General features: G+C 71.9%; 105 protein-coding genes, 2 tRNA genes and 1 pseudogene (2 of these 108 cut by a window edge). 72 read left to right on the forward strand and 36 right to left on the reverse strand.

The genetic code is table 11. From position 1 onward, the window contains the following. The 20 genes from typA to ABTY04_RS03650 form a co-directional block, all read left to right on the forward strand. A protein-coding gene (gene typA / locus ABTY04_RS03555) for a translational GTPase TypA (protein WP_352211642.1) crosses the window boundary here: on the forward strand, positions 1 to 1666 show its 3' portion. It extends 239 nt beyond the left edge of the window; 1666 of the gene's 1905 nt are visible here — the last part of the coding sequence; its start codon lies off the left edge, out of view; it ends in the stop codon at positions 1664 to 1666. Positions 1667 to 2094: 428 nt separating this feature from the next. Continuing rightward, positions 2095 to 3720: a peptide ABC transporter substrate-binding protein gene (locus tag ABTY04_RS03560; protein WP_352211643.1), complete on the forward strand. Its 1626-nt coding sequence runs from the start codon at positions 2095 to 2097 to the stop codon at positions 3718 to 3720. Positions 3721 to 3816: 96 nt separating this feature from the next. Next, positions 3817 to 4764: an ABC transporter permease gene (locus ABTY04_RS03565; protein WP_352211644.1), complete on the forward strand. Its 948-nt coding sequence runs from the start codon at positions 3817 to 3819 to the stop codon at positions 4762 to 4764. Further along, positions 4757 to 5713, forward strand: a complete 957-nt coding sequence (locus ABTY04_RS03570) for an ABC transporter permease (protein WP_352211645.1) — start codon at positions 4757 to 4759, stop codon at positions 5711 to 5713. The genes ABTY04_RS03565 and ABTY04_RS03570 overlap by 8 nt, the downstream gene beginning before the upstream one ends. 13 nt (positions 5714 to 5726) lie before the next feature. Further along, entirely contained in the window at positions 5727 to 6782 is a 1056-nt protein-coding gene (locus ABTY04_RS03575; protein ID WP_352211646.1) for an ABC transporter ATP-binding protein, read from the forward strand. Beyond that, positions 6775 to 7827 carry an ABC transporter ATP-binding protein gene (locus ABTY04_RS03580; protein ID WP_352211647.1) on the forward strand — a complete coding sequence of 351 codons (1053 nt, stop codon included), beginning with the start codon at positions 6775 to 6777 and terminating at the stop codon, positions 7825 to 7827. Before ABTY04_RS03575 ends, ABTY04_RS03580 begins: the two co-directional genes overlap by 8 nt. A 183-nt stretch (positions 7828 to 8010) precedes the next feature. Further along, on the forward strand, positions 8011 to 8940 hold the full coding sequence (locus tag ABTY04_RS03585) for a GNAT family N-acetyltransferase (protein ID WP_352211648.1): 930 nt from the start codon (positions 8011 to 8013) through the stop codon (positions 8938 to 8940). A 107-nt stretch (positions 8941 to 9047) separates the two neighbouring features. Continuing rightward, a complete protein-coding gene (locus ABTY04_RS03590; protein WP_352211649.1) occupies positions 9048 to 10676 on the forward strand; it encodes a peptide ABC transporter substrate-binding protein in 1629 nt (542 codons plus the stop codon). A 30-nt stretch (positions 10677 to 10706) separates the two neighbouring features. Next, positions 10707 to 11630 carry an ABC transporter permease gene (locus ABTY04_RS03595; protein ID WP_352211650.1) on the forward strand — a complete coding sequence of 308 codons (924 nt, stop codon included), beginning with the start codon at positions 10707 to 10709 and terminating at the stop codon, positions 11628 to 11630. After that, entirely contained in the window at positions 11623 to 12630 is a 1008-nt protein-coding gene (locus tag ABTY04_RS03600; protein WP_352211651.1) for an ABC transporter permease, read from the forward strand. Before ABTY04_RS03595 ends, ABTY04_RS03600 begins: the two co-directional genes overlap by 8 nt. Positions 12631 to 12642: 12 nt before the next feature. Continuing rightward, a complete protein-coding gene (locus ABTY04_RS03605; protein ID WP_352211652.1) occupies positions 12643 to 13617 on the forward strand; it encodes an ABC transporter ATP-binding protein in 975 nt (324 codons plus the stop codon). Next, positions 13610 to 14689: an ABC transporter ATP-binding protein gene (locus ABTY04_RS03610; RefSeq protein WP_352211653.1), complete on the forward strand. Its 1080-nt coding sequence runs from the start codon at positions 13610 to 13612 to the stop codon at positions 14687 to 14689. The genes ABTY04_RS03605 and ABTY04_RS03610 overlap by 8 nt, the downstream gene beginning before the upstream one ends. Positions 14690 to 15054: 365 nt before the next feature. Further along, positions 15055 to 15249, forward strand: a complete 195-nt coding sequence (locus ABTY04_RS03615; RefSeq protein ID WP_030153401.1) for a hypothetical protein — start codon at positions 15055 to 15057, stop codon at positions 15247 to 15249. Between the two features lie 32 nt (positions 15250 to 15281). Next, positions 15282 to 16178 (forward strand): N-acetyl-1-D-myo-inositol-2-amino-2-deoxy-alpha-D-glucopyranoside deacetylase, encoded by an 897-nt coding sequence (gene mshB / locus ABTY04_RS03620; protein WP_352211654.1) that lies wholly within the window; start codon positions 15282 to 15284, stop codon positions 16176 to 16178. Then, on the forward strand, positions 16175 to 16558 hold the full coding sequence (locus tag ABTY04_RS03625; RefSeq protein WP_352211655.1) for a DUF6113 family protein: 384 nt from the start codon (positions 16175 to 16177) through the stop codon (positions 16556 to 16558). The genes mshB and ABTY04_RS03625 overlap by 4 nt, the downstream gene beginning before the upstream one ends. A gap of 206 nt (positions 16559 to 16764) precedes the next feature. Beyond that, positions 16765 to 18762, forward strand: a complete 1998-nt coding sequence (locus tag ABTY04_RS03630; protein ID WP_502996548.1) for a peptidoglycan binding domain-containing protein — start codon at positions 16765 to 16767, stop codon at positions 18760 to 18762. A 170-nt stretch (positions 18763 to 18932) separates the two neighbouring features. Beyond that, positions 18933 to 19895, forward strand: a complete 963-nt coding sequence (locus ABTY04_RS03635) for an ABC transporter ATP-binding protein (protein ID WP_352211657.1) — start codon at positions 18933 to 18935, stop codon at positions 19893 to 19895. Beyond that, entirely contained in the window at positions 19892 to 20632 is a 741-nt protein-coding gene (locus tag ABTY04_RS03640) for an ABC transporter permease (RefSeq protein WP_352211658.1), read from the forward strand. The genes ABTY04_RS03635 and ABTY04_RS03640 overlap by 4 nt, the downstream gene beginning before the upstream one ends. A gap of 50 nt (positions 20633 to 20682) precedes the next feature. Continuing rightward, positions 20683 to 21837 (forward strand): sensor histidine kinase, encoded by a 1155-nt coding sequence (locus ABTY04_RS03645; protein WP_502996556.1) that lies wholly within the window; start codon positions 20683 to 20685, stop codon positions 21835 to 21837. Next, entirely contained in the window at positions 21834 to 22451 is a 618-nt protein-coding gene (locus ABTY04_RS03650; protein ID WP_352211659.1) for a response regulator, read from the forward strand. Before ABTY04_RS03645 ends, ABTY04_RS03650 begins: the two co-directional genes overlap by 4 nt. A 65-nt stretch (positions 22452 to 22516) precedes the next feature. On the opposite strand, the gene ABTY04_RS03655 is transcribed toward ABTY04_RS03650, so the two are convergent. Together ABTY04_RS03655 and ABTY04_RS03660 are read right to left on the reverse strand one after the other, a co-directional pair. After that, a complete protein-coding gene (locus ABTY04_RS03655; RefSeq protein WP_352211660.1) occupies positions 22517 to 23308 on the reverse strand; it encodes a transglutaminase-like domain-containing protein in 792 nt (263 codons plus the stop codon). After that, positions 23305 to 24291 (reverse strand): GNAT family N-acetyltransferase, encoded by a 987-nt coding sequence (locus ABTY04_RS03660; protein ID WP_352211661.1) that lies wholly within the window; start codon positions 24289 to 24291, stop codon positions 23305 to 23307. Before ABTY04_RS03660 ends, ABTY04_RS03655 begins: the two co-directional genes overlap by 4 nt. 117 nt (positions 24292 to 24408) lie before the next feature. Here ABTY04_RS03660 and fdxA point away from each other — a divergent pair, with 117 nt between their 5' ends. Together fdxA and dapC are read left to right on the forward strand one after the other, a co-directional pair. Then, positions 24409 to 24735, forward strand: coding sequence for a ferredoxin (fdxA, locus tag ABTY04_RS03665; protein ID WP_114054017.1), 327 nt, complete (start codon positions 24409 to 24411; stop codon positions 24733 to 24735). Between the two features lie 131 nt (positions 24736 to 24866). Further along, positions 24867 to 25961 carry a succinyldiaminopimelate transaminase gene (dapC, locus tag ABTY04_RS03670; RefSeq protein ID WP_352211662.1) on the forward strand — a complete coding sequence of 365 codons (1095 nt, stop codon included), beginning with the start codon at positions 24867 to 24869 and terminating at the stop codon, positions 25959 to 25961. A gap of 88 nt (positions 25962 to 26049) precedes the next feature. Here the strand turns inward: dapC and ABTY04_RS03675 are convergent, their stop codons facing one another. Beyond that, positions 26050 to 26442 carry an ATP-binding protein gene (locus ABTY04_RS03675; RefSeq protein ID WP_352211663.1) on the reverse strand — a complete coding sequence of 131 codons (393 nt, stop codon included), beginning with the start codon at positions 26440 to 26442 and terminating at the stop codon, positions 26050 to 26052. Between the two features lie 282 nt (positions 26443 to 26724). Then, positions 26725 to 27693, reverse strand: coding sequence for a hypothetical protein (locus tag ABTY04_RS03680; RefSeq protein ID WP_352211664.1), 969 nt, complete (start codon positions 27691 to 27693; stop codon positions 26725 to 26727). Between the two features lie 85 nt (positions 27694 to 27778). On the opposite strand from ABTY04_RS03680, the gene dapE reads away from it, so the two are divergent. Together dapE and ABTY04_RS03690 are read left to right on the forward strand one after the other, a co-directional pair. Further along, positions 27779 to 28858 carry a succinyl-diaminopimelate desuccinylase gene (gene dapE, locus ABTY04_RS03685; protein ID WP_352211665.1) on the forward strand — a complete coding sequence of 360 codons (1080 nt, stop codon included), beginning with the start codon at positions 27779 to 27781 and terminating at the stop codon, positions 28856 to 28858. Positions 28859 to 28922: 64 nt separating this feature from the next. Further along, positions 28923 to 29681 (forward strand): LOG family protein, encoded by a 759-nt coding sequence (locus tag ABTY04_RS03690; RefSeq protein WP_352211666.1) that lies wholly within the window; start codon positions 28923 to 28925, stop codon positions 29679 to 29681. A gap of 55 nt (positions 29682 to 29736) precedes the next feature. Here ABTY04_RS03690 and folP read toward each other — a convergent pair whose 3' ends face one another. Next, a complete protein-coding gene (folP, locus tag ABTY04_RS03695) occupies positions 29737 to 30597 on the reverse strand; it encodes a dihydropteroate synthase (protein WP_352211667.1) in 861 nt (286 codons plus the stop codon). An 82-nt stretch (positions 30598 to 30679) separates the two neighbouring features. Here folP and ABTY04_RS03700 point away from each other — a divergent pair, with 82 nt between their 5' ends. Then, positions 30680 to 31024 (forward strand): DivIVA domain-containing protein, encoded by a 345-nt coding sequence (locus ABTY04_RS03700; protein WP_502996557.1) that lies wholly within the window; start codon positions 30680 to 30682, stop codon positions 31022 to 31024. After that, a complete protein-coding gene (locus tag ABTY04_RS03705) occupies positions 31021 to 31596 on the forward strand; it encodes a DNA-3-methyladenine glycosylase I (RefSeq protein WP_352211669.1) in 576 nt (191 codons plus the stop codon). The genes ABTY04_RS03700 and ABTY04_RS03705 overlap by 4 nt, the downstream gene beginning before the upstream one ends. 46 nt (positions 31597 to 31642) lie before the next feature. Here the strand turns inward: ABTY04_RS03705 and chcB are convergent, their stop codons facing one another. Continuing rightward, positions 31643 to 32446, reverse strand: a complete 804-nt coding sequence (chcB, locus tag ABTY04_RS03710) for a 2-cyclohexenylcarbonyl CoA isomerase (RefSeq protein ID WP_352211670.1) — start codon at positions 32444 to 32446, stop codon at positions 31643 to 31645. A 333-nt stretch (positions 32447 to 32779) separates the two neighbouring features. Here chcB and ABTY04_RS03715 point away from each other — a divergent pair, with 333 nt between their 5' ends. Continuing rightward, positions 32780 to 32947 carry a DUF3117 domain-containing protein gene (locus ABTY04_RS03715; protein WP_003966491.1) on the forward strand — a complete coding sequence of 56 codons (168 nt, stop codon included), beginning with the start codon at positions 32780 to 32782 and terminating at the stop codon, positions 32945 to 32947. A gap of 113 nt (positions 32948 to 33060) precedes the next feature. Here the strand turns inward: ABTY04_RS03715 and ABTY04_RS03720 are convergent, their stop codons facing one another. After that, positions 33061 to 33723, reverse strand: coding sequence for an O-methyltransferase (locus tag ABTY04_RS03720; RefSeq protein WP_352211671.1), 663 nt, complete (start codon positions 33721 to 33723; stop codon positions 33061 to 33063). 215 nt (positions 33724 to 33938) lie between these two features. On the opposite strand from ABTY04_RS03720, the gene sigE reads away from it, so the two are divergent. The 5 genes from sigE to ABTY04_RS03745 all read left to right on the forward strand — a co-directional run bounded on the left by sigE (position 33939) and on the right by ABTY04_RS03745 (position 38294). Further along, on the forward strand, positions 33939 to 34718 hold the full coding sequence (sigE, locus tag ABTY04_RS03725; protein WP_352211672.1) for an RNA polymerase sigma factor SigE: 780 nt from the start codon (positions 33939 to 33941) through the stop codon (positions 34716 to 34718). Beyond that, complete coding sequence (locus tag ABTY04_RS03730) at positions 34715 to 35338, forward strand: zf-HC2 domain-containing protein (RefSeq protein ID WP_352211673.1); 624 nt, start codon at positions 34715 to 34717, stop codon at positions 35336 to 35338. The genes sigE and ABTY04_RS03730 overlap by 4 nt, the downstream gene beginning before the upstream one ends. Before the next feature lie 178 nt (positions 35339 to 35516). Continuing rightward, the gene (locus tag ABTY04_RS03735) at positions 35517 to 36857 is read left to right on the forward strand and encodes a S1C family serine protease (protein WP_352211674.1); all 1341 of its coding nucleotides are present in this window, start codon (positions 35517 to 35519) and stop codon (positions 36855 to 36857) included. Between the two features lie 107 nt (positions 36858 to 36964). Beyond that, the gene (locus ABTY04_RS03740) at positions 36965 to 37411 is read left to right on the forward strand and encodes a sec-independent translocase (protein WP_352211675.1); all 447 of its coding nucleotides are present in this window, start codon (positions 36965 to 36967) and stop codon (positions 37409 to 37411) included. 139 nt (positions 37412 to 37550) lie between these two features. After that, a complete protein-coding gene (locus tag ABTY04_RS03745) occupies positions 37551 to 38294 on the forward strand; it encodes a hypothetical protein (RefSeq protein ID WP_352211676.1) in 744 nt (247 codons plus the stop codon). Positions 38295 to 38366: 72 nt separating this feature from the next. Here ABTY04_RS03745 and ABTY04_RS03750 read toward each other — a convergent pair whose 3' ends face one another. The 3 genes from ABTY04_RS03750 to ABTY04_RS03760 form a co-directional block, all read right to left on the reverse strand. Continuing rightward, complete coding sequence (locus ABTY04_RS03750) at positions 38367 to 39527, reverse strand: Mrp/NBP35 family ATP-binding protein (RefSeq protein WP_352211677.1); 1161 nt, start codon at positions 39525 to 39527, stop codon at positions 38367 to 38369. 42 nt (positions 39528 to 39569) lie between these two features. After that, positions 39570 to 40076: a DUF1003 domain-containing protein gene (locus tag ABTY04_RS03755; RefSeq protein ID WP_352211871.1), complete on the reverse strand. Its 507-nt coding sequence runs from the start codon at positions 40074 to 40076 to the stop codon at positions 39570 to 39572. Positions 40077 to 40260: 184 nt separating this feature from the next. Beyond that, positions 40261 to 41532: a magnesium transporter MgtE N-terminal domain-containing protein gene (locus ABTY04_RS03760; RefSeq protein ID WP_352211678.1), complete on the reverse strand. Its 1272-nt coding sequence runs from the start codon at positions 41530 to 41532 to the stop codon at positions 40261 to 40263. A 189-nt stretch (positions 41533 to 41721) separates the two neighbouring features. Here ABTY04_RS03760 and ABTY04_RS03765 point away from each other — a divergent pair, with 189 nt between their 5' ends. Further along, positions 41722 to 42510, forward strand: coding sequence for a hypothetical protein (locus tag ABTY04_RS03765; RefSeq protein ID WP_352211679.1), 789 nt, complete (start codon positions 41722 to 41724; stop codon positions 42508 to 42510). A 14-nt stretch (positions 42511 to 42524) separates the two neighbouring features. Here ABTY04_RS03765 and ABTY04_RS03770 read toward each other — a convergent pair whose 3' ends face one another. Both ABTY04_RS03770 and ABTY04_RS03775 read right to left on the reverse strand, forming a co-directional pair. Beyond that, positions 42525 to 43040 carry a hypothetical protein gene (locus ABTY04_RS03770; protein ID WP_352211680.1) on the reverse strand — a complete coding sequence of 172 codons (516 nt, stop codon included), beginning with the start codon at positions 43038 to 43040 and terminating at the stop codon, positions 42525 to 42527. A gap of 42 nt (positions 43041 to 43082) precedes the next feature. Further along, positions 43083 to 44198, reverse strand: a complete 1116-nt coding sequence (locus ABTY04_RS03775; protein ID WP_352211681.1) for a magnesium and cobalt transport protein CorA — start codon at positions 44196 to 44198, stop codon at positions 43083 to 43085. Positions 44199 to 44588: 390 nt separating this feature from the next. Here ABTY04_RS03775 and ABTY04_RS03780 point away from each other — a divergent pair, with 390 nt between their 5' ends. From ABTY04_RS03780 to ABTY04_RS03795, 4 genes are all read left to right on the forward strand, one after another. Then, positions 44589 to 45173: a suppressor of fused domain protein gene (locus ABTY04_RS03780; RefSeq protein ID WP_352211682.1), complete on the forward strand. Its 585-nt coding sequence runs from the start codon at positions 44589 to 44591 to the stop codon at positions 45171 to 45173. A 61-nt stretch (positions 45174 to 45234) separates the two neighbouring features. After that, the gene (locus ABTY04_RS03785; protein WP_352211683.1) at positions 45235 to 45876 is read left to right on the forward strand and encodes a DUF6758 family protein; all 642 of its coding nucleotides are present in this window, start codon (positions 45235 to 45237) and stop codon (positions 45874 to 45876) included. 105 nt (positions 45877 to 45981) lie between these two features. Next, positions 45982 to 46848 carry a PHP domain-containing protein gene (locus ABTY04_RS03790; protein WP_352211684.1) on the forward strand — a complete coding sequence of 289 codons (867 nt, stop codon included), beginning with the start codon at positions 45982 to 45984 and terminating at the stop codon, positions 46846 to 46848. Between the two features lie 61 nt (positions 46849 to 46909). Next, on the forward strand, positions 46910 to 47515 hold the full coding sequence (locus ABTY04_RS03795) for a MarC family protein (protein ID WP_352211685.1): 606 nt from the start codon (positions 46910 to 46912) through the stop codon (positions 47513 to 47515). 79 nt (positions 47516 to 47594) lie between these two features. Here the strand turns inward: ABTY04_RS03795 and ABTY04_RS03800 are convergent, their stop codons facing one another. The 3 genes from ABTY04_RS03800 to ABTY04_RS03810 all read right to left on the reverse strand — a co-directional run bounded on the left by ABTY04_RS03800 (position 47595) and on the right by ABTY04_RS03810 (position 50846). Further along, complete coding sequence (locus ABTY04_RS03800; RefSeq protein WP_166663124.1) at positions 47595 to 47747, reverse strand: DUF8834 family protein; 153 nt, start codon at positions 47745 to 47747, stop codon at positions 47595 to 47597. A 96-nt stretch (positions 47748 to 47843) separates the two neighbouring features. Continuing rightward, a complete protein-coding gene (locus ABTY04_RS03805; RefSeq protein WP_352211686.1) occupies positions 47844 to 48701 on the reverse strand; it encodes an alpha/beta fold hydrolase in 858 nt (285 codons plus the stop codon). A 102-nt stretch (positions 48702 to 48803) separates the two neighbouring features. Further along, on the reverse strand, positions 48804 to 50846 hold the full coding sequence (locus ABTY04_RS03810) for a DEAD/DEAH box helicase (RefSeq protein ID WP_352211687.1): 2043 nt from the start codon (positions 50844 to 50846) through the stop codon (positions 48804 to 48806). A 452-nt stretch (positions 50847 to 51298) separates the two neighbouring features. On the opposite strand from ABTY04_RS03810, the gene ABTY04_RS03815 reads away from it, so the two are divergent. Next, entirely contained in the window at positions 51299 to 52060 is a 762-nt protein-coding gene (locus tag ABTY04_RS03815) for a ferritin-like fold-containing protein (protein WP_352211688.1), read from the forward strand. A 75-nt stretch (positions 52061 to 52135) separates the two neighbouring features. Here ABTY04_RS03815 and ABTY04_RS03820 read toward each other — a convergent pair whose 3' ends face one another. The 4 genes from ABTY04_RS03820 to ABTY04_RS03835 form a co-directional block, all read right to left on the reverse strand. Continuing rightward, a complete protein-coding gene (locus tag ABTY04_RS03820) occupies positions 52136 to 52438 on the reverse strand; it encodes a hypothetical protein (RefSeq protein ID WP_352211689.1) in 303 nt (100 codons plus the stop codon). A 130-nt stretch (positions 52439 to 52568) separates the two neighbouring features. Next, positions 52569 to 52796, reverse strand: a complete 228-nt coding sequence (locus ABTY04_RS03825) for a DUF3107 domain-containing protein (protein ID WP_352211690.1) — start codon at positions 52794 to 52796, stop codon at positions 52569 to 52571. A 153-nt stretch (positions 52797 to 52949) separates the two neighbouring features. Next, positions 52950 to 53606: a TetR/AcrR family transcriptional regulator gene (locus tag ABTY04_RS03830; RefSeq protein WP_352211691.1), complete on the reverse strand. Its 657-nt coding sequence runs from the start codon at positions 53604 to 53606 to the stop codon at positions 52950 to 52952. Positions 53607 to 53809: 203 nt separating this feature from the next. Next, the gene (locus ABTY04_RS03835; RefSeq protein ID WP_352211692.1) at positions 53810 to 54025 is read right to left on the reverse strand and encodes an Rv3202a family protein; all 216 of its coding nucleotides are present in this window, start codon (positions 54023 to 54025) and stop codon (positions 53810 to 53812) included. A 148-nt stretch (positions 54026 to 54173) separates the two neighbouring features. Between ABTY04_RS03835 and ABTY04_RS03840 the strand changes: the two genes are divergently transcribed. The 10 genes from ABTY04_RS03840 to moeZ all read left to right on the forward strand — a co-directional run bounded on the left by ABTY04_RS03840 (position 54174) and on the right by moeZ (position 65339). After that, complete coding sequence (locus ABTY04_RS03840) at positions 54174 to 55154, forward strand: alpha/beta fold hydrolase (protein WP_352211693.1); 981 nt, start codon at positions 54174 to 54176, stop codon at positions 55152 to 55154. 5 nt (positions 55155 to 55159) lie between these two features. Further along, positions 55160 to 56575: a DUF3152 domain-containing protein gene (locus ABTY04_RS03845; protein ID WP_352211694.1), complete on the forward strand. Its 1416-nt coding sequence runs from the start codon at positions 55160 to 55162 to the stop codon at positions 56573 to 56575. A gap of 71 nt (positions 56576 to 56646) precedes the next feature. Beyond that, positions 56647 to 56739 (forward strand): Ms4533A family Cys-rich leader peptide, encoded by a 93-nt coding sequence (locus ABTY04_RS03850; protein WP_352211695.1) that lies wholly within the window; start codon positions 56647 to 56649, stop codon positions 56737 to 56739. 45 nt (positions 56740 to 56784) lie between these two features. After that, a complete protein-coding gene (locus ABTY04_RS03855) occupies positions 56785 to 57570 on the forward strand; it encodes an ABC transporter permease (protein ID WP_352211696.1) in 786 nt (261 codons plus the stop codon). Continuing rightward, positions 57567 to 59207: a dipeptide ABC transporter ATP-binding protein gene (locus ABTY04_RS03860; RefSeq protein WP_352211697.1), complete on the forward strand. Its 1641-nt coding sequence runs from the start codon at positions 57567 to 57569 to the stop codon at positions 59205 to 59207. Before ABTY04_RS03855 ends, ABTY04_RS03860 begins: the two co-directional genes overlap by 4 nt. Before the next feature lie 284 nt (positions 59208 to 59491). After that, positions 59492 to 61243: a GT4 family glycosyltransferase PelF gene (gene pelF, locus ABTY04_RS03865; RefSeq protein WP_352211698.1), complete on the forward strand. Its 1752-nt coding sequence runs from the start codon at positions 59492 to 59494 to the stop codon at positions 61241 to 61243. Next, on the forward strand, positions 61240 to 62154 hold the full coding sequence (locus ABTY04_RS03870; RefSeq protein ID WP_352211699.1) for a hypothetical protein: 915 nt from the start codon (positions 61240 to 61242) through the stop codon (positions 62152 to 62154). Before pelF ends, ABTY04_RS03870 begins: the two co-directional genes overlap by 4 nt. A gap of 156 nt (positions 62155 to 62310) precedes the next feature. Beyond that, positions 62311 to 63345, forward strand: a complete 1035-nt coding sequence (locus ABTY04_RS03875; protein ID WP_352211700.1) for an SDR family oxidoreductase — start codon at positions 62311 to 62313, stop codon at positions 63343 to 63345. Then, positions 63333 to 64082, forward strand: a complete 750-nt coding sequence (locus ABTY04_RS03880; protein ID WP_352211701.1) for a spherulation-specific family 4 protein — start codon at positions 63333 to 63335, stop codon at positions 64080 to 64082. The genes ABTY04_RS03875 and ABTY04_RS03880 overlap by 13 nt, the downstream gene beginning before the upstream one ends. 78 nt (positions 64083 to 64160) lie before the next feature. Continuing rightward, positions 64161 to 65339, forward strand: coding sequence for an adenylyltransferase/sulfurtransferase MoeZ (moeZ, locus tag ABTY04_RS03885; RefSeq protein ID WP_352211702.1), 1179 nt, complete (start codon positions 64161 to 64163; stop codon positions 65337 to 65339). A gap of 88 nt (positions 65340 to 65427) precedes the next feature. Here moeZ and ABTY04_RS03890 read toward each other — a convergent pair whose 3' ends face one another. From ABTY04_RS03890 to ABTY04_RS03915, 5 genes and pseudogenes are all read right to left on the reverse strand, one after another. After that, positions 65428 to 67017 (reverse strand): alpha/beta hydrolase, encoded by a 1590-nt coding sequence (locus ABTY04_RS03890; RefSeq protein ID WP_352211703.1) that lies wholly within the window; start codon positions 67015 to 67017, stop codon positions 65428 to 65430. A gap of 236 nt (positions 67018 to 67253) precedes the next feature. Then, positions 67254 to 67586 carry a hypothetical protein gene (locus ABTY04_RS03895; protein WP_352211704.1) on the reverse strand — a complete coding sequence of 111 codons (333 nt, stop codon included), beginning with the start codon at positions 67584 to 67586 and terminating at the stop codon, positions 67254 to 67256. Then, complete coding sequence (locus ABTY04_RS03900) at positions 67583 to 67804, reverse strand: hypothetical protein (protein ID WP_352211885.1); 222 nt, start codon at positions 67802 to 67804, stop codon at positions 67583 to 67585. The genes ABTY04_RS03895 and ABTY04_RS03900 overlap by 4 nt, the downstream gene beginning before the upstream one ends. Positions 67805 to 67915: 111 nt before the next feature. Further along, positions 67916 to 71373, reverse strand: a pseudogene (locus tag ABTY04_RS03910) (DUF6531 domain-containing protein); the annotation flags it as partial. Between the two features lie 349 nt (positions 71374 to 71722). After that, entirely contained in the window at positions 71723 to 74728 is a 3006-nt protein-coding gene (locus ABTY04_RS03915; RefSeq protein ID WP_352211705.1) for a lysylphosphatidylglycerol synthase domain-containing protein, read from the reverse strand. A 110-nt stretch (positions 74729 to 74838) separates the two neighbouring features. Here ABTY04_RS03915 and ABTY04_RS03920 point away from each other — a divergent pair, with 110 nt between their 5' ends. The 5 genes from ABTY04_RS03920 (at position 74839) to nudC (ending at position 85186) form a co-directional block, all read left to right on the forward strand. Further along, positions 74839 to 75195, forward strand: a complete 357-nt coding sequence (locus ABTY04_RS03920) for an MGMT family protein (protein ID WP_352211872.1) — start codon at positions 74839 to 74841, stop codon at positions 75193 to 75195. A gap of 204 nt (positions 75196 to 75399) precedes the next feature. Further along, on the forward strand, positions 75400 to 78978 hold the full coding sequence (locus ABTY04_RS03925; protein WP_352211873.1) for an ATP-dependent helicase: 3579 nt from the start codon (positions 75400 to 75402) through the stop codon (positions 78976 to 78978). Between the two features lie 99 nt (positions 78979 to 79077). Further along, positions 79078 to 82731 (forward strand): ATP-dependent DNA helicase, encoded by a 3654-nt coding sequence (locus ABTY04_RS03930; RefSeq protein WP_352211706.1) that lies wholly within the window; start codon positions 79078 to 79080, stop codon positions 82729 to 82731. A 10-nt stretch (positions 82732 to 82741) separates the two neighbouring features. Continuing rightward, on the forward strand, positions 82742 to 84148 hold the full coding sequence (locus ABTY04_RS03935) for a dipeptidase (RefSeq protein ID WP_352211707.1): 1407 nt from the start codon (positions 82742 to 82744) through the stop codon (positions 84146 to 84148). 96 nt (positions 84149 to 84244) lie between these two features. Continuing rightward, positions 84245 to 85186 (forward strand): NAD(+) diphosphatase, encoded by a 942-nt coding sequence (gene nudC, locus ABTY04_RS03940; RefSeq protein ID WP_502996549.1) that lies wholly within the window; start codon positions 84245 to 84247, stop codon positions 85184 to 85186. A 99-nt stretch (positions 85187 to 85285) separates the two neighbouring features. Here the strand turns inward: nudC and ABTY04_RS03945 are convergent, their stop codons facing one another. Then, a complete protein-coding gene (locus tag ABTY04_RS03945) occupies positions 85286 to 85546 on the reverse strand; it encodes a mycoredoxin (protein WP_352211709.1) in 261 nt (86 codons plus the stop codon). 173 nt (positions 85547 to 85719) lie between these two features. On the opposite strand from ABTY04_RS03945, the gene ABTY04_RS03950 reads away from it, so the two are divergent. The 5 genes from ABTY04_RS03950 (at position 85720) to ABTY04_RS03970 (ending at position 89617) form a co-directional block, all read left to right on the forward strand. Then, positions 85720 to 87885 (forward strand): ATP-dependent DNA helicase UvrD2, encoded by a 2166-nt coding sequence (locus ABTY04_RS03950; protein WP_352211710.1) that lies wholly within the window; start codon positions 85720 to 85722, stop codon positions 87883 to 87885. A 168-nt stretch (positions 87886 to 88053) separates the two neighbouring features. Then, on the forward strand, positions 88054 to 88407 hold the full coding sequence (locus ABTY04_RS03955) for a hypothetical protein (protein ID WP_352211711.1): 354 nt from the start codon (positions 88054 to 88056) through the stop codon (positions 88405 to 88407). A 185-nt stretch (positions 88408 to 88592) separates the two neighbouring features. Beyond that, on the forward strand, positions 88593 to 88964 hold the full coding sequence (locus ABTY04_RS03960) for a WhiB family transcriptional regulator (protein ID WP_352211712.1): 372 nt from the start codon (positions 88593 to 88595) through the stop codon (positions 88962 to 88964). After that, a complete protein-coding gene (locus ABTY04_RS03965) occupies positions 88961 to 89290 on the forward strand; it encodes a putative WhiB-interacting protein (protein WP_352211713.1) in 330 nt (109 codons plus the stop codon). Before ABTY04_RS03960 ends, ABTY04_RS03965 begins: the two co-directional genes overlap by 4 nt. Positions 89291 to 89410: 120 nt before the next feature. Further along, positions 89411 to 89617: a hypothetical protein gene (locus ABTY04_RS03970; RefSeq protein ID WP_352211714.1), complete on the forward strand. Its 207-nt coding sequence runs from the start codon at positions 89411 to 89413 to the stop codon at positions 89615 to 89617. A gap of 24 nt (positions 89618 to 89641) precedes the next feature. On the opposite strand, the gene ABTY04_RS03975 is transcribed toward ABTY04_RS03970, so the two are convergent. Further along, complete coding sequence (locus ABTY04_RS03975; RefSeq protein WP_352211715.1) at positions 89642 to 90970, reverse strand: ABC1 kinase family protein; 1329 nt, start codon at positions 90968 to 90970, stop codon at positions 89642 to 89644. Between the two features lie 192 nt (positions 90971 to 91162). Continuing rightward, positions 91163 to 92269: a ThiF family adenylyltransferase gene (locus ABTY04_RS03980; protein WP_352211716.1), complete on the reverse strand. Its 1107-nt coding sequence runs from the start codon at positions 92267 to 92269 to the stop codon at positions 91163 to 91165. Positions 92270 to 92369: 100 nt separating this feature from the next. Here ABTY04_RS03980 and ABTY04_RS03985 point away from each other — a divergent pair, with 100 nt between their 5' ends. From ABTY04_RS03985 to ABTY04_RS04000, 4 genes are all read left to right on the forward strand, one after another. Continuing rightward, positions 92370 to 93014: a M48 metallopeptidase family protein gene (locus ABTY04_RS03985; RefSeq protein ID WP_502996550.1), complete on the forward strand. Its 645-nt coding sequence runs from the start codon at positions 92370 to 92372 to the stop codon at positions 93012 to 93014. 133 nt (positions 93015 to 93147) lie between these two features. Beyond that, on the forward strand, positions 93148 to 94845 hold the full coding sequence (locus ABTY04_RS03990) for a TerD family protein (RefSeq protein ID WP_352211718.1): 1698 nt from the start codon (positions 93148 to 93150) through the stop codon (positions 94843 to 94845). Positions 94846 to 94865: 20 nt separating this feature from the next. After that, complete coding sequence (locus ABTY04_RS03995) at positions 94866 to 95546, forward strand: AIM24 family protein (protein ID WP_352211874.1); 681 nt, start codon at positions 94866 to 94868, stop codon at positions 95544 to 95546. 17 nt (positions 95547 to 95563) lie between these two features. Next, a complete protein-coding gene (locus ABTY04_RS04000; protein WP_352211719.1) occupies positions 95564 to 96319 on the forward strand; it encodes an AIM24 family protein in 756 nt (251 codons plus the stop codon). 72 nt (positions 96320 to 96391) lie between these two features. Here ABTY04_RS04000 and ABTY04_RS04005 read toward each other — a convergent pair whose 3' ends face one another. Together ABTY04_RS04005 and ABTY04_RS04010 are read right to left on the reverse strand one after the other, a co-directional pair. Continuing rightward, complete coding sequence (locus tag ABTY04_RS04005; protein WP_352211720.1) at positions 96392 to 96928, reverse strand: NUDIX hydrolase; 537 nt, start codon at positions 96926 to 96928, stop codon at positions 96392 to 96394. Further along, positions 96925 to 98352 (reverse strand): zinc-dependent metalloprotease, encoded by a 1428-nt coding sequence (locus ABTY04_RS04010; RefSeq protein WP_352211721.1) that lies wholly within the window; start codon positions 98350 to 98352, stop codon positions 96925 to 96927. The genes ABTY04_RS04005 and ABTY04_RS04010 overlap by 4 nt, the downstream gene beginning before the upstream one ends. Positions 98353 to 98543: 191 nt before the next feature. On the opposite strand from ABTY04_RS04010, the gene ABTY04_RS04015 reads away from it, so the two are divergent. The 4 genes from ABTY04_RS04015 (at position 98544) to ABTY04_RS04030 (ending at position 101940) form a co-directional block, all read left to right on the forward strand. After that, a complete protein-coding gene (locus ABTY04_RS04015) occupies positions 98544 to 99698 on the forward strand; it encodes an SDR family oxidoreductase (protein ID WP_352211722.1) in 1155 nt (384 codons plus the stop codon). A 225-nt stretch (positions 99699 to 99923) separates the two neighbouring features. Beyond that, positions 99924 to 100385, forward strand: a complete 462-nt coding sequence (locus ABTY04_RS04020; protein WP_352211723.1) for a molybdenum cofactor biosynthesis protein MoaE — start codon at positions 99924 to 99926, stop codon at positions 100383 to 100385. Between the two features lie 157 nt (positions 100386 to 100542). After that, positions 100543 to 100740 carry a hypothetical protein gene (locus tag ABTY04_RS04025; protein ID WP_352211724.1) on the forward strand — a complete coding sequence of 66 codons (198 nt, stop codon included), beginning with the start codon at positions 100543 to 100545 and terminating at the stop codon, positions 100738 to 100740. A 108-nt stretch (positions 100741 to 100848) separates the two neighbouring features. Continuing rightward, complete coding sequence (locus ABTY04_RS04030; protein WP_352211725.1) at positions 100849 to 101940, forward strand: YlbL family protein; 1092 nt, start codon at positions 100849 to 100851, stop codon at positions 101938 to 101940. A 52-nt stretch (positions 101941 to 101992) separates the two neighbouring features. On the opposite strand, the gene ABTY04_RS04035 is transcribed toward ABTY04_RS04030, so the two are convergent. After that, positions 101993 to 102556, reverse strand: a complete 564-nt coding sequence (locus ABTY04_RS04035; protein ID WP_352211726.1) for a PPA1309 family protein — start codon at positions 102554 to 102556, stop codon at positions 101993 to 101995. A 153-nt stretch (positions 102557 to 102709) separates the two neighbouring features. Here ABTY04_RS04035 and ABTY04_RS04040 point away from each other — a divergent pair, with 153 nt between their 5' ends. The 4 genes from ABTY04_RS04040 to ABTY04_RS04055 all read left to right on the forward strand — a co-directional run bounded on the left by ABTY04_RS04040 (position 102710) and on the right by ABTY04_RS04055 (position 108006). Further along, entirely contained in the window at positions 102710 to 105586 is a 2877-nt protein-coding gene (locus ABTY04_RS04040; RefSeq protein WP_352211875.1) for a UPF0182 family membrane protein, read from the forward strand. A 45-nt stretch (positions 105587 to 105631) separates the two neighbouring features. Then, positions 105632 to 105705: transfer RNA gene (locus tag ABTY04_RS04045), tRNA-Met, on the forward strand. A 203-nt stretch (positions 105706 to 105908) separates the two neighbouring features. Next, complete coding sequence (locus tag ABTY04_RS04050) at positions 105909 to 107765, forward strand: tetratricopeptide repeat protein (protein WP_352211727.1); 1857 nt, start codon at positions 105909 to 105911, stop codon at positions 107763 to 107765. 167 nt (positions 107766 to 107932) lie between these two features. Beyond that, a tRNA-Met gene (locus ABTY04_RS04055) sits at positions 107933 to 108006 on the forward strand. A gap of 103 nt (positions 108007 to 108109) precedes the next feature. Here the strand turns inward: ABTY04_RS04055 and ABTY04_RS04060 are convergent. Then, complete coding sequence (locus tag ABTY04_RS04060; RefSeq protein WP_352211728.1) at positions 108110 to 108526, reverse strand: Fur family transcriptional regulator; 417 nt, start codon at positions 108524 to 108526, stop codon at positions 108110 to 108112. A 122-nt stretch (positions 108527 to 108648) separates the two neighbouring features. Here ABTY04_RS04060 and ABTY04_RS04065 point away from each other — a divergent pair, with 122 nt between their 5' ends. Next, on the forward strand, positions 108649 to 110127 hold the full coding sequence (locus tag ABTY04_RS04065; protein WP_352211729.1) for a catalase: 1479 nt from the start codon (positions 108649 to 108651) through the stop codon (positions 110125 to 110127). Positions 110128 to 110252: 125 nt separating this feature from the next. Here the strand turns inward: ABTY04_RS04065 and ABTY04_RS04070 are convergent, their stop codons facing one another. Beyond that, positions 110253 to 110648, reverse strand: a complete 396-nt coding sequence (locus ABTY04_RS04070; protein ID WP_053784601.1) for a CBS domain-containing protein — start codon at positions 110646 to 110648, stop codon at positions 110253 to 110255. A gap of 189 nt (positions 110649 to 110837) precedes the next feature. Then, on the reverse strand, positions 110838 to 111644 hold the full coding sequence (hisN, locus tag ABTY04_RS04075) for a histidinol-phosphatase (protein ID WP_352211730.1): 807 nt from the start codon (positions 111642 to 111644) through the stop codon (positions 110838 to 110840). A gap of 172 nt (positions 111645 to 111816) precedes the next feature. On the opposite strand from hisN, the gene ABTY04_RS04080 reads away from it, so the two are divergent. Then, entirely contained in the window at positions 111817 to 112389 is a 573-nt protein-coding gene (locus tag ABTY04_RS04080; RefSeq protein ID WP_352211731.1) for a TetR/AcrR family transcriptional regulator, read from the forward strand. Here ABTY04_RS04080 and ABTY04_RS04085 read toward each other — a convergent pair. From ABTY04_RS04085 to aroA, 3 genes are all read right to left on the reverse strand, one after another. Further along, positions 112355 to 112678 carry a DMT family transporter gene (locus ABTY04_RS04085; protein ID WP_007266432.1) on the reverse strand — a complete coding sequence of 108 codons (324 nt, stop codon included), beginning with the start codon at positions 112676 to 112678 and terminating at the stop codon, positions 112355 to 112357. The genes ABTY04_RS04080 and ABTY04_RS04085 overlap by 35 nt on opposite strands. Positions 112679 to 112777: 99 nt before the next feature. Continuing rightward, on the reverse strand, positions 112778 to 113788 hold the full coding sequence (gene rsgA / locus ABTY04_RS04090) for a ribosome small subunit-dependent GTPase A (RefSeq protein WP_352211732.1): 1011 nt from the start codon (positions 113786 to 113788) through the stop codon (positions 112778 to 112780). Between the two features lie 9 nt (positions 113789 to 113797). Beyond that, positions 113798 to 114139: the 3' portion of a 3-phosphoshikimate 1-carboxyvinyltransferase gene (gene aroA / locus ABTY04_RS04095; protein ID WP_352211733.1), read on the reverse strand. Its footprint extends 996 nt past the window's final position; 342 of the gene's 1338 nt are visible here — the last part of the coding sequence; its start codon lies beyond the right edge, outside the window; its stop codon occupies positions 113798 to 113800.

The following is a 114139-nucleotide window of genomic DNA, read 5'->3' on the forward strand; positions in this document are numbered from 1 at the left end:
CATCGACACCCCCGGCCACGCCGACTTCGGCGGTGAGGTCGAGCGCGGCCTGTCGATGGTGGACGCGGTCGTCCTCCTGGTGGACGCCTCCGAGGGTCCGCTGCCCCAGACCCGCTTCGTGCTGCGCAAGGCCCTGCAGGCGAAGATGCCGGTCATCCTCTGCATCAACAAGACGGACCGCCCGGACTCCCGGATCGACGAGGTCGTCAACGAGACGTACGACCTCTTCCTGGACCTGGACGCGGACGAGGACCAGATCGAGTTCCCGATCGTCTACGCCTGCGGCCGTGACGGCGTCGCCTCGCTGACCAAGCCGGAGGACGGCACCGTCCCCGCGGACAGCGACAACCTGGAGCCGTTCTTCTCCACCATCCTGGAGCACGTCCCGGCCCCGACCTACGACGACGAGGCGCCCCTCCAGGCCCACGTCACCAACCTGGACGCCGACAACTTCCTCGGCCGTATCGCGCTCCTGCGCGTCGAGCAGGGCGAGCTGCGCAAGGGCCAGACCGTCGCGTGGATCAAGCGTGACGGCTCGATCTCCAACGTCCGCATCACCGAGCTGATGATGACCGAGGCGCTCACCCGCAAGCCGGCCGAGGTGGCGGGCCCGGGTGACATCTGCGCGGTCGCCGGTATCCCCGACATCATGATCGGCGAGACCCTGGCCGACCCGGAGAACCCGATCGCGCTGCCGCTGATCTCGGTGGACGAGCCGGCGATCTCCATGACCATCGGTACGAACACCTCCCCGATGGTCGGCCGCGGCGGCACCGGCAAGGGCGCGGACGCCAAGGCCGCGGTCAAGGACCGCAAGGTCACCGCCCGCCAGGTCAAGGACCGCCTGGACCGCGAGCTGATCGGCAACGTCTCGCTCCGCGTCCTCGACACCGACCGCCCGGACGCCTGGGAGGTCCAGGGCCGCGGTGAGCTCGCGCTCGCCATCCTGGTCGAGCAGATGCGCCGCGAGGGCTTCGAGCTGACCATCGGCAAGCCGCAGGTCGTCACGCAGGAGATCGACGGCAAGACGCACGAGCCGGTCGAGCGCATGACCATCGACGTGCCCGAGGAGCACATGGGTGCCGTCACGCAGCTCATGGGCGTCCGCAAGGGCCGCATGGACAACATGTCGAACCACGGCTCCGGCTGGGTCCGCATGGAGTTCGTCGTCCCGTCGCGCGGCCTCATCGGCTTCCGCACGGAGTTCCTGACCAACACCCGCGGTACGGGTATCGCCCACTCGATCCACGAGGGCCACGAGCCGTGGTTCGGCCAGCTGGTCACCCGCAACAACGGTTCGCTGGTCGCCGACCGCGCCGGAGCGGTCACGCCGTTCGCGATGATCAACCTGCAGGAGCGCGGTGTCCTGTTCACCGAGCCCGGCACCGAGGTGTACGAGGGCATGATCGTCGGCGAGAACTCGCGCTCCGACGACATGGACGTGAACATCACCAAGGAGAAGAAGCTCACCAACATGCGTGCGGCTTCGGCGGACAACACGGAGAACGTGATTCCGCCGCGCAAGCTCTCCCTGGAGCAGTCCCTGGAGTTCTGCCGCGACGACGAGTGCGTCGAGGTGACCCCGGAGGCCGTCCGTATCCGCAAGGTCGTCCTGGACCAGAAGGAGCGCTCGCGCACCGCGTCGCGCGCCAAGTCCGGCAAGTAGTGCGGTAGTTCCCGGGCGTCCCCCGGGGGCCGTCCGAACGAACAGCCCCTTCCCCACAGTTCTCTGTGGCGGGAGGGGCTGTTCGCGTTTGTCAACCGGATTGTTGCGTTCTGGTGTCCGGATACCGACCGTGACACTCCGGATGGTGAGCTAACCGTCCGTTTCGCACGTGTCTGTCTCCTATCAGTTTGTCCGGATTTCGGGTTTTCGTTATGGGGTGATGTTGTGAAAACGAGACCACTTAAGTGTGGTTTACGGTCTAGGAGTCCCTGAGGATTGCTCCATTGAGCTCGGGTCAATGGGTCACACGCTGTGGGGAGCGTCGACTCACGAGCACACACGATGGGGCCGGATTTCGCTGTCAGGGGTGTCAGCGAGGACCGGGTCCTTCACGTCATCGAAAGTGACTCCTGAGGAGGCAATTACCCATGCGCGGAGCAACGAGCGCCAAGTGGGTCGCGGGTGCCGTCATCGTGGCGATGGCCGCCACGGCATGCAGCACCAGCAAGGACTCGAACGCCGGGGGCAAGTCCGGCGGCAACATCACCGTGGTGCTCGGCGAGCCGCAGCACGGCCTGGTGGGTCAGAACACCGCCGAGTCCGAAGGTGCCGAGGTTCTCAACTCGCTCTTCACCGGTCTGGTCAAGTACGACAACAAGACCAACGAGCCGAAGCTCGCGGTCGCCGAGTCCATCGAGACGACTGACTCGAAGACCTGGACGATCAAGATCAAGGACGGCTTCACCTTCCACAACGGTGAGAAGGTCGACGCCGCGTCGTTCGTCCGCGCCTGGAACTGGGGCGCCAACCAGGACAACGCCGCTGAGGGCCTGCCGTTCTTCTCGAAGATCGAGGGCTCCGACGAGCTGGCGCCGGGCAAGGACAAGAAGCCCACCGCCAAGGAGCTCAAGGGCCTGAAGGTCGTCGACGAGAAGACCTTCACCGTCACGCTGAAGGACGCGTTCTCCCAGTTCAAGACGATGCTGGGCTACAACGCCTTCTACCCGCTGCCCAAGGCGTTCGAGGCTGACCCGAAGAAGTTCGGCGAGGCCCCGATCGGCAACGGCCCGTTCCAGATGGACGGCGCCTGGGAGCACAACAAGCAGATCAAGATCAAGAAGTACGACAAGTACCCGGCCGAGGGCCGCGCCAAGCTCGACGGCGTCACCTTCAAGATCTACGACAACCTGGACACGGCGTACAACGACCTGCGCGCCGACACCATCCAGATCGTCGACAAGCTCCCGATCTCGGCGATGGCCACCGTCTCCCAGGAGTTCGGCGACCGCTACATCTACAAGCCCGAGTCCGGCGTCGGCTACATCGGTCTCCCGCTGGAGCAGAACCCCGAGGCGTTCGGCAAGGTGGAGATCCGCAAGGCCATCTCCATGGCCATCGACCGGGACGCCATCGGCAAGACCATCTTCAACGGCACCCGCAAGCCGGCCGACGACTTCATCAGCCCGATCATCCCCGGCTACCGCAAGGGCGCCCTCGGCGAGGCGGGCACCTACAACCCGGCCAAGGCCAAGGAGCTCTTCCAGCAGGCCGGCGGCATCCCGGGCAACAAGATCGAGCTCGGCTACAACGCCGACGGCGGCCACAAGGAGTGGATCGAGGCCGTCGCCAACCAGCTGAAGGCGAACCTCGGCATCGAGGTCACCGCCAAGCCGTACGCCAAGTTCGGCGACATGCTGGACGACCTGGGTGCCTCGAAGTACAAGGGCGCCTTCCGCATGGCGTGGTCCATGGACTACCCGGCGGCGGAGAACTACCTCCGTCCGATCTTCTCGAAGGTCGCGATCGAGAACGGCTCCAACTACGGCCACTACCAGAACGACGCGTTCGAGGCGAAGCTCGCCGAGGCCGACAAGGCCACCGACGCCGCGCAGGGCCTGAAGCTGTACCAGGAAGCCGATGACATCATCATCAAGGACCTGCCGTACATCCCGGTCTTCACGTACATGTCTTCCTCGGCCTACTCCAAGACCGTGAAGAACGTCGAGGTCGACGCCCAGGGCCGCATGGACCTGGCGAACGTCGAGCTCAACTAACACCCCTCTTCACACCAAGGGGATCCCGGGGGCGGGCAGGCGGAATCAGGTTTCCGTCTGCCCGCCCTTTCCCCCTGCTCTTCTGTTGGAGGTCTGATGGGCCGCTACCTCATCCGCCGACTCATACAGGCGATCCCTGTACTGATCGGTGCCACGTTCCTGATCTACTTCCTGACTTTCGCCATGCCGGGCGCTGACCCGATCCAGCTGCTCGCCGGCGAGAAGAAGGCAGACCCGCTCGTCACGGCGATGCTGCGGGCCAAGTACCACCTCGACGACCCGTTCCTGCTCCAGTACTGGAACTACATCACCGGCGTGTTCCAGGGCGACCTCGGTGAGACCCTCACCGGTCGCAAGGTCGTCGACCTGTTCTCCGAGGCGTTCCCCTACACGGTGAACCTGGCCCTCGTCGCCTTCGTCATCGAGGCCATCGTCGGCGTGCTGGCCGGTGTCATGGCCGCCCTCCGCCGCGGCAAGTTCCTCGACCAGCTGGTTCTCATCTCCACGCTGATGGTCATCTCCATCCCCGTCTTCGTCACCGGCTTCGTGCTGCAGCTGACGCTCGGCGTGCAGCTGAAGAACAACTGGGGCATCGACTTCTTCCCCGTCTCCTTCAACGAGAACGACGGGCTCCGCGCCTACCTCCTGCCGGCGTTCGTCCTGGCCTCCACGTCCCTCGCGTACGTGGCCCGCCTGACGCGCACCAGCCTGATGGAGACGATGCGCGCCGACTACGTGCGCACCGCGACCGCGAAGGGCCTGCCCCGCCGCCGCGTCGTCGTGAACCACGCGCTGCGCAACGCCCTCATCCCGATCGTCACGTTCCTCGGCGCCGACCTCGGTGGCCTCATGGGCGGTGCGGTCATCACCGAGCGGATCTTCAACATCCACGGAGTCGGCGGCCTGCTCGCCCAGTCCGTGTACCTCAAGCAGGGTGCGGTCGTGGTCGGCGGTGTGACGATCCTCGTCCTCGTCTACCTGATCGGCAACCTGCTCGTGGACCTGCTCTATGCCGTGCTCGACCCGAGGATCCGCTATGCGTGACACAACTACGGTGGAGGACTCGATGACCGACACCCAGATCGCCGGAGCTCCCTCCACCGGCGCCGCGGTCAAGGCCGGCGGAAAGAAGAAGAAGGACCGCGAGGCCAGCCTCTGGTCCGACGCGATGAGCGACCTGCGCCGCAACCCGGTCTTCCTGATCGGTGCGTTCCTCGTCCTCTGCATGCTGGTCGTCTCCGCGTTCCCGCAGTGGTTCACCGACGGCAGCCCGTTCGACGCCACCGCCTGCACCCTGCAGAACTCGCTCAAGAAGCCGAGCGCGGACCACTGGTTCGGTTACGACATCCAGGGCTGCGACGTCTACACCCGTACGGTGTGGGCGGCCCGCAACTCCGTGATCGTCGGCATCGTCACCACCACCCTGGTGACCCTCGTCGGCGGCGCGCTCGGCCTGCTGGCCGGCTGGGCCGGCGGCCTGCTGGACAGCTTCCTGTCCCGCTTCACCGAGATCTTCTTCGCGATCCCGCTCCTGCTCGGCGGCATGCTGATCATGTCCGCCCTGCCCGGCAACGCCTGGACCGTCTCCCTGGTGCTCGCGATCCTCGGCTGGCCGCAGATCTTCCGCATCATGCGGTCCTCGGTGCTGCAGAACAAGAACAACGACTACGTGGTCGCCGCCCGCGCCCTCGGCGCCGGCACCATGCGCATCACGCTCCGGCACATCCTGCCGAACGCCATCGCCCCGGTCATCGTGGTCTCGGCGATCAGCCTGGGTGTGTACATCTCCGCCGAGGCGGCCCTGTCGTACCTCGGCATCGGCGTCCAGCCCCCGGAGATCTCCTGGGGCCTCATGGTCAGCGACGCCTCCGTCCGCTGGCTGCAGGCTCCGCACGTGCTCCTCTTCCCGGCCGCCGCGCTGAGCGTCACCGTGCTCGCGTTCATCATGGTCGGCGACGCGGTGCGCGACGCCCTCGACCCGAAGCTGCGCTGAGGAAGGGCGTACGTTGACCATCATCGACAAGACCTCGACCGTCCCCGCCCCGCGCTCGGCGCCGGACGGGACCCCCCTGCTCGAAGTGCGCGACCTGCACGTCGAGTTCCACACCCGCGACGGTGTCGCCAAGGCCGTCAACGGTGTCTCGTACTCCGTGAACGCCGGCGAGACCCTCGCGGTCCTCGGCGAGTCCGGCTCGGGCAAGTCCGTGACGGCGCAGGCCATCATGGGCATCCTCGACATGCCCCCCGGCAAGATCGCGGGCGGTGAGATCCTCTTCCAGGGCACGGACCTGCTCAAGCTCCCGGCGGAGGAGTACCGCAAGATCCGCGGTTCGAAGATCGCCATGATCTTCCAGGATGCCCTGTCCTCGCTGAACCCGGTGCACACCGTCGGCGCCCAGCTCGGCGAGATGTTCCGCGTCCACCGCGGGATGTCCAAGAAGGACGCCACGGCCAAGGCCATCGAGCTCATGGACCGCGTGAAGATCCCCGCCGCCAAGGCGCGCGTGGGTGACTACCCGCACCAGTTCTCCGGCGGTATGCGCCAGCGCATCATGATCGCCATGGCGATGGCCCTGGAACCGGACCTGATCATCGCCGACGAGCCGACCACGGCTCTCGACGTGACGGTCCAGGCCCAGGTCATGGACCTGCTCGCGGAGCTCCAGCGCGAGATGAACATGGGCCTGATCCTGATCACCCACGACCTCGGCGTCGTCGCCGACGTCGCGGACAAGATCGCCGTCATGTACGGCGGCCGGATCGTCGAGACCGCCCCGGTCCACGACATCTACAGCCGCCCCGCGCACCCGTACACCCGCGGCCTGCTCGACTCGATCCCGCGCCTGGACCAGAAGGGCCAGGAGCTCTACGCGATCAAGGGCCTGCCGCCCAACCTGCTGAACATCCCGTCGGGCTGCGCCTTCAACCCGCGCTGCCCCAAGGCGCAGGACGTCTGCCGCACCGACGTGCCTGTCCTGCACCAGGTGACCGAGCAGGACGGCACCGAGCTGCCCGGCCGCGGCAGCGCGTGCCACTTCTGGAAGGAGCAGATCCATGGCTGAGCTCACCAAGAACGCCACCGAGCGCGAGCCGATCCTCCAGGTCCGCAACCTGGTCAAGCACTTCCCGCTGACCCAGGGCATCCTGTTCAAGAAGCAGGTCGGCGCGGTCAAGGCGGTCGACGGGGTCTCCTTCGACCTGTACCGGGGCGAGACCCTGGGCATCGTCGGCGAGTCCGGCTGCGGCAAGTCCACCGTCGCCAAGCTGCTGATGAGCCTGGAGAAGGCCACCGCCGGCGAGGTCTTCTACAAGGGCCAGGACATCACCAAGCTGTCCGGCAAGGCCCTCAAGGCCGTCCGCCGCAACATCCAGATGGTGTTCCAGGACCCGTACACCTCGCTGAACCCGCGTATGACGGTCGGCGACATCATCGGGGAGCCCTTCGACATCCACCCCGAGGTGGCCCCGAAGGGCGACCGGCGCCGCAAGGTCCAGGAACTCCTGGACGTCGTGGGCCTCAACCCCGAGTACATCAACCGGTACCCGCACCAGTTCTCCGGCGGCCAGCGCCAGCGCATCGGCATCGCCCGCGGCCTCGCGCTCAACCCGGAGATCATCATCTGCGACGAGCCGGTCTCCGCGCTCGACGTGTCGGTGCAGGCGCAGGTCATCAACCTGATGGAGAAGCTCCAGGACGAGTTCAACCTGTCCTACGTCTTCATCGCGCACGACCTCTCGATCGTCCGGCACATCTCGGACCGCGTGGGCGTCATGTACCTGGGCAAGATGGCCGAGATCGGCAGCGACGCCCAGATCTACGACCACCCGACGCACCCCTACACCCAGGCGCTGCTGTCGGCCGTCCCGGTCCCGGACCCGGAGGCCCGCGAGGGCCGCGAGCGGATCATCCTCACCGGTGACGTCCCCTCCCCGGCCAACCCGCCGTCGGGCTGCCGCTTCCGCACCCGCTGCTGGAAGGCAGAGGACCGGTGCGCCACGGAGGAGCCGCTGCTGGCGATCCCGACGCGCTTCGAGGGTGTCAACACCCCGGCCGCGCACGAGTCGGCGTGCCACTTCGCGGAGGAGAAGGCCATCCTGGCCGTCTGATCCCGTACCGCCGTACGCAGTCCAGGGCGCCCGGACCGGATTCCTCCGGTCCGGGCGCCCTGGCGTACGGCAGGGCGCCGAAACGGAGTTGCGGGCGCGGCACGGCCGGGCGGACAGTGTCCGGATGACCAAGCCACCGCACGACCGCCGAGGCCGGCGCACCACCCGGAGCGAGGCGGCCGCATGCTGACCGTACGGCCCGCGGGTCCCGGGGACGCGTCCGACATCTGCGCCCTGCTCAACGCCGTCGACGTCATCGAGATCGGCAGGCCGGAGACCGACCTCGGGACCGTCGAGGCCGATCTCCACCACCCCGACGTCGACCTGGCGAAGGACTCCTGGCTGGCCTTCGAGGGCGGCCGGCTCGTCGCGTACGCCCTGGTGTGGACCGACTCCGGACCCGGCAGGGTCGACTCCGACCACTATGTGCTGCCCGGCCACCGCGTGGCCGCCGTCCGGCTGCTGGAGCTGATGGAGATCCGGGCCCGCGAGCTCACCGCCGGCGACGGGGAGGCGGTCCTGCGGCTCCAGCTCAACGTGAAACCCACCCTCGACGCCGATCTGCTGCCCGGCCGCGGCTACCGCACCGTGCGCCGCCACCAGGTGATGACCCGCGCCCTCTCCCCGGCCGCCGACCTGCCCCCCGCACCGCCCGAGGGGCTCGTCCTGCGCGACTGCGCCGCCGACGAGGCCGACCGCCGCCGGGCCCACGCCCTGGTGGAGGACACCTTCGCCGCCCACTTCGGCCATGTGGAGCGCCCGTACGAGGCATGGCTGGACCACCTCGACGCCCGGGGGCTCGACTGGTCGCTGGTCTGGATCGCGAGCCTGCCCGGCGAGGGTGACGTGGGCGTCCTGCTGACCCGGGACGACCGCACCGGCATGGGGTGGCTCAGCCGCCTCGGCGTCCGCCGAGACCTGCGTGGCCGGGGCGTCGGCGGCTTCCTGCTCCGCCACGGCTTCGCCGTCTACGCCGGGCGCGGCCGGGACACCGTCGGCCTCGGCGTGGACACCCACAACGAAACCGGCGCACTCGCGCTCTACGAGGCGCACGGCATGAGCCTGCACTATGCGGTCGACACCTGGGAGCTGGGTTTGCACCCGCAGGGGTGACAGGCACGGGACGCGAGCGTGCAATCGGTCCAACCGGGAGTGCTCCCGCCCCCGCATGGGGTGACATTGGGCCCCAAGTGAGTCTTGGGATCCATAGGAGGCACTCCATGCGCGGAGCCACCCACGCCAAGTGGGCCGCATGTGCGGTGGCCGTCGCCCTCGCGGCGACGGCATGCGGCGGTAGCAGCAGCGGCGGAGGCGGCGGTGGCGCGGGGATCGTCAGCTCCTCGTGGGGGGACCCGCAGAACCCGCTGGAGCCGGCCAACACAAACGAGGTGCAGGGCGGCAAGGTCCTCGACATGATCTTCCGCGGCCTCAAGCGGTACGACCCGAAGACCGGGCAGGCCGACAACATGCTCGCCGAGAAGATCGAGACGACCGACAGCCAGAACTTCACCATCACGCTGAAGGACGGCTGGAAGTTCAGCAACGACGAGCCGGTCACCGCCCAGTCCTTCGTGGACGCCTGGAACTACGGCGCGGACGTGCGCAACAAGCAGAACAACTCGCCGTTCTTCTCCGACATCGTCGGCTACGACGACCTCCACCCCGCGTCCGGCGAACCCAAGGCCAAGACGATGTCCGGACTGGTCGTCAAGGACCCCAAGACCTTCACCGTCGCCCTGAAGCACAAGTTCTCCACCTGGCCCGAGACCCTCGGCTACCAGGCCTTCTCCCCGCTGCCCAAGGCCTTCTTCAGCGACCACGCCGGCTGGCTGAACAAGCCGATCGGCAACGGCCCGTACACGGTGGACTCGTACACCAAGGGCACCGGCATGAAGCTGCGCGCGTGGGACGCCTACCCGGGCGAGGACAAGGCCCGGAACGGCGGCGTCGACCTCAAGGTCTACACCGACAACAACACCGCCTACACGGACCTGATCTCCGGCAACCTCGACCTCGTCGACGACGTCCCCGCGCAGCAGCTGAAGAACGTCAAGAACGACCTCGGAGACCGGTACATCAACCAGCCGGCCCTCATCATCCAGACCCTCACCTTCCCGCTGTACGACCCCCAGTGGAACAAGGAGGGCATGGAGAACGTCCGCCGCGGCATCTCGATGGCGATCAACCGCGACGAGATCACCAAGCAGATCTTCCGCGAGACCCGCACCCCGGCCAAGGACTGGACCTCCCCGGCCCTCGGCGAGAAGGGCGGCTTCAACGCCACGCTCTGCGGAGACGCCTGCACGTACGACCCGACGGCGGCCAAGAAGCTGATCCAGGACGCCGGCGGGCTCCCCGGCGGCAAGGTCACGCTGACCTCCAACGTGGACACCGGCTCGCACCGCGACTGGATGGACGCCGTCTGCAACAGCATCAACAACGCGCTCGGCGAGGGCCCGGTCTGCACGGTCAACCCGATCGGCACCTTCGCCGACTTCCGCAACCAGCAGAGCTCCTTCAAGCTGACCGGGCCCTTCCGCTCCGGCTGGCAGGCCGACTACCCGCTGATCCAGAACTTCCTCCAGCCGCTCTACTACACGGGCGCCTCCTCCAACTACGGGAAGTTCAGCAACCCGGACTTCGACAAGCTCGTCGACGAGGCCAACCAGGAGAGCGACGCGGCCAAGGCCATCGCGAAGTTCCAGGACGCCGAGAAGATCCTCGCCGCGCAGATGCCGGCCATCCCGCTCTGGTACCAGAACGGCAGCGCGGGCTACGCCGAGCGGCTCTCGAACGTGGCACTCAACCAGTTCAGCGTCCCCGTCTACAACGAGATCAAGGTCAGCTGACCCTCCGTCGGATCGATCCTGGAGCAGTCCATGGGACGTTATGTGATCCGGCGGCTGCTCCAGATGATCCCGGTGTTCATCGGCAGCACGTTCCTGATCTTCTTCATGGTGTACGCGCTCGGCGACCCGGTCGCCGCCCTCTTCGGCGACAAGGCGCCCGACCCGGCCACCGCCGCGCGCATCCGCAAGGACCTCTACCTCGACCGCCCCCTGTGGGAGCAGTACCTCCACTACATGGGCCAGATCTTCCAGGGCGACTTCGGCACGGCCTTCAACGGGCAGCCGGTCACCGAGCTGATGGCCTCGGCCTTCCCCGTCACCCTGCGCCTGACCATCGTCGCGATCTTCTTCGAGATCGTCATCGGCATCACCCTCGGCGTGATCAGCGGACTGCGCCGCGGCAAGTCCGTCGACACCACCGTCCTCGTCCTCACCCTCGTCGTCATCTCCGTGCCGACGTTCGTGATGGGCTACCTGCTCCAGTACCTCTTCGGCGTCAAATGGGGCTGGGTGCGGCCCACCGTTTCCCCGGACGCCCCCTTCAACGAGCTGATCCTGCCCGGCATGGTGCTCGCCCTGGTCTCCCTCGCCTACGTCACCCGGCTCTCGCGCACTTCCATCGCCGAGAACACGAAGGCCGACTACGTCCGCACCGCGACCGCCAAGGGACTCCCGCGCCGCCGGGTCGTCACCCGCCACCTGCTGCGCAACTCGCTCATCCCCGTCGTCACCTTCATCGGCACCGACATCGGCGCCCTGATGGGGGGCGCCATCGTCACCGAGCGGATCTTCAACATCCACGGCGTCGGGTACCAGCTCTACCAGGGCATCCTGCGCAACAACTCCCCGACGGTGGTCGGCTTCGTGACCATCCTCGTCATCGTCTTCCTGGTGGCGAACCTGCTCGTCGACCTGTTCTACGCGGTCCTGGACCCGAGGATCCGTTATGCCTGAGCCCGAGGGCCCCGTCTACGACCCGTTGCAGCCCGGAGAGGGGGAAGCCATCGCTCCCACCGGTCAGGGCGGGCCCATAGACCTCGCGCTGGACGAGGCCGAGAGCCTGGAGAAGACACTCGGCGACGACCCCAAAGGGCCCCGGCCGAAGGAGAAGACCCGCTCCCTGTGGTCCGACGCCTGGCACCAGCTGCGCCGCAACCCCGTCTTCGTCATCTCCTCGCTGGTGATCCTGTTCCTCGTGATCATCTCGATCTGGCCGCAGCTGATCGCGAGCGGCGACCCGCTGCAGTGCGACCTGTCCAAGTCCCAGCAGGGCCCCGAGCCCGGCCACCCCTTCGGCTACGACACCCAGGGCTGCGACGTCTACACCCGTACCGTCTACGGGGCCCGCGCCTCCATCACCGTCGGCGTCTGCGCCACCCTCGGCGCGGCCCTGCTCGGCTCGGTGCTCGGCGGGCTCGCCGGGTTCTTCGGCGGCTGGGGCGACTCGCTGCTCTCCCGGGTCGCGGACATCTTCTTCGGCATCCCCGTCGTCCTGGGCGGCCTGGTCTTCCTGTCCGTGGTCACGAGCACCACCGTCTGGCCCGTCGTCGGCTTCATCGTGCTCCTCGGCTGGCCGCAGATCGCCCGGATCGGCCGCGGCTCCGTCATCGCCGCAAAACAGAACGACTACGTCCAGGCCGCCCGGGCCCTGGGCGCCGGCAACGGCCGGTTGCTGCTCCGGCACGTCGCCCCCAACGCCATCGCGCCCGTCATCGTCGTCGCCACCATCGCCCTGGGCACGTACATCTCCCTGGAGGCCACCCTGTCCTTCCTCGGCGTCGGCCTGCGCCCGCCCACCGTCTCCTGGGGCATCGACATCTCCAACGCGGCCTCGCAGATCCGCAACGCGCCGCACATGCTGCTCTGGCCGGCGGGCGCGCTGAGCCTGACCGTGCTCGCGTTCATCATGCTCGGCGACGCGGTGCGCGACGCCCTCGACCCCAAGCTGCGCTGAGGAGTGGGCACCATGCTGCTCGAAGTCCGCGACCTCCATGTGGAGTTCCGTACGCGGGACGGAGTCGCCAAGGCCGTCAACGGCGTCAACTACTCGGTGGACGAGGGCGAGACGCTCGCCGTGCTCGGCGAGTCCGGCTCGGGCAAGTCGGTGACCGCCCAGGCCGTGATGGGCATCCTGGACGTGCCGCCGGGCCGGATCGCGGGCGGCGAGATCCTGTTCAAGGGCAGGAACCTGCTGAAGATGAAGGAGGACGAGCGGCGCAGGATCCGCGGCGCCGACATGGCGATGATCTTCCAGGACGCCCTGTCCTCCCTCAACCCGGTGCTGAGCGTGGGCGACCAGCTGGGCGAGATGTACGAGGTCCACCGCGGGATGTCCCGCAAGGCCGCCAAGGCCAAGGCCGTCGAGCTGATGGACCGGGTGAAGATCCCCGGGGCGAAGGAACGGGTGGGGGACTACCCGCACCAGTTCTCGGGCGGCATGCGCCAGCGCATCATGATCGCGATGGCGCTGGCCCTGGAGCCCTCCCTGATCATCGCGGACGAGCCGACGACCGCGCTGGACGTCACCGTCCAGGCCCAGGTGATGGACCTGCTGGCGGAGCTCCAGCGCGAGCTCAACATGGGGCTCATCCTCATCACCCACGACCTCGGCGTGGTCGCGGACGTCGCCGACAAGATCGCCGTCATGTACGCGGGCCGGATCGTCGAGGCGGCCCCCGTCCACGAGATCTATGCCGCGCCCGCGCACCCGTACACGAGGGGACTGCTCGACTCCATCCCGCGCCTCGACCAGAAGGGCCAGGAGCTGTACGCGATCAAGGGCCTGCCGCCGAACCTGCTGGCCATCCCGGCCGGCTGTGCCTTCAACCCGCGCTGCCCGATGGCGCAGTCGGTCTGCCGCACCGACGTCCCGCCGCTGGCGGAGGCCGGCCCGGACCGCGCGAGCGCGTGCTTCTTCTGGAAGGAGTGCCTCGGTGGCTGAGACCATCCTGGAGGTCAGGGACCTGGTCAAGCACTACCCGCTGACCCAGGGCATCCTGTTCAAGAAGCAGGTCGGCGCGGTCAAGGCGGTCGACGGGGTCTCGTTCGGCCTCGCCCGCGGCGAAACCCTGGGCATCGTCGGCGAGTCCGGCTGCGGCAAGTCCACCGTCGCCAAGATGCTGGTCAACCTGGAACGCCCGACGGCCGGCGCGATCTCGTACAAGGGCGAGGACATCACCAGGCTGTCCGGCAAGGCCCTCAAGGCCGTACGCCGCAACATCCAGATGGTGTTCCAGGACCCGTACACCTCGCTGAACCCGCGCATGACGGTCGGCGACATCATCGGGGAGCCCTTCGACATCCACCCCGAGGTGGCCCCGAAGGGCGACCGGCGCCGCAAGGTCCGGGAACTCCTCGACGTGGTCGGGCTCAATCCCGAGTACATCAACCGGTACCCGCACCAGTTCTCCGGCGGCCAGCGCCAGCGCATCGGCATCGCCCGCGGCCTCGCCCTCCAGCCGGAGATCATCGTGGCGGACGAGCCGGTGTCCGCGCTCGACGTCTCGGTCCAGGCACAGGTCGTCAACCTTCTGGAGCGGCTCCAGGACGAGTTCGACCTCTCCTACGTCTTCATCGCGCACGACCTCTCGATCGTCCGGCACATCTCCGACCGGGTCGGCGTGATGTACCTCGGCCGGGTGGTGGAGACCGGCAGCGACACCCAGATCTACGACCACCCGACCCACCCCTACACCCAGGCGCTGCTGTCGGCCGTGCCCGTCCCGGACCCGCAGGCCCGCGAGGGCCGCGAGCGGATCATCCTGACCGGCGACGTACCGTCCCCCGCCAACCCGCCGTCGGGCTGCCCCTTCCGCACCCGCTGCTGGAAGGCGCAGCAGCGCTGCACCGACGAGGTCCCGCTGCTGGCCGTCCCGGAGGCCTTCCGCTCCGGACCGGCGGCGCATCCCTCGGCCTGCCACTTCGCGGCGGAGAAACAGGTGGTCCCGCCCCCCGACGGCCTTCCCCCGCCCCCTTCCCCGCCGACCCCGCCGGTCCCGCCGGCAGAGGAGTGACCGGCGTGGTGCGAGGGGCGAAATCCGGCCACCCCGCGCGGATTCGCTCCGTCAGGGCCGCCTTCCGGCCAACGCGGTTTACGTGCAGGCAACTTGACCGTTTCTGTCCCGAGATCTGGGGCGTGCAGGCTGGGTCCGGTGCGGCCGTGCGGGTGCCGACAGCCGGCCGGGGAGGCGTACAGACTCCCCGGCCGGCCTCCCCCGTGACCCTGCGCATGCGCGGCGTGCGCCCCTCGTGCTGCCGGAATTCGATCGATGCGCTGGTACGGATAGTTATGATCCGTAGCGCACGGTGGGTATGACTCCGCCGAGCACTGAGTACGAGTACGCGTACCGATGTCCGCTCGACGTGGAGGTGAAACGCCGTGGCACTCTCGATCTCGGCCGTGGTGCTGCTGGCGATCGTCGTCTTCCTGCTGGTCCGCCGGTCGGGCCTGAAGGCGGGACACGCCGCTGTCTGTGTGCTCCTCGGTTTCTATCTGGCGAGTTCGACCATCGCGCCGACCCTCAGCCAGCTGACCACGAACGTGGCCAGCATGATCAGTGGCCTCAAGCTGTAGGCCGCCCACTGCTTGATCGTAGGCTTGGCCTCATGAACGGTCTTCCCGCCCGTCGGCTGCTCCTCGTGCACGCGCACCCGGACGACGAGTCGATCAACAACGGCGTCACCATGGCCAAGTACGCGGCCGAGGGTGCCCACGTCACGCTCGTGACCTGCACCCTCGGCGAGGAAGGCGAGGTCATCCCGCCCGGGCTCGCCCACTTGGCGCCCGACCGCGACGACACCCTCGGCGCCCACCGTATCGGCGAGCTCGCCGCCGCCATGGCCGAACTCGGCGTCACCGACCACCGGTTCCTCGGCGGCCCCGGCCGCTTCCGGGACTCCGGGATGATGGGTGCCGAGCAGAACCGCCGGCCCGGGTCCTTCTGGTCGGCCGACGTGGACGAGGCCGCCGCCCACCTCGTCGAGGTCATCCGCGAGGTGCGTCCGCAGGTGCTCGTCACCTACGACCCCGACGGCGGCTACGGGCACCCGGACCACATCCAGGCCCACCGGGTCGCCATGCGCGGCGCGGAGCTGGCCGCGGAGCCCACGTACCGCCGGGACCTCGGCGACGCGTGGGCGATCCGGAAGATCTACTGGAACCGGGTCCCGCGCTCGGTGGTCGAGGAGGGCTTCGTCCGGCTGAAGGCGGCCGGAACCGCAACGCCCTTCCCGGGGGTGGCTTCGCCCGACGACGTACCCGGTGTCGTCGAGGACGGGCGGATCACCGCCGAGATCGCGGCCGACGAGGCCTTCGCCGCGGCCAAGGCGGCCGCGATGCGCGCCCACGCCACCCAGATCGCCGTGGAGGGCTCCTTCTTCGCGCTCTCCAACGACCTCGCGCAGCCGCTGTTCACCCGTGAGTACTACGAACTGGTCGCGGGTGAGCCGGGCGTCCTGGCGGGCGAGCGCGAGCAGGACCTCTTCGCGGGGGTGCGGGCATGACCTGGACCGCGACCCCCGCTCGGATCGCCGTCCTGTTCGGCCTGTTGGCCGCCGGGCTGCTGACCGGCGCGGCCGGCTGGATCGTCGTCGGCCTGTGGTTCCCCGCCGGCGTGCTGCTGGGACTGCTGGCGCTCCTCGGGCTGTTCCTGGGCGGCCGGATCGCCGTCGGGACCGGGCTCGGGGTGGGCGCCGGCGCGGGCGGCTGGTTCCTCGCGTACGTGGTGCTCAGCGCTCCGCGCCCCGAGGGGGACTTCCTGCTCGGTTCGTCCGGAATCGGCATGTACGCCTACCTTTTGGGCGGGACCGTACTGGCTGTGATGTGCGCCACGCTGCGGGGCCCGTTCGGGGAAGAGGTTTCGGCCGCGCAGTCCGGCAAGTGACGCGCCGTTGAACTCGGTCGAGGTGCGAGTTCAAGGGGGTTGGGCCGGGGTGTGAAGGGTGCACGAAGGGGGGCAGGGCAGGTGAAAGGGGAACCCCTGATTCCGCCAGGACAGTTGCGCGAGGGCGGCGGCCAGTATGGTGGTCGGGCCGCCGAGCTGCCCGCGCACGGTATGACGGGCGGCGGAGCCAACCGGGAGAACCTGCCTTGAGTCGTGAAACCGACAGTTCGTCCTCCGGGCCCCAGGGGCGCGGTGGAGCCGCTTACCCCTCGGGTACGACGCCGTACGGAACCGGCCAGTACCCGTCCTTGCCTGTGCCTGGGCCTGGCGCGGCGACTGCCTCGGAGGAGAACCCTGTGACCTCGAACCCGTCCACGCCCGACACCGACGGGCCGAAGACCGAGACCACCCTGACGACCCGGATCCGGATCAACATCCCGGGTTCGCGGCCGATCCCTCCGGTGGTCGTACGCAAGCCGGTGGCGGCCGCCGCCGCCGAGCCGGAGGCCGAGGCCGCGGCCGAGACGGAGCCGGCCGCGCCGGAGCCCGCGCCCGCAGCCGAGCCGGAGGAGCCGGCCAACAACTGGTTCGCACCCCGCAAGTCGTCCGTCCCCGCGCCCGCCCCGGCACCCACCCCGGCGCTGCCGACCCGTACCCCGGCCGCGTCGGGCCCCGCGCCCGCGCTGCCCACCCGTACGCCGGCCGGTCCTGCCCCGGCGCTGCCGACCCGTACGCCGGCGCCGCCCGGTCCGGGTGTCCCGGGCGCCCGCGCGGCGGGCTTCGCCCCGGGCTCCGCCGGTCCGCGACCCGGCGCCCCGGCCGGCCCCGCCTTCGACACGCCCGCCCACGGCTTCGCCCCGGCGCCCGCTCCGGCCGGCCCCGGCTTCGGCCCGGGCGGTCCCGGCCCCGACGTACCCGTCGCCCCCCGGCGGCCCGGCGGCCCCGGCGTCGGCACCACCCCGGGCCTGCCCGGCTACGGCGACGCCGACGGCGGACCCTCCACCGAGGCGTTCCCCGCTTTCGGCGCCCCGGGAGGCCCTGGGCGCCCCGGCGGCCCCGGCGCCCCGGCGGGCCCCACCGGCGGCCCCGCGCTCGGCAGCGTCCCCCTCGGCGCCCCGCACGGCGAGGAGGCGCCCCGCTGGCCCGGACCCGAGCTGGACGACCCGTTCCCGGCCCCGGGGCCGACCCCGACCCCGGTCCCCGCCCCGGCACCGGCCGCCCCCGCGCGCCCGAAGACGGCCTCCGCGACCCCGACCAAGATCAAGAAGGGTCGCTCCCGGCTGGTCCTGCTCGGCGGCGGCGTCATCGCCCTGCTCGGCGTGGCCTACGGCGCCGGGCTGCTCCTCAACCACTCCGACGTCCCCAAGGGCACCACCGTCCTCGGCGTCGACATCAGCGGCAGCCGCGACGAGGCCGTCGGCAAGCTCCAGACGGCCTTCGGCAACCGCGCCGCCTCCCCGCTGACGCTGACCGTCGGCGGCAAGCAGGTCGAGCTCAAGCCCGAGAAGGCCGGTCTGAGCCTGGACGCCCAGACCACCGTCCGCAACGCGACGGGCAGCGACTACAACCCCGTCACGGTCATCGGCTCGCTCCTCGGCAACGAGCGCATCGCCGACCCCGTGATGCCGGTCGACGAGGAGAAGCTCCAGGTCGCGCTCCAGGAGCTGGCCGGAACCGCCGGCACCGCCACCGAGGGCACCATCAAGTTCGACACGGGCAAGGCCGTGGCCGTCCCCGGCAAGGCCGGATCCACCCTGGACCCGGACGCCTCGGCGGCCCTGGTCACCAAGGCCTTCCGCGACATGGTCGCCACCGGCAAGACAGCCCCGGTCGAACTCCCGGTCACCACCAAGAACCCGGTCATCGACCAGGCCGAACTGAACCGGGCCATGAAGGAGTTCGCCGAGCCCGCGATGTCCGGCAACGCCACGGTCAAGGCGGGCGCCAAGTCCCTGGCCTTCGGCCCCAAGTCCCTCCCCAAGATCCTCAGCATGCAGGTCGTGGACGGACACCTGGTCGAGAAGTACGACCTGGAGGCGCTCAAGGCGACGTACGGGAACAGCTTCGACGGCGTCCTGATCATGCGCGGCACGGGCGAGAAGACCGCGGTCACCCCGCAGGACGTGGCCGGCGCGCTCGGCAAGGCGCTGCGCGGCAAGACCCCGGCCGAGCGGACCGGCACGATCGACACCAACGCCAGCTAGCGGCCAGGTCCTCCGCGGAGCCCCCGTCCGGCCATCGGACGGGGGCTCCGCGCTGCCCGCCGCCGGGCCCCGCCCGCCCGGCCGTCACACCGGCCGCATGACATCTGTCATCCGCCAGTCACGACCGCAGACACTGCCGCGCGCACCCCCGTACGGGGGAATCTTCGGTCATGACGACGACGACCTCGGCGCACACCACCGCCGCTCAGGACACCGGACCGGATGCCGGGCCCGTGGTGTCCTTCCGACACGTGTCCAAGAACTACGGCGCGGTCCGCGCGGTCGACGGCCTCTCCCTCGAACTCCACCCCGGCGAGACCGTCGCACTGCTCGGCCCCAACGGCGCCGGCAAGTCCTCCACCCTCGACCTGCTGCTGGGCCTGCGCCCCGCCGACTCCGGCACCGTCCGGCTCTTCGGCACCACCCCGCGCGAGGCCATCGCGGCCGGCCGGGTCGGCGCCATGCTCCAGAGCGGCGGCCTGATGGAGGACGTGACCGTACGGGAGGTCGTCGCCCTCGGCTGCTCCCTGCACCCCCGCCCCTACCCGGTGGACGAGGTGCTCAGCCGTGCCGGGATCGGCGAGATCGCCGACCGCATGGTCAACAAGCTCTCCGGCGGCCAGGAGCAGCGCGTCCGCTTCGCCCTCGCGACGGCCGGCCGCAACGACCTGATTGTCCTCGACGAGCCGACCACCGGCATGGACGTCACCTCCCGCCAGGCCTTCTGGGCCACGATGCGCGAGCAGGCCTCCCAGGGCCGCACGGTCCTCTTCGCCACGCACTACCTGGAAGAGGCCGATGCGATCGCCGACCGGGTCCTGGTCCTGAACAAGGGCCGGCTCCTCGCCGACGGCACCGCCGCCGAGATCAAGGCGAAGGCCGGCGCCCGCCGGATCGCCTTCGACCTGGCCGCGGACGCCCCGGTGGACGAGGCCGCGCTGCGCGCCCTGCCGCACCTGACGGCCTATGAGCGCCACGGCGACACGGTCCGGCTCCAGTCGCGCGACGCCGACGCCACCGTCCACGCCGTCTACGCGCTGGGGCTCTACCCCCGGAACCTGGAAGTCGCCGGGCTGGGCCTGGAGCAGGCCTTCATCGCCCTCACCGAGGCCGAGGAGGCCAACGCATCATGAACCAGCTCGTGAAGCTCGAAATCAGCCGCGCCCTGCGCAACAAGAAGTACATATTCTTCACCGTCCTCTACCCGGCCGCGCTGTACCTGATGCTCGGCGGCACCCTGGACGGCACGACCAAGGTCATGGGTACCGAACTGACCATGCCCGCCTTCTACATGGTCTCGATGGCCTCCTTCGGCGCCCTGACCGCCGTCCTGATGGGCAACAGCGAGCGCATCGCGAAGGAGCGCGAGAAGGGCTGGGTGCGCCAGCTCCGGCTGACCGCCCTGCCCGGCCGCGGCTACGTCCTGGGGAAGACGGCCAGCGCGGGCGTGCTCTCCCTGCCCGCCATCATCGTCGTGTTCGCCGTCGCGGCGGGCGTCAAGGGCGTCCGGTTCGAAGCGTGGCAGTGGCTCGCCCTGATCGGCTCCATCTGGGTCGGCAGCCTGGTCTTCGCCGCCCTCGGCGTGGCGATCGGCTACCTCGCGAGCGGGGACACCGTCCGCCCGATCACGATGCTGTTCTACTTCGGCCTCTCGATCCTCGGCGGCCTGTGGATGCCGACCGCCAACTTCCCGCAGTGGCTGCAGAACATCTCCGAGTGGCTGCCGACCCGGGCGTACGCGGGCCTCGGCCAGGCCATCGAGCTCGGAGGCGCACCCCACCTGAAGGACGTGGCGATCCTGACGGTCTACTTCGTACTGTTCACCGGTGCCGCCGCCTGGCTGTACCGCAAGGACTCGCTGAAGGCGTGACGGGTGTGACGAGCGTGGGTGGTGCGATGGGGCCGGTCACCGAGACCGGAATGACGGGGATGAAGGGCGGGCCCCGGATCGGGGCCCGCCCCGAGAACCGCCGGCAGAAGATCGTGAAGTCGCTGTGGATCGGCCTCTGGCTGTTCTACCTCAGCGCCCCCGTCACCGACCTGGTCCGCGGCGGACACAGCCTCGGGGCCCGGCTGCTCGGCGGCTTCGGCCTCGTGGTCTTCGTCGCCTGGTACCTGGCCCTGGTCTTCCGCACCGCCCGCCAGACCGAGATGCGGTACGTGCTGCTCTCGGTGGCGGTCCTCTCGGCGCAGGCCACGGTCCTGTCGCTGAGCCTGGGCCGCGAATGGCTCGTCCTCTTCGTGTACGTGTCCATCTCCTCCGGCGCCGCGCTGCCGGGGGAGATCTCCCGCTTCACGGTGCCAGGTGCCACCGCCCTGCTCGCGGTGACGGCCCTCGCGGTGCCGGGCGGCGACGAATACATGGCCGGGCTGCTGATCCCGGCCCTGATGGGCGGATTCGCGATGGTCGGCATCCGCGCGATGGTCCGCACGACGATAGAACTCCGCGAGGCGCGGGCCACGGTGGCGCAGCTCGCGGCGAACGAGGAGCGCCTGCGGATGGCCCGGGACCTGCACGACCTGCTCGGCCACTCGCTGTCCCTGATCACGCTCAAGAGCGAGCTGGCGGGCCGGATGCTGCCGGACAGCCCCGAGCAGGCGGCCCGGCAGGTGGCCGACATCGAACAGGTCAGCCGGCAGGCGCTGGTCGACGTACGGGAGGCCGTGAGCGGCTACCGGCGGCCGACCCTGCCGGGCGAGCTGGCGGGCGCCCGCACCGCGCTGACGGCGGCGGGCGTACAGGCGGGCCTCCCGGCGGAGCCGGTGGAGGACCACCTGCCCGAGGAGGTGGAATCGGCGCTGGCCTGGTCGTTGCGGGAGGCGGTGACGAACGTGGTCCGGCACAGCGGGGCGCAGCGGTGCACGGTCCGGCTGGAAACCCTCCAGACCCTGGCCGGACCTGTGGTGGAGCTGTCCGTCTCGGACGACGGTGCGGGCGGCTCCGCGGTGGCGGGCAACGGCCTGACAGGGCTGACGGAGCGCCTGGAGGCGGTGGGCGGCACGCTGTCGGCCGGCCCGGCCGGAAAGAAGGGCTTCCGTCTGCTGGCCCGCATCCCCCTAGGATCGGGATCATGAGCGCACGCCCCATCCGGATCCTCCTGGCGGAGGACCAGTCCATGGTCCGGGAAGCCCTCGCGGCCCTGCTCGGACTGGAGCCGGACATCGAGGTGCTGGCCCAAGTCGCGCGCGGCGACGAGGTGGTGACGGCTGCCCGGGCGCACGACGTGAACGTCGCGCTGCTCGACATCGAGATGCCGGGCATGACGGGCATCGAGGCGGCGGCGGCCCTGCGGACCGCCGTCCCGGCCCTCAAGATCGTCGTCCTGACCACCTTCGGCCGCCCCGGCTACCTGCGCGGCGCGATGGAGGCGGGGGCCTCGGCGTTCCTGGTCAAGGACGCCCCGGCGGCGCAGCTGGCGGATGCGGTGCGCAAGGTCCTGGCCGGCGAGCGCGTCATCGACCCCACCCTGGCGGCGGCGGCCCTGGCGGAGGGCGCGAACCCGCTGACCGACCGGGAACGGGAGGTCCTGCGGGCGGCCGAGGACGGGGCGACCAACGCCGAACTGGCGGCCCGGCTGAACCTGTCCCAGGGCACGGTCCGCAACTACCTCTCGACGGCGATCCAGAAGCTGGCGTCGCGCAACCGCGCGGAAGCGGTCCGGACGGCCCGAGAGAAGGGCTGGCTCTAGGGCCCCGGCCCGTCCGCCTCCGGCCCGCCCGCCCGGCCGAACGGAAGCCGGCGCCGGGGGCCGGGTCAGTTCAGCAGCGCGCGGGCCGACACGGCCTCGCCCCGGATGCGGGCCGCCGTGTCCGCGTCCACCGCCGCCACCACCTCCGCGTACGCCTCCAGCTCCACCGCCCCCGCCGTGAACTCCCCGCGCTCCACCAGCAGCCGCGCCCGCTCGTACCGCAGCGACGCCGGGTGCGAGGGCAGGAGCAGCGACAGGTCCAGCGCCCACAGTGCCACCCCCGACTGCTCGGGACGGGCCGAGGCCCACGCCCTGATGTTGTTCAGGATCCGCAGGACGATGTCCAGCGTCCGGGCGGGCGTACGCGGCTCGGCGGCCAGCTCGGCAGGACCCGCGCCCAGCGAGGCGCCGCCGGCGAACGGGTCCACCACCAGCCCCTCGTCCGGATCCCCGAACCCGATCACGAAGTGCCCGGGCAGCCCCAGCCCGTACACCGGCGCGCCCGCCCGCCGGGCGACCTCCAGCCAGACGACGGACAGCAGGATCGGCAGGCCCCGGCGCCGCCGCAGCACCTCGTGCAGCAGCGAGGACGACAACCGGTCGTAGTCCGCCGGCGTGCCGTGGAAGCCCATCCGGCCGCCCAGCAGCTCCGTCACCGCAGAGGCCCACGCCTTGCCGCCGCGCAGCCCGTACGGCAGCATCCCGGCCAGCCGGTCCAGCTCGATCTGTGCCCAGTCCATGGCCCGCTCGTCCAGCTCCGGGTCCGCCTCCGCGGCGAGGAGCAGGCACAGCAGCGCCAGGTCGGGGCGCTCCGAGCGGGCCTCCTCCGCGAACCGCGCCCGGGACTGCGCGCTCATCGCGCAGCCCTGAAGTGGTGGTACGCGTGGTGCGTCGCGAAGCCCAGGCCGTCGTACAGCGCCCGCGCCCCCGTGTTCTCCGCCTCCACCTGGAGCCACGCCGCCGACGCGCCCTCGTCCAGCGCCTGCCGGGCCAGTACCGCCATCACCGCCGTGCCCAGGCCCGCGCGCCGGTGCGCCGGGTCGACCTCGACCGCCGCGAAGCCGGCCCACCGGCCGTCCACCACCAGCCGCCCGATCGCCCGCCCCGGCAGCGTCGCGAACCACACCGACGGCCCGGCGACCAGGACCTGCCGGGCCACCTCGGGGTCCTTGACCCGCCCGTACCGCCCGAGCCACTCCTCGTCCGGCGCGCGGGTCAGCCGTACCTCGGAGGCGGCGGCGGGGGCGTCCACGTCCCCGATCGGCGCAAGCGCCGCGATCCGGACCTCCGCCGACACCTCGTTCACCCAGCCGCGGCGCTCAAGCTCCGCGCCCAGCAGCTCCTGGGTGCCGGCCGCCCCCGTCGCCGTCTGCACATACGCCGGAAGTTCACGTTCCGCGTACCAGGACGTCACTCGCGCGAGTGCTTCCTCCAGAGGGACCCCCGGGTCGCCGAGCGGTAGCACGGAGTTGGCCCGCCGGGTGAAGCCGCCGGCCGCCCGCAGCGTCCACTCGCCCAGCGGCTCGCTCTCCAGCGGCTGCCAGGCCCGCGCCCCGGCCCGCGCCAGCTCCTCGAAAGAGGCCGCGGGGCCCCGCCGCCGGGCCGGTGCCGGGGGTACGGTCTTGCCCGCCACCAGCGTCGATTCCGTGATGTGGACGATCTCGCCGCTCTTTCGTGTGATCGTCAGCACACCCTGGTCCCAGGATGTGAGAACGCCTACCGTGTCAGTGAACGACGGCGCCCCGCTCGACCCTCTCTCCACCCGCCGTACAGAGACTCGTTTTCCCACGTCAGCCGGGGTAATACGGATCTCCAGCAGCCCACCGGCAGTGATTTCCACAGCTCTGTCCGCCCCTCCTGTTCGGATCGTGCCCGGGAACGGAGATACTAGGCGTGGGCATCGACGACGCCGCGCTCCCGCGCGATATGGAAAGCCCTACCGAGGAGGAACGAGAGCGTGACCTACGTCATCGCGGAGCCTTGTGTCGACGTCAAGGACAAGGCATGCATCGAAGAGTGCCCCGTCGACTGCATCTACGAGGGCCAGCGGTCCTTGTACATCCACCCGGACGAGTGCGTCGACTGTGGTGCGTGTGAGCCGGTCTGCCCGGTCGAGGCCATCTTCTACGAGGACGACACTCCGGAAGAGTGGAAGGAGTATTACAAGGCGAACGTCGAGTTCTTCGACGAGCTCGGTTCGCCCGGTGGTGCTTCCAAGCTGGGCCTGATCGAGCGCGATCACCCCTTCATCGCCGCGCTCCCGCCCATGGGCGAGGGCCACTGACGGCCACCGCCACACACGGCGGAGCGTGTGACCCGGTCCCGTACGGCCCCCGTGCCGCGCGGGACCGAGTCATTTGCCCGCACCACCGGTACGTCCAGCACGTCCAGCACCAGCAGAGAGCAGAGACCACCGTGGCCGCAGTATCCGCACGTCTTCCCGCCTTCCCCTGGGACAAGCTGGAGCCGTACAAGAAGACGGCGGCGGCCCACCCCGACGGCATCGTCGACCTGTCGGTCGGCACGCCCGTGGACCCGGTCCCGCAGCTGATCCAGAACGCCCTCGTCGCGGCCGCCGACTCCCCGGGCTACCCCACGGTGTGGGGCACCGTCGCGCTGCGCGACGCGATCACCGGCTGGCTGAAGGGCCGTCTGGGCGCGAGTGCCGCCGGACACCGCAACGTCCTGCCGGTCGTCGGGTCGAAGGAGCTGGTGGCCTGGCTGCCGACCCAGCTGGGCCTGGGTGCCGGGGACAAGGTCGCCTACCCCCGGCTCGCCTACCCGACGTACGAGGTCGGCGCACGGCTGTGCGGGGCCGAGCCGGTGGTCTACGACGACCCCACGGACCTCGACCCGGCAGGCGTGAAGCTGCTGTGGCTCAACTCCCCGTCCAACCCCACCGGAAAGGTCATCCCGAAGGAAGACCTGATCCGGATCGTTGCCTGGGCGCGCGAGCACGGGATCCTGCTGTTCAGCGACGAGTGCTACCTGGAGCTCGGCTGGGAGGCCGAGCCCGTCTCCGTCCTGCACGACGACGTCTGCGGCGGCTCGTACGAGGGCATCGTCGCCGTCCACTCCCTGTCCAAGCGGTCCAACCTGGCGGGCTACCGGGCCGCGTTCATCGCCGGTGACGCCGACGTCCTCGGCGAGCTGCTGGAGATCCGCAAGCACGGCGGCATGATGACCCCGGCGCCGGTCCAGGCGGCCACGGTCGCCGCTCTCGGCGACGACGCGCACGTCGAGGAGCAGCGCGGGCGCTACGCCGCGCGGCGCGAGGCGCTGCGGGCGGCCCTGGAGGCGCACGGGTTCCGGGTCGAGCACAGCGAGGCCAGCCTGTACCTGTGGGTGACCCGGGACGAGCGCTGCTGGGACACGGTCGCCCACCTCGCGGAGCTGGGCATCCTGGTCGCACCGGGCGACTTCTACGGCGAGGCGGGCGCGCGGTTCGTCCGGGTGGCCTTCACGGCCACGGACGAGCGCGTCGAAGCGGCGGTCAAGCGCCTCGCCTGATCGGGTCCCCGCACCCCGTACCCCGCAGACGGCCCGAGGGGCCGGGAGTTCGCGCTCCCGGCCCCTCGGTGTTCCTGCTTCCGGCGGGTCAGCCGCCCAGGGGGAGGCCGCCCAGCGGCAGCCCCTGGGCGGGAACCGCGCCGGTCAGGTTGCCGGTCGGCACCGCGCCGCCCGGCAGACCCTTGGCCGGCAGCCCGCCGATCAGGGCGCCCGCGGTGTCGGCGACCTCGGCGGGGGCGCCGGGAACGGCCTTGGCGGCGGTGCCCGCGGCGGTCTCCGTCACGGTGGTGGCAGCGGCCTCACCAGTGCCGACGGCGGAACCCGCGGCGTCCGGGCTGGTGAGGGCGCCCAGCTGGCCCAGCTGTGAAACAGGCTCCAGGCCCGCGGCGCTGGCCGCGCCGGCCGCACCGACCACGGGAGCTGCCCCGGCTGCGAGCAGCAGCGCGGTACGGGCGATCCGGCGGGTCAGGGGGAGGGACATGATGCTCCTAAGCGGTAGCGGCTGAGTACGCCGTGTACAACCGCTCGGGGGGCGGGTGGAGTTGCGGAGAGACCGGGTAAAGGATCGGTAACGCATCGTTTAATCGGCTTCCGCGACAAGCCCATTGAATGCGCGCCGACCAGGGCCTTCGTCCTCGGGGAGGCGGCCCGGGCCGCCCGCAGGTCACCCCCGGACGGGGGACGCCTCGTACAGGCGGCCACCCCGCACGGACGGCGTGTCGGCGGACGGCCGCCCCGCCCCGCCCCGCGCGTGGACGCAGGGTCAGCGGGCCACGAAGATCCGTACCTCGCCCGGCTGCGCGCCGTGGGGATCGACGGCGCCGGACTTCGCGTCCCGGCCGCCCTTCTGCTGCCACTTGCCCTTGGCCTCGCCGGCGATCCAGCCCGCCGGGCCGTACGAGACCCGGGCGATGCCCATCCCGCGGGAGTTGGCCACCGCCCAGCCCGCCATCGCCTTGCTGCCGCGCGCCGCGGGCGCGCCCCCGTCCCGCTTCTCCACGAAGGCCACTTCGGCCTCCTTGACCTGCTTGCCCGCCGGACCCGCGGCCTGAGCCGGGCCCGGCCTCGCCGGAGCGGCCGCGTGCAGCTTGTCCTTGGCGAAGATCCGGGTGAGCTCCGTGCGCACCTTCTCCGAGTCGCCCGGCGCGGTGGGCGCGGGCCCGCCGCACGTCAGCTCGCCGTCACCGGCGAAGGCCGCCGTCACGACGGTCGCGTCCGGCTCGTGCTTCGCGTACGCCTGGGGGAAGCCGCTGAGCTGCACCTGCTGCGCGGCCTCCGTCAGCGGGAGCCGCGAGTACCCCTTGATCGCGACCAGGCGGTCGTAGAAGATCCCGGCCGAGTACACCGGGTCCTTGATCTGCTGCGGGGTGCCCCAGCCCTGCGAGGGCCGCTGCTGGAACAGGCCGAGCGAATCCCGGTCGCCGTGGTCGAGGTTGCGCAGCGCCGACTCCTGCATCGCGGTCGCCAGCGCGATGGTCACGGCTCGGTCCGGCAGGCCCTTGGCCACGCCGACCGCGGCTATCGTCGCCGCGTTGGCCGCCTGCTCCGGGGTCATGTCGACCCCGCCCGAGCCCGGGCGCGCATTGGCCGTGCAGTGCGGGGCGCCGCCACCGCCGTTCGTCGAGTCGTACTGCACGGCGAAGTAGCCGATCAGCGCGAGCAGCACGAATGCACCGGCGACTTTGAGCAGCGGCCGGCGGCGGCGAGGGCGGGGGTGATCGCTCTGGGACACGCGCCCACCGTACTTGAGCCATGCGGCGCGTCCACCGGCCGGACGTGGGAGCTTCGTCGCAGCCCGGGGCGTTAGGGTCGGAGCCATGTCCGAATCCGAGCTGGACCTCACCCTCGACGCAGCCGAGCTGACCGCCCGGCTCGTCGACATCCCGTCCGTGAGCGGCGACGAAAAGGTCCTCGCCGACCTGGTGGAACACGCCCTGCGCGCTCTCCCGCACCTCACGGTCGACCGGTACGGCAACAACGTCGTGGCCCGTACGAACCTCGGCAGGGCCGAGCGCGTCGTGCTCGCCGGCCACCTCGACACCGTGCCGATCGCCGACAACGTCCCGTCCCGCCTGGACGAGAACGACGTCCTGTGGGGCTGCGGAACGACCGACATGAAATCCGGCGTCGCCGTACAGCTGCGCATCGCCGCGACCGTGCCCGAGCCCAACCGCGACCTCACGTTCGTCTTCTACGACCAGGAGGAGGTCGCCGCCGACCTCAACGGCCTGGGCAAGGTTGCCGAGGCCCACCCCGACTGGCTGACCGGCGACTTCGCCGTCCTGCTGGAGCCGTCGAACGCCGAGGTCGAGGGCGGCTGCCAGGGCACCCTGCGCGTCCTGCTCCGCACCTCCGGCGAACGCGCCCACTCCGCGCGCAGCTGGATGGGATCCAACGCCATCCACGCGGCGAGCCCGATTCTCGCCAAACTCGCGGCGTACGAGCCCCGCAAGCCCGTCATCGACGGCCTGGAGTACCACGAGGGCCTCAACGCGGTCCGCATCGAGGGCGGTGTCGCCAACAACGTCATCCCCGACGCGTGCACGGTGACGGTGAACTTCCGCTTCGCTCCGGACCGCAGCATGGACGACGCGATCGCCCACGTCCGGGAGGTCTTCGCGGACTGCGGCGTCGAGGAGTTCGTCATCGACGACTTCTCGGGCGGCGCCCTCCCCGGCCTCTCCCACCCCGCGGCGGCGGCCTTCATGGAGGCGGTCGGCGGGCGCGCCATGCCGAAGTTCGGCTGGACGGACGTGTCCCGCTTCAGCGCCCTCGGCGTTCCGGCGGTGAACTACGGCCCGGGCGACGCCCTGCTGGCCCACAAGGTGGACGAGCGGGTGGAGACGAAGGCGATCCTCCACTGCGAGGAACGACTCCGCGCCTGGCTGACCTCCTGAATTCCGCTTCTCGTCACCTTTGTGCGCCTACCCTGATCCAACGATCAGCAGGAGGGAGCACATCATGGGCAACCCCGAAGGCACCGCTCGTCGTCGGCCCGAGGAGCAGCAGCTCGGGCCGGTGCTGCGCAGGCGGAGCCAGGTGCAGGCGGGCAGTACGACGGACCAGCGGCTGCTGGATTCGGCCGGGCCTTCCGAGTGGGTGCACACCGATCCCTGGCGGGTCCTGCGCATCCAGTCGGAGTTCATCGAGGGCTTCGGCACGCTGGCGGAGCTGCCGCCGGCGATCAGCGTGTTCGGCTCCGCCCGTACGCCCGTCGGCTCCCCGGAGTACGAGGCCGGCGTGAGGATCGGCAGCGCACTCGTCGAGGCGGGCTTCGCGGTGATCACGGGCGGCGGCCCGGGCGCGATGGAGGCGGCCAACAAGGGCGCCCGGGAGGCCAACGGGATCTCCGTGGGCCTGGGCATCGAGCTGCCCTTCGAGCAGGGGCTCAACCAGCACGTGGATCTCGGGCTGAACTTCCGGTACTTCTTCGTCCGCAAGACGATGTTCGTGAAGTACAGCCAGGGCTTCGTGGTCCTGCCGGGCGGACTCGGCACGCTGGACGAGCTGTTCGAGGCCCTGACCCTGGTCCAGACCCAGAAGATCACCCGGTTCCCGATCGTGCTGTTCGGATCGGAGTACTGGTCCGGCCTGGTCGAGTGGCTGAAGAACACGGTGATCGCGCAGGGCAAGGCCTCGGAGCGCGACCTCTACCTCTTCCACGTCACGGACGACGTCGACGAGGCGATCGCCCTGGTGACCAAGGAAGTCGGCAAGTAGCAGCCGCTGCGCGGGCCCCCGGCGGACGACCGCCGGGGGCCCGCGCACGTACCGGTCAGGCCAGTCCGCGGCGGGCGACGGCCGGTGGGCGGTGGCCCTGGATGGAGCGGACCATCTCCAGGATCTGCCGGGTCTCCGCGACCTCGTGGACGCGGTAGACCTGGGCGCCCAGCCAGGCCGAGACGGCCGTCGTGGCCAGGGTGCCCAACAGGCGCTCCTTGACCGGCTTGTCAAGGGTCTCGCCGACGAAGTCCTTGTTGGACAGGGAGACCAGCACCGGCCAGCCGGTGTCGGTCATCTCCCCGAGGCGGCGGGTGGCCTCCAGCGAGTGGCGGGTGTTCTTCCCGAAGTCGTGGCCCGGGTCGATCATGATCGCGTCCCGGCGGACCCCCAGCGCGGCCGCGCGCTCGGCCAGCCCCACCGTGACCCGCAGGATGTCCGCCATCACGTCGTCGTACGACGTCCGGTGCGGCCGGGTGCGGGGCTCGACCCCGCCCGCGTGGGTGCAGACCAGGCCGGCGCCGTGCCGTGCCGCGACCTCCGCCAGCTTCGGGTCGACGCCGCCCCAGGCGTCGTTGAGCAGGTCGGCCCCGGCCTCGCAGACCGCCTCGCCGACCTCGTGCCGCCAGGTGTCGACGCTGATCACCACGTCCGGGTGGCGGCGCCGTACCTCGGCCACGAAGCCGACCGTGCGCCGGGCCTCCTCGACCGCGTCCACGTGCTCGCCCGGGCCCGCCTTGACCCCGCCGATGTCGATGATCGCGGCGCCCTCGGCGACCGCCTGCTCGACCCTGTCCAGCGCGGGCTCGTCGCGGAACGTCGCGCCCTGGTCGTAGAAGGAGTCCGGAGTCCGGTTCACGATGGCCATGATCACCGGCTCGTGGGTGTCGAACTCGCGCCTGCCCAGTCGCAGCATCCCGTTCTTTCCTCCTCCGGCGGCCCTTGCGCCTCGCTGCGACCTTAACCTGGTGGCCGGTGGCCCGATGTCTCTCAGGGAGTTGCTCGTGTTCTGGTTCTTGCTGATCGCGCTGGTCGTGGTCGTCGCGGCGGTCACCCTGGCCGTGGTGGGCGGTGGTTCCGAGGCCGTGCTGCCGGAGGCGGAGCCGGACCGGGTGGCGGACGCGCTGCCGGAGAGCCGCCCGGTCGTGCAGGCCGACATCGACGCGCTGCGGCTGCCGGTCGCGCCGCGCGGCTACCGGATGGCCGAGGTGGACGACGTACTGGAGCGGCTCGGGGCGGAGCTCGCCGAGCGGGACGCGCGGATCGTGGAGCTGACGGCCGCGGCGGCGCAGCCCCGCGTGCAGGCGTCGGGCACGGTCGATCTCCACAAGGAGGGGCAGTGACGGCCGTCGAGGGTCCGGACGGCGGCCTGCGCTGCCCCTGGGCGCTGGCCACCGAGGACTACATCGCGTACCACGACACGGAGTGGGGCCGCGCGGTGCACGGGGACGACGCCCTGTACGAGCGGCTGTGTCTGGAGGCCTTCCAGTCGGGGCTGTCCTGGCTGACGATCCTGCGGCGGCGGGAGGGCTTCCGCAAGGCGTTCTCGGGGTTCGTGATCGCCGAGGTCGCGGCGTTCGGGCCGGCCGACCGGGAGCGGCTGCTCGCCGACGAGGGGATCATCCGCAACCGGGCCAAGATCGAGGCCACGCTCGCCAACGCGAAGGTCCTGGCGGGATGGGAGCCGGGTGAACTGGAGGCCCTGATCTGGTCGCACGCCCCGGAGCCCGGCCGCCCGGCCCCCGCGACGATCTCCGACGTCCCGGCGGTGACGCCCGAGTCCACGGCCCTGTCCAAGGCACTGAAGAAGGCCGGTATCCGCTTCGTCGGCCCCACGACCGCCTACGCCCTGATGCAGGCCTGCGGGCTGGTCAACGACCACTTGGCCGCCTGCGTCGCCCGTACCCCCGCCTGAGCGGCGGCGGGTGCGGGGACGGGCGGCCGCGGCGACGGCGCCGGGCTCAGCGGCCCAGGTACTTCGGCGGCTGCTTGGCGAGGAAGGCCTCGACGGCGATGGAGTGGTCCTCGGAGGCGCCCGCGCGGGCCTGCAGGGTCTCCTCGTGGGACAGGGCCTCCACCAGAGAGTGGGAGGCCCCGTACGCCAGGGACTCCTTCAGGGCCGCGTAGGCCACCGTCGGGCCGGCTGCCAGGGTGCGGGCCACCGCCTCGGCCTCCGCGTGCAGGGAGTCCGAGGGGACCAGGCGGTTCACGATGCCGAGCTCGTACGCCTCTTGGGCCTTCACCGAGCGGGGGAAGAGCAGCAGGTCGGCGGCCCGGGAGGCGCCGATCAGGCGGGGCAGGGTCCAGGAGACGCCCGAGTCGGCGGTGAGCGCCACCCCCGCGAAGGAGGTGTTGAAGGACGCCGTGTCGGCGACGACCCGGAAGTCCGCCGCCAGCGCGAAGCCGAAGCCCGCTCCGGCCGCGACGCCGTTGACGCCCGCCACCACCGGCTTGGGCATCTCGGTCAGGGCGCGCACGATCGGGTTGTAGTGGTCCGCGACCGTGCTCATGGTCAGCGAGGAACCGGTCTCGCGGTCCGCCGCCAGGTTCCCGATGTGCTCCTTGAGGTCCTGGCCGACGCAGAACGCCCGGTTGCCGGCCGCGGTCAGCAGCACCGCCCGGACGGCCGTGTCCGCGGCCGCCGCCTGGAGCGCGTCGCGGAGCGCGACCTTGGCCTCGGTGTTCATCGCGTTCATGGCGTCGGGGCGGTTGATGGTGATTTTGGCGAGTCCGTCGGTCACTTCGTAGAGCACGCTGTCGGCCATGGCAGGCGGTTCCCCTTCGTCGCGGGCTTGGCTACCGGCCGGTACCGGCCGGTGCAAGGGCCAGCATGGCGGACCGGACCGCTCCGGGGCATGTGATGTGCGTCAAAGAAAGCGGAGGGCGGACGCAGGGTGCGGCGGCGAAGTATCGCAGGCACGTCCCCGAAATGAGTGGTTTTGGCCGAGCGCGTTGCGCAAGCGTTCCCTGCCGATGTTGGTCATCGGGTCCTGACATGCGGGATAATGGCCAGGAAGCAATGTGTTCGATGCCGGGTTCCAGGCGCCTGAATGGGGCCGTCGGCTGACGATGAGCTGGTTTCAGGAAGGGGAACGAGCATGGCGGCCATGAAGCCGCGGACGGGCGACGGCCCGCTCGAGGTCACCAAGGAGGGGCGGGGCATCGTCATGCGCGTACCGCTCGAGGGCGGCGGTCGGCTCGTCGTCGAGCTGACTCCGGACGAGGCGGACGCCCTGGGTGACGCCCTGAAGAAGGTCGTCGGCTAACCAGTCGGCAGCACCGCACCACTGCATTCTCTGCACTGCCCCGGCCGCTTCCCGCGGCCGGGGCAGTGTTGTTTCAGTAGCCCGGCGCTTTTGGGACCCGGCGTTTCCGCGGCTCAGCGCCGGACCGCGCACAGCAGGCCGTCGCCCACCGGGAGCAGGGCGGCCTCCAGTGCCGGGCTCTCCCGTACGCTGCGCAGCAGCTCCCGTACGCGCAGCACCTCGGTCTGCTGGGCCGCCGAGTCGACGGTGCGGCCGTCCGAGAAGACCCCCTCGAAGCACACCAGCCCCCCGGGGCGCAGCAGGCGCAACGATTCGGCGAGGTAGTCGAGGGACTCGGTCGGGTCCCCGTCGCAGAAGACGAGGTCGTAGCCGCCGTCCGCGAGCCGCGGGAGTACGTCGAGTGCGCGGCCGGGGATGAACCGGGCGCGGTTGCCCGCGAAGCCGGCGGCGCGGAAGGCCTGGCGGGCGAAGGCCTGACGGTCGGCCTCGGGATCCACGGTGGTCAGGACCCCGTCGGGGCGCATGCCGTGGAGGAGGTGGATGCCGGAGACGCCGGTGCCGGTGCCGATCTCGGCGACGGCCTTGGCGTCCGCGGTGGCGGCGAGCAGGCGCAGCGCGGCCCCGGTGCCCGGGGAGACGGAGCGCAGGCCCGCTTCCCTGGCCCGGTCGCGGGCCCACCGCAGAGCGTCGTCCTCGGCGACAAACGCGTCGGCGAACGCCCAGCTCGTCTGCCGGTTGCCGGTAATGACCCTCTCCTGTCCCCATAGTTGGCGCAACGGTGACTGTATCCGCTGACGTCGGGAACCCGCAGATGGGACCGGGCGTTGAAGAAGACAGCGGCGGAAAGACCAGCGAGGCAAAAGGGGCGCAGGGGCGGGGTGCAGCCGGGATGGATGGGGACGGCACCGGGCAGATCGACGGCCCGGCGAGGCACAGGCACGTGCAAAGTTAATGCAAAAACGCTTATCCGGAGCTGACGGGAGGGGTGGCTATGGTAGGGACTCCACTGGACACCACCAGAGCCGATAGGGGAGGTGCGGCTGCGCCTGTGGATCGTGGGGGCGTATTCAGACGCCTCTTCTGGTCGGCGGGTGAGCCGAAATCCGTGACCAACATTGCTGACCGCTTCCACACCGCTGGCACCGCAACCACCGCGACCTTTGCCGCCGATGCGGGCACCCAGGCGTGGACCCCTCCTTCATGGGAGGAGATCGTCAGCACGCACAGTGCGCGGGTCTACCGCCTCGCCTACCGCCTGACGGGCAACCAGCACGATGCCGAGGACCTGACGCAGGAGGTCTTCGTCCGCGTCTTCCGCTCGCTGTCCACGTACACGCCGGGCACGTTCGAGGGCTGGCTGCACCGGATCACCACCAACCTGTTCCTCGACATGGTCCGCCGCAAGCAGCGGATCCGGTTCGACGCGCTCGCCGACGACGCCGCCGAGCGGCTGCCGAGCCGTGAGCCGTCCCCCCAGCAGGTCCTGCACGACACCCACTTCGACGCGGACGTGCAGCAGGCGCTGGACACCCTCGCGCCCGAGTTCCGCGCGGCCGTGGTGCTGTGTGACATCGAGGGCCTGTCGTACGAGGAGATCGCGGCCACGCTGGGCGTGAAGCTGGGCACGGTGCGCAGCCGTATCCACCGGGGCCGTTCGCACCTGCGCAAGGCGCTCAAGCACCGGTCTCCCGAGGCGCGTGCCGAGCAGCGTGCGCTGGCCGGAGCGGCGGTGGGCGCGCCGGGCGCCGGGGGAGAGGGCGGAGCCGAGTGAGCGGAGTCGGTCCGTCCCCCGCCGAGCAGCACCTGGGCGACCGTCTGGCCGCCCTGGTCGACGGGGAGCTGAGTCATGACGCGCGCGAGCGGGTCCTGGCGCATCTGGCCACGTGTGCCAGGTGCAAGGCCGAGGCCGATGCGCAGCGCCGCGTGAAGAGCATGTTCGTGGAGAGTGCGCCGCCGCCGCTGTCGGCCGGGCTGCTGGCCCGGTTGCAGGGGCTGCCGGGCGACGGTCCGGACGGGCCCGGCCCGGGTGGGCCGCCGGGTCCGCCCGGGGCGGCGGAGCTCTTCGGGTACGTGGCTCCGGCCGCACCGCAGCAGGGTTTCCGCATCCACGAGGTGGGGCGTCCGCGCCGCCGCTTCGCGTTCGTGGCGGCCGGGGCGGTCTCACTGGCCGCGATCGCGTTGGGCGGCTCGCTGCCGGTCGACTCCCTCGATCCGAACGTACGGGGCGAGGCCCCGGCGTCGCGGCCCGGCCCCGCGGTGTCCGCGGCCGATGCGGTGGTCCGCGACAGGGCGCCCAGTCCCGGGTCCGTCGCCGGTCCGCGGCCAACGGGCCCGCTGTCGCCGACCCCGTCCCTGTCCCCGTCCCCCCGCCCCGTCTCCCTGACCCGCTGACGCCGCCGGCCCGCCGACGCGGACCTGCCGACGCGGACCTGCCGACGCACCGGCCCCGGGCAGGGCCTGTGCAGAGCCGGTGCAGGCCCGGGGGCGGAGCCCCCGGCGGGCAGGAGACCTGGTTGAATCGGCGGCAGATGCGCCGCCCGGCGGTGCCACAGGTACTCCGGGAGCGCCCATGGCCGACCAGCACCAGTCCGACACGCCTCCGTCGTGGTGGAGCCGCCCCGCCGCCCCGGCGGCGCAGGCCGGTCCGGACTCCGGGCCGGCGGCCGGCCCGGAAGCCGAACCGGGGGCCGGTACCGGTCCCGCGGCCGGGACCGCACCGCAGGCGCCGGAGGCGGGGCCGCGGTACGACCCCTGGGCCGAACGGCCCCTCCACGTCACCGACCAGGGCAGGACACCGGCCGTCCGCGGCATCCGGCTGCGCCACGCCGTGGCCCTCGCCCTCGGGACCGCCCTCCTCGCCGGCGGCGTCGGCGGCTGGCTCGGCGTGCTCGCCGAGCGGCAGGCGAGCACCCGCCTCGAACTCCCGCAGGCCGCCGTCGAGAGCAAGGGCCGCGCCCCCGAGAGCGTGGCCGGGATCGCCGCCACCGCACTGCCCGGCGTCGTGACCCTGCACGTCCGCGGCAGCGGCAGCAGCGGCACCGGCACCGGGTTCGTCCTGGACCCGCAGGGCCACATCCTCACCAACAACCACGTCGTCGCCGACGCCAAGGACATAACCGTCACCTTCAGCACCGGCGAGAGCGTCACCGCCGAGCTGGTCGGCCGGGACAGCGGGTACGACCTGGCCGTGGTCAAGGTCGAAGGCGTACGGGGCCTCCAGCCGCTCTCCCTCGGGAACTCCGAGAACGTGAAGGTCGGAGACCCGGTCGTGGCCATCGGAGCGCCCTTCGACCTCTCCAACACCGTCACCGCCGGCATCATCAGCGCCACCGGCCGGCCCATCACCGCCGGCGGCGACAAGGGCGACGGCAGCGACATCAGCTACGTCGACGCCCTCCAGACCGACGCCCCCATCAACCCCGGCAACTCCGGCGGCCCGCTCCTCGACGCCAAGGCCCGCGTGATCGGCATCAACAGCGCCATCCGGGGGGCCGACGCCGGCGGTGACGGCGACGAGCGCGCGAAGCAGAGCGGCAGCATCGGGCTCGGCTTCGCCATCCCGGTCAACCAGGGCAAGCGCGTCGCCGAGGAACTCATCCGCACCGGCCACGCCACCCACCCCGTCATCGGCGTCACCCTCGACATGGAGTACACCGGCGACGGGGCCCGCGTGTCCGCCAAGGGCGAGGGCGGCAAGCCGGCCGTCACCCCCGACGGCCCCGGGGCCCGGGCCGGGATCCAGGGCGGCGACGTGATCACCAAGGTGGACGGACAGCGCGTGCACGGCGGCGACGAGCTCGTCATCAAGATCCGGTCCCACCGGCCGGGCGATCCGCTCACCCTGACCGTGCAGCGCGACGGCCGGGAGCACACCCTGCAACTGGTCCTCGGTTCGGCGAACGGATCATGACGGGCGCGAGAATCCGGGGCTGATGCGGGCACCGATGTATGGGCTCGCCGAGAACGCCCGGTACCGTGTGTCGTGGCCCGAAGTGAAGAGAGCCGAGGAGCGGCAAGGTGTTCAACGACATAGGCGCACTCGAACTGGTCACGATCGTGGTGCTCGCCATCCTCATCTTCGGCCCGGACAAGCTCCCCAAGGTGATCCAGGACGTCACCGGGGTCATCCGGAAGATCCGTGCGTTCTCCGACAGTGCGAAGCAGGACATCCGGTCCGAACTCGGTCCCGAGTTCAAGGACTTCGAGTTCGAGGACCTGAACCCGAAGACGTTCATCCGCAAGCAGCTGACCGAGAACGAGGACCTGCGGGAGATCCGCAGCACCTTCGATCTCCGCAAGGAGCTGAACGACGTCACCGACGCCGTCAACAGCAAGGAGACGGCCTCCGCCCCGGCCGTCGCCGGCTCCTCTGCCGCGACCGCCGCGGCCGGCCCCGACCTGTTGAAGAAGCCCGCCGCTCCGGCCGCCGAACAGCGCACGCCTTTCGACGCCGACGCCACCTGAGTTCGAGCCTTCCCCGGCGATCGGGGGTCCGGTGGCTATCCTCCATGAGTCCGGACCCAGGACGCCCCAGGGTGGGGGTCCCCCCGACGAGATGTGGGGGAGGGCCGTTCCGGACCCCACGGAACGAGAGGCCGCATCGATGGAGACCACGAGCAGTAGCCGGGTAGGGGTGCAGCCCGCCGAGGCGCCCGCTCCCGCTGCCGCACCAGGCGCACCAGCCGAACCCGCCGCTGCACCCCCGCAGCCGGCCCCCGCGCAGCCCCAGGAGGCCGCCGCGCCCGTCCCGGCGGCCCGCCGGACGGCCGAGGGGTACCTGCGGGCCGATTTCCCCTGGTACGGGCTGGACGGGGCCTTCACCGGTCCCCGCTGGCTCATGCAGGTGGGCACCGGCGCAGACGGCACCGTCGAGCACGGGTCCACCGGCCACGGTGGCGAGCCCTCTGCCCGCGGAGAGCTCGCCACCGGAGAGAAGGAGCGCTTCGCGGTGGTCGTCACCATCGCGAGCAACCCGCTGCGCCGCAGCAGCGACGGCACCGGCGTCCTGGAGGCCACCTCGGTCTCCTCGGCGGCCTGGCTGGCCGGCTCCGGGCTGCTGGCGTACAGCTGGCCCGGCCAGATGGACCACAGCCTCCGCAACGACTGGCTCGACCAGCAGACCGAGGCCGCCTGGGAGCTCGCCGACGACCTCGACGGCGAGGGCTGGTCGACGCTCTCGCTCCCGGTCGACGGGGAGCCGACGACCTTCCACTACCGCGAGTCCGAGTTCGGCTGGGTGCTCGCCGGCTCCACCCGGGGCGGCGTGTACCTGGGCGCGTACGGACGCGGCATGAGCGCGTACGGGCTCGGCTTCTCGGTGATCGGCGACATCGCCTCGTACGAGTAGCAGTACGGGAAAGGGCACCGCCGGCCGGCGGTGCCCTTCACGCTGCGCGGGCCCGGTCCGGGCCCACACGATCTAGAACTTGTTGCGCGGGGTGATGCCCAGCGACATGCCGGCCAGGCCGCGCGCGCGGCCGCCCAGCTTGCCCGCGATGGAGCGCAGCGCCGCACCGGCCGGGGAGTCAGGGTCCGACAGGACGACCGGCTTGCCCTCGTCGCCGCCCTCGCGCAGCCGGACGTCGATCGGGATCGAGCCCAGGACCGGGACGGTCGCGCCGACCGTCTTGGTGAGGCCGTCGGCGACCTTCTGGCCACCGCCCGAGCCGAACACGTCGACCATCTCGTCGCAGTGCGGGCACGGCAGCCCGGACATGTTCTCGACCACACCGACGATCTTCTGGTGCGTCTGCACGGCGATCGAGCCGGCTCGCTCCGCGACCTCGGCCGCGGCCTGCTGCGGGGTGGTCACGACCAGGATCTCCGCGTTCGGCACCAGCTGGGCCACGGAGATCGCGATGTCGCCCGTACCCGGCGGCAGGTCCAGCAGCAGCACGTCCAGGTCGCCCCAGAACACGTCCGCCAGGAACTGCTGGAGCGCCCGGTGGAGCATCGGACCGCGCCACACCACCGGCGCGTTGCCCGGGGTGAACATGCCGATGGAGATCACCTTCACGCCGTGCGCCGACGGCGGCATGATCATGTTCTCGACCTGGGTCGGGCGGCCGTCCACACCCAGCATGCGCGGCACGCTGTGACCGTAGATGTCCGCGTCGACCACGCCGACCTTCAGGCCGTCCGCGGCCATCGCCGCGGCCAGGTTCACCGTCACCGACGACTTGCCGACGCCGCCCTTGCCGGACGCGACCGCGTACACGCGGGTCAGCGAGCCCGGCTTGGCGAACGGGACCTCGCGCTCGGCGGTGCCGCCGCGCAGCGTGGCCGCCAGCTCCTTGCGCTGCTCGTCGCTCATCACCTCAAGCGTGACGGCGACCGAGGTGACGCCCGCGACCCGCTCCACGGCCTCGGTGACGTTCTTGGTGATCGTTTCGCGCATGGGGCAGCCCGACACCGTGAGGTAGACCGTGACCGCGACCTCGCCGCCGTCGCCGATCTCCACCGATTTGACCATGCCGAGCTCGGTGATCGGCCGGTGGATCTCGGGGTCGTTCACCGTCGCCAGTGCGTCGAGGATCGCGTCCTGCTCAGGCACGGCGGCGGAGCTTGTGTCGGTAGCCATGCCCCGATGGTACGGCTCGGTAGCCTGCCTCAGGAAAGGCCGCTAGCGGTCGCCTTCGTCACTCTCCAGCGGGAATAGGCGCCGTTCGTCCATCTCCTTGATCAGGTCCTGGAACTCCGACCGGATCCAGTCGCGGGTCGCGACCTCGCCCAGGCCCATCCGCAGCGCCGCGATCTCCCGGGTCAGGTACTCGGTGTCGGCGATGGAGCGCTCGTTCTGCTTGCGGTCCTGCTCCAGGTTGACCCGGTCGCGGTCGTCCTGCCGGTTCTGCGCGAGCAGGATCAGCGGGGCGGCGTACGAGGCCTGCAGCGACAGCATCAGCGTCAGGAAGATGAACGGGTACTCGTCGAACCGCAGGTGGTCGGGCGCGAAGATGTTCCACAGCACCCACACGATGATGACCAGCGTCATCCAGACGATGAACCGGCCCGTGCCGAGGAACCGCGCCACCCGCTCCGACAGCCGCCCGAAGGCCTCCGGGTCGTACTCGGGCAGCAGCGACCGGCGCGGCGCGCGCGGCTGGTCGAGCCGGACCCGCGAACGCGTCAGCGCACTCGCCCCGGTCGACTGTCCGGCCTTGGTGCGCTCGGCCCGCTCCGCCGCCCGCTCCGCGCGCTCGGCCCGCTCGTTGGCCTCCGCGAGCCCGTGCTCGCGCGCCTGGAGCCGCGCGTGCTCGCGCCGCTCCCGGATCTGCTCCCGGCGCCGCTCGCGCCCGTGCTCGCCGCGTCCCCGCTCAGTGCCCACGCACGGCCTCCTCGGAAGGGAAGTCCGTCTCCCGCCAGTCGTCCGGCAGCAGGTGGTCCAGTACGTCGTCCACGGTCACCGCGCCCAGCAGCGAACCGCTCTCGTCGACCACCGGCACCGCGACCATGTTGTACGCGGCCAGGTAGCTGGTCACCACCGGCAGCGAGGCGTCCGGCCGCAGCGGCGGCAGGCCCGCGTCCACGATCGAGCTGACCAGTGTGAACGGGGGGTCCCGCAGCAGCCGCTGGAAGTGCACCGTGCCCAGGTACTTGCCCGTGGGCGTCTCGTCCGGCGGCCGGCACACGTACACCTGGGCGGCCAGCGCCGGCGACAGGTCCGCCTGCCGTACGCGGGCCAGCGCGTCCGCGACGGTCGCGTCCGGCCGCAGCACGATCGGCTCCGTGGTCATCAGACCGCCCGCGGTGTTCTCCTCGTACGACAGCAGACGGCGCACGTCGGCCGCGTCGTCCGGCTGCATCAGCGTCAGCAGCCGCTCCTTGTCGTCCTCCGGCAGCTCCGAGAGCAGGTCGGCCGCGTCGTCCGGGTCCATCGCCTCCAGGACGTCGGCGGCGCGCTCCTCCTTCAGCTTGCCGAGGATCTCCACCTGCTCGTCCTCGGGCAGCTCCTCCATGACGTCCGCGAGCCGGTCGTCGTCGAGGGCGCTGGCCACCTCGGCGCGCCGCTTCGGAGTCAGGTGGTGCAGGACGTTCGCCACGTCGGCCGGGCGCATCTGCTCGAAGGTCGCGACCAGGTTCTCGGCGCCCTGCCCGTGCTCCTCCAGCGAGAAGCCGGTGACCGCCGACCACTCCACGGTCAGGGTCTCGCCGCGCCGCCGCAGCGCCCCGCCCTTGCCCTTCCGCACGAAGATCTTGTCGATCTCCCAGTCCCGGCGGGCCGGCAGCTGCTGGATGGCCACGTCGAGGACGGTGACCTCCTCGCCGCCCGCGACCAGCTTCACCCGCCGGTCCAGCAGCTCGCCGAGGACCAGCCGCTCGGTGGGCCGCTGCTCGAAGCGCCGCATGTTGACGACGCCAGTGGTGATGACCTGGCCGGACTCCACGCCCGTCACCCGGGTCATCGGCAGGAAGATCCGGCGCCGGCTGACCACCTCGACCACCAGGCCCAGCAGCCGCGGCGGACGGCCGCCGACGCGCAGCATCGCGACGAGGTCGCGGACGCGGCCGACCTGGTCGCCGTTGGGGTCGAAGACGGGCACACCCGACAGATGCGAGACGAAAATCCGCGGGGCGCCACCAGCCATGCGAGCGCCTCCTAGAGCGTCGATCCTCAGTCCTGCCGCCCCTCAGGCTAGCCCGTGCCGTCGGAGAGCGTCCTGGTGGGGCCGTCCGCCCGTGGGCGCCGGGGGAGACGCCGACCACCCGCCCGGCACGTGAGGTACGGGCGGGTACGCTGCCTGCTGCTCGAAGACGCACGACGAGAGGCACCTGCCGTGACCGCCTACCTCCCCGCCGCTCGGCTGCGCCGGGCGGCCTTCGCCGGTGTCCTGCTCGCGGGCCTGGCCGTCACCGGTACGGGCTGCGGGGCGGACCCGGACAAGGGCACCAACGGGGTCGGCAAGCTCTCCGCCGACCAGATCGAGAACAAGGCGAAGGCCGCGGCCGGCGCCGCCGACTCCGTGCACCTGTCCGGCACGCTCGTCAGCGGCGGCAAGTCCTTCACGCTCGACATGCGCCTCAAGAAGGACGGCGGCTCCGGCGAGGTGAAGTCGAAGGAGGACACCTTCCAGGTGCTGCGGGTGGGCGAGCAGCTCTACCTCAAGGCGAGCGCGGCCTTCTGGGGGAAGTCCGACTCGGCCGGCAAGCTCGGCGACAAGTACGTGAAGGTGCCCGACAGCGACCCCACGTACAAGCAGTTCCGCGGGTTCACCGACATGCACGTGCTGCTCGACGGGCTGCTCGGGCTCGACGGCAAGCTGACCAAGGGCGAGTACACCAAGGTCGGGCCGGCCCGCGCGGTCCCGGTCACCGCGGACAAGGGCAAGGGCGGCAAGCTGTCGGTCTCCCTGGAGGGCACCCCGTACCCGCTGCGCCTGGAGCGGGCCGGCGGCGCCGGCCGGGTCGACCTCGCGGAGTGGGGCAAGGCCTTCCCGCTGGAGGCGCCGGCGCAGGACCAGACCGTCGACTACGGGTCGCAGATGCCGACGACCAAGGACCAGGGCGGGGAGCCGGCCCCGAGCCCGGGGAAGGGCTCCGGACAGGGCTCGAACCCGACGAAGTAGCCGCCGTCCGCGGTCTAGCCCCGCGCCGCTTTCTTCCGCTTGAGCAGGAGCTTCGGCAGGCCGGCCGGGACCGGGCGCCGGGTGACCGCCGGCGAGCCCAGCGGGGGCGCGGCCAGCGATCCGCCCGGCAGGTCGGTGCTCGCGGTCACCGGTTCCAGCCGCAGCAGCCGGCACTCGCGCGCCCACCGCTCGGTCATCTCCTCCGAGTCGGGCGCGTTCAGCCGCTTCCCCTTCAGCTCGGCGACCGCGGCCTGCCACTCCTCACTGCGGGGCGCGAGCTCCCGTACGGTCGCCGTCCAGGCCACCAGCCGGCCGCCCTTGTCCTTGCTGCGCACGGTGACCTCGGCGGCCCCGCCGTCCGCGAGCCCCGGGAACGGCTGCTCTCCGGGCCCGTCGCCCAGCACGTGGGCCGCGCCGTCCACCCAGGCGTGCCACAGGGCCCGGTCGGCCCCGGAGCCGCGGACCCAGATCAGGCCGGACTTCTTGGTGGCCTCCTCGACGAGGGCCAGGTCGAGCGTGCTGAGAGTCATGCGCAACAGAGTAGGGGGTGCCCGCGCAGACGCCCGGGGGGCCTACAGCCAGCCGTGGCGGCGCAGCGCGCGGTGGATGGTGAAGCAGGATCCGGCGATCGCGGCCATCACCATCGGATAGCCGTAGCGCCAGTGGAGCTCCGGCATGTACTCGAAGTTCATCCCGTAGACCCCGCAGATCATCGTCGGGACGGCGATGATCGCCGCCCAGGAGGTGATCTTGCGCATGTCCTCGTTCTGGGCGACCGTCGCCTGCGCGAGGTTGGCCTGGAGGATCGAGTTCAGCAGCTCGTCGAAGCCGATGACCTGCTCGTGCACCCGTGCCAGGTGGTCGGCGACGTCGCGGAAGTACTTCTGGATGTCCGGGTCCACCAGCCGCATCGGGCGCTCGCTCAGCAGCTCCATCGGCCGCAGCAGCGGGGAGACGGCCCGCTTGAATTCCAGCACCTCGCGCTTGAGCTGGTAGATGCGGCCCGCGTCGCCGCCCCGTGCGGTGCCCTTGGCGGGCGCGGCGAAGACCGCGTTCTCCACCTCGTCGATGTCGTCCTGGACGGCCGCGGCGACCGCGATGTACCCGTCGACGACGTGGTCGGCGATGGAGTGCAGGACGGCCGAGGGGCCCTTGGCGAGCAGCTCGGGGTCATCCTGGAGGCGGTGGCGCAGCGAGCGCAGGGAGCCCTGGCCGCCGTGCCGGACCGTGATGACGAAGTCCGGGCCGGTGAAGCACATCACCTCGCCCGTCTCCACCACCTCGCTGGTGGCGGTCAGTTCGGCGTGCTCCACGTAGTGGATCGTCTTGAAGACGGTGAAGAGCGTGTCGTCGTAGCGCTCCAGCTTCGGCCGCTGGTGCGCGTGCACCGCGTCCTCCACGGCGAGCGGGTGCAGGCCGAAGGTGGCGGCGATCCCCGCGAACTCGGCCCCGGTCGGCTCGTGCAGGCCGATCCAGGCGAACCCGCCGCCTTCGCGCACGCGGGCCATCGCCTCACGCGGCGTCAGGCACGCCGATCCAAGGGCGCGTCGGCCGTCGCGGTACACGGCGCAGTCGACGACCGCGCTGCTCGCGGACGGGTCGCGGGTGGTGTCGTAGCCGGGCTGGGACGGGGTGGACCTGCGCAGGGCCGGACGTACGGCGGCACGCAGGTAGGGCAGCATCGACATGGCAGGCTCCTTCGCGCGCACGGCTGCGGACCGTACGGGTGGGAGGTCCCTTCCGGAGGGCACGGCCACCGCAGGCGGGCAGGCCCGGGCGGACGGAAGGAACAGGACGGCGGGAGGACAAAGTTCTGCCGTCGCTCTTCGACTGATCAGATGATCAAACGGGCGGCAACGCGCCCGTGCAGGAAGTGGAAGAGCGGTTGGTACTGCACGATCGACTTCGATCCATTGCAGCCCCACCTCCTCCGGCCGGTCCCCCGTGGAGGACGTCCTGTCGCCGGATGCCCGCAACAACTCTTCTGAGTGCGGCCCCGACCAGCGGTCAACATTATCAGCCGACGGATGGTCAAGACCCGCCCTTTACCCGCCTGATACGAGTTCTATGCTCGCTTCATGGCAGAAATTCTGGCTCTCGTCGAAGCCCGGCTGCGCAGCGCACTCGGCGAACCCGACGCCCGCGCCGCCGTCACGTTCCTCGGCACCGACCGCATCGAGGTGCTCCGCTTCGCCGAGGGCGACCTCGTGCGGTACGCGACCCTCGGCATGTCCGCCCATCCGATGACCGATCCGACCGCCGTGGTCGCCGACCCGCTGCGCGGGCCGCGCGCCGAGCTCGTGCTGACCGTACGGGCGGGTCTGGCGCCCACCGACAAGCTGCTGCGGCCGCTCGCGGTGCTGGGCGCCTCGCCGCAGGTGGAAGGACTGGTCGTGGCCCCCGGCGCCTCGCTCGACGTGGGCGGTCCGCTGTGGGACGGGGCGCCGTTCACCTCCGTGCTCGTCGCGGAGCCGGGCGGGCTGGTGGAGGACCTGGAACTCGACGAGCCGATGGACCCGGTGCACTTCCTCCCGCTCCTGCCGATGACGGCGAACGAGGCCGCCTGGAAGCGGGTGCACGGCGCGGCGGCGCTCCAGGAACGCTGGCTGTCGCACGGTACGGATCTGCGGGACCCTCTTCGTACCGCCGTGCCGCTGGACTGAGACATCCGGACGGGTGATCGTGTCTTGACGGGGCGCCGGGCGGGGAGGAGCGTGGCTTCTTATGAGGGGCGAACCAACTTGCCCGAAGTGCGGTGGCCGGGTCAGGGCGCCCGGGCTCTTCTCCGACTCGTGGCAGTGTGCGGTGCATGGCACGGTGCACCCCCTGCAGCCCGTCATCCCGCCGAGCGTCGAGGGCCTGGGAGTGGTGGTGAACCGGGCCCAGGTACCGGTGTGGATGCCGTGGCCGCTGCCGGTGGGGTGGCTGTTCACCGGGGTGGCGGCGGCCGGTGACGACCGCAGCGGGGGCCGGGCGACGGCGGTGGCCTGCACGGGCCCCGGACCGCTCGGCGGGATGGGGGAGCTGCTGCTGGTCGCCGAGGAGTTGGGGGTCGGCCTCGGCGCGCGGTACGCCGGGATCGACGGTCCCGACCCCGGCACGTACATAGACGTCTCGACGCCTCCGCACGCCAAGGTCGTCGCGGCGGGCCGTCCGACACCGCTGTGGCACGTGAAGGGAGCCCCGGACGACCGGGCCGTGTTCGCCGGCGAGGCGCGCGGGCTGTGGCTGTGGGCCGTCGTCTGGCCGGAGCAGTCGGGCCTGCTGATGTACGACGAACTGGTGCTGACGGATCTGCGGGACGCCGGTGCCGAGGTCGAACTCCTCCCGTGCGGCGCCCTGAGCCCCCGCGTCCTGGGCCCCTAGGCCCGCCGCCGGAGGCCGGACGGCAGGTGGCGTGGCGCCCGTGCGGCGGGCGGGCGGTATCCTGGGGTGTCCCCCCGTACCCGCGAGACCCCTGGAGCCCCGGCCGTGCGCATCGATCTGCACGCCCACTCCACGGCCTCCGACGGGACCGACAGCCCAGCCGAGCTGGTCCGCAATGCGGCCGCCGCCGGGCTGGACGTGGTCGCACTGACCGACCACGACACCGTCGGGGGATACGCCGAAGCCCTCGCCGCGCTGCCGCACGGGCTCACCCTCGTCACCGGCATGGAGCTGTCCTGCCGGCTCGACGGCATCGGGATGCACCTGCTCGCGTACCTCTTCGACCCCGAGGAGCCCGACCTCGCCCGCGAGCGGGAGCTCGTCCGCGACGACCGCACCCCCCGCGCCCACGCCATGATCGGCAAGCTGCGGGAGCTCGGCGTCGACGTCACCTGGGAGCACGTGGCCAAGATCGCCGGCGTCGGCTCCGTCGGGCGGCCGCACATCGCCACCGCGCTCGTCGAGCTGGGGGTCGTGCCCACCGTGTCCGACGCGTTCACGCCGGACTGGCTCGCGGACGGCGGCCGTGCGTACGCGGAGAAGCACGAGCTCGACCCCTTCGATGCCATCCGCTTGGTCAAGGCGGCCGGCGGGGTCACCGTCTTCGCCCACCCCGCCGCCGTCAAGCGCGGCCGGTGCGTACCCGAGTCGGCGATAGCCGAGCTCGCGTCCGCAGGCCTGGACGGGCTCGAGGTGGACCACATGGACCACGACACCGACACGCGCGGGCGGCTGCGCGCCCTGGCCGGCGAGCTCGGACTCCTGACGACCGGGTCCAGCGACTACCACGGCAGCCGCAAGACCTGCCGGCTCGGGGAGTACACGACCGACCCCGAGATCTACGGCGAGATCACGCGCCGCGCGACGGGGGCCTTCCCCGTTCCGGGCGCCGGCGGAGCGACCGGCGCGTAACGGCGCCTGCCCGCCCTTTCTTCTTCCTTCGTGACACCCCTCTCTCCTGCAAGGCATCACTGTGTTTGACTTCGCCGTCTTCGGATCCCTATTTCTCACGCTTTTTGTGATTATGGACCCCCCGGGGATCACGCCGATCTTCCTCGCCCTGACCTCGGGCCGGCCCGCCAAGGTGCAGCGCCGCATGGCCTGGCAGGCCGTCTGCGTGGCCTTCGGCGTCATCGCCGTCTTCGGCATCTGCGGCCAGCAGATCCTGGACTACCTGCACGTCTCCGTCCCCGCGCTGATGATCGCGGGCGGTCTGCTGCTCCTGCTCATCGCGCTCGACCTGCTCACCGGCAAGAACGACGAGCCCAAGCAGACCAAGGACGTGAACGTCGCCCTCGTGCCGCTCGGCATGCCGCTGCTCGCGGGTCCCGGTGCGATCGTGTCGGTCATCCTCGCCGTGCAGAAGGCGGACGGGGTCACCGGCCAGGTCTCGGTCTGGGCCGCGATCATCGCCATGCACATCGTGCTGTGGATCACCATGCGCTACTCGCTGGTGATCATCCGGGTCATCAAGGACGGCGGCGTCGTCCTCGTGACGCGCCTCGCCGGCATGATGCTCTCCGCGATCGCCGTCCAGCAGATCATCAACGGCGTGCTCCAGGTCGTGCACGGCGCCTGACCGGCCCCGCGCGTACGCGAACGCCCCCGCACCGGATCGGTGCGGGGGCGTTTCGGTTGGTGCGTATCGGTGCGGAGTGTCAGGAGGACGCACTCTCGGCCGGTCGGATCAGAATGCGCTGGCCCACGGCGGCCGCCTGCTGCACGATCCGGTTGACGGAGGCCGCGTCCACGACGGTGCTGTCCACGGCGGATCCGTCGACATCGTCCAGGCGCAGAATCTCGAAGCGCACGGGGCTTCTCCCTTCGTCAGTGTTCTCCTTGCACTGTTCCAACGAAGTGTAAGAGGCAAACATTCCCTACGCTAAGGAAATTTTTTCACTCGCTAACTAACCGCGCGGGCAGGCGTCCCAGAACGCGGCCAGTGCACCCGCCGTGACCTGCGGATTCTCCGCATTGGGGGAGTGCTCGGTACCCGGCACCACCACCCGCTCGGCACCCAGCCGATGTGTCATGTCGTCCATCAGCGGGATCGGCCAGGCGTAGTCGACCTCGCCGGACAGCACCAGCTTCGGCAGGTCCACACGGCTCAGCCCATCCACCCGGTCCGGCTCGGAGACCAGGATCCGGCCCGTGGCGATCAGCTGCTCGGGCACCGTGGCCAGCCACCGGTCGCGCAGGAACTCCGCGAGCTCCGGGGAGTCGGGCACCGCGTCCTCGGGGTCGAAGGAACGCATCGCCGTCCATACGCCCGGCATGTCCTCGCGCATCGCCTCCAGCGCGGCGACCAGCAGCTTCGTACGCTCCTGCTGCTCCTCGGCGATCGCGGCGGGCCCGCTGCTCATCAGGGTGAGGGAGGCGAAGGGCGTCGCGTCGCGCAGTACGGCGGCCCGCGCGATCAGCCCGCCCAGGGAGTGGCCGACCAGGTGGACCGGTCCCCCGTCCAGTGCGGCCGTCTGGGCGAGGACGTCCAGCGCGAGCTCCTCCCGCGCGTACGCCGACTCCTCGCGCGGGCCGGGGCTCTCGTGCTGGCCGCGTCCGTCGACCGCGACCACCCGGTACCCGGCGGCGGCCAGCGGCTCCAGGAGGCCGATGAAGTCCTCCTTGCTGCCCGTGAAACCGGGGACCAGCAGGGCGGTGCCGCGGACCGGCTCGCCGGCCTCGTGCACGGCGAAGTCGCCGCGGGCGGTGGACAGGAGGTGTGCGCGGGCACCGGACGGCAGCGTGAGGCGGGGCGGCTTGCTCATGGCCAGAGGTTACCGGTCCGTAGGGGACTGTCCAGCCCGGGTACGCCGGTGGCCCCGGCCCCCTCGGAAGGGGACCGGGGCCACCGGACGGCGGAACGGGGATCAGGCCTCGGGGGTCTCCGCGACGGCCTTGCGGGTCCGCGTGCGCTTCGGCTTCGCCGGAACCTCCTCGGCGGCCGGCACGTCCGTCGCGGCCGGAGCCTCGACGACGGCAGCGGCGGCCTTGCGGGTCCGCGTGCGCTTCGGCTTCGCCGGGGCCTCCTCGGCCACCGCGGCGGCCTCGGCGACCGGAGCGGCCTCCGCGGCCTTGCGGGTCCGGGTGGTGGTGCGGCGGGCCTTGACCGGCTCCACGGGCGGGGCGATCTGGAAGTCCGGCTCCGGGGCCGCGTCGGCGACCTTGCGGGTCCGGGTCCGGCGTGCCTTGACCGGGGCCGCCTCGGCCGGGTCCTCGGCGATCGGGGTCACCTGGGCGAGGACGGGCTTCTGGGTCGGGACCCGGCGGGCCCTGACCGGCTCGGCCTTGACCGGTTCGGCCGGCGGAGCCTGCCGGAAGTCCGGCTCCACCACGACCGGAGCCTCGGCGACCTTGCGGGTCCGGGTCCGGCGGGCCTTGACCGGGGCCTCCTCGGCCGGCGCGGCCGGAGCCTCGACGACCGGCGCGGCCTCGGCGACCGGAGCCACGGCGGCCACGGCGGCCACGGCGGCAGCGGTGGTCACGGAACGCGTCCGGCGGCGCCGCGGCTTGCGCGGCTCGTCGGCGGCCTGCGCCTCGGGAGCCTCCGCCACGGGGGCGAGGGCAGCCGCCTCGGCGACCTCGGCACCGCCGCGCGTACGGCGGCGCTGGCGCGGGGTGCGCGTGCGGGCCGGACGCTCCTCGACCACCGCAGCAGCAGCGGCCGGGCCGCGGCCGCCACGGCCACCGCGGCCGCCGGTCTCGCCCAGGTCTTCCAGCTCCTCGGCCTTCAGGCCGGCCCGCACGCGCTCGGCGCGCGGCAGGATGCCCTTGGTACCGGCCGGGATGTGCAGCTCCTCGAACAGGTGCGCAGACGTGGAGTACGTCTCGACCGGGTCGTGGAAGTCAAGCTCCAGCGCCTTGTTGATCAGCTGCCAGCGCGGGATGTCGTCCCAGTCGACCAGGGTGACGGCGGTGCCCTTGTTGCCCGCGCGGCCGGTGCGGCCCACGCGGTGCAGGAAGGTCTTCTCGTCCTCCGGCGTCTGGTAGTTGATGACGTGGGTGACACCCTCGACATCGATGCCGCGCGCGGCGACGTCGGTGCACACCAGCACGTCGACCTTGCCGTTGCGGAACGCGCGCAGCGCCTGCTCGCGCGCACCCTGGCCCAGGTCGCCGTGGACGGCGCCGGACGCGAAGCCGCGCTTCTCCAGCTGCTCGGCGATGTCGGCCGCCGTGCGCTTCGTACGGCAGAAGATCATGGCCAGCCCGCGGCCCTCGGCCTGCAGGATGCGGGAGACGAGCTCCGGCTTGTCCATGTTGTGCGCACGGAAGACGTGCTGCTTGATGTTGGCGACGGTCACGCCCTCGCCCTCGGGCGAGGTGGCGCGGATGTGCGTCGGCTGCGTCATGTACCGGCGGGCCAGGCCGATGACCGCGCCCGGCATGGTCGCCGAGAACAGCATCGTCTGGCGCTTGGCCGGCAGGTAGTTGATGATCTTCTCGACATCGGGGAGGAAGCCCAGGTCGAGCATCTCGTCGGCCTCGTCCAGGACGAGGGCCTTGACGTGCGACAGGTCGAGCTTGCGCTGGCCGGCCAGGTCGAGCAGGCGGCCCGGGGTGCCGACGATCACGTCGACGCCCTTCTTGAGCGCCTCGACCTGGGGCTCGTACGCGCGGCCGCCGTATATGGCGAGGACGCGGACGTTGCGGACCTTGCCCGCGGTGAGCAGGTCGTTGGTGACCTGGGTGCACAGTTCGCGCGTCGGGACGACGACGAGGGCCTGCGGGGAGTCGGTGAGCTGCCCGGGCGTCGCCCGGCCGGCCTCGACGTCCGCGGGGACGACGACCCGCTCCAGCAGAGGAAGGCCGAAACCGAGCGTCTTGCCGGTTCCGGTCTTCGCCTGGCCGATGACGTCCGTGCCGGAAAGGGCGACGGGGAGGGTCATCTCCTGGATCGGGAAGGGGGTCACGATGCCGACGGCCTCAAGGGCTTCGGCCGTCTCGGGAAAGATCCCGAGGTCTCGGAACGTAGTCAGGGTGCTGCCTCTTCTGTGAGACGCGGCGCGAGGCGGCGAGGGGGGTCGTACCGTGCCTGGCTTGCAGTACTTCCACGTACGTACGAAGCTGCGCGGGACCACTAGCCTTCGCTCAAGCGCTCGTGCCGCTGAGGGGGCCCCTCGTGGAGAGGCGGTACGCATGAACGTACGCATCACGCCGAGGGCGGTCGGGTGGAGCCGATCGGGCCACCGACCGGGCATCCTCATTCGGATGGCCCGCCGAGTTTCCGGCAGGCGCATTACCACTGTACCCCGGAATCGCGCAGGTGTGTCGGGTGAATTCACCTGGTAGTCGCGTTTAGGGGGGTCGACAGTGACCGGATGCGGTGCCTTGAGCGGCGTTCCGGCGGGCTATTGTGCGGAGCATGTCGACCGTTGAAAACGCATCGCCTTCCGACGACGGGGCCGCCTCCGCCGAGGAGACCGGGATCGCCGCCCAGGACTGGGCGACCGCCTCCGCCTCGCCGCAGTACCGGGCCGCCGTCGTGGACCTGCTGGGCGCACTCGCGTACGGAGAGCTCGCGGCCTTCGAGCGCCTCGCGGAGGACGCCAAGCTCGCCCCCACCCTCGACGACAAGGCCGAGCTCGCGAAGATGGCCTCCGCGGAGTTCCACCACTTCGAGCGGCTGCGCGACCGGCTGGCGGCCATCGACGCCGAGCCCACCGCCGCCATGGAGCCCTTCGCCAAGGGCGTCGACGACTTCCACCGCCAGACCGCGCCGTCGGACTGGCTGGAGGGCCTGGTCAAGGCCTACGTCGGCGACTCGATCGCCAGCGACTTCTACCGCGAGGTCGCCAGCCACCTCGACACCGACACGCGCGCCCTCGTGGTGAGCGTGCTGGACGACACCGGCCACGGCGGCTTCGCCGTCGAGAAGGTGCGCGCCGCCATCGAGGCCGACCCGCGCTGCGGCGGCCGGCTCGCACTGTGGGCCCGCCGGCTGATGGGTGAGGCGCTCTCCCAGGCGCAGCGCGTGGTCGCCGAGCGCGACGCGCTCTCCACCATGCTGGTCGGCGGCGTCGACGGGATGGCGGCCGGATTCGACCTGGCCGCCGTCGGCGAGATGTTCACCCGGATCACGAAGGCGCACACGAAGCGGATGGCCGCACTGGGCCTCGCCGCCTGATCGTTCCACCTGCTCGTACGCCGGCCCCGGCGCGGAATTCCGCGCCGGGGCCGGTGTACGCGGGTCCGATGGCGGTCAGCCCCGCGGCGCAAGCGACATCGGAGCCCGGTGGGATGATCGGCGCGGCCCCGCGCCGGGGCGCAGCAGCAGCGACAGGACCACCGCGGACACCAGCACCGAGCCGACCAGGGTCGCGGTCAGCGTGTTGTGTCCCGGGCCGAGCGCGAACTGGGTCAGATAGGCCCCGAACAGCGCTCCCAGCGTCCCGCTGACCAGTACCACCCACGGGGACGGCAGCCGCTGCGCGAGCACTCGAACGGCCACTCCGGCAAGGGCGAGGCCCAGGAGGGCGGAGCCGAGCACTTCCATCAGCAGCATGTGGGCCTCCCGCAGGTCAGGGGCAAACCGGTTCACTGCGGTCCTACCCGAAGCGGAAGAAAGGGAAACGGCCCGGTGGAATCAACCACCGGGCCGTTCCAACCCGTTCTCGCCCGCCGGGCGCGATGCGTCAGAGCGCGCCGAAACCGACCTTGCGCGCGCTCGGCTCGCCCAGGTCGACGTACGACAGGCGGTCGGCCGGCACCAGGACCTTGCGGCCCTTGTTGTCGGTGAGGCTCAGCAGCGGCTCCGAACCGGTCAGCGCGGCGGTGACGATGCGCTCCAGCTCCTCGGCGCTCAAGTCGCTCTCCAGCACGATCTCCCGGGGTGCGTGCTGCACGCCGATCTTGACCTCCACGGCTTTGTCCCTCCGATGGTCGGTTGTGCGCGATCAGCCGCGCCGTACCCGGTCCACATTAGCCCGGAGAGGGGACGCGGATGCGGCGCTCCGGACACGCTCGCAGCGAACAGCCGCCGGTCAGACCCCGTCGGGCCCGGCGGCGGCCCGGGGTCACCCCTGGGCCGGCTGCCCGCCCTCCGTGCCGTGCAGCGGGAAGCCGGCGATACCGCGCCAGGCCAGCGAGGTCAGCAGCCCCACCGCCGTGTCGCGGGCGACCGGGCTCTCGCTGGAGAGCCAGTACCGGGCCACGACCTGCGAGACCCCGCCCAGGCCCACGGCGAGCAGCATCGACTCGTCCTTGGACAGGCCGGTGTCCTCGGCGATCACGTCGGAGATGGCCTCCGCGCACTGCAGCGAGACGCGGTCGACGCGCTCGCGCACCGCCGGCTCGTTGGTCAGGTCGGACTCGAAGACGAGCCGGAACGCGCCGCCCTCGTCCTCCACGTACGCGAAGTAGGCGTCCATGGTGGCGGCGACGCGCAGCTTGTTGTCCGTCGTCGACGCGAGGGCCGTGCGCACGGCGAGGAGCAGCGCCTCGCAGTGCTGGTCCAGCAGCGCCAGGTAGAGGTCGAGCTTGCCCGGGAAGTGCTGGTACAGCACCGGCTTGCTCACTCCGGCACGCTCGGCGATGTCGTCCATTGCCGCCGCGTGGTATCCCTGCGCGACGAAGACCTCCTGGGCCGCACCCAGGAGCTGGTTGCGTCGGGCTCGGCGCGGCAGTCGCGTGCCCCGGGGACGCGCTGCCTCGGTCTGCTCGATGGCTGTCACGCCGCCTCCCACTTTCTCTATGAACACAGTGCGCTCTGCGCCGCGCCCGCCATCGTACTTTTCGGTAACCGAATCTGTAGGGTCGAAGCCGAGTTTTCTCGCTGTACGGACCGCCCGGAGGCGCTGGTCAGCGGTGCTCGGCAGACGTACCGGGCGGTAGCCGGAGCTGGGGGGACCTCCCGGGCCGCCGGGCCCAGGGGGAGTCAGCGGTAGTCGTCCTCGTCCAGGGTCACCACCCGCGCCTGCTCGACGGCGTCGCCGTCCGCGGCCTCGTCGCGGTCCACCCCGGTGACCCTGTCGTCGTCGTCGGGCTGCAACTCGGCCAGCTGTTCCGCCGCATCGGCCTCGGGCGCCTCGGCGTCGAGGTTTTCCCGGAAGCTGTTCCGGAAGGTATCCGGCTCTGCGGGGTCGACGGTCATGTGGCTCCCCTTCTTCCCTCACCCCTCGTCTGGGCCTGCCCTACCTATGAGCCTAGGAGGATCGCGGATACCCCGCTACGCGGATCCCCATGCATCTGTGATGCCGAACACAAGAGTCCGGACGTGATCGTCTCGTAACATTGGCCGCATGTCTTCGACCGAGCTGCCGGGTGTGCGATCCGCATCCGAGCCGTCCTCCCAGGTGGGAGCCGTCCACGTCGCCGAGGGGGAGCAGCTGCGCACCGCGGTTCTGCCCGGACTGGAGCTCGCCGTCCGGTCCCGGCCCCCGCTGCGTACGGGTCTGCCCCCCGCGCTGTTCGTGCACGGACTCGGCGGTTCGTCGACGAACTGGTCGGACCTCATGGTGCAGCTGGAGGACTGCGTCGACGGCGAGGCCGTCGACCTGCCCGGCTTCGGCTGGTCCCCGCCGCCCGCCGACCGGAACTATTCGGTCACGGCGCTGGCCCGCGCGGTCATCCGGCACCTCGACGCCGCCGGCCGCGGCCCCGTGCACCTGTTCGGGAACTCCCTCGGCGGCGCCGTCTCCACCCGCGTCGCGGCCGTCCGCCCCGACCTGGTGCACACGCTCACGCTGATCTCGCCCGCGCTGCCCGAGCTGCGCGTGCAGAAATCGGCCGTTCCGACCGCCCTGCTCGCCGTACCCGGGATGGCCCCGCTGTTCGGCCGGCTGACCCGGGGCCTGACCGCCGAGGAACGCACCCGCGGGGTGACGGCCCTCTGTTACGGAGACCCCTCCCGGGTGACACCTGAGGGCTTCGGGCACGCCGTCGCGGAGATGGAGCGGCGGATGGCCCTGCCGTACTTCTGGGAGGCGATGACCCGCTCCTCGCGCGGCATCGTCGACGCGTACACCCTCGGTGGCCAGCACGGACTGTGGCGCCAGGCGCAGCGGGTGCTCGCCCCGACCCTGCTGGTCTACGGAGGCCGGGACCAGCTGGTCTCGTACCGGATGGCACGAAAGGCGGCGGCGGCCTTCCGCGGGTCGCGGCTGCTGAGCCTGCCCGAGGCCGGGCACGTGGCGATGATGGAGTACCCCGAGGCGGTGGCGAACGCCTTCCGGGAGCTGTTGCACGACACCGACCGAGATACCGAAGACGGCAGAGGCTGAGGACCGTGGGACGACATAGTCGCAAGGGGCCCGCTCCGGCCCCCGCCCCTGCCCGCCCGGCGCCCGCGGCGGAGCCCGCAGCGCCCTTCCCGTACGAGGAGCAGCTTCCGTACGGTGGGCGACCGCCGTACGAGGAGCAGCTGCCGTACGCGGAACACCGCCCGTACGCGGAACACCGCCCGTACGGGGAGCACGTCCCGTACGAGGAGCACCAGCCGTACGCGGAGCACCGGCCGTACGAGGAGCACCGGCCGTACGAGGAGCCGCGCAGCGGCCACCCCGAGCAGCGCGAGCCCGGCGGCGCCTGGGGCGCGGGGCCCGACGCGGTGTACGGGGACTGGCACGGCGTCCCGCGGGCCCGCCGGTCGGCCTCCGCCGTGCCGGACACCGGCACCCCGGCCTTCGGCACCCCCGCCGTCGGCTTCCCGCAGGTGACCCTCCCGCAGCCCGCCCCCGACCCGTTCACCTCCACCGGCGCGCAGCCCCGGGTGCCCGGGCCCCGTGCGCCGGTGGCCGCGGCCGCTGCGGCCCCGCCCGCCGCTCCCGCTGCACCCGTCACGCCCGCCGCCCCGGCCGAGGAGGAGCCGGGCTCAGGGCGCGGACGGAAGGTCCGTGCGTACACGGGGATGGCCGCCGCGGCCGTCACCACCGTGCTCGCCGTCGTCGTGGCCGTGCAGATGGCCTCGGACGGGGACAGCGGATCCTCGCCCACCGCGCGGGCCGCCGGCGACACCGGCAAGCGCGCCGAGCCCGGGCAGTCCGCGGCCTCCCGCTCCGACGGCCGGGCGACCCCGCAGGCGCCCGCACCCGCGCAGGAGCTGTCGTACGAGCAGAAGATGACCCAGCAGTTCCCCATCGACGAGAAGCTGAAGGGGCCCGGGACCTTCGACACCGTGCCCGGGGTGGCGCCTGCGCCCGGCAAGGGCAAGGTGGTCCGCTACCGGGTCGACGTCGAGCAGGGGCTCGGCCTGGACGCGCAGCTGTTCGCCGAGGCCGTCCACCGCACCCTCAACGACGACCGCAGCTGGGGCCACGGCGGGACGAAGAGCTTCGAGCGGGTGCCGGGCGGCGAGGCCGACTTCGTCATCACGCTGGCCAGCCCCGGCACCACCGGCGTGTGGTGCGCGAAGTCCGATCTGGACACCACCGTCGACAACGTCAGCTGTGATTCCGCCTCCACCGAACGCGTCATGATCAATGCGTTCCGCTGGGCGCAGGGCTCGTCGACGTACGGCGCGGACCAGATGTTCGCGTACCGGCAGATGCTCATCAACCACGAGGTCGGCCACCGGCTCGGGCACGGGCACGTGAACTGCCAGACCCCGGGCTCGCTCGCGCCGATCATGCAGCAGCAGACGAAGTCCCTCGACATCGGCGGAATCCAGTGCAAGCCCAACCCCTGGGTTTTCCCCGGGAATTGACGGCCGGGCAGGTGGTGGACGGCGGGTTCTCGCGTTGACAACCCGTCCGGTGATCGGCAATTGTTCTCCGCATGTCGCACCGCCACACCACCGCCGCGAGCGCCGCCATCCAGCTGCTGCTGGGTGTGACCGCACACAGCGTGGCCGACGTCTTCTGTCGCTGACGCCTGCCCGTCCGCGCGACCTTCCCTTTCTTCCGCCGCGCCCGGGTGGGCCTGTTCGCCGACCGGGACTACTCCGGCGGCGCCGGGCTGGTGCTGCACTGCGACGCGCCCTGCCTGGGGTTCTCGTACCAGAACGACCGGCAGGTCACCGAGCTGCTGCTGGACCGGCTGCCCGCCACCCTGTCGCTCGCGCTCGGCGCCCTCGTGATCTGGCTCGTCGTCGGCGTCGGCACCGGACTGCTGTCCGCGCTGCGCCGCGGCGGGCTGACGGAACGGGTCCTGACCGTGCTGACCCTGGCCGGGACCGGGACGCCCGTGTTCATCCTCGGGCTGCTGCTCCTGATGGCGGTCTGCGCGTACCTGCAGTGGCTGCCGTTCCCCACGTACGTGCCGCTGGGCGACGACCCCGAGCAGTGGGCCTGGAACATGCTGCTGCCCTGGATCACGCTCGGCGTCTTCGAGAGCGCCAAGTACGCCCGGCTCACCCGGAGTTCCACCCTGGAGACCCTCGCCGAGGACCACATCCGCACCTTCCGCGCCTACGGGGTGGGGGAGCGGGCGATCGTCACCCGGCACGCGGTGCGCGGTGCGGTGGCCCCCGTGATCGCTCTCAGCGCCGTGGACTTCGGCACCATGATCGGCGGCGCGGTGCTGACCGAGTCGCTGTTCGGGATACCCGGACTCGGCAAGACGCTGATCGACGGGGTGCGGGTCGTGGACCTGCCGGTGGTGGTCGGCGTCGTCCTGGCCATCGGCGCCGCCGTGGTCGCCGCGGGCGCCGTGGCCGACCTGCTGTACGCCCTCGCGGACCGGAGGGTGGCCCTGACATGAGCGAGCTGCTGGTGGAGGTCGGCGACCTCACGGTCGACTTCCCGGTCGACGGACCGCAGGAGTACGTACGGGCCGTCGACGGGGTCTCCTTCACCCTGGAACCCGGAGGCGCGCTGGGCATCGTCGGCGAGTCCGGAAGCGGCAAGTCCACCGTCGCCGCGGCCCTGCTGGGGCTGCACCGCGGGACCGGCGCACGGCTCGGCGGCTCGGTCCGGGTCGGCGGCACCGACCTCGCCGCGGCCTCGCCCGCGGAGCTGCGGGAAGTGCGCGGCGGCACCGCCGCCATGGTCTTCCAGGACCCGCTCACCTCCCTCGACCCGTACCAGGCCGTCGGCGGCCAGATCGCCGAGGTGTACCGGATCCACGCGGACGTCTCGCGGCGCGCCGCCCGGGCGCGCGCGGTCGAGGTGCTGGACCGGGTGGGCATCCCCGACGCGGTACGCCGCGCGCGGGCACGGCCGCACGAGTTCAGCGGAGGCATGCGCCAGCGGGCGCTGATCGCCATGGCGCTGGCCTGCGAACCGCGGCGGCTGATCGCCGACGAGCCGACCACCGCGCTCGACGTCACGGTGCAGGCCCAGATCCTGGACCTGCTGCACGGACTGCGCGAGGAGCGCGGACTCGGGCTGGTGCTGGTCACGCACGACGTCGGCGTGGCGGCGGAGAGCGTGGAGGAAGTGCTGGTCATGCGGGACGGCTCCGCCGTGGAACGCGGCCCGGTCGCCGGTGTCCTCGCGGCCCCGGCCGCCCCGTACACGCGGGCGCTCCTCTCGGCGGTGCCGCGCCTGGACACCGCGCGGGCGCCGCGCCCCGGACCCGCGGCCGACGCCGGCGGCGACGGCGCGGACGTGCCCGTGGTCGAGGCCTTTTCGCTGCGGCGGGAGTTCGGCCGGGGCAGGCGCAAGGTCGTCGCCGTCGGCGGGGTCTCGCTCGCCGTACGGGCGGGGGAGACGCTGGGGATCGTCGGGGAGAGCGGCAGCGGCAAGAGCACCCTCGGGCGGATGCTCGCCGGCCTGCTGGAACCCGGCTCCGGGCAGGTCCGCCACGACGGCCGGGAGACCGCCGGAGTGGCCCCGGGCGTCCAGATGGTGTTCCAGGACCCGGTGTCCTCGCTCAACCCGCGCCGCTCCGTCGGCGAGTCCGTCGCCGACCCGCTGCGCGCGGCGTGGGAGCGCGACGAGGCCGCGATCCGGGCCCGGGTCGGGGAACTCCTGGTCCGTGTCGGGCTGGAGGCCGGGCACTACGACCGCTACCCGCACGAGTTCAGCGGCGGCCAGCGCCAACGGGTCGGCATCGCCCGGGCCCTGGCGCCCCGGCCCCGGCTGATCATCTGCGACGAGCCCGTCTCCGCGCTCGACGTGACCACGCAGGGGCAGGTCACGGTCCTGCTGGCGGAGATCCAGCGGGAGCTCGGGATCGCTCTGGTCTTCATCGCGCACGACCTCGCCGTGGTCCGGCAGGTCAGCGACCGGGTCGCCGTGATGCGGGGCGGCCTGGTGGTCGAGGAGGGCCCGGTGGACGAGGTGTACGACCGCCCCCGGCACCCGTACACCCGGCAGCTGCTGGACGCCGTACCGGCGCTCGACCCGGAGCTCGCGGCGGAGCGCCGCGCCTCGCGGCAGGCGGTCCCGGTGTAAGAGGCACCGCCCCGGCGCGGGAGGCACGGGGGGCACGGGAGGCACGAGGGGCGGGCGGGGCGCCGGGGCCACGGGGGTCAGAGGGGGCCACGGGAGGTAGGAGGGCCGCAGGCCCTTTGTAGCGCGCTCGAACGCGGACCGTGGGGGAAAGTTACGACTCTTCACCCCTTCCGGTGGCACGACGGACAACCGTCCGTCGCGTCATCGGCATATCCGCTTGAGTTTCCCGCGGCGGGTCACCGGACCACGGCGACCGCCTGAACGGGAGACCGGGGGTGCCACTCGTGCGGATCGGACTGCTCACGGAAGGTGGTTATCCGTATGCGACGGGAGAGGCGAGGCTGTGGTGCGACCGGCTGGTCCGCGGGATGCCGCAGCACGAGTTCGAGCTCTACGCGCTGAGCCGCAGCGCCGAGCAGGAGGAGCGCGGCCGGGTCGTCCTGCCCGAGCACGTCACCCGCGTCTGGACCGCCCCGCTCTGGGCCCCGGCGGACGACGGGCGCACGTACTCCCGGCGTGAACGGCGCCGCTTCGCCGACCGCTTCAAGGAACTGGTCCGCGGGATCTGCGCGGGCGAGCCCGAGCCCTTCGCCGCCGGACTGTACGGACTGGCCGAACTCGCCCGGGACCAGGGCGGGATGTACGCGGCCCTGCGCTCCGAGACCGCGGTGCGGGCGGTGGAGTTCGCCTGCCGGGCCCCCGGAGCGCGCCGTTCCGTACAGCACGCCCAGGTGGCCGACCTGCTGGACTTCGTCGACGAACTGGAGCGGCTGCTGCGGCCGTTGTCCCTCGACTGGTACGAGGACCTGTGCGAGGTCGACGTCTGCCACGCGGCCGCGGGAGGTGTGGCCGCGCTCCCCGGCCTGCTGGCCAAACGCTTCTTCGGGGTTCCGCTGCTGGTCACCGAGTACGGGGTCCAGCTGCGGGCCCACTACCTGGAGCACTCGGCGGAGGCTTCCCCCGGGCCCGGCGGCCCGGCCGCCGGCCCCAGGCCCGCCGTACGGGCCCTGCTCGCGGCCTTCCACATGCGGCTGGCCGTCGAGATCTACGCCCGGGCCGACCTCCTCACCCCCGGCAACGCGCACGCCCGGCGCTGGCAGGAGCGCTGCGGCGCCACCCGCGACCGTGTGCGGACGGTGTACCCGGGGATGGAGGCGGACCGATTCGCCACCGTCGGCGAGGACCCGGACCGCGGCGACCCGGACACCCTGGTCTGGGTCGGCCGCATAGAGCCCGCCAAGGACCTGATCGCGCTGCTGCACGCCTTCGCCGAGGTGCGCAGGGCCGCACCGGACACCCGGCTGCGGATCTTCGCGACGGCCGTGGTCCCCGGCTATCTCGCCGACTGCCGTTCGCTCGCCGCGCAGCTCTTCCCCGACGAGGCCGCCGACGCGGTCACGGTGGGGGAGAACCCCGTCACCTTCGAGGAGATCGGCGGCCCCGAGGCCCCCTCCCCGGCCGATGCGTACGGCTCCGGGCGGGTGGCCGTGCTGTCCTCGGTGATCGAAGGCTTCCCGATCACGCTCGCCGAGGCGATGTTCTGCGGCCGGGCCACCGTGTCCACCGACGTCGGGGCCGTCTGCGAGGTCATCGGCGGCACCGGCCTCGTCGTCCCGCCGCGCAACCCGCGGGCGCTGGCCGACGCCTGCCTGTCGCTGCTGCGGGACCCCGAGCGCGCCCAGCGGCTCGGTGCGGCCGCCCGGGCGCGGGCCCTGGAGCTCTTCACCGTCGAGCAGAACGTGGCCGCCTTCCGGGAGATCTACCTCCGGCTGCTGGCCCGCGGCTCCGCCCGGCCCGACGGCGGGATCCCCTTCGAACAGCCCCCCGAGGCCCGGGTCCCGGGCCACTGGACGAGCCCCACCTGGGCGGCCCCGGCCCCGGCCGCGGAAACGACCGCGGACCGCTCCTCGGCGGTCCCGGTCACCGCCACCGCCACCGCCACCGTCCCGGCTCCCGGCACGGCCCCGACCACCACGACGACCACGACCACCACCACGACCGGGACTTCGGCCCCGACCACGGAGGCGACGGTATGACCCTGGACGAAGCCGCCCCCGTCGCCCCGGCCCCGCGCCGCAGGGCCGCCGGGGACCCGGTCAAGACATTGCTGCACCGCCACCGGGCGCTGTGCGAGCGGGCCGTGGACCCGCTGGAGATCGCCGCCGGGCTGGAGGCACAGGGCATCACCGACCGCACCGCCGCACGCTTCCGGCACCGGGACGTCTTCTCGCTCGCCGAGGAGCTGTACGCCCGCACCCCGCGCGGGGACGAACCGGCCGCGCCCCGCGCCGATGGCCCGTCCGACGCCAGGGCGTTACGCGGCTTCGGGTACGCCCTGCTCCCCGGGGCCCTCGCACTCGGAGCCGCTGCCTCCGGGATGCCGTACGCCGGTCCCGTCGCCGTGGCCGTCACCGTCGCCGCCCTGGTCTGGCCCGTCCGGCCGGGGCAGGCCGCCGCCCGGTTCCCGTACGCCACCGGCCGGTTCCCGTACACCGCGCTCCTGCTCGCCGCCGCCGCCGTCGGGTGGGCGGTGCACCGCCACGGCACCCCCCTCGGGGTCGGCCTCGCGCTGGCCGCGGCCCCCGGCCACCTCGTCGGCGCCGTGTTCGCCGCCCGCGCCCGGAGCCGGCTCGCCGGGAGCCGCGCCCTGGAGGACTTCGCCGACCGGGCCCGGCCGCTGCTGATCACCGCCGCCCTGGCCTTCACCGCGGCCGCCGCGGGGTCGGCCGCGATCGCCGGGACACCGCTCACCGTCGCCGTACCACTCGCCGTGCTGCTCTTCCTGGCCCGCCTGCTGCTCACGCACGGCGCTCCGCGCGGGTCCGTAGCCGTGGCCCTCGCCCTCGCGCTGGTCCCGGCCCCGCAGGCGGTGCCCGCCGCCGCCGCGGTGCTCCTCGTACACGCCGTCCTCGTGCTGTCCCGCGCGTCCGCGCACGCACGCCCCTGAGCCGGCCCCCGGCCCCGTCGTTTCCCGCCGCCGCTCTCCGGAGCCGTCCCCGGAGCGCCGCACACCCGAACCCGACCCCCCATATCCCCGACCCCCTGCCCATCGACCAAGGAGAAACAGGATGACCGGCCAGCCAACCAACCAAGGGGCCGCGCGATGAGGGTGCTGCTGATCGGAGCCAACGGATACCTCGGCCGCTACGTCGCGGACCGGCTGCTCGCCGATCCCGCCGTCCAGCTCACCGCGCTCGGCCGGGGCGACGACGCTGACGTCCGCTTCGACCTCGCCACCGGCAGCCCCGGCGCCCTCACCCGGTTCCTCGACGCCGTCCACCCGGGCGTCGTCATCAACTGCGCCGGCGCCACCCGCGGCGGGGCCCGCGAACTGACCCGGCACAACACCGTCGCCGTGGCCACCATCTGCGAATCACTGCGCCGCAGCGGCTGCGGGGCCCGCCTCGTCCAGCTCGGCTGCGCCGCCGAGTACGGGCCCAGCCAGCCCGGATCGTCCACGGCCGAGGACGCCGTGCCGAGACCGGGAGGGCCGTACGGCGTCAGCAAGCTCGCCGCCACCGAGCTGGTGCTCGGGTCGGGGCTCGACGCCGTCGTCCTGCGGATCTTCTCGCCCGTCGGGCCCGGCACCCCCGCCGGCTCCCCGCTCGGCCGGCTCGCCGAGGCCATGCGCCGCGCGATGCAGTCCGGGGACGGCGAGCTCAAGCTCAGCGGGCTCGGCGTCCAGCGCGACTTCGTGGACGTACGGGACGTGGCGCGGGCCGTGCACGCCGCCTCGCTCTCCGCCGCCCAGGGCGTCGTGAACATCGGCACCGGCCGCGCGGTCCGGCTGCGCGACGCGGCGGCGGTCCTGGCCCGGGTCGCCGGGTACGGAGGCGCCCTGCACGAGCTGGACGTACCGCAGCAGGGGCAGCACGGACCGGGGCACGGCCACGGACCCGGCCACGGTCACCAGGGCCGGGCGCAGGCGCTCGCCGCCATCGGCTCCCCGCGATCCGAGGCGACGGCCGAGCAGCTCGCCGCCACCGCCGCGGCGCCGGCGTACCCGTACCCCGACGGCTGCGGCGCCTGGCAGCAGGCCGATGTCCGCACGGCCCGGGACCGGCTCGGCTGGCGGCCCCGGATCAACCTGGAGGAGTCCCTCGCGGACATCTGGATGGAGGCCGCGTGCCGCATCTGACGACGGCGCCCACGGCGGCCGCCGCGACCGGGTCGGGCCGCCTCGGACTCGGTGTCCCCGGCTACGCCCACCCGCTGCTCGCCCCGGTCGAATGGGCCGAGCTGACCCGGCCCGGGACCCCGCTCCACTGGACCGTGCTCAATGTCACGGACGGGCCGGGCGCCCGGCCCGACCCGCACTGCACGGAGGCCGCGGCCAAGCTCCGGGAGGCCGGCGAGACCGTGCTCGGCCATCTCGCGATGCGAGACGGATCACGGTCGTTCGGCGAGCTGGTCTCCGACGCCCACCGCTTCCTCGACTGGTACCGCGTGGGCGGCTTCTACCTCGCCGAAGCCCCGGCGGACCGGTCCGAACTGGCCGCGGTGCGCCGGGTCGCCGACACCCTGCGGGGCCTCGGCGACGGCCTGCGCATCGTGCTGGGACACGGCACGCACCCGTACGAGGGCTACGTGGAGGCCGCCGACCAGCTGGTCACCTTTTCCGGGGCCTGGGCCGACTACCGCTGGTCGCAGGTGGCGGAGTGGACCGCCGACCATCCGCCCGAGCGCTTCTGCCATCTCGTCCACGGAGTACCGCGGACGCATCTGGAAGAGGCCGTCCGGATCGCCCGCTGGCAGGGCGCCGGCACGATCTGGTTCACCGACCGGGGAGGCGCGCAAGGGCGCGACCCATGGGCTTCAATGCCCGCGTACTGGGACGAAATCGTCTCGCGGATCGGGACGCGTGTCTCGGAATGAAGTGGGGCGTGGCAGTGTTACTGAACAGAACAACCCTTTGATGCTCCCCGCACCCGCGGGGATGACCCTGGAGTCCCCGTGTCGCTGCCACCCCTGGTTGAGCCGGCTGCCGAGCTCACCGTTGACGAGGTCCGTCGGTACTCCCGCCACCTGATCATCCCGGATGTGGGGATGGACGGGCAGAAGCGCCTGAAGAACGCCAAGGTGCTCGCGGTGGGTGCCGGCGGCCTCGGCTCGCCCGCCCTCATGTACCTGGCCGCGGCCGGCGTCGGCACGCTGGGCATCGTGGAGTTCGACGAGGTCGACGAGTCGAACCTCCAGCGCCAGATCATCCACAGCCAGTCGGACATCGGCCGCTCCAAGGCCGAGTCCGCCCGCGACAGCGTGCTGGGCATCAACCCGTACGTGAACGTGGTCCTTCACGAAGAGCGGCTCGAAGCCGAGAACGTGATGGAGATCTTCAGCCAGTACGACCTCATCGTCGACGGCACGGACAACTTCGCCACGCGCTACCTCGTCAACGACGCCTGCGTGCTGCTGAACAAGCCGTACGTCTGGGGCTCGATCTACCGCTTCGACGGCCAGGCCTCCGTCTTCTGGTCCGAGCACGGCCCCTGCTACCGCTGCCTCTACCCGGAGCCCCCGCCGCCGGGCATGGTCCCGAGCTGCGCCGAGGGCGGCGTGCTGGGCGTGCTCTGCGCGTCCATCGGGTCGATCCAGGTCACCGAGGCCATCAAGGTCCTCACCGGCGTCGGCGAGCCGCTGGTCGGCCGCCTGATGATCTACGACGCCCTGGAGATGCAGTACCGCCAGGTCAAGGTCCGCAAGGACCCCGACTGCGCCGTCTGCGGTCCGAACGCGACCGTCACCGAGCTCATCGACTACGAGGCCTTCTGCGGCGTCGTGTCGGAAGAGGCCCAGGAGGCGGCGCTCGGCTCCACGATCACTCCCAAGCAGCTCAAGGAGTGGATCGACAACGACGAGCCCATCGAGATCATCGACGTCCGTGAGGTCAACGAGTACGAGATCGTCTCGATCCCGGGCGCGAGGCTGATCCCCAAGGGCGAGTTCCTGATGGGCAGCGCCCTCCAGGACCTCCCGCAGGACAAGCGCATCGTCTTGCACTGCAAGACGGGTGTCCGTAGTGCGGAAGTCCTCGCGGTCCTGAAGTCCGCGGGCTTCGCGGACGCGGTCCACGTCGGCGGCGGCGTGATCGGCTGGGTCCACCAGATCGAGCCCGAGAAGCCGGTCTACTAGACACCCGGTCCACCGACACGTAGACACGCCTGGACACGCTCCGGAGGGGCCGTTCCGCATCCGTGCGGACGGCCCCTCCGGCGTGTGCTCACACGCCCTGCGGGGTCACCGGTGTCGCTGCGCCCGTGGGCTCCGCGGCCGGGGTGCAGACGGCGCCGGAGGCCGGCACCTTCCCGTCCAGCAGGTAGGAGTTCACCGCCTGCTGCACGCACTTGTCCCCGCTGTTGTACGCGCCGTGCCCCTCGCCCTTGTACGTGAGCTCCACGCCGACGCCGGGGCCGAGCCGATCGACCATGTGGCGGGCGCCCTCGTACGGGGTGGCCGGGTCGCCGGTGTTGCCGATCACCAGGATCGGGGAGGACCCGGGAGCGGACACGTCCGGGGTCCCCCAGGCGCCCGCGACCGGCCAGTCGGTGCAGCTCATCAGTGCCCACCCGAGGAAGTCCCCGAAGACGGGGGACGCGGCCCGGAAGGCGGGCAGCTTGGCCCTCGTCTGCTCCAGCGTGAACCGGTCCTTGAAGTCGGCGCAGTTGATCGCCGTGTTGGCTGCGAGGATGTTGCTGTAACGCCCCTGCTGGTCCCGGCCGTTGAGCGCGTCGGACAACGCCATCAGCAGCTGTCCCTGCCCGCCGGCGGCCTCGTCGAGCCCCTGCTCCAGCAGCGGCCAGAGCTCCTTCGAGTAGAGGGCCTGGGCGATCCCGTTGGTCGCGGCGGTCTCGGTGAGCATGCGGTCGCCGATGCCGGGGATGGGCTTGGCGTTCAGCTCCTTCTGGAGCTTGATGATGTTGTCCTCGATCTCCTTCGCGGTGCTGCCCTGGAGCCGGCACTCGTCGCCGCGGTCCACGCAGTCCTGGGCGAAGTTGCCGAGGGCCAGCTGGAACCCCTCCGCCTGGCCTAGGGAACCCTGCTCCGAATTCTTGGTCGGGTCGACGACTGCGTCGAACACGGCCCGGCCGACGTTCTTCGGGAAGAGGTGGGCGTAGACCCCGCCCAGCTCGGTGCCGTAGGAGATCCCGAAGTAGTTCAGCCTCTCGTCGCCGAGGGCCTGCCGGATCCGGTCGAGGTCGCGGGCGGCGTTCTCGGTGCCGACGTACGGCAGCACCTTCCCCGAATTCGCGGTGCAGGCCTTCCGGTACTCCTCGACGTTGTCGACGTAGGCCTTCTCCTCCTGCGGGGTCTCGGGCGTGGCGTCCTGGGCGTAGTAGGCGTCGAGCTGCTTGTCGTCCTCGCACTTCACGGGGGCGCTGGCGCCGACCCCGCGCGGGTCGAAGCTCACCAGGTCGTAGCGCGACCGGAGGGCCTCGTACTGCTTGGCGGCGCCGGGCAGCGTACTGATCCCGGACCCGCCGGGCCCGCCGAAGTTGAACACGAGCGACCCGAGCCGCTTGTCCTTGTCTCGCGCCCGGGCCCGGATCAGCGCCAGCGGAATGGTTTCTCCCTCGGGTTTGGCGTAGTCGAGGGGCACGTGGAGCGTGGCGCACTCCCAGTCCACGGGCGGCGCCTGGCCCCCGCCCTCGGCGGCATCGGGAGCCTCGCAGGCCCCCCACTTCAGCGGCGCGGCCCCCTTGGTCCCCCCGGCCTTCGGCGTCTTCTCACCACTGCCGGAACACCCGCCGGCCCCGGCGAGCCCGACGGCAACGACAACGGCAACGGCACCCCGCACCACGTTTCTGGCCATACCCCCATCCTGCGTGCCCATCAGACCCCCCGCCCCCGCGCTGACCCGTTCGGGTCGTCCGACCCCGTCGCCCCGGAAGAAACAAGTGATTGCGATGGTGCGGCCGGTCCGGGAACATAGCCATCCAGTGGGTTCTCCTCATATAGCGGCCATGAGGGCGGGCAGTGCGTCGAGTGGGCGACAGAGTATGCGGCAGTAAACGCCCGGCTCGCCGGTGACTTGCTGGAGGAGGCTTATTAATTTTCGGAGGAGTCGGTCGGGCCGTTCGGTCGGGAGGGGGTCTCGGCGTCCCAAAAAGGCTGACCGACTCTGATGCGGATCTGCTGATCTCGATCGACGTGATCCACGACTGTACCCTCGATTTTTTCGCCAACCTCTGGAAGTGATGTTTCCTCGCCGCTGGCTTCGTTCGGCGCGTACGAAGCTATATCCATGAAAACTTTGACGCCCGGCTCTTGTGCGATGGAAACGAATACCCCGAATGGAAATTTCGCCTGAATCTCCCCTTGGAGGCGAGTTCCGACAGGGTGCGCCAGTTTTGTTTCATCCCAGCTTTGATCGTCCTTCATTTGCGCCAGTCCTTCCTGTATCTGTTGAGTTCCTCCACGACGGTGTTGGGGATTTCGAGTTCCGTAAGCGGGCCACCTTCGTAAGCGCGTTCGTATTGTGCGAATTTTTCCAGATATTCCTGCGTCGGGATTCTTATCTCAATTATCCCATCGCCGTAGTGCTTGGCGTATATTTTTGCCAGTTCTTCCTCCTTGGCGAAATAGGCGAGGCCGTTCATGTAACGGTCGTGTGGTCCGCCAGGGAAATGTTCTTCCAGGAAGCCCGCTGCATCATAGATTTTCCCCTGGCCTTTCTGGGGTGCTTTGTAGATCGGGGTTACGTCATCGATTTCCTCCGGGCAGCCCTCTGGGGCCAATCCGAAGGGGTCCGACCAGGTGTGGGGGTTGGTGACGTACGTGGACGGGTTGGGGGCCGGGGTGAGGCCCAGGGGGTCCGGGGAGAGGTAGCGGGCCGTCTCGGGGTCATACGTGCGGAAGTAGTTGTGGTGGAGGCCCGACTCCGGGTCGTAGTACTGGCCCGGGAAGCGGAGCGGGGTGTACGCCGTTGCGTCGCGGTTCCAGGTTGTGGTGCCCACAGGGTGGTTTGGGTGCGCCACGCCGTCGTGCCGTCCTCGGCCAAGAGGTGGGTCGGCGTGCCGATCAGGTCCGTGACGATCGAGAAGAAGCGGCCGTCGACCTCGTCCTGGGCGATGCGTTCCGTCTGGGTGACCGGGTGCAGGCCCTGATGGGTCCAGGTCAACGTGACCCGGCCGCTGGTCTCCTCGCAGAGGGTGGTGCCGTCCCAGGTGAAGAGGGTTTCCTCGAGGACCGTGCCGGCCGACGACAGGCGCTGCTTCGCCGTGCGGCGGCCCAGGGGGTCGTAGCGGTAGCGCCAGCGCGTGCCGTCCGGGGTGGTGACCGCCGTCAGCTGGTCTTCCGCATTCCATTCGTAGCGCCAGGTGTCCGGTTTGCGGGACAGACGGGCTTTCTGGCGGAGGGTGACGCGGCCCAGGGCGTCATGTTCGTAGCGGATCGAGCCCGCGCGGGTGATGCGGGTGCCGGTGTACTCGCGCTCGCCCTGGGCCTCCGAGCCCGGGTGGCGGGTCGGCCACGAGGCGCTGGTCTGGTTGCCGGCCTCGTCGTACGCGTAGCGCTCCGACCAGGACGCGGCCTCCACCGCCGTGACGCGGGCCGCCGCGTCCAGGGTGAAGGTGCGGGGGCCCGTGAGGGAGTCGTCGATGCCGGTCAGACAGCCGTCGGCCCGGTAGCTGTAGCCGCGGCGCTGGAGCGTGCGGCCGTCCTGGCCGACCACCGACTGGACGCTGCGGCGGCCCATGTCGTCGTACTCGTGGGTGAGGGACAGCGACGGGTTCAGCGTGCGGCTCAGCTCCTGGCCCGCCGCGTCCCGTTCGAACGTGAGCGTGCGGCCCTCGGTCGTGAGGGCGGTGCGCCGGCCTGCCGCGTCGTACGTCCACGACGACTGCGACCCCGTGGGTGTGGTGCGGCCGGTGCGGCGGCCCAGGACGTCGTACTCGTACCTGAGGGTGCGGCCGTCGGCCGTCTCCGAGAGGAGCAGGCCTGCCTCGTCGCGGAGCCAGGTGAGCGTTGCGTCCGGTGAGGCCGCCCTCGCGAGGGCGTCGTACACGTCGTACTCGTACGTGGTGACGATGCCGGCCGCGTCCTTGCGTACGACCTGGCCCAGCGCGTTGTGCTCGTACGTCGTGGTCTCGCCCAGGGCGTTGGTGAGTGACGCCAGGAGGCCCGCTGCGTCGTAGCCGTACGAGAGGGTGCGGGTGTCGAAGTCCGTCTCCGAAGCCAGGCGGCCTGCCGCGTCGTAGGAGTAGCTCCAGGTCAGGCCCTGGGGGTTGGTGACCCCGGTGAGCCGGAGCTCCATGTCGTGGCTGAACGCGTAGCGGGCGCCGTCCGGGCCGGTACGGGCCACGAGGAGATCGAAGTCGCCGTACTCGGAGACCGTCACCCCGCCCACCGCGTCCGTGTGGGTCAGGCAGTTGCCCTCGCCGTCGTACGTCCAGGACTCCTCGCTGCCGTCCGGGTTCGCACGCTGCAGCAGGCGTCCTTCGGTGCTCCACGTGAGGCGGGTGGTACGGCCGAGCGGGTCGGTGACCGTGAGCGGGCGGCCGAAGGCGTCGCGGGTGTACGTCGTCGTCGCGCCCAGCGGGTCCGTCGCCGAGACGATCTGGCCCGCCGCATCGCAGCGGACCCTCGTCGTGTGCCCCAGGGCGTCCGTCACGGCGGACAGGTGGCCGCGTGTGTCGTACGAGAACCGGGTTGTGACGCCGGACGGATCGGTGACGGAGGTGCGGTTGCCGTGGTCGTTGTACGCCTGACGGGTCACCCGGCCGTCGGGATGGACGACCCGGACGGGCAGGCCCAAGGCGTTGTACTCGGCGCGCGATACGCGCCCGTCCGGGCGGGTCACGGAGGTGAGGCGGCCGGCCTCGTCGTACGTGAGGCGGGTCGTGTGGCCGAGCGGGTCCGTGCGGGAGAGCAGGCGGTTGTACGCGTCGTGGGTGAAGCGCGTCGTCGCCCCCGTGGGGTCGATCTCCGCGGTGATCTGGGCGCGGTCGTTGACCAGGAACTGCGTGCGATGGCCCAGGGAGTCGACGAGGATGGTGCGGCCCGGTTCGTAGGTGAACCGGACGTCGAGGTGGCCGTTGGTGCCGGACTGGGCGATGCAGCGGTGCCGGTCGTCGTAGACGTAGTCGAAGTGGCGGTCGTTGGTGTCGGTCCAGGAAGTGATCCGGCCCAGTCCGTCGTAGCCGAAGCGCAGGGGGCGGCCCGAGCAGTTCGTGACGCCGGTGAGGTGGCCGTCCGTGTAGCCGTAGCGCAGGACCTGGGTGCCGTCCGCCAAGGCGAGGCCGGTTATCCGGCCGTCCGAAGACGTCAGGCGCAGCTCGTAGCCGCCACTGTGGGAGATGGCGAGCGGGGCGCCGGACTCGTCGTACGAGAAGGCGATCCAGGCACCGCGCCGGTCGTCCACCTGTGTGAGGGCGCCGTCCGCCGCGAAGTGGCGGACGTGTCCGGACTCGGGGTCGGCCACCGTGTACGCGCCGTCGGCGTCGAGCGTGAGCGGCCAGCGCTGGCCGTGCGACGGGAGGACGGCGACCCCGGGCTCGGGGACCGGGTAGGCGAGCAGGCTGCCGTCCTCGCGGACGAGGATGACGCCTTCCTCGTCGATCTCCAGGCGCTGGTCGACCGTACTGGCCCAGCTCGGGCCGAACCACCGGCCCGAGCGGTACGAGGATTCGAAGGTACGGCTGAAAACCAGCGGCAGTGAGCCCGGAAGCACGAGATCGGTCTGGGGCAGGATCATCCGGCCCGTCGCCATGTCGACCGGGTCCTTGCGGCAGGTCAGGTCCTCCTTCTTGGCGCGCGCCGCGGCTTCCTGTTCGGCCTTCTGAGCTGCGCGCGTCGCCTCCTTCCGGGCTGCGTTCTCCGCGCCCGTCTCCGCGACGCGGGCACCCGTGCGGGCGGCCGCGCCGGTGCCCTTCGTGCCGATGAACTCCGGGAGGAGACGGCCCCCGGCCTCGCTCCAGTCCCCGTTGAAGCTGTCGATCAGCGAGCTCGGGATGCGGTCCGGGTGCGAGGCCGTGGAGACGAGGCCTGCGAGGGTCATGTTGAGGTGCTGCGCGTACTCGGCGGGGTGCGTGACGTTGTACGGGTCCGCCGGGTTGAGGCCGCGGGCGAAGTACCTCGTCCAGCAGCCGTGCCCCGGCGACCCGCCGGTACGGCCACTCCCGTTCTGCCTCGCCGCGGGCCGTCGCGAAGCGGGACAGCGCCTCCTCATCGGAGAACGCGCAGATCCAGTCCAGTCCTCCGAGCCGGGACGTCCACAGGCCGCCCGTCTCGTCGTGCGGCACGAGCACCGTCCGGCTGCGGAAGTCCGCCAGCCGTTCCTGTGCGGCTCGCCGTGCCGACTCGGCCGGATCGAGCACCGGTTCGTCCCCGCGCCCCGCGGCTGCCTCGGCCCGCAGTCGGCCCCACTCCTCGTCGAACCCCACTCCGACACCCCCCGAATGATTTGCAATCGAACGCAATCCTGCGGGGTGTTCGGGTGCGGGCCAACTTTGCAGCTTGCCCTGCGCACATATTGAGACGTGCGTACGGGACGGTCGCTGCCCTGGGGCGGGTGTGAGCTAGATGGCTTCCTTGCGGGTCAGGTAGTTGAACGAGATCCAGCCCGGGAGGACCGGCAGCCAGAACGTCATCAGGCGGAACAGCAGCACCGCCGAGATGGCGACCTCCTTGTCCAGCCCGGCCGCGATCAGGCCCAGCGTCAGCGTCGTCTCCACGGCGCCGATGCCGCCCGGGGTCGGGGCCGCCGAGCCCAGGGCATTGCCCGCCAGGAACACCACGGCGATGCTCGCGTAGCTGAGGGCCTGGCCGCCGCCGAACGCCCGGATCGAGGCGTCCAGGCACATCACGAAGCAGCCGGTCAGCAGCAGCATGCCGCCGATGCCCGTCATCAGCTTCTGCGGCCGCTGGAGGACGTCCAGCATGCGCGGCACCACACCCGCGAACAGCGCCCGCACCCGCGTCGCCACGAACTTCCGCAGGAACGGCACCGCCGTCACCACCAGCACCAGCACCGCCACCGTCAGCAGACCCGCGATGACCGTCCGGGACGGGGTCATCTCCGGGGTCTTCTCGGTGCCCGTCAGGTAGCCGAAGGCCAGCAGCAGCAGGATGTGGCTCGCCAGACCGAACAGCTGCGAGGCACCCACGCTCGCCACCGCCAGACCCGGCCGGATCCCGGCGCGCTGGAGGAACCGCGTGTTCAGCGCGACACCGCCGACCGCCGCCGGGGCCACCAGCTTCACGAAGGATCCCGCCACCTGCGCGACCACGGTCCGCAGGAACGACACCCGCTCCGGTACGAAGCCCAGCAGGCTCATCGCCGCCGCGAAGTAGGTGAGGGCCGAGAAGGCCAGCGCGGCCCCCACCCAGCCCCACTCCGCCTGGCCGACGATCGTCGCGAAGTCCACGTGCGCCAGCTGCGTGAGCAGGAAGTACGCACCGAACGCGCCGGCGATGAACGACACGAGCGTGCGCGGCCGGATCCGCTCCAGCCGGGCCGGCTCCACCGGCGCCTGCGGGCGGATCAGCAGCACCTGCTGGCGGATCTGGCTCAGCAGATCCTCCTCGCGGGCCCCGTCGAGGGCGTCGTCCAGCGCCTTCTTCTCGGCCTTCCTGTCCGCGGCCGTGGTCGCCGCCGGCTTGGCTCCGGGCTTGCCGGGCTTGCCGGCCTTGCCCGGCTCGCCCGGATGCGCTTCCGCAGCCGCGGCCTCCGCCGCCGCCTCGCGCGCCGCCTTCGCCGCCCGCGAGGACTCCAGCACGGCCTCCCGCTGCCGGTCCGCCCGCTCTCGGGCCAGCCTGCGCAGCGTCGCCCGCGTGGAGCGGCTCAGCGCGATCGGCTGGAGCAGCGGCAGGCAGTCCGCCACCGCGTCCGGGCCGAGTACCGACACCGCCGAGGCCACCGCGCGCTCCGCGCCGACCCGCAGGCCGAGCGTGGTCAGCAGTTGCGCGATGTCCATCCGGAGCACCAGGTCGCCGGCCGCGATCTCGCCGCCGCGCAGGTCGGTGAGGACGACATTGCCGGAACGATCCACCACCAGCGCGTCGCCCGTGAGCCGGCGGTGCGCGATCCGCCGCGACTGGAGGGCCAGTACCTGCTGCCACGTGCTGCGGGTCAGGTCATCGGTGATCTCCTCGTCGGCGAGCGCGTCGAGGGTCCGGCCCTCCAGGTGCTCGTACACGAGCATCACGGCGTCCGGGCCCAGCTCGGATGTGGCGATCAGCTTCGGCGCGTTCGCCCCGGCCGCGATGGCGGCGTACGCGAGGAGCGCCTCCTGCTCCAGCGCCTGGCGCAGCGACTGGAGGCTGCGCCGCGTCGTGATGCCGCGCAGGGTGAGCCGGCGCCAGACCCGGTAGAAGAACCCGTGGGCCTGCTGCTCGCGGTCGACGACGGTGACGTCGAGCGGCGGGCCGTCCTCCAGGGTGACGTGGTAGCGGCGGCCCCGGTCGCTCACCTCCGAGGCGTCGGCGCCGTCCGGGAGTTCCGCGCGCATGGCGCTGACCGGCTTGAAGCCGACCCGGCGCAGACCGGCGAGGAGGGTCTGCCCGGTGGGGCGGACGTTCGGCGAGCCGACGGCGTACAGGGTTCCGTACGCGACGCTCCAGCCGATCAGCACGGTCAGGATGATCGAGAACGGGGTGGTGTACCCGCTCACCAGCATCGCGAAGGCGTCGAGCAGCAGGACCACCCACAGCGCGACCCGCCAGCGCGGTCTGCGGGTCATGCCGACGGCGGTCATGTACGCGATGACGGGCGCGAGGTAGCCGTGCACGGGGTCGGTGATGGGGCCGCCGACGCTGGTGGGGCGGGTGAGGGCGTCCTGGATGGTGTCGGAGGCGGCCTGGGAGACCCACAGGTCGGTGGCCAGGGTCACGCCGTGCGCGAGGACGGCGGCGAGCACGCCGTCGGCGATGCGCAGCCCGTCCCGCTTGATCAGCCGCTCGATGGCGAAGGCCACGGGTACGAGCAGCACGGCGATGCTGGAGACCAGCCCGGCGACCTTGATCAGCAGATCGGGTGCGGCGCCGGTGCCCTGGCTGATGTCGGCCTCAAGGCCGGCGGTGGTGCGGTGCGCGAAGGCGGCGATGCCGAGGACGACGGCGATGCCGAGGACGCCGACGAGGAGGCGTACGAGGTCGGACGGCCGGTGGACGCGGGCGGCGAGCAGCGGCTCGTCGACCTCGACCTGGTCGGCGGACGGCGCAGGCCCGCGGCTGTGCGGCCCCCCGGCCCCGGCCCTGGCCCGGGCTCCGGCCTTGGCGCCGGGTTCGGCGTCGCTGGCCCCGGGTCCGGCCCCGGATTCGGGCTCGGGCGCCGGTTCGGATGCGGGCTCCGGTACGGCTCCCGCTCCCGCCCGCGGTTCGGGCGCGGCTCCGGGCTCGGGTGCGGCTCCGGTTCCCGGCTCGGCTCCGGAGCCGGGCTCGGGTGCGGCCCGGCCGGGAGGCTCGTCGGGGAGCTTCCCGGGGCGCGGGTCAGGGCGCGTGCCGTCGTCCTCAGCCGCGCCGTCCGGAGGGCTCACACCCTGCTCCTTCGTCGTCACTTCCATCTCTTCTTGATCACGTATCACCAGTCACCGCCCGGAAGATGGTGGCACGGACCGACGGCCGGGCGGGGCATCAGGGTGCGAGCCGGTACGGAAGGAAACCTTCCGGGAACCGGTCCGTGATGTACGGCACCATGGGCGGAATGAGCGAAGAGCTGCCCGAGTACGCGGAGCGGGTGCTGGAGGTGGCCGAGCGGATTCCGCCCGGCCGGGTGATGACGTACGGGGACGTGGCCGAATGGCTCGGCGAGGGCGGGCCGCGCCAAGTCGGGCGCGTGATGGCCCTGTACGGGGGAGCGGTGCCCTGGTGGCGAGTGGTCAGGGCCGATGGACGGCCGCTGCCCGGCAGCGAGCACCGGGCCCTGGAGCACTACCGCACGGAGGCCACCCCGCTGCGTCTGACCGCCGACGGAGAGGCCCGGCTGAACATGCCGCGTGCGCGCTGGGACGGGCGGGAGGAGCGCGCCGCACGGGACGGGGGTCACATCTGACAGCTTCGGCCATGCGGGGCCCGGGCGGGCGGTCGAGCGCAGGCGCGAAGGCCCGTACGGGGGACCGGCGAGGGTCTCGCCGGTCTCCCGGGCCGGACCTCGGGGAACTGCGCGGGGCGCACCGCTTGCCGTAGCGTTGCCTCTTCGGCAAGCGCGGCAGAGGCCGCGGCAACCGCAGACCCACCAGGACCGGCACCCCACGTGATCACCTCTCCATCCGACCGCTCCGAGCGGCTGCGTACGCGGATCCCCGATGCGTACCGCCTCGTGCGCACCGGGCCGCAGAGGGTGGATCCCCCTGTCCTGGACGCAGCGCAGCAGGCGGTGGTTGATCACACTGTCGGGCCGCTTCTGGTCCTGGCCGGACCGGGTACCGGCAAGACGACCACACTGGTCGAGGCGGCCGCGGCCCGCGTCGAAGCCGGGATCGACCCCGCCCGGATCCTGATCCTCACCTTCAGCCGCAAGGCGGCGGTGGAGCTGCGCGACCGGGCCGCCCTGCGGCTCGGCGGGGCACGGGCCCCGCAGGCCACCACCTTCCACTCCTTCTGCTACGGACTCGTCCGCGCCCACCAGGACACCGACCTGTTCGCGGATCCGCTGCGGCTGCTGTCCGGCCCGGAGCAGGACGTGACGGTCCGCACCCTGCTGGACGGACAGCGGCAGATCCGCTCCATCCGCTGGCCGGACGACCTGCGGGCCGCGCTGACCACCCGCGGCTTCGCGGACGAGGTCCGCGCGGTGCTCGCCCGCGCCCGCGAGCTGGGCCTCGGCCCGGCGGCGCTGGACGCGTTCGCGACCCGGCTGGGCCGCCCGGACTGGAAGGCGGCCGCCGCGTTCCTCTCCGAGTACCTGGACGTCCTCGACATGCAGGGCACGCTGGACTACGCGGAGCTCCTGCACCGGGCGGTCCTGCTGGCGGAGCGCACCCCGTCGCTGTCCGCGGCCTACGACGTGATCTACGTGGACGAGTACCAGGACACGGACGCCTCCCAGCTGCGCCTGCTGCGGGCCCTGGCCGGCCCGGCGGGCACGCTGGTCGCGTTCGGCGACCCGGACCAGTCGATCTACGCCTTCCGGGGCGCCGACATCAACAACATCCTGGACTTCGAGACCTCGTTCCCGGGCGCGGCGGTCCACGCCCTGACGGTGGCCCGCCGTTCGGGGGCGAACCTCCTCGCGGCGACCCGCCTCCTGACCTCCCGCATGCCGGTCCCGCGCCTCCCCGCGGCGGCGGTCCGCGCGCACCGCGGCCTGGAGCCGGCCCGGGAGGGCGGCCGGGCCGAGGTGTACACGTACCCGACGGCCGGTGCCGAGCTCGACAACATCGCCGACATCCTGCGCCGGGCGCACCTGGAGGACGGCGTGCCGTGGCAGGACATGGCCGTCCTGGTCCGCTCCGGCGGCCGGACCCTCCCCGCGATGCGCCGCGCGCTGATCTCGGCGGGAGTCCCGGCGGAGACGGACGGTACGGACACCCCCCTGCGCCACGAACCGGCCGTAGCCCCCCTCCTCACGGCCCTCCGCACGGTCGCCACCCCGATCCCGCCCGCTGCCCCGACGGCCCCGGGCCCGGCGGACGCCTCCGATCCGGTGGGCGTTCCCGGCCTGGCGGATGCCGAGGATCCGGCGGGCGTCCCGGATCCGGTGGACGCCTCCGGCCCGGCGGGCGCAGCCGATGCGGACCCCGAGCACCGGCCCGCCGCAGGCGACGCCGACCCGGCCCCCGCATCCGAGCCCGGCTCCGACGCCGCCGAAGCTGCCGACCCGGCCCCCGGGTCCGAGCTCCCCGCCGACGCCGCCGAAGCTGCCGCCCCGGCCCCCGGGTCCGGGCTCCCCGCCGACGCCGCCGAAGCTGCCGACCCGGATCCCGCGTCCGGCCCCGCCGCAGGCGATCGCGCGGGCGAGGGGTGGATCGGGGTCGAGGCCGCCCTGACGCTGCTCGGCTCGCCGCTCGGCGGGATGGACGCCACCGACCTCCGGCGGCTCGGCCGGGCCCTGCGCGACGAGGAGCGGGCCGCCGGCACCAAGGTGCCGGCCCCGTCCGACGTGTTGCTCGCCCGCGCCCTCGCCGAGCCGGAACGGCTCGTCGCGCACGACCCCGCGTACGCCCGCGGAGCGCAGCGCCTCGGACTGCTCCTGCGCAAGGCCCGGGAACTCCTCCAGGGCGGCGGCACCGCCGAGGAGGCCCTGTGGACCCTCTGGGAGGGGACCCCCTGGCCCCAGCGCCTGGAGCGGGGCGCCCGCCGCGGCGGCGCGGCCGGCCGCAACGCCGACCGCGACCTCGACGCCGTCTGCGCGCTCTTCGACACCGCCGCCCGCGCCGAGGAACGCACCGGCGGCCGCGGCGCGCTCAACTTCCTCGAACAGCTCGAAGCCGAGGACATCGCCGCCGACACCCTCACCGGCCGGACCGCCCGCACCGAGGCCGTCCGCCTCATGACCGCCCACCGGTCCAAGGGGCTGGAGTGGTCCCTCGTCGTCGTGGCCGGCGTACAGGAAGGGCTCTGGCCCGACCTGCGCCGCCGCGGTTCCCTCCTCGAAGCCGACCGAATCGGCCGCGACGGCCTCGCCGAACCCCTCACCCCGGGCGCGCTCCTCGCCGAGGAGCGCCGCCTGTTCTACGTGGCCGGCACCCGTGCCCGCGACCGCCTCGTCGTCACCGCCGTCAAGGCCCCCGCCGAGGACGGCGACCAGCCCTCCCGCTTCCTCACCGAGCTCGGAGTGACCCCGAGCGACGTCGCCGGCCGGCCCCGCCGCCCCCTCGCCGTACCGGCGCTCGTCGCCGAGCTGCGCGCCACCACCGTCGACCCCGGCGCCTCGCCCGCGCTCCGCGAGGCCGCCGCCCGCCGCCTCGCCCGCCTCGCCGCGCTCACCGACGAGGAGGACCGCCCGCTGGTCCCCGCCGCGCACCCGCAGCGCTGGTGGGGGCTGTACGAGCCCACCCGCAGCAGCATTCCGCTCCGGGACCGGGACCGGCCCGTCACCCTCTCCGGCAGCGCCCTGGACCAGCTCGCCAACACCTGCTCCCTCCAGTGGTTCCTGGGCCGCGAGGTCAAGGCCGACGCCCCCTCCACCGCCGCCCAGGGCTTCGGCAACGTCGTCCACGTCCTCGCCGACGAGGTCGCCTCCGGCCGTACCCCCGCCGACCTCGCCGTCCTGATGGAACGCCTCGACTCCGTCTGGGACGCCCTCGCCTTCGACGCCCCCTGGAAATCCCGCCAGGAGAAGGACAACGCCCGCGCCGCCCTGGAGCGCTTCCTGCGCTGGCACACCACCGACCGCGGGGGCAGGGCGGCCGTGGCCACGGAGCACGCGTTCGACGTCACGCTCGAAGCGGGCGAGTACGCCGTCCGGATCCGGGGCTCCATGGACAGGGTCGAATCGGACCCCCAGGGGCGTGCGTACGTCGTCGACTTCAAGACCGGCAAGGCCGTGCCCACGAAGGACGAGGTCGCGCGGCACCCCCAGCTCGCCGTGTACCAGCTCGCCGTACGCGAAGGCGCCGTCGACGAGGTCTTCGACGGGCTGCGGCCCGAGGCGGGCGGCGCCGAGCTGGTGCAGCTGCGCCAGGGCGCCCCCCAGCGCGACGGCGGCGACGCGGTGCCCAGGGTCCAGGCGCAGCAGCCGCCGGACGGCGAATGGGTCGGCGACCTGCTCGCCACCGCCGCCGGCCGGGTCCTGGACGAGCGCTTCGCGCCCGCCACCGGCAAGCACTGCGACCACTGCTCCTTCCGCAGCTCGTGCAGCGCGCGCCCGGAGGGCCGCCAGACGGTGGAGTGAGCGGAGTGAGCGGAGTGAGCGGAGTGAGCGGAGGGAGCGCAGTGACCGCCGGGTGAGACGGCGGCAGGGAGTGTCGGCGGGTCGGGCTAGCCTCTTTACGTGTCCGCGCGTCCGTCCGTCCTCACCGACCCCGAGCAGCTCAAGGAGCTCCTCGGCATCCCTTTCACGCCCGAACAGCTGGCCTGCGCCGCCGCCCCGGCCGCCCCGCAGGTCATCGTGGCCGGCGCGGGTTCCGGCAAGACCACGGTCATGGCTGCCCGCGTGGTCTGGCTGGTCGGCACCGGAGCGGTCGCGCCCGAGCAGGTCCTCGGCCTGACCTTCACCAACAAGGCCGCCGCCGAGCTCGCCGAACGCGTGCGCAAGGCCCTCGCGCGGGCCGGCATCACCGACCCGGACCCGCCCCCTGTCCTCGCCGGGGGGACCCCCACCCCGGCCGGGGCCGACGCGGCCGGCGGCGAGCCGCGCATCTCCACGTACCACGCGTTCGCCGGGCAGCTCCTGAAGGACCACGGCCTGCGGATCGGCCTGGAGCCCAGCGCCCGGCTGCTCGCCGACGCCACCCGCTTCCAGCTCGCCGCGCGCGTACTGCGCGAGGCTCCCGGCCCGTACCCGGCCCTCACCAAATCCGTCCCCGACCTGGTCGGCGACCTGCTCGCGCTCGACGCGGAGCTGTCCGAGCACCTGGTCACCCCGGCGCAGCTGCGCGCGTACGACACGGACCTCCTCGACACGCTCGCCGGCGCCAGGCTCACCAACGACGATCTGCGCAAGGTCCCCGGGGCCGTGCGCGGACGCCTCGAACTGCTGGAGCTGACCGAGCGCTACCGCGCCGCCAAACGCTCCCGCGACCTGCTCGACTTCAGCGACCAGATAGCCCTCTCCGCGCAGCTCGCCACCACCCGGCCCGAGGTGGGGGCGCTGCTGCGCCAGGAGTTCCGGGTGGTCCTGCTCGACGAGTACCAGGACACCTCCGTGGCCCAGCGGCTGCTGCTGTCGGGCCTCTTCGGCGGGGGCAGCGGGCACGCCGTGACCGCCGTCGGCGACCCCTGCCAGGCGATCTACGGCTGGCGCGGTGCGTCCGTGGCCAACCTGGACGACTTCCCCGAGCACTTCCCGCACGCCGACGGCAGCCCCGCCACCCGGTTCTCGCTGAGCGAGAACCGGCGCAGCGGCGGCCGCCTCCTCGACCTGGCCAACGGGCTGGCCGCCCCGCTGCGGTCCATGCACGAGGGCGTCGAGGCACTGCGCGCCGCACCGGGGGAGGAGCAGGCCGGCTCCGTCCGCTGCGCCCTGCTGGACACGCACGCCGAAGAGCTGGAGTGGCTCGCGGACTCGGTCGCGCACCTGGTCCGTACGGGGACGCAGCCGCGCGAGATCGCGGTGCTCTGCCGTTCCGCGCGGGACTTCGCGCAGATCCAGGCCGTACTCGTGGACCGGGACGTGCCGGTGGAGGTCGTCGGCCTCTCGGGACTGCTGCACCTCCCGGAGGTCGCGGACCTGGTCGCGGTGTGCGAGGTGCTGCAGGACCCGGGCGCCAACGCCTCCCTCGTCCGGCTCCTGATCGGCCCGCGCTGGCGGATCGGCGCCCGCGACCTGGCACTGCTGGGCCGCCGGGCGCGGCAGCTGGTCGGCCGCGCTCCGGGCGACGTGGACCCGGACGAGCGCCTCGCGGCGGCGGTGGAGGGCGTGGACCCGGCGGAGATCGTCTCGCTGGCGGACGCGCTGGAGACGTTCCTGGACGGCGCCGGGCAGGCGGCGTCCGCCGACGACCTGCCGTTCTCGGCGCAGGCCCGGGTCCGGTTCGCCCACCTCGCGAAGGAGCTGCGCGACCTGCGGCGTTCGCTCGCCGACCCGCTGATGGACGTACTGCACCGGGTGCTGGCCACGACCGGCCTGGAGGTGGAGCTGTCGGCGTCGCCGCACGCGCTGGCGGCCCGGCGCCGCGAGTCGCTGTCCGGCTTCCTGGACGTGGCGGCCGGCTTCGCGTCCCTGGACGGCGAAGCTTCCCTGCAGGCGTTCCTGGCCTTCCTGCGCACGGCGGTCCAGTACGAGAAGGGCCTGGACCACGCCCTCCCCGGCGGGGAGAACACGGTGAAGGTGCTCACCGCCCACAAGTCCAAGGGCCTGGAATGGGACGTGGTGGTGGTCCCGGACCTGTGCGCGGGCTCGTTCCCGAAGGAGAAGGCGCCCGAGCCGTGGACCGCGTACGCGAAGGTCCTGCCGTACGCGCTGCGCGGCGACGCATCCACCCTTCCGGATGATCCGGAGTGGAACTCGGCCGGGCTGAAGGCCTTCAAGGCCGCCCTGAAGGAGCACAAGGCGGTGGAGGAACTCCGCCTGGGCTATGTCACGTTCACCCGGCCGCGCTCGCTCCTGCTGGCCTCGGCGCACTGGTGGGGCCCCGCGCAGAAGAAGCGCCGAGGCCCCTCGGCCTTCCTGTCCGCCCTGTACGACCACTGCGTGGCGGGCCACGGCGAGATCGAGGCCTGGGCGGAGGAACCGGCCCCGGACGCGGAGAACCCCTCCCTGGCCGCGGAGTCCTCCCCGGACCACTCCTGGCCCCTCGCGCTGGACCCGGCCTCCCTGGCCCTGCGCCGCGCGGCGGCGGCCCTGGTGGAGTCCCACCTCGCCGCCCCGGAGCCGGAGCCGGAGCCGGAGCCGGAGCCGGAGCCGGACCCGGGCCCCGCGCCCGACGACCACCTCTGGCCGCCGGACTGCGAGGAGCCGTCCTACGCGGAGGAGCCGGACGGCGAGGACCTCTGGGCGGCGGACGCGGCCTGGGCCGAACCGGGCGACGCGGCAGTCGTACCGTCGGCGCGCGCCGGGGCCGGACCGGACGTGCCGGACGTGCCGGACGTGCCGGACGGCGAGGACCTCTGGGCGGCGGACGAGGCCCGGCCCGGCCCGGGCGAGGCGGCGGTCCCGCACGCCCGCACCGGGCCCGGCTCCGGCGCGCCGCAGCCGGCGGGACCCGGCATGCGCGGCGGAGCCCCCGCCCGTGGAGGCCGGCGTACCGCGGGGGCGGCTGCGCTCACGCCCGAGGAGACCCGGGCCGTGGCCTCCTGGGACCGGGACCTCGACGCCCTCGAAGGCGAGCTCCTGCGCGCCCGCACCGCCGTGCGCGACGTCGAGCTCCCGGCCGCCCTCTCCGCCAGCCAGCTGCTGCGCCTCGCCGCGGACGAGCAGGGCTTCGCCCGCGACCTCGCCCGCCCCATGCCCAAGCCCCCGCAGCCCGCGGCGCGCCAGGGCACGCGTTTCCACGCCTGGGTGGAGTCCCGGTTCGACGAGCTCCCGCTGCCGCTGCTCGACGTCCTCGACCCGGCCACCGAGCTGCCCGGCTCCGGCCAGGAGGTCGCCGACGAGGCCGACCTCGACTCCCTCAAGGCGGCCTTCGAGCGGAGCGAGTACGCCGAGCGCACCCCCCACCGCATGGAGGTCCCGGTCCAGTGCACCCTCGCCGGCCGGGTCATCCGCGGCAGGATCGACGCCGTCTACCGGAACCGGGACGGCTCGTACGAGATCGTCGACTGGAAGACCGGCCGCACCACTGAGGCCGACCCCCTCCAGCTCGCCGTCTACCGTCTGGCCTGGGCGGAAGCCACCGGCACCCCCCTCGACCAGGTAGCCGCGGCCTTCCTCCACGTCCGCAGCGGCCGCGTGATCCGGCCCCGGAACCTCCCCGGCCGGGCCGGTCTTGAGCGGATCCTCCAAGGCAAATCGGACACGGACAGTGACCGGCTACCCGACAGTTAGGCTCGTAGGCATGAGCGAAACCCCGGCGGACAGCGTCGTCCGCACGTACATCGACACCCACCGCGCCGCGTTCCTCGACGACCTCGCGGAGTGGCTGCGCATCCCCTCCGTCTCGGCGCAGCCCGAGCACGCGGACGACGTACGTCGCAGCGCCGAGTGGCTCGCCGCGAAGCTCAAGGAGACCGGCTTCCCGGTCACGGAGATCTGGCAGACGCCCGGCGCGCCCGCGGTCTTCGCCGAGTGGCCGAGCGCGGACCCGGACGCCCCGACCGTCCTCGTCTACGGGCACCACGACGTGCAGCCCGCCGCCGTCGCCGACGGCTGGCACACCGACCCGTTCGAGCCCGTCGTCAAGGACGGCCGGATGTACGCGCGCGGCGCCGCGGACGACAAGGGCCAGGTGTTCTTCCACACCCTCGGCGTCCGGGCGCACCTGGCGGCGACCGGCTCCGCGGCCCCGGCCGTGCACCTCAAGCTGCTCATCGAGGGCGAGGAGGAGTCGGGCTCCCCGAACTTCCGCGCCCTGGTCGAGCGCGAGGCCGGGCGCCTCGCCGCGGACATAGTGATCGTCTCCGACACCGGCATGTGGTCCGAGACGACCCCCACCGTCTGCACCGGCATGCGCGGCGTCGCCGACTGCGAGATCGACCTCCACGGGCCCGACCAGGACATTCATTCCGGGGCCTTCGGCGGGGCCGTGCCCAATCCGGCCACCGTCGCGGCCCGCCTGGTCGCCGCGCTGCACGACGCCGACGAGCGGGTCACGATCCCCGGCTTCTACGACAACATCGCCGAGCTCACGGACGAGGAGCGGGCGCTGATCGCCGAGCTGCCGTTCGACGAGGCCGAGTGGCTGCGTACGGCCAAGTCGCACGCCGCCGCGGGCGAGAAGGGCTACTCCACCCTGGAGCGGGTGTGGGCCCGCCCGACCGCCGAGGTCAACGGCATCGGCGGCGGCTACCAGGGCCCCGGCGGCAAGACCATCGTGCCCGCCTCCGCCCACCTGAAGCTGTCGTTCCGGCTGGTGTCCGGGCAGGACCCGTACGAGGTCGAGGCGGCCGTCAGGGACTGGGTCGCGGCGCGGATCCCGGAAGGGATCCGCCACTCCATCGTCTTCGGAGCCCCCACCCGGCCGTGCCTGACGCCGCTGGACCACCCGGCGCTGCAGTCCGTCGTACGGTCGATGGGCCGGGCCTTCGGCGAGAAGGTCCGCTTCACCCGCGAGGGCGGCTCCGGGCCGGCGGCGGACCTCCAGGACGTCCTGGACGCGCCCGTCCTGTTCCTCGGCATCTCCGTACCCTCCGACGGCTGGCACTCGCCGAACGAGAAGGTCGAGCTGGACCTGCTCCTCAAGGGCGTCGAGACGGCCGCCTACCTGTGGGGCGACCTGGCCGCCGGCCACCGGAAGCCCGCCTGACGCAGGCACCACACGCACCACACGGACCACACGCACCGCCGCACCGAGTCACCCAGTCACGAGTCACTGAGCCTGCCTGTCCCACCACCGGGGGAGTTGGAAGTACCTGTGAGCACCCACACCGAGCACCCGATCACGCTCGCCGCGCCCAGCGGAATCGACCGTGCCGCGCACCACCGCCTCGACGAGGCCTGGCTCGCGGCCGCCTGGAGCCACCCGACGACCCGCGTCTTCGTGGTCTCCGGCGGCCAGGTTCTGATCGACGACACCCCCGACGGGGAGACCGGGATCGTGATGACCCCGGCCTTCGAGGCTCCGGTCACCGAGACGCACCGCTACTTCCTGGGCACCGACGAGGACGGCGTACGGTACTTCGCGCTCCAGAAGGACTCGCTGCCGGGCCGGATGGACCAGTCGGCCCGCCCGGCCGGCCTGCGCGAGGCCGGGCTGCTGCTGTCCCCGCGCGACGCCGGGCTGATGGTGCACGCGGTGGCTCTGGAGAACTGGCAGCGGATGCACCGCTTCTGCTCCCGCTGCGGCGAGCGCACGGTGGTCGCGGCCGCCGGGCACATCCGCCGTTGCCCGGGCTGCGGCGCCGAGCACTACCCGCGCACCGACCCGGCGGTGATCATGCTGGTCACCGACGAGCACGACCGCGCGCTGCTGGGCCGCCAGGTGCACTGGCCGGAGGGACGCTTCTCGACGCTGGCCGGGTTCGTGGAGCCGGGCGAGTCGATCGAGCAGTCGGTCGTCCGCGAGGTGTGGGAGGAGGCGGGCGTCAAGGTCGGCGAGGTCGAGTACGTCGCCAGCCAGCCCTGGCCGTTCCCGTACAGCCTGATGCTGGGCTTCACGGCGCGCGCCCTCACCACCGAGATCACGGTCGACGGCGAGGAGATCGAGGAGGCCCGCTGGTTCTCCCGCGAGGAGCTGCGCGCCGCGTTCGAGACGGGCGAGATGCTGCCCCCGTCGGGGATCTCCATCGCGGCCCGCCTGGTCGAGCGCTGGTACGGGGAGCCGCTGCCGCGCCCGGTCGCGTAAGGCCCGTCACACGGCAGAAGGCCCCCGCGCCGGCGGGGGCCTTTCTGTTCGCGCCGTTCGCACCGTCCGTGCGGCCCGGGTGGAGCGCCGGTCCGGCGGTCAGACGGCGAGGGCCTGCTTGACCTGGGCCAGGCTCGGGTTCGTCATGACCGACTCGCTGCCGGCCGGGGACACCACGAGCACGGTCGGAACGGTCTGGTTGCCGCCGTTCGCCTTCTCGACGAATGCCGCGGACTCGGGGTCCAGCTCGATGTTGATCTCGTTGTACGCGATGCCTTCCCGGTCCAGCTGGGTCTTCAGCCGGCGGCAGTAGCCGCACCAGGTCGTGCTGTACATCGTGACGGAACCCGTGTCCTGCATGCTGCGCTCTCCTCTGTGGGGCCTGGGTGGTCCGAGTACTCGAACGTACGGGACCGCGGGGCCATTCCCGCACCCGCGGTGCGGCTGGTACGTCAAGTAGGCCGATACGACGGATCCGCGCACCCTGTGGACAAAAATCCCGTCCGCCCCTCGGGACCTGGCAGCATGGCGGGGTGACATCAGCAACGCACCCCTCATCCTTCCCCGCCGGCGCAGACTCGGCCGACGCGGTGCTCCTGGGCCTGGACCCGGAGCAGCGCGAGGTCGCGACGACCCTGCGCGGACCGGTGTGCGTGCTGGCGGGCGCGGGCACGGGCAAGACCCGGGCGATCACCCACCGGATCGCCTACGGGGTCCGCTCCGGCCAGCTGATGCCGGCCAGTGTGCTGGCCGTCACGTTCACCAACCGCGCCGCCGGCGAGATGCGCGGCCGCCTGCGCGCGCTCGGCGCGGGCGGGGTGCAGGCGCGGACGTTCCACTCCGCCGCCCTGCGCCAGCTCCAGTACTTCTGGCCCAAGGCGATCGGCGGGGACGTGCCCCGGCTCGTCGAGCGCAAGATCCAGCTCGTCGCCGAGGCCGGCGCGCGCTGCCGCATCCGGCTCGACCGTGGCGAGCTGCGGGACGTCACCGGCGAGATCGAGTGGGCGAAGGTCACCCAGACCGTCCCCTCCGACTATCCGGCGGCCGCCCTCAAAGCGGGCCGCGAAGCCCCCCGGGACATGGCGGAGATCGCCCACATCTACGGGACGTACGAACAGCTCAAGCGCGACCGCGCAATGATCGACTTCGAGGACGTGCTGCTGCTCACGGTCGGCATCCTCCAGGACCGCCACGACATCGCCGAGCAGATCCGCAACCAGTACCAGCACTTCGTGGTGGACGAGTACCAGGACGTCAGCCCGCTCCAGCAGCGGCTGCTGGACCTGTGGCTCGGCGAGCGCGACAGCCTCTGCGTCGTCGGCGACGCCAGCCAGACGATCTACTCCTTCACCGGGGCCACCCCGGACCACCTGCTGAACTTCCGCACCCGCTACCCGCAGGCCACCCTGGTCAAGCTGGTCCGCGACTACCGCTCCACCCCCCAGGTGGTCCACCTCGCCAACGGGCTCCTCGCCCAGGCCAGGGGCCGTGCCGCCGAGCACCGCCTCGAACTGGTCTCCCAGCGCGAGCCCGGCCCCGACCCGGTCTACGCCGAGTACCCCGACGAGCCCGCCGAGGCCGAGGGCGTCGCCGTCCGGATCCGGGACCTGATCGCGGCGGGCGTCCCGGCCGGCGAGATCGCCGTGCTCTACCGCATCAACGCCCAGTCCGAGGTCTACGAGCAGGCCCTCGCCGACGCCGGGGTCCCGTACCAGCTGCGCGGCGCCGAGCGCTTCTTCGAGCGCGGCGAGGTGCAGAAGGCGATCCTCGCCCTGCGAGGGGCTGCCCGCTCCGGCGGAAACGACCCGCTGCTCGACGACGTCGTCGAGCTCGGCTCCCAGGTCCGGGCCGTGCTCAGCTCCACCGGTTGGACCACCGAGCCGCCGGCCGGCTCCGGCGCCGTCCGCGACCAGTGGGAGTCCGTGGCGGCCCTGGTCCGGCTCGCCGAGGACTTCGCGCGGACGCGGCCCGGGGCCACCCTGGCGGACCTGACCGTCGAGCTGGACGAGCGCAGGGCCGCCCAGCACGCCCCGACCGTCCAGGGCGTCACCCTCGCCTCCCTGCACGCCGCGAAGGGCCTGGAGTGGGACGCCGTGTTCCTGGCCGGCCTCACCGACGGCATGCTGCCGATCACGTACGCCAAGACCGACGAGCAGGTGGAGGAGGAGCGCCGGCTGCTCTACGTCGGGGTCACGCGAGCCCGCCTGCACCTGACGCTCTCCTGGGCGCTCTCCCGGGCGCCGGGCGGCCGGGCCTCCCGGCGCCCCAGCCGCTTCCTGAACGGGCTGCGGCCGGGCTCCGCGGCCCCGGGAGCCCGCACGGGCTCCGCGGCCGAGCAGCGGGTCCGCAAGGGCGGCCGCCGCGGCCCGGCACTGTGCCGGGTGTGCGGCAAGACCCTGACCGAGGCCGGCGAGCTGAAGCTGATGCGCTGCGAGGACTGCCCGTCCGACATGGACGAAGGTCTCTACGAGCGGCTGCGGGAGTGGCGCGCGGGCCAGGCGAAGGAGCAGGGACTGCCCGCGTACTGCGTGTTCACGGACAAGACGCTCGTGGCGATCGCCGAGGCCGCGCCGTCCGAGGAGGGCGAGCTCTCGATGATCTCTGGAGTGGGTGGCCGCAAGCTCGACCGGTACGGAGCCGATGTGCTGGCCATCTGTGCAGGTCAGGAGCCTGGGGGCGCGGATTCTGACGACGCGTAGAAACTCGTCGGAAAAATAGTTTGCACATGCCCGTCGGATCCCCATAGGTTCTTAGCAACGGAAACGGTGGCTTCTCCAAAGCTCCCACTCCGTGCTGTACTTATCCGAATACGCATGGGACAGGCCCTCGGGCCACCGTCCCCGAGACGCCGAGAGGAGGCGAGACCAGTGACCAGCTTCATCACCAGCACCAAAATGACCGATCGCTCGGTCGCCGCTTCCTGCACGCTCGGCTCCTCCTCGCTCCTCCCGCTCCCGGGTACCGGTCTGTCCGCGATTTCTGCTGACAGCCGCGCCCTGCTGGCCGCGCCCTCCGCGCTCCTGGCGAGCGAGCGGAATGAGCGACCGACCCAGGCACCGGTGGCAGTACTGGAAGCCCAGGCGCATGGCGCCTATGGGTTTGCGGCCGCAGCCGGTGCCGACAGTGCCGGATTCAAGACGCAGCAGACGAAGCAGACGAAGCAGCAGCACCACCTGATGTGGGCCTTCCGCGGGCTCGAACCCTGGAGTGATCCAGCCTGATCTCGATGATCAGGCCGGCGCCTTCAGGGCCGCGGAACCCCACCCGGGATCCGCGGCCCTTCTGTTTGTCCCCGAACGGGGACGACGGCACGAAGGAGCCTCGGGACTGGCAAGACCAGGTACCAGCCGACCCCGGCCGACCCCGGCCGGAACGACTAGACGAACAAGACGAGGAAGAAAACACCGTGCAACTCGAAGCGCACGCCCCGTCCGTACCGAAGACCCAGACGATCTCCCCGCCCGCAGTCCCGGAGGACTCCACCTTGACTCCCCTCACCGCGCTGACCGCGCTCGACGACGCCATCGAGAACCTCGGCGTACCCGTCGCCTGCCGTACCTACGACCCCGAGGTCTTCTTCGCCGAGTCCCCGGCGGACGTCGAGTACGCCAAGTCCCTGTGCGCTACCTGCCCGCTGGTCGAGGCCTGCCTCGCCGGTGCGATCGAGCGCCGTGAGCCCTGGGGTGTCTGGGGTGGCGAGCTGTTCGTCCAGGGTGTCGTCGTAGCCCGGAAGCGCCCCCGTGGCCGTCCGCGCAAGAACCCGGTTGCTGCGGCATGACCGCCATCGGAACCATCGACCGCCCCCTGACGCACGACCCCTTGAAGCAGGCCCTCATGACCGCCCACACGACGAGCGAGCAGCCACACGGCTCCGCCACCGCAGACTTCATCACCGCCGGCGCGATGACCTCGCGTCAGAACAGGACCCGAGAAATGCAACTCATCCCAGAAGCCCTGGCCCGTGCCCATATGGACGACCGCATGCGCGAGGCCGACGCCGAGCGTCGCGCCCTGCGCCTGGTCGCCGCCCGCCGCATGCAGCGGCGAGCCGAGCGCGTCTCGCTGCGCGCCCGGCGGGCGCTGGCCATGGCCGTCATGCACTGAGCACCGCTGAACCGCCGCTGACCAGCGGCGCAGCAGCGTACGGGGGACCGGTCCGAACGGACCGGTCCCCCCGGTGCGTTGCGGACGGCTCTCCACCCCTCGTGGGGATATCGTCTGGAGGTGGACCAGCCGAATCCCCACCCCGCCCCGTCGGGCCCCGAGGGCCAGACCGTCGTCTGCGCGCGCTGCGGCAAGAAGGCCCCCGACGGCGCCCCGCCCACCTGGACCTGCTCGGTGGAGAACGGGGCCAGACAGTACTTCTGCGTCGACTGCGCGCGGGCCAACCTCAGGGCCATCGAGGGCCGCCTCGACTCGTCCTGGTGGTGACCTCGGGCCCGCAGGCCCGCGCACTCACTCCTCGGGCAGGAACCCCGGGAGCCAGGACTCCAGTTCACCCCGCAGCCGGACCGTCGCGCCCAGCTGGCAGAGCACCCCGATGGTGCTCAGCGTCACTCGGTGGATCAGCAGGTACGAGGGCGGCAGGTTGATCTGCCGGCCCAACTGGTGGGCGGGGGAGCGGGGATCGGCGATCCGGGCCGCCTGGCCGCGCAGCCACGGCCGCGTGAAGGTGAACTCCTCGGCCTCGGCGGGCTCGATGATGGGCAGCAGGTAGTCCAGCACCGCCACCGGATCCAGTTCGATGGACTCCTTCACGAACCCCTCGGCGCACAGGTGCCCGTAGATCCCCTCGGCATCGCCCTCCAGCGTCATCCGCAGCGACGTGCCGATGGGCTTGGGCCAGCCGCCGGGCAGCCGGTCGACGGTGCCGAAGTCCAGCACGCCCAGCCGTATCCGGCCGTCCGCCCCCGACAGCAGGCGGAAGTTGCCCGGGTGCGGGTCGGCGTGCAGCAGCCCGGTGCGCGCGGGCCCCGAGAAGAGGAACCGGGCCAGCAGCTGACCGGCGCGGTCCCGCTCCTCCTGGGTGCCGTCCGCTATCACCTCCGACAGGGGCGTCCCCTCCATCCACTCGGTCACCAGCACCTGGTCGCCCTGGTGGACGACATCCGGTACGACCACGTCCTCGTCGCCCTCGAACGCGTCCGCGTGGATCCGCTGGGCCTCGGCCTCCAGCTCGTAGTCCAGCTCCTCCGCGACCCGGTCGCGCAGCTCCTGGATCAGCGGCTTGACGTCCATGCCGGGAACCAGCGGCCCCAGCAGCCCGGCGAACCGGCCCAGTTGTCTGAGGTCGGACAGCAGAGCCTCGCCGGCTCCCGGGTATTGGACCTTCACCGCGACCTGGCGGCCGTCGTGCCACACCGCCCGGTGCACCTGACCGATCGAGGCGGCCGCGGCAGGCTTGTCCTCGAACTCCTCGAACAGATCCCGCCAGTCGGCTCCCAGCCGCTCCGCCAGCACCTGGTGCACCGTCTGGGCCGGCAGCGGCGGGGCCGCCTCCTGAAGCTTCGTCAGTGCCGCCCTGTACGGTCCGGCGACCTCCTCGGGCAGGGCCGACTCGAAGACCGAGAGCGCCTGCCCGAACTTCATGGCGCCGCCCTTCAACTCCCCTAGCGTGCGGAACAGCTGCTCGGCGGTGCGCTGCTGGAGCTCGCGCGCCACGATCTCCGCCGACTTGCCCCCGATCCGCTTCCCCAGCCCCCAGGTGACCCGGCCCGCGAAGCCGAGCGGCAGCGCGGCCAGCTTGACGGTACGGGTGACCGCCTTCCGGGGAAGATCAGACATGAGCCCCTCCAATTCCCAGACTGCTGTGCCGCAAGCGGCGGTTCGAGATGACCCCTCGGCCAAACGCATCCTGTCATGGCGGCCCCTCCCCGCCCCGGCCGAGGCGCCCGCCCCGGACCCGACGTGACCGCGCCCCGACGCCGGACGGCGTCCACCCCCGCGGGACGGCACGGCCGGACAGGCGATCGCTCCTCATGACCCCACCGCCTGTTCCGCCGGGACCCCGGCTGCCGCACAGGGGCACTCCGGGTGAGGGCGCAGGGCCGTCCGCTCCCAGTGCAGGGCCGGGAGGGCCGCCTCCCAGCGGGAGGCCGTGGAAGCGGGCAGTTCACCGTCGAGGAAGGACAGGGCGTGGGCCGCGGCGAACCCGGCCACCGCCGTGGCCAGGCCCAGGTCGCAGGCCGCGGTGGCCCGGCGGCGGTGTGCCGAGCGCCATTGGACCAGCATCCGGGGCCAGGCCGGGTCCGCCTCGACCCGGTCGCGTTCCATGCAGCCCGCGCACGCCGTGGCACCCGGCAGCACCAGCGGCCCGACCAGCCCGGTGCCCTCCAGCACCCCGGTATACAGGTGCGGCGTCCCGGTGGCGATCCAGTCGGCGGCGAGGCCCGGATCCGGCGCCCACGCCTGCAGGCCGTCCCGGGGCGCGACCACCACCAGGGACACGCCCGGCTCGGGCCCCTCGTGCTCCGCGGTCCGCGGCGGACGCCCCGGGGCCGATTCGCGCACCAGCCCGGCCGAGGCCTCGGCCCGCAGCCGGCCCACACTGCCCGGCCCCAGCCCGCCCGGAGCCACGTCCGCCGGCTCCACCCGGCCGCCGTCGAGGACCTCGACCCGGCCCACTCCGGCTCCCGCCAGGACCCCGGCGATCACCCCGCCCACCCGGCCGCTCCCGCGCACCTGGACCCGTATGGCCCGCCGCGCCGCGACCCCCCGCAAGTCGCCCCCCGGCTCGCGGTGGACCAGCGACAGCGAGCCCAGATCGGGCCCGAGCCGCTCCAGGGTCTCCGGCCGCTTGCGCACGGCCTGGGCCCGCGGGCCGCCCGCGGTGGCGTCGTCCAGCAGCCCGGCCGCCGCCAGCCGCCGGACCAGCGTGTCCACCTGCCCCTCCGGCAGCCCCACGGCCGCCGCCTCCGCGCGCAGCAGCTCCATGCCCCGCGTCCCGTCGATCCGGTCGATCAGCGATCCCGTCGCCGTGTCCACCGGGCCGAGCACCACCGCGTGCGCGGGCGTCACCCCGAACTGCACCGTCTGCAGATCCCGCCACGCCCTCGCCAGCGCCGGCTTCACCTTCGGATACATGGCCTTCCCCCCTCGTGCGAACTCCGCCTCGTTCCTCGCAGAGTGCCCGCCCGCCGCATTCCCCGCTCGCATTTGTCCACAGGCGAGGGCTATTAGGCATATGAGATGGAGGAAAAGGGTGTTTCCTGTACCGGCTTCGAATCGATCATGTTCGAACGGTGGAGCAGGGGGACTTCGGCCACGGCGAGCGGGTACGGTCTTGGGCGTGTCCGCCGACCCACAGCAGCGCGCCGTCGAAGTCCGCCGGAGCGCGCGCCGCCGCAGGACCGTGTCCGCCTATCGCGAGGGTGACCGTACGGTCGTCCTCATCCCTGCCCGGATGTCCGAGGCCGAGGAGCAGCGCTGGGTGGGGGTCATGCTCGACAAGCTGGCCGCGCAGGAGAGCAGGCGAACCCTCGGCGACGCGGAACTCACCGAGCGGGCCGAGCGTTTGTCCGAGCAGTACTTCAGCGCCCGCGCCCGTCCCCGTTCGGTCCGCTGGGTCACCAACCAGAACACCCGCTGGGGCTCCTGCACCCCCGCCGAAGGCAGCATCCGGCTCTCGCACCGCCTCCAGGGGATGCCGGAATACGTCGTCGACTACGTGCTGCTCCACGAGCTGGCCCACCTCCTCGTGCCCGGCCACGGCCCCCGCTTCTGGGAACTGCTGGAGGCCTACCCGCGCACCGAGCGCGCCCGCGGCTACCTGGAAGGAGTGGTCGCCGCCGAGCGTCTCCCCAAGGTCCCCGCGGCCCGCGAGGAATGATTCCGTCCGAGCTCCGTCGGGCGCGGACGTATCGATATGTACCGGGTCGGTACCGGCTTGGCCGGATGTCGGCAGATGCGGCTAGCCTGAGCGGCACGCATTTCACTGTCGGGATGGGGGACGGTCGTTACGTATGGCCAGGGAATTCCAACGCGGTCACAAGGCCAGGATCAGCGATCTGACGGCAGGCACGGATCTGTACGTCGGCGTCCAGATCGCCGGCCCCGGACTCGCCATCGACATCAGCTGTTTCGGCCTTGACGCCGACGAGCGGCTGTCGGACGACCGCTACTTCGTCTTCTACAACCAGCCGAAGTCGCCGGAGGAGTCCATTCAGCAGCTCGGCGCGCAGGCCGGCGACACCGAGTCCTTCCGGGTGACGCTGGACCGCGTTCCGGCGGGCATCCACAAGCTGTCCTTCACCGCCACGATCGACGGCGCCGGACAAATGTCGCAGATCGGACCGGGTTACCTCCGGATCGTGGCCGGCGGCGAGGAAGTCGTCCGGTACTCGTTCACGGGCACGGAGTTCACCACCGAGCGCGCGGTGATGCTCGGGGACTTCTACCTCAAGGACGTCTGGCGCTTCGCCGCGGTCGGCCAGGGCTTCGACGGCGGACTCGCCGCACTGCTGAAGAACTTCGGCGGCGAGGTCGCCGAGGAGGACGAGCAGCAGGCCCCGCAGCAGCCGCAGGCCCCCGCCCCGGCCCAGGCCGGCGCCTCGCCGGGATTCGCCCCGCCCCCGCAGGCGGCCGCCCCCGCGCCGTCCTTCGGCACGCCGGTCCAGGCCCCTCCGGCACCCCAGGCCCCGTACGTCCCGCAGCCCGCCCCGGCCCCCGCCCCGCAGTACCAGCAGCCCGCCGCGCCCGCGCCGGTCCATTCGGCCCCGACCATGGTCGGCCCGCTGACCACCCCGCCGGCCCCCGCACCGTACGGCCAGCCGCCGCACGCCCCGCAGCCGCCCGGCCCGCCCTCGTACGGCCAGCAGCCGCATCCCTCGTACGGCCAGATGCCCGGCTACGGCCAGGTCCCGCCGCCCGCCCCGGCCCCCGCGTCCTACGGCCAGCAGCCCCCCGGCTACGGCCAGGCCCCCGGCCAGCAGCCGGCTCCGTACGGCCAGATGCCGGGCCAGCAGCCCGGCTACGGCCAGGGCGCCCCGCAGGCCGCCGGCGCCGGCCTCGCGGCCGCCCTCCAGCCGTACAAGGAAGTCCCCACCGGCGCCCGCTGGACCTCGCAGAACCAGCAGCTCATGCGGGTCGACCTGTCGATGGGCGGCCAGCCCGTCCTCGCCCGCCAGGGCAGCATGGTCCTGTACCAGGGCAAGGTCGACTTCAGCTACAAGGGCGCGGGCTTCGCCGGGCGCATCGTCGGCAACGCCACCGGCCAGGAGATGCAGCTGATGCGCTGCAGCGGCCGCGGCCAGGTCTTCCTCGCGGAGAACGGCGCCCACCTGCACGCCATCGAGCTCCAGGGCGACGGAATCTGCGTCTCCGCCGAAAGCGTCCTCGCCTTCGACGAGAGCCTCCAGCACGAGGTCCGGCGCATCGAGGGCCACGGCATCCCCGGCGGCGCCCTGTTCACGATGCTGTTCCAGGGCTCCGGCACGGTGATCGTCAAGACGCACGGCACGCCGGTCGTGCTGCCCGTCACCCCGACCACCTTCGCCGACAGCAACGCCATCGTCGCGTGGTCGGCGGCCTCCCAGGTGATCGTCTCCAGCCAGGTCCGGCTGCGGCGCAACGCCTACCCCGGCCACAGCGGGGAGACCGTGAACCTCCAGTTCCGCGGCGCTCCCGGCAACTTCATCGTCGTCCAGCCGTACGAGGTCTGAGGGAGCCCGTCATGAACGCAATGAACCAGCAGCTCGCGGGCTACGCCCCCACCCCCGTCACGGCCCGCATGGAGAACCACGGCCGGGCCATGCTCAAGGTCGCCATGCAGAGCGGCCAGGACCTCTTCGCGCGCACCGGGTCGATGGTCGCGTACGAGGGCTTCGTCCAGTACGAGCCCAACCCGCCGGCCCTGCGCCAGATGGCCTCGCAGTGGCTCACCGGCGAGGGCGCCCCGCTGATGAAGTGCACCGGCGACGGCCTGCTCTACCTCGCCGACTACGGCGCCGACGTCGTTGTGATCAACCTCAACAACGATGCGCTCTCGGTCAACGGCACCAACCTGCTCGCCTTCGACGCCCACCTCCAGTGGGGCGTCGAACGGGTCAAGGGTATGGCCAAGTTCGCCGGCCAGGGCCTGTTCAACGTGCAGGTCTCCGGCACCGGCTGGGTCGCGATCACCTCCCGCGGCACCCCGATCGTGGTCGACTGCGGCCGCGGTGAGGACGAGACGTACGTCGACCCCGACGCGCTCGTCGCCTGGTCCCCGAACCTCAAGGTGAAGGGCAAGCGCAGTTTCAAGGCCTCGTCGATGATCGGCCGGGGCAGCGGGGAGGCCTACCAGATGGCCTTCTCGGGTCAGGGCATCGTCGTCGTACAGCCCAGTGAGGACAGCACCGACCGGCTCCGGGGCCGGGGCTGAGGGGGAGCGGACACATCATGCAGAGCGCACTTTTCGCCCACGCCGAGGCGCAGTCCCAGGAGCGGTACGCCGTCCAGAACCCGCAGCTGCTGAGGGTCACGCTGGCCGGCTCCGACGACGTGCTCGCCCGCAAGGGCGCGATGGTCGCCTACCAGGGGATCATCGACTTCGACGGCGAGTACCAGAGCACCACCCAGCGCACCGCCCTCGCCCGCACCGGTGAGGGCCTCGACCTGATGCGCTGTTCCGGGCAGGGCACGGTCTACCTGGCCAACCTCGCCCAGTACGTGCACGTCGTGGACGTGGACCGGGACGGCCTCACCGTCGACAGCAGCTACGTGCTGGCCCTGGACTCCAGCCTGCACACCGAGGCCATCGCGGTGGACAGCCAGTACGGGATCTCCGGCTCCGGCAAGTACCAGCTCAACATCACCGGCCGCGGCAAGGTCGCGCTGATGACCTCCGGGCAGCCGCTGATGATGCAGGTCACGCCGGACAAGTACGTCAACGCCGACGCGGACGCGATCGTCGCCTGGTCCACCTCGCTGCGCGTGCAGATGCAGGCCCAGACGCACTCCAGCGGGGTCTGGCGGCGGCGCGGCAACACCGGCGAGGGCTGGGAGCTCAGCTTCCTCGGCACCGGGTTCGCACTGGTGCAGCCGAGCGAGGTGCTGCCGCCGCAGAACGCCCAGCTCGGACAGGGCATGGCCGCGCAGTACGGCATGGGCCAGCACGGCGTCCACGCCCAGAACCAGAACAACGCCTGGAACTAGTACGGGCACACGGCACACGGAAGGGGCGGATCCGCGGATGCGGGGCCGCCCCTTCCGGTCGTTCCGGGGGCGTCAGAGCCGCGCCAGGGTCGCCTCCAACAGCCGCACGACCGAGGTGTCGGCCGCCGCCGCCACCTCCTCGTACCGGAACCAGCGCAGGTCAAGCGACTCCTCGCTGATCTCCGCGACCGCGCCGGCCGGGGCCAGCGCCGCGTACTGCACGTCCAGGTGCCAGTTGCAGGGTGCCGGGATCGGATGCCGGTCCAGCCGCACCGGACCGCCCGGCAGCAGGCTCAGCCCGGACGCGATCCCGGACTCCTCGACGGCCTCGCGCAGCGCGGCCCCGGCGAGCGTGCTGTCGCCGGGCTCGCAGTGCCCGCCCATCTGCAGCCACATGCCGAGCTTCTTGTGCAGGGTCAGCAGTACGCGCCCGCCCGCCGGGTCGATGACCAGCGCACTGCCGGTGACGTGCCCGGCCTGGCACGGCTTGTAGACCCCGTCGGGGTGCGTGGCGAGGTGCTCCAGGTAGACGTCCCGCAGCGCGCTCTGCTGCTCGTCCCGGCCCTCGAACCCCTTCAGGACCTGGACCGCATCGTCGTACAGGCTCACTTCTTCCCTTCACCCTCGTCGTCGCCCTGCGCACCCTGCTCGCCCTGGTCGCGCTTCTGCGCCGCCTCGCCGAGCATCTTGTCGATCTCGGAGAAGTCCAGCTGCTCGCGGTGCACGAACCCGTCCGGGTCGTCCAGGTCGGAGGCCGTCGGCAGCATGTCCGGGTGCTCCCAGAGCCCGTCGCGGCCGTCCACACCGCGCGCGTCGGTCAGCGAGGCCCACAGCCGCGAGGCGTCCCGCAGCCGGCGGGGGCGCAGCTCCAGCCCGATCAGGGTCGCGAACGTCTGCTCCGCCGGGCCGCCCGAGGCGCGCCGTCGGCGCATGGTCTCGCGCATGGCGTCCGCCGAGGTCAGCCGGGGCTTGGCCGCCTCGTGCACGACCGCGTCCACCCAGCCCTCGACCAGCGCGAGCGCCGTCTCCAGGCGGGCCAGCGCGGCCTTCTGCTCGGGGGTGTCCTGCGGCTGGAACATGCCGCCCTGGAGCGCTTCCTGCAGCTGCTCCGGGTTCAACGGGTCGATCTGGCCGACCACGTCCTCCAGCTTCGAGGTGTCGACCTTGATGCCCCGCGCGTACCCTTCGACCGTGCCGAGCAGGTGCGAGCGCAGCCACGGCACGTGCGCGAACAGCCGGGCGTGGGCCGCCTCGCGCAGGGCCAGGTACAGCCGCACCTCCTCGGCGGGGACGCCCAGGTCCTTGCCGAAGCCCTCGATGTTCAGCGGCAGCAGGGCGGCCTTGCCCGCCGGGCCCAGCGGCAGCCCGATGTCGGTCGAGCCGACGACCTCGCCCGCGAGCACGCCCACGGCCTGGCCGATCTGCTGGCCGAACATGGCCCCGCCCATGGAGCGCATCATGCCCAGCAGCGGGCCCGCCATGGCCTGCATCTCCTCGGGCAGCACGCTGCCCATGGCCGCGCCGACGCGCTCGGCGACGGGGTCCACGAGCTCCTTCCACACCGGGAGGGTCGCCTCGACCCATTCGGCGCGGCTCCACGCGACGGCCGTGGTGGCGCCCGAGGGCAGCGAGGTCACGCCGTCCAGCCAGTGGTCGGCGAGGCGCACGGCCTCCTCGACGGCGGACTTCTCGGCGATGCCCACGCTCGTGTCCTTGACACCGTCCGCCGTGCCCTGGGCGACGGTCTGGCGGGCGATGTCCTTGGCCATGTCCCAGTTCACGGGACCGCCCTCGTAGCTGAGCATCTGGCCGAGCTGCTGGAAGGCAGCCCCCAGGTCGTTCGGGTTCATCGAGCCGAACATCGCCGCGAACGGGTTGTCCGCGCCGCCCTGGCCGCCGCCGGGCAGGCCCATGCCCGGGAACCCGAACGGATTGGGGCCGCCCTGACCGCCCTGATTGCCCTTCTCCTTGCCCTCGTCGCCGCCCGTAGGCTCCTCCGGCGGAAGGCCGAATCCGAATGGGGTGTCGCTCACGGGTTTCCTCGGCTCGTAGGGCCGCCGGCAGGGCCGACGGGAAATGGTCCGACAACACCACCCAGCGTAGACACCACTCCCGCTTCCGGGCTCGGTGCTCCGCCGACTCCTGGGCTGCGGCAGGATGGACATCACCTGGTAGGTACGCGTCACGGCGCGTCCCTACTGAAGACAACCGCTGGAGACGCCTGGTGAGTTCCCCAGATCCGCAGGTTCGCGCGCCGCACGACGCCGAAAACCGCCCTGACCACGGTGAGAGCGCCCACGGCGTTCGCCAGCCGCGAAACCAGGCTGCACGAGGCCCCGTGATCGCCGTTACCGGCGCCGCCTCCGGGGTCGGCGCGGCCCTGGTGGCCCGCCTGGCCGCCTCCGACGAGGTCAAGCAGGTCGTGGCGATCGACGAGCGGCGCGGGGACTGCGCGGACGCGCAGTGGCACGTCCTGGACGTACGGGACCCCGCGATCGCCGAGAGACTGCGCGGCGCCGACGTGGTCGTCCACCTGGCACTGGACCTCGACCTCGAAACGGACCCGGCGGCCCGTACGGCGTACAACGTGCGCGGGACCCAGACCGTCCTGACGGCCGCCGCGGCGGCCGGGGTGCACCGGGTCGTGCTGTGCACCTCCGCGATGGTCTACGGGGCCCTCCCGGACAACGACATCCCGCTGTCGGAGGACTCCGAGCTGCGGGCCACGGCCGAGGCGACCGGTGTCGGCGACCTGCTGGAGATCGAGCGGCTCGGCCGCCGGGCGCCCCGGGCGCACCCCGGTCTGAACGTCACCGTGGTCCGCCCGGCCGTGCTGGTCGGCGGCACGGACACCGCGCTGACCCGGTACTTCGAGTCCCCGCGCCTGCTCGTGGTGGCCGGATCCCGCCCGACCTGGCAGTTCTGCCACGTCGAGGACCTGGTCAGCGCGCTGGAGTACGCGGCCTTGGAGAAGGTCGAGGGCGAGCTGGCGGTCGGCTGCGAGGGCTGGCTGGAGCAGGAGGAGGTCGAGGAGCTGAGCGGCATCCGCCGCATGGAGCTCCCGTCGGCGGTCGCGCTGGGCGCGGCGGCCCGGCTGCACCGGATCGGCCTGACGCCGTCCCCGGCCGGCGACCTCGCGTACACGATGCACCCGTGGGTGGTCAGCGTCAGCGGGCTGCACGCGGCGGGCTGGCGGCCGCGCTGGACCAACGAGGAGGTGCTGGCCGAGCTCCTCCAGGAGGTCGCGGGCCGGCACACCGTCGCGGGCCGCCGGCTGGGGCGCAAGGACGCCACGGCCGCGGGTGCCGCGGGTGCCACGGTCGCGCTGCTGGGCGCCGCCGCGGTGGTCCGCCGGGCGCGCAGGCGGCGCGGCATCTGACGCGCCGGGACCGGAGCCCCGGCCCCGGCCCCGCTCCGGTCCCTGGTCCGGGCCCCGGCAGCGGGCCTGGTCACCGCCACGGGCAGGCGGCCCGGGCGTCGCTCCGGTTGCCGCCGTGGCGGGCGCCGGAGCGGCCGTTCCTGTAGGAGGCTCCATACCCCGGGGTCGTACAGCCGGTCGAATCGGCTATTCCGCGATGTGAGAGCGGTGGTGCACGATGGCTGCATGGCACCGCACTTCGACCACCCCGGCGAGCAGGCCGCTCCGGACCCGATCCGGCTGCTCGCGATCCGCGAGACCCCGCTCTCGATCGACGAGGTCTTCAAGGCCGTCGGCGACGATGCGACGGGCGGTACGACGTTCTTCGTCGGCACGGTGCGCAACCACGACGGCGGGGCCGACGTCGATGCGCTCGGCTACTCCTGCCACCCGACGGCCGAGGCGGAGATGCGCCGCATCGCCGAGCGCGTGACGGCCAAGTACCCGGTCCGCGCCCTGGCCGCCGTCCACCGCATCGGCGACCTGTCCGTCGGTGATCTCGCGGTGATCGTGGCGGTGTCCTGCCCGCACCGCGGAGAGGCCTTCGAGGCCTGCCGGATGCTGATCGACGACCTGAAGCACGAGGTCCCGATCTGGAAGCACCAGACGTTCTCGGACGGCACGGAGGAGTGGGTCGGCGCCTGCTGACCCTCCGGGTGGGCCCCGCGCGCGGGAAGGTTTCGGCAACCGGGTACTGTCCCACCCGTTCGGCCGCGCAACACGCCCTCGATTTGCGTAACCCCCTCCCGGGCACGAGCGTTGAAGCCACCAACGACACGTACTTTCGGGGCAGGGAGGCACGTCCATGGCGTCACTGGCGTGGTTGCTGATTCCACTGTTCGCCGCGATCGGAGCGGCGATATGGGGCAGCTGGGCGGCGCGCGACCGCACCCAAGGTGACATATCCGAACTCGCGGGATACGCGAGGTTCCGTGAAGCAATGAACAAGGCCGATGAGGCCCGGGCGAAGACAGCGGCCCACTCCGGTTCCGACGCCGTATGAAGCGTCCCGGGCAGGGCCCCGTGAGAATCCGCTGAGAGTTCCGCCTGCGGCTCCCGTACGGACCGGCCCCGGCGGCCGGCCCTCAGGGCCGTCCCGTACTGTCGATCCATGCCACGCCGCACTGCGACGATGCTCGCCTCCACCCTCATGCTGTTCGCGCTGCTCTGCGCAGGGGTGTTCATCAAGGTCCCGTACTCGGAAATGAGCCCGGGCCCCACGGTGAACACGCTCGGGGACTCGCACGGCGAGCCCGTCATCAGCATCGCGGACCACAAGACGTACCCGGCCTCCGGGCACCTCAACATGACGACGGTCCGCGTCACGGGCGCCGACTACGACATGAACCTGCTGGAAGCGGTCTACGGCTGGCTGTCCGACGACAACATCGTCGTCCCGCACGAGAACCTCTACCCGGACGGGAAGACGGAGGAGCAGTCCACCCAGGAGAACGCCGAGGAGTTCAGCCAGTCGCAGGAGAGCGCCAAGGTGGCGGCCCTCAAGCAGCTGGGCACGCCGGGGGTCACCTCCCGCGTCGTGGTCTCCACGGTCGTCAAGGGCAGCCCCGCCGAAGGCAAGCTGCACGCCGGTGACGTGATCCGGTCCGTCGACGGCAACCCGGTGGGCGCCCCCGAGGACGTGGCCAAGCTCGTCACCCGGCGCAAGGCCGGCGAACCGGTCGAGTTCGCCATCGTGCCCGCCGCCGAGGCGGCCGAGGCCGAGAAGGCGCACCGCGAGCCCACCGGGTCGGCCAAGGTCACGATCACCACAGCCAAGGCGGAGGGCGACGGACACGCCATCGTCGGCATCCGGGCGGGCACCGACCACACCTTCCCGTTCAACATCGACATCAAGCTCGCCGACGTCGGCGGCCCGAGCGCGGGCCTGATGTTCGCCCTCGGCATCGTCGACAAGCTCACGCCGGGCGATCTGACCGGCGGCAGGTTCGTCGCGGGCACCGGCACCATCGACGACACGGGCAAGGTCGGCCCCATCGGCGGCATCCAGATGAAGACGATCGGTGCCCGCAAGGCGGGCGCCGAGTTCTTCCTGACGCCCGCCGAGAACTGCGCCTCGGCCTCCCAGCACATCCCCGACGGCCTCACCCTCGTGAAGGTCTCCACCATCGGCGACGCCACCAAGGCGCTGGAGAAGATCAGCAAGGGGGACACGGCCGGGCTGCCGCAGTGCGGCAAGCCCTGACCGGTCCGCGGCGGCGGCTCCGGCCGCCGCCGGCCCCGTCCGGTCCGGGAACTCAGTCCAGGAACGTCGCGGCCAGCGCCTCGGCCAGCCCCGGCACCAGGCTCGCGCCGGTCAGGACCTCGCTCGACGAGTCCTTCTCGCGCAGCCGCACCGCGGATTCCCGCGACCCGTCGCGCAGGACGCCCACGGTCAGGCGGACCTCCTGCCGGTCCGGGTGCGCGGCGACCCACTTGGCCAGCTGCTTGTCGCTGAGCCCCTCCGGAACGGAGGCCTCCGCGGACGGCGGCAGCATCAGCCGCTCCACGGTCAGGGCGCAGCCGATGATCGCGGGGGGCCAGGCGATGGTCCCCAGGAACTTGTCCAGCGGCATGCCCTTCGGCACCTCGTCCTGCTCGATCGGGGTGAGCTGGCTCTTGCCCGTGTCGTCCTGGTCGAGGCCGAGCTGGCCCGCGAGCCGGGGCTCGGACTTGCGCAGCTTGGCGGTGTCGACGAGCGCGAACAGCCGGGCGGGCTTGTCCCAGCCGAGGGTGGAGGCGTACTCGTCGATCTCAAGGACGGCACGCGTCAGGGGGGTGGCCGCCATCGGCGTGCCGGGGGAAGGAGAAACGTTGGACATGGACTACATCCTGCCTCCTTTCCACCCGACACCGGGAACTGACTAAAGCCTCAGTAAGTTGAATGAGTGGGCCCTACGATCGGGTGCCCAGCTTTTGAAATTGTCCAGCGACGACACTCAGCGACTTTCGAGGTGCGCACCTTGGCTTTCCAGATGCCGGACCGCGGCGGAGGCCCCTCCGGGCCACGGATGAGAGTCGGCCGCCCCTCCCGGCGTGCCCGCACTCTTCTGATGACCTTGGGCGTACTGGCCGTCCTGGGCATGGCGTTCATCATGTTCGCGGGCTTCTGGACGGACTGGCTCTGGTTCCGGTCCGTGAAGTACTCCACCGTCTTCACCACCACCCTGTGGACCAAGGTCGGCCTCTTCGCCGTCTTCGGCCTGCTGATGGCGGGTGCCGTCGGGCTGAACATCTGGCTGGCGTACCGGCTGCGGCCCCCGCTGTCCGCGATGTCGATGGAGCAGCAGAGCCTCGACCGCTACCGGATGAGCGTCGCCCCGTACAAGACGTGGCTGCTCCTCGGCATCGCGGCGCTCGTCGGCATGATCGCGGGTGCCTCGGCGGCCGGCCAGTGGAAGACCTGGCTGATGTACGTGAACGGGGTGCCCTTCGGGCAGAAGGACCCCCAGTTCCACCTGGACGTGTCGTTCTACACCTTCGACCTGCCCTGGTACCGCTTCCTGCTCGGCTTCGGCTTCGCCGCGGTCGTGCTGTCGGTGATCGCCGCGGTCGTCGTCCACTACCTCTACGGCGGACTGCGCGTGACCAGCCCGGGCGCCCGGGCCACCGCCGCGGCGACCGGGCACCTGTCGGTGCTGCTCGGCCTCTTCGTGACGCTCAAGGCGGTCGCGTACTGGCTCGACCGGTACGGCCTCGCCGTGAAGTCCAGCGACTTCAAGGCCGCCGACAACTGGACCGGTCTGCGCTACGTCGACGCGAACGCGTACCTGCCGGCGAAGACGATCCTCGTCGCCATCGCCGCCATCTGCGCCGCGCTGTTCTTCGCGACGCTGTGGCGCCGCACCTGGCAGCTGCCGGTCATCGGCTTCGGCCTGATGGTGCTCTCGGCGATCCTGATCGGCGGGCTGTACCCGGCGATCGTGCAGAAGTTCCAGGTCCAGCCGAACGAGCAGGCCAAGGAATCGCCGTACGTCGAGAAGAACATCAAGGCGACGCGCGACGCGTACGGGATCGACCGGTCCGAGGTCAAGGACTACCCGGGCGTCCCGCAGACCGAGGACAAGAGCAAGCTGCGGCAGGCGGCCGACACCACCGCCAGCGTCCGCCTCCTCGACCCGAACATCGTCTCCCCGGCCTTCCAGCAGCTCCAGCAGGTCAAGGGCTACTACGCCTTCCCGTCCACCCTCGCGGTGGACCGGTACAAGAGCCAGGACACGGTCATCGGGCTGCGCGAGCTGAACATCGGCGGCATCCCGAAGAACAACTGGATCAACGACCACTTCAAGTACACGCACGGCTACGGCGTCGTCGCGGCCAAGGGCACCACCGTCAAGGACGGCGCCCCCGACTTCACCCAGTCCGACCTCCCCTCCAAGGGCATGTTCGGCACGGACTTCGAGCAGCGCATCTACTACGGCGAGCAGACGAAGCAGTACTCGATCGTCGGCGGACCGCAGAAGGAGCTCGACTACTCGGACGACAAGGGCGAGAAGGAGACGAGCTACGAGGGCGACTCCGGCGTCAACCTCGGCAACCCGGTCAACCGGGCGGCGTACGCGCTCGCGTTCAGTGAGCCGCAGATCCTCTACTCCGGCGCCATCGGCGACGGCTCGCGGATCCTCTACCACCGCACGCCCAAGGAGCGCGTCGAGGCCGTCGCCCCGTGGCTGACCATCGACGGCGCCCCGTACCCGGCGGTCGTCGACGGCCGGATCAAGTGGATCGTCGACGCGTACACGACGACGAACGGCTACCCGTACGCCTCGCGCACCACGCTGGGCCAGAGCACCGCGGACTCCCTGACCAACAGCCAGCGCGCGGTGGTGGCGCAGGAGAACCAGGTCAACTACATCCGCAACTCGGTCAAGGCCACCGTCGACGCGTACGACGGCACGGTCAACCTGTACCAGTGGGACACCGAGGACCCGGTCCTCAAGACCTGGATGAAGGCGTTCCCGGGAACGGTCAAGTCCAAGAGCGAGATCTCCAAGCCGCTCATGGACCACCTGCGCTACCCGCAGGACCTCTTCAAGGTCCAGCGCGAGCTGCTCACCCGGTACCACGTCACGGACCCGCAGACGTTCCTCAGCGGCAGTGAGGCCTGGGCCGTCCCGGACGACCCGACGAACAAGGCCGGCACGGCGGTCCCGCCGTACTACCTGTCGATGAAGATGCCGGACCAGAAGGAGAAGGACCAGGTCTTCTCGCTCACGACGACGTTCACGCCGAACGAGCGGGACAACCTGAGCGCCTTCATGGCGGTCAACGCCGATCCGGGCACCCCGGACTACGGCAGGATCAGGATCCTGAAGCTGCCGACCAGCAAGCCGGTCGACGGCCCCAAGCAGGTGCAGAGCAAGTTCCAGTCCGAGCCGAAGATCGCCGAGTCGATCCGGCTGCTGCGCGGCGGCGACTCCGAGGTCGAGTACGGCAACCTGCTCGCGGTGCCGCTCGACGGCGGGATGCTGTACGTGGAGCCGGTGTACGTGCGCAGTTCGAATCTGAAGTACCCGCTGCTGCGCAAGGTGCTGGTGACGTACGGCAACCAGACCGCGTTCGAGGACAGCCTGGAGAAGGCGCTCAACGTGGTGTTCGGGGCCGAGGCGCCGACGGTGCCGACGACTCCGGTGACCCCGCCGGGCGAGGGCACCACCACGCCCCCGACCGCCCAGGACCCGACGGTCAAGGCGGCCCTCGACGATGCCAAGAAGGCGATCGAGGCAGCCGAGAAGGCCCGGCAGGCAGGCGACTGGACGGCCTTCGGCAAGGCGCAGGACGACATCAAGTCGGCGCTCCAGCGGGCGATCGACGCGGAGGCGAGGCTGACGGCCCCGAAGCCCGCCGGCTGATCTGTAATGGCTCGGTCCCGCGTCGTGATACTGTGGTTTCACCGACGCGGGGTGGAGCAGCTCGGTAGCTCGCTGGGCTCATAACCCAGAGGTCGCAGGTTCAAATCCTGTCCCCGCTACTGAAGATGAAGGCCCGGATCCATGGGATCCGGGCCTTCGTCATGTCCAGGGGGGACATGCGGGAACCATGAGGTAGCTGGGACGGGTGAGTTGGGGCGAGAGCGTGTTTGACTTGTCTCTCTGTGGGCATGTCGACAAAACGCTGTGGTGACCTCACAGGCTGCGACATACCAGGTGTACGCGGGTAGCAGGTGATGCGACGATGGGATTTATGGGGGACAGGTCAACTCTGCTGGAGACAGGGCGGTTTGTGAGGGCGGAAGTCGGATCGGGCGCAGAGGCCGACGAGGGGGCTCCGGTCGTTGACGCGCAGACCGCACTGACCGATGCGGATTTCGCGGAGGAAATGTTCGCCGAGACCGACCCGGCGAGCGACGCCGAGCTGGAAGCACGGCACCGGGTCGCGGCCGACCGGGGCGACCCGGGCGCGATGAGCGTGCTCGGGGCTCTTCTGCTGCGCCGCGGCGACCTGGCCGGCGCCGAGCCGTACCTCAGGGGGGCGACCGCGGAGGGGGACCGCGCCGCCGCCAACAACCTCGGTGTCCTGCTGCTCCAGCGGGGCTACCCCGAGGAGGCCGCCGGCTGGTGGCGGGTGGCCGCCGTGGCCGGATCCGCGCCGGCCGCACACGCGCTGGGCCGTTATTTCCGCGAGCGCGGGGACGAGCCCGCCGCCGAGTACTGGCTGCGCCAGGCCGCGGAGTCCGGCCACGCCCTGGGCGCGTACGGGCTGGCCGACCTGCTGGAGCACCGCGGCGACCCGGGCGTGGAGCGCTGGCTGCGGCAGGCCGCCGAGCAGGGCCACCGCGAGGCCGCGTACCGCCTGGCCCGCCACCTGAGGAAGGGCGACCCCGCCGAGGCCGAGCAGTGGTACCGGCAGGCCGCCGCGCGCGGACACCGGCAGGCCGCGCTGCACCTGGGCGCCCTGCTGGAGGCGCGCGGGGAGCTCAAGGAGGCCGGGCGCTGGTACCTGACCTCCGCCAAGCAGGGCGAGGCGCGGGCCGCGTGCGCGCTCGGCTTCCTGCTGCGCGACGCCGGCGACGAGGAGAGCGCCGTCGCGTGGTGGAACCGCGCGGCGCAGGACGGCGACGGGAACGCCGCCAATGCGCTGGGCGCGCTGCACGCCGCGCGCGGGGAGACCGAGACCGCGGAGAAGTGGTACCGGACCGCCATGGACGCGGGCGACCAGAACGGGGCGTACAACCTTGCTTTGCTGTGCGCCGCACAGGAGCGGACCGCCCAGGCCGAGCAGTGGTACCGGCGGGCGGCCTACGCCGGGCACCGGGAAGCCGCCAACGCGCTCGCCATCATGCTGCTCCAGACCGGCGACGCGGCGGGGGCCGAGCCGTGGTTCTCGAAGGCGGCCGAGGCCGGCAGCGTCGACGCCGCGTTCAACCTCGGGATCCTGTTCGCCAGCCGGGACGAGGACCGGACGGCCCTGAAGTGGTACGAGCGGGCCGCGTCGGCGGGCCACACCGACGCGGCGCTCCAGGTCGGCATCGCCCTGGTCCGCGACGGCGAGGACCGGGCGGCCGAGCGGCATCTGCGCTGCGCCGCGGGCGGCGGCAGTGCGGAGGCGGCGTTCCGCCTGGCGGCGCTGCTGGAATCGCTGGCTCCGCCGCCGGAGCCGGTGGCGCTGGGCGAGCCGGTCGGCGGGGCCGAGCGCACCGAGAGCGAGGAATGGTACGAGCGGGCCGCGGAGCTGGGGCACCGGCGCGCGCAGGTGCGCATCGGGATGCTGGCCGCGGCGCGGGGCGATCTGGCGGTCGCCGCGCGCTGGTACCGGGAGGCGGCCGAGGCCGGCTCGCGGAACGGGGCGTTCAACCTCGGGCTGCTGCTGGCGCGCGAGGGGAACGAGCCGGAGGCTGCGCTGTGGTGGACCCGGGCCGCGGTGGCCGGCCACGGCCGCGCGGCGCTGCGGCTGGGGCTGCTCGCCGCGCGGCACGGGGACCTGGCCGAGGGGCAGAAGTGGTGCCTTCGGGCCATGGAGCTGGGACCGGCGGAGGTCTCCGAGCGTGCGGCCCGGCTCCGCGAAGCCCTCGCCGAGGAGCTCTCGGTCTGAGGGCGCGGCGCCGCTGCGCACGTGGCCCCGGGCTGCGCGCGGGCTTCCCGGGGCTCAGCCCCGGAGCCCCGGAGCCCGCGCATCAAGCGCCGGCGGGGCCGCATTCGGGTGCATCGTTAAGCGATTTGCATCTGTCGGGGGGCGTCGCGTAAAGTCGTGTTTACCGACGCGGGGTGGAGCAGCTCGGTAGCTCGCTGGGCTCATAACCCAGAGGTCGCAGGTTCAAATCCTGTCCCCGCTACTGAAGACTGAAGGCCCGGATCCTCTGGATCCGGGCCTTCAGCCGTTCTCCGGGCAAACCGAAGGGGCCCGGGAGTATCGCTCCCGGGCCCTGTTTCCGTTCGTCACGCCCCCGCGCAGTTCGGGCACACCCCGCGGTACGTCACCTCGACCGCCGACACCACGAAACCGAAGCGCTCCGCATCCGGGAGGTCGGCCAGCGGGTTGCCCGCCGGGTGCACGTCGCGGATCGCGCCGCACTGGGCGCAGACCAGGTGGTGGTGGGGCTTGTGGGCGTTCGGGTCGTACCGCTTGGCCCGGCGGTCCGTGGAGACCTCCAGGACCTCGCCGAGGGACACGAGCTCGCCCAGCGTGTTGTAGACGGTGGCGCGCGAGATCTCCGGCAGCTTGTCCACCGCGCGGGCATGAACCTCGTCGGCCGTCAGGTGAACGTGGTCACCGTCGAGCACCTCGGCCACGACGCGCCGCTGTGCGGTCATGCGCCATCCGCGTCCGCGAAGTCGTTCCAGCAGGTCACTCATGGACACCAGCCTAACAGCGAGGGATTCGGTGTAACTCCCGAACTTGTGCGGAGTTGGAATCTTACTTGACTTAGACAAAGTCCATCGTAGGATCGAGTACGGCGAAGGCCAAGGACAGGCACATGGCAGGAACGACGCAGGAGGCGCACGTGACGCAGGGACCGCTCACCACGGAGGCCGGGGCTCCGGTCGCCGACAACCAGAACAGCGAGACGGCCGGCGTCGGTGGCCCCGTGCTGGTCCAGGACCAGCTGCTCCTCGAAAAGCTGGCGCACTTCAACCGCGAGCGCATCCCGGAGCGCGTGGTGCACGCCCGCGGCGCCGGCGCGTACGGCACGTTCACCCTCACGCGTGACGTCTCGCAGTGGACGCGGGCGAAGTTCCTGTCCGAGGTCGGCAAGCAGACCGAGACGTTCCTGCGCTTCTCCACCGTCGCGGGCAACCTCGGTGCGGCCGACGCGGTGCGCGACCCCCGCGGCTGGGCGCTGAAGTTCTACACCGAAGAGGGCAACTACGACCTCGTCGGCAACAACACCCCGGTGTTCTTCATCAAGGACGCCATCAAGTTCCCCGACTTCATCCACACCCAGAAGCGCGACCCGTACACCGGCTCGACCGAGGCGGACAACGTCTGGGACTTCTGGAGCCTTTCTCCCGAGTCCACCCACCAGGTGACCTGGCTGTTCGGCGACCGCGGCATCCCGGCGTCCTACCGCCACATGAACGGCTACGGCTCGCACACGTTCCAGTGGAACAACGAGGCCGGCGAGGTCTTCTGGGTCAAGTACCACTTCAAGACCGACCAGGGGATCAAGAACCTCACCCAGTCCGAGGCCAACCGGCTCGCCGGCGAGGACCCCGACTCGCACCAGCGCGACCTGCGCGAGTCCATCGAGCGCGGAGACTTCCCGAGCTGGACCGTGCAGGTCCAGATCATGCCCGCGGCCGAGGCGGACGGGTACCGCTTCAATCCGTTCGACCTCACCAAGGTGTGGCCGCACGAGGACTACCCGCCGATCGAGATCGGCAAGCTGGAGCTCAACCGCAACCCGGAGAACGTCTTCGCCGAGGTCGAGCAGAGCATATTCAGCCCGGCCCATTTCGTCCCCGGCATCGGCCCGTCCCCGGACAAGATGCTCCAGGGCCGTCTCTTCGCGTACGGCGACGCCCACCGCTACCGCGTCGGCATCAACGCCGACCACCTGCCGGTGAACCGCCCGCACGCCACCGAGGCGCGCACCAACTCCCGTGACGGCTTCCTGTACGACGGCCGCCACAAGGGCGCGAAGAACTACGAGCCGAACAGCTTCGGCGGCCCGCACCAGACCGGCCGCCCGCTGTGGCAGCCCGTCCCGGTGACCGGCGGCACGGGCAACCACGCCGCCCCCGTGCACTCCGAGGACAACGACTTCGTCCAGGCGGGCAACCTCTACCGCCTCTACTCGGACGACGAGAAGGCCCGCCTGGTCGAGAACCTGGCCGGCTTCATCGCCAAGGTCTCGCGCGACGACATCGTCGAGCGTGCGATCGACAACTTCCGCCAGGCGGACGGCGACTTCGGCAAGCGGCTGGAGGCCGCGGTCCAGGCCCTCCGCGGCTGAACGCCCCTTTGCGGCTGAGCCGCCGCCGCTTTCGCGGATGTGGCTGCCCGCCGCGTGGGTACCTCAATGGACGGTTGCCCGCCGAGAGCTGGAGGGCCGGACCCCGACGGGTCCGGCCCTCCGGCTCATGCCGGTACGGTGCTGCGCCGCGCCGGGACCCAGCAGCGGATGACGTCGCGTACGGACACGATGCCGACGGGGCCGCCGTGCTCCAGCACGATCAGATGGCGGAAACCGCCGTGGACCATCGCCTCGGCCGCCTCCTGGACGGTCGCCTGCGGGGTGCAGAACACCACGTTGTTGGTGGTGTGCGCGCCCACGGACTCCCGGTCGGGATCGTGGCCCGCGCCGATGGAGTTGAGGATGTCGCGTTCGGTCAGGATGCCGATCCCGCTGTGGTCGGGATCGAGGACGACGGCTGCGCCGACCCGTCGGCCGGACATCAGGCAGGCCGCCTGTCGGAGGGTGTGGGCGGGTCCGAGGGTGAGGATCACGGTGCTCATGGCGTCACGGACGAGCATGAAGAGAGCCACCTCCTGGGGAGAGTCCCTCCGCTTGGGTGGGTGCACCCGGTGAAGGTCCGCACCGGAAGGCGCGGAGCTTAGAGAAGGCCTTCACAAGCGCACAAGCGGAGGAGTCCCAGATTCCCATGGACACGGAGTGTCATCAAGAGGGCGCACCCGGTTGTCCGGGTGCAGGATCCGGACGGCTCAGGCGCGCGGGCGCAGATACCCCAGCATTTCCTCGTGCAACAGCCCGTTCGAAGCGGCCGCGTTCCCTCCGTGTACGCCCTCCACGCCGTCCAGGCTGGTGAACCGGCCGCCCGCCTCCTGGACGACGACCGCGACGGCCGCCATGTCCCACAGGTTCAGCTCCGGCTCGGCGCACAGGTCCAGCGAGCCCTCCGCGACCATCACGTACGGCCAGAAGTCGCCGTAGCCGCGGGTGCGCCAGCACTGCCGGGTCAGGTCCAGGAACCCGGCGAGCCGGCCCTGCTCCTCCCAGCCGCTCAGCGAGGAGTACGCGAAGGAGGCGTCCGCGAGGGCGCCCACCTTCGAGACGCCGAGCGGTACGGGAGCACCGCCCAGCGCACCGCCGGCGTACGCGCCCCCGCCCTGCGCCGCCCACCAGCGGCGGCCCAGCGCCGGGGCCGAGACCACGCCGACCACGGGCCGGAAGACGCCGTCGGCGCCCTCCTCCAGCAGCGAGATCAGCGTCGCCCAGACGGGGACTCCGCGCACGTAGTTCTTCGTGCCGTCGATCGGGTCCACGACCCAGCGGCGCGGGCCGCTGCCCTTGAGGCCGTACTCCTCGCCCAGGATGGCGTCGGCGGGCCGCGCGGCCTCGATCCCGGCCCGGACGACCTCCTCGGCGGCCCTGTCCGCCTCGCTCACCGGGGTCATGTCCGGCTTCGTCTCGACCAGCAGGTCGAGGGCGCGGAAACGCTGCATCGTGACGGAGTCCGCCGCGTCGGCGAGTTCGAGGGCAAGGCGGAGGTCATCGTCATACTCGGGCATGGCCGAACAGTATCGGGACTCCCCGGACCCGGCGAACGGCGTCCACAGTGCGACCGGGCAGGCGCCCTTGACAGGATCTGTCGGTCCGTCAACTCTGGCGGGAGAGCCGAGCGGGAAGTCGAGCGGGAAGTCGAGCGGGAAGTCGAGCGGGAAGTCGAGCGGGGAGGCGCGGATGCCGGCAGCCCGGGAGTCCTTGCTGGAAGCGGCGGGAGCGGCGCTCTTGGCGCGCCCCTGGCCGTCCGTGCGGATGGTCGACGTGGCGGCCACCGCCGGAGTGTCCCGGCAGACCCTCTACAACGAGTTCGGCGGCAAGGCGGGCCTGGGCCGGGCCCTGGTGCGCCGGGAGGCCGACTGGTACCTCGAAGGGGTGGACCGGGTCCTGCGCTCCCCGGCCGGGAGCGCCGAGCGCCTCGCCTCGGTCGCCGAGTGGACCGTACGGGCGGCCCGCGCGCGTCCCCTCGTACGGGCCCTGCTGACGGGGTGCTGGGACGGGAACTTGCCGATGCCGCCCGGGCAGGGCTCGCGGCCCGGAGTGCCGGCCCCCGGCCCGGGGGAGCTGGCCCGGGCCGTGCGCGACCGGGCCTCGGCCACGCTCACCCCGGAGGAGGGGGCGCAGCGGTGCGAGCTCGCCGTGCGCCTCGCGCTGTCGTACGTGATAGCCCCGGGCGAGGACCCGGGGCTCGGCGAGCTGATGCGGCTGCTCCGCCTGCTCAGTGAGCCGAGCCGGACAGCTGGAGGCCGATGACGCCCAGGATGACCAGCGTGATCGAGACGAGTTTGAGGGTCGAGACGAGGTCGCCGAGGAAGACCATGCCGTAGATGGCCGTTCCGGCGGCCCCGATGCCCGTCCACACGGCGTAGGCGGGGCCCACGTCCAGTTTCTTCAGCGCCAGGGTCAGCAGCCCGAAGCTGCCGAGCGCGAAGCAGGCGAAGGCGATCGTGGGCCACAGCCGGGTGAATCCGTGGGACAGCTTGAGGCATACCGCGAAACCGGTCTCCAGGATTCCGGCCACGACCACCAGCAGCCACGCCATGGCGCATGCCTCCCCGCGTCAGGTGACGTCGTGTCACGTGGTGCGATTATGCATTTACCGGATGTGGCGCCCTGCAAACCCCGCCGCACGACCGGACGATCAGTCGCCTTCGCGACGCTCGCGCGTCTGCAGCAGCCGCCGCAGCGAGTACAGGCGCGCCGGATCCGCGTGGCCGTCCTCCACCCACTTGTCGAGCGCGCAGTCCTGCTCGTCGTGGCTGCAGGCCCGCGGGCACTCCTCCGTACCGGGAGCCAGGTCCGGGAAGGCCAGGATCACCCGGGACGGGTCCACGTGGTGCAGACCGAAGGACCGCACGCCCGGGGTGTCGATGACCCAGCCGTCGCCCGCCGGGAGCGGCAGCGCCAGCGCCGAGGTGGTGGTGTGCCGGCCGCGGCCGGTCACCGCGTTGACATGGCCGGTGGCGCGCTGGCGGCCCTCGGCGACCAGCGAGTTCACCAACGTGGTCTTGCCGACGCCCGAGTGGCCGACGAAGGCGGTGATCCGGCCGGTCAGGCGCTCGCGCACGCGGTCGGCGGCGCCGCCCGTCGCCAGCTCCTCGCGGTTGGTCACCACGTAGTTCAGGCCGAACGTCGAGTAGATCTCCAGGATCTTGTCCGCGGAGGTCAGGTCCGACTTCGTGAGCACCAGCAGCGGCTCCAGCCCGGCGTCGTACGCGGCCACCAGGCAGCGGTCGATCATCCGGGGCCGCGGCTCCGGGTCGGCCAGCGCCGTGACGATCGCCAGCTGGTCCGCGTTGGCGACGACCACCCGCTCGTACGGGTCGTCGTCGTCCGCGGTGCGCCGCAGGACGGACTTGCGCTCCTCGATCCGCACGATCCGCGCGAGCGTGTCCTTCTTGCCGGTGAGGTCGCCGACGATCCAGACCCGGTCGCCGACCACCGCCGCCTTGCGGCCCAGCTCGCGGGCCTTCATCGCGAGGATCGTGCGGCCGTCGACCAGACAGGTCAGCCGACCGCGGTCGACGGTCAGGACGAAGCCCTCGGCCGCGTCCTCGTGCTTGGGCCGGATGCTGGTCCGCGGCCGGTTGCCCTTGGGGTTGGGCCGCTGGCGGATGTCGTCCTCGTCGGTGTGCTTGCCGTACCTGCGCATGACCGGGCCCTACGCTCCCGCACCCGCGAGCATGTCGGTCCACATCCGCGGGAAGTCCGGCAGGGTCTTCGCGGTGGTGGCCACGTTCTCGATCTGCACGCCCGGCACCGCCAGGCCGATCACCGCGCCCGCGGTGGCCATCCGGTGGTCGTCGTAGGTGTGGAAGACGCCGCCGTGCAGCTTGCGCGGGCGGATGTGCAGGCCGTCGGCGGTCTCCGTGACGTCGCCGCCGAGCTCGTTGATCTCCTTGGTGAGCGCGGCCAGCCGGTCCGTCTCGTGCAGCCGCAGGTGGGCCACCCCGCGCAGGGTGGACGGGGAGTCGGCCAGGGCGGCCACGGCGGCGATGCCCGG

This window comes from Streptomyces sp. NPDC097981 (genome assembly GCF_040302565.1).
In the GTDB taxonomy this organism is placed as follows: Bacteria; Actinomycetota; Actinomycetes; order Streptomycetales; family Streptomycetaceae; genus Streptomyces.

Bases quoted from the DNA above. Each gene is read 5' to 3' on its own strand.
- ABTY04_RS03560 (WP_352211643.1), top strand. From the start codon at position 2,095: ATGCGCGGAGCAACGAGCGCCAAGTGGGTCGCGGGTGCCGTCATCGTG.
- ABTY04_RS03565 (WP_352211644.1), top strand. From the start codon at position 3,817: ATGGGCCGCTACCTCATCCGCCGACTCATACAGGCGATCCCTGTACTG.
- ABTY04_RS03570 (WP_352211645.1), top strand. From the start codon at position 4,757: ATGCGTGACACAACTACGGTGGAGGACTCGATGACCGACACCCAGATC.
- ABTY04_RS03580 (WP_352211647.1), top strand. From the start codon at position 6,775: ATGGCTGAGCTCACCAAGAACGCCACCGAGCGCGAGCCGATCCTCCAG.
- ABTY04_RS03585 (WP_352211648.1), top strand. From the start codon at position 8,011: ATGCTGACCGTACGGCCCGCGGGTCCCGGGGACGCGTCCGACATCTGC.
- ABTY04_RS03590 (WP_352211649.1), top strand. From the start codon at position 9,048: ATGCGCGGAGCCACCCACGCCAAGTGGGCCGCATGTGCGGTGGCCGTC.
- ABTY04_RS03595 (WP_352211650.1), top strand. From the start codon at position 10,707: ATGGGACGTTATGTGATCCGGCGGCTGCTCCAGATGATCCCGGTGTTC.
- ABTY04_RS03600 (WP_352211651.1), top strand. From the start codon at position 11,623: ATGCCTGAGCCCGAGGGCCCCGTCTACGACCCGTTGCAGCCCGGAGAG.
- ABTY04_RS03605 (WP_352211652.1), top strand. From the start codon at position 12,643: ATGCTGCTCGAAGTCCGCGACCTCCATGTGGAGTTCCGTACGCGGGAC.
- mshB (WP_352211654.1), top strand. From the start codon at position 15,282: ATGAACGGTCTTCCCGCCCGTCGGCTGCTCCTCGTGCACGCGCACCCG.
- ABTY04_RS03625 (WP_352211655.1), top strand. From the start codon at position 16,175: ATGACCTGGACCGCGACCCCCGCTCGGATCGCCGTCCTGTTCGGCCTG.
- ABTY04_RS03635 (WP_352211657.1), top strand. From the start codon at position 18,933: ATGACGACGACGACCTCGGCGCACACCACCGCCGCTCAGGACACCGGA.
- ABTY04_RS03640 (WP_352211658.1), top strand. From the start codon at position 19,892: ATGAACCAGCTCGTGAAGCTCGAAATCAGCCGCGCCCTGCGCAACAAG.
- ABTY04_RS03645 (WP_502996556.1), top strand. From the start codon at position 20,683: ATGACGGGGATGAAGGGCGGGCCCCGGATCGGGGCCCGCCCCGAGAAC.
- ABTY04_RS03650 (WP_352211659.1), top strand. From the start codon at position 21,834: ATGAGCGCACGCCCCATCCGGATCCTCCTGGCGGAGGACCAGTCCATG.
- ABTY04_RS03655 (WP_352211660.1), bottom strand. From the start codon at position 23,308: ATGAGCGCGCAGTCCCGGGCGCGGTTCGCGGAGGAGGCCCGCTCGGAG.
- ABTY04_RS03675 (WP_352211663.1), bottom strand. From the start codon at position 26,442: ATGTCCCTCCCCCTGACCCGCCGGATCGCCCGTACCGCGCTGCTGCTC.
- dapE (WP_352211665.1), top strand. From the start codon at position 27,779: ATGTCCGAATCCGAGCTGGACCTCACCCTCGACGCAGCCGAGCTGACC.
- ABTY04_RS03690 (WP_352211666.1), top strand. From the start codon at position 28,923: ATGGGCAACCCCGAAGGCACCGCTCGTCGTCGGCCCGAGGAGCAGCAG.
- folP (WP_352211667.1), bottom strand. From the start codon at position 30,597: ATGCTGCGACTGGGCAGGCGCGAGTTCGACACCCACGAGCCGGTGATC.
- chcB (WP_352211670.1), bottom strand. From the start codon at position 32,446: ATGGCCGACAGCGTGCTCTACGAAGTGACCGACGGACTCGCCAAAATC.
- ABTY04_RS03715 (WP_003966491.1), top strand. From the start codon at position 32,780: ATGGCGGCCATGAAGCCGCGGACGGGCGACGGCCCGCTCGAGGTCACC.
- sigE (WP_352211672.1), top strand. From the start codon at position 33,939: ATGGTAGGGACTCCACTGGACACCACCAGAGCCGATAGGGGAGGTGCG.
- ABTY04_RS03735 (WP_352211674.1), top strand. From the start codon at position 35,517: ATGGCCGACCAGCACCAGTCCGACACGCCTCCGTCGTGGTGGAGCCGC.
- ABTY04_RS03745 (WP_352211676.1), top strand. From the start codon at position 37,551: ATGGAGACCACGAGCAGTAGCCGGGTAGGGGTGCAGCCCGCCGAGGCG.
- ABTY04_RS03750 (WP_352211677.1), bottom strand. From the start codon at position 39,527: ATGGCTACCGACACAAGCTCCGCCGCCGTGCCTGAGCAGGACGCGATC.
- ABTY04_RS03760 (WP_352211678.1), bottom strand. From the start codon at position 41,532: ATGGCTGGTGGCGCCCCGCGGATTTTCGTCTCGCATCTGTCGGGTGTG.
- ABTY04_RS03770 (WP_352211680.1), bottom strand. From the start codon at position 43,040: ATGACTCTCAGCACGCTCGACCTGGCCCTCGTCGAGGAGGCCACCAAG.
- ABTY04_RS03775 (WP_352211681.1), bottom strand. From the start codon at position 44,198: ATGTCGATGCTGCCCTACCTGCGTGCCGCCGTACGTCCGGCCCTGCGC.
- ABTY04_RS03780 (WP_352211682.1), top strand. From the start codon at position 44,589: ATGGCAGAAATTCTGGCTCTCGTCGAAGCCCGGCTGCGCAGCGCACTC.
- ABTY04_RS03785 (WP_352211683.1), top strand. From the start codon at position 45,235: ATGAGGGGCGAACCAACTTGCCCGAAGTGCGGTGGCCGGGTCAGGGCG.
- ABTY04_RS03805 (WP_352211686.1), bottom strand. From the start codon at position 48,701: ATGAGCAAGCCGCCCCGCCTCACGCTGCCGTCCGGTGCCCGCGCACAC.
- ABTY04_RS03815 (WP_352211688.1), top strand. From the start codon at position 51,299: ATGTCGACCGTTGAAAACGCATCGCCTTCCGACGACGGGGCCGCCTCC.
- ABTY04_RS03820 (WP_352211689.1), bottom strand. From the start codon at position 52,438: ATGCTGCTGATGGAAGTGCTCGGCTCCGCCCTCCTGGGCCTCGCCCTT.
- ABTY04_RS03835 (WP_352211692.1), bottom strand. From the start codon at position 54,025: ATGACCGTCGACCCCGCAGAGCCGGATACCTTCCGGAACAGCTTCCGG.
- ABTY04_RS03840 (WP_352211693.1), top strand. From the start codon at position 54,174: ATGTCTTCGACCGAGCTGCCGGGTGTGCGATCCGCATCCGAGCCGTCC.
- ABTY04_RS03850 (WP_352211695.1), top strand. From the start codon at position 56,647: ATGTCGCACCGCCACACCACCGCCGCGAGCGCCGCCATCCAGCTGCTG.
- ABTY04_RS03860 (WP_352211697.1), top strand. From the start codon at position 57,567: ATGAGCGAGCTGCTGGTGGAGGTCGGCGACCTCACGGTCGACTTCCCG.
- ABTY04_RS03870 (WP_352211699.1), top strand. From the start codon at position 61,240: ATGACCCTGGACGAAGCCGCCCCCGTCGCCCCGGCCCCGCGCCGCAGG.
- ABTY04_RS03875 (WP_352211700.1), top strand. From the start codon at position 62,311: ATGAGGGTGCTGCTGATCGGAGCCAACGGATACCTCGGCCGCTACGTC.
- ABTY04_RS03890 (WP_352211703.1), bottom strand. From the start codon at position 67,017: ATGGCCAGAAACGTGGTGCGGGGTGCCGTTGCCGTTGTCGTTGCCGTC.
- ABTY04_RS03895 (WP_352211704.1), bottom strand. From the start codon at position 67,586: ATGAAGGACGATCAAAGCTGGGATGAAACAAAACTGGCGCACCCTGTC.
- ABTY04_RS03900 (WP_352211885.1), bottom strand. From the start codon at position 67,804: ATGAACGGCCTCGCCTATTTCGCCAAGGAGGAAGAACTGGCAAAAATA.
- ABTY04_RS03920 (WP_352211872.1), top strand. From the start codon at position 74,839: ATGGGCGGAATGAGCGAAGAGCTGCCCGAGTACGCGGAGCGGGTGCTG.
- ABTY04_RS03935 (WP_352211707.1), top strand. From the start codon at position 82,742: ATGAGCGAAACCCCGGCGGACAGCGTCGTCCGCACGTACATCGACACC.
- ABTY04_RS03945 (WP_352211709.1), bottom strand. From the start codon at position 85,546: ATGCAGGACACGGGTTCCGTCACGATGTACAGCACGACCTGGTGCGGC.
- ABTY04_RS03965 (WP_352211713.1), top strand. From the start codon at position 88,961: ATGACCGCCATCGGAACCATCGACCGCCCCCTGACGCACGACCCCTTG.
- ABTY04_RS03975 (WP_352211715.1), bottom strand. From the start codon at position 90,970: ATGTCTGATCTTCCCCGGAAGGCGGTCACCCGTACCGTCAAGCTGGCC.
- ABTY04_RS03980 (WP_352211716.1), bottom strand. From the start codon at position 92,269: ATGTATCCGAAGGTGAAGCCGGCGCTGGCGAGGGCGTGGCGGGATCTG.
- ABTY04_RS03985 (WP_502996550.1), top strand. From the start codon at position 92,370: ATGAGATGGAGGAAAAGGGTGTTTCCTGTACCGGCTTCGAATCGATCA.
- ABTY04_RS03990 (WP_352211718.1), top strand. From the start codon at position 93,148: ATGGCCAGGGAATTCCAACGCGGTCACAAGGCCAGGATCAGCGATCTG.
- ABTY04_RS03995 (WP_352211874.1), top strand. From the start codon at position 94,866: ATGAACCAGCAGCTCGCGGGCTACGCCCCCACCCCCGTCACGGCCCGC.
- ABTY04_RS04000 (WP_352211719.1), top strand. From the start codon at position 95,564: ATGCAGAGCGCACTTTTCGCCCACGCCGAGGCGCAGTCCCAGGAGCGG.
- ABTY04_RS04020 (WP_352211723.1), top strand. From the start codon at position 99,924: ATGGCACCGCACTTCGACCACCCCGGCGAGCAGGCCGCTCCGGACCCG.
- ABTY04_RS04025 (WP_352211724.1), top strand. From the start codon at position 100,543: ATGGCGTCACTGGCGTGGTTGCTGATTCCACTGTTCGCCGCGATCGGA.
- ABTY04_RS04030 (WP_352211725.1), top strand. From the start codon at position 100,849: ATGCCACGCCGCACTGCGACGATGCTCGCCTCCACCCTCATGCTGTTC.
- ABTY04_RS04035 (WP_352211726.1), bottom strand. From the start codon at position 102,556: ATGTCCAACGTTTCTCCTTCCCCCGGCACGCCGATGGCGGCCACCCCC.
- ABTY04_RS04040 (WP_352211875.1), top strand. From the start codon at position 102,710: ATGCCGGACCGCGGCGGAGGCCCCTCCGGGCCACGGATGAGAGTCGGC.
- ABTY04_RS04050 (WP_352211727.1), top strand. From the start codon at position 105,909: ATGGGATTTATGGGGGACAGGTCAACTCTGCTGGAGACAGGGCGGTTT.
- ABTY04_RS04060 (WP_352211728.1), bottom strand. From the start codon at position 108,526: ATGAGTGACCTGCTGGAACGACTTCGCGGACGCGGATGGCGCATGACC.
- ABTY04_RS04065 (WP_352211729.1), top strand. From the start codon at position 108,649: ATGGCAGGAACGACGCAGGAGGCGCACGTGACGCAGGGACCGCTCACC.
- ABTY04_RS04070 (WP_053784601.1), bottom strand. From the start codon at position 110,648: ATGCTCGTCCGTGACGCCATGAGCACCGTGATCCTCACCCTCGGACCC.
- hisN (WP_352211730.1), bottom strand. From the start codon at position 111,644: ATGCCCGAGTATGACGATGACCTCCGCCTTGCCCTCGAACTCGCCGAC.
- ABTY04_RS04080 (WP_352211731.1), top strand. From the start codon at position 111,817: ATGCCGGCAGCCCGGGAGTCCTTGCTGGAAGCGGCGGGAGCGGCGCTC.
- ABTY04_RS04085 (WP_007266432.1), bottom strand. From the start codon at position 112,678: ATGGCGTGGCTGCTGGTGGTCGTGGCCGGAATCCTGGAGACCGGTTTC.
- rsgA (WP_352211732.1), bottom strand. From the start codon at position 113,788: ATGCGCAGGTACGGCAAGCACACCGACGAGGACGACATCCGCCAGCGG.